The following is an 85,201-nucleotide window of genomic DNA, read 5'->3' as shown; positions in this document are numbered from 1 at the left end:
GCCGCCCGCCACGCCAGCGGCGAAACCCTCTCCTTCATCGCCCCAGCCGACCGCCTCCACCCCTTCGACGCAACCACCGGAAAGCGCATCCCGGCACGCCCGTGACACCCCCTCACCCCTCACTCAACCAAAACGCCCCAAGGGGCGCAGCGCGGCCATTGCCTTTCCCTCTGCCTCCCGTCGCCTGCCGTGGCCCTTCACGCGGCAGGCGCGGGCGGTGGAGGGACACCACCCGGAGCCTGCCCGACCGCGTGCGGCTGCTGTATGCTGCGGCCATGTCCGAACCGACCGATTCCCTTCTTGTGCACGCCTCGCCGGAGCTGATGCGCCGCGTCGGCGCCTGGCTCGACCATCTCGGCGACGAGCGGCGACTGTCTGACAAGACGCTCGTCGCCTATGAGCGCGACGTGGCGCAGTTTCTCCGGTTTCTCGCCGGCCACCTGGGCGGGGCGCCCGGTCTCGACGAGATCCGCAACCTGTCGCCGGCCGATTTCCGTGCCTTTCTGGCCCGTCGCCGCACCGCCGGCGTGGGCAGTCGCTCGCTCGCCCGCGGGCTGGCCGGTATCCGCTCCTTCCTTGGCTATCTCGAACGGCGCGGCGAGGTGAATGCCGCTGCCGCCGGCGCGGTGCGGCCGCCGCGTCAGCCGCGCTCGCTGCCCAAGCCCCTGAGCGTGGCCGATGCCCGCGCGGTTGCCTCGGGCGAGACCGGTCTGGAGGCCGAGCCTTGGATCGAGGCCCGCAATGCGGCCGTGCTCACCTTGCTTTATGGCTGCGGCCTGCGCATTTCCGAGGCGCTTGCGCTGACCGCGCGGGCCGCGCCGCTGCCGACGACCCGCAGCCTGCGCGTCGTCGGCAAGGGGGGCAAGGAGCGGATCGTGCCCTTGCTGCCGGTGGTGGGGGAGGCGATCGCCGCCTATCTGCGCCTCTGTCCCTATCAGCCGCAGCCGGAAGGGCCCCTGTTTCTGGGGGCCCGCGGTGGACCGCTCAGTCCGCGTCTCATCCAGCTCGCCGTGGCGCGGCTGCGCGGGGCGCTCGGGCTTCCGGACAGCGCCACGCCGCATGCCCTGCGCCATTCCTTTGCCACGCATCTTCTGGCCGGCGGCGGTGATCTCCGCTCGATCCAGGAGCTTCTGGGCCACGCCAGCCTGTCGACGACCCAGATCTACACCGAGGTCGATGCGGCCCGGCTGCTGGAGGCCTATGACCGCGCCCATCCGCGCAGCTGAAGCCGCGCGCGAGGGGCCGCGACAGGGCCGAAAAAATTTTGCCGAAGGGGGTGCAATTTCCGCGAAACCTGCTAGGTTGCGCCACCTTTCATGCCATGGTGGCGCTTGAACTCAACCACCCGGTCCTCCGCCATGGTGGCCAGGCCGGGCCAACGTCAGGATTTACCTTGCAGGTTCTCGTTCGTGACAACAACATCGAGCAGGCGCTCCGCGTCCTGAAGAAGAAGCTCCAGCGCGAAGGCGTTCTGCGCGAGATGAAGGCGCGTCGCTCCTTCGAGAAGCCGTCCGAGAAGCGCGTCCGCGAAAAGGCGGAAGCCGTGCGCCGCGCCCGCAAGGCTGCGCGCAAGCTCGCACAGCGCGAAGGCCTGATCGCCGGTCCGAAGCGCAAGGCGCGCTGAGACCGTCTGGCGTCTTGCTCCTGCAATACCCTCGGGCCTGCCGGCTCCGGGGGTTTTTGCATTTGCGCCCGACCTTGGTCCCCGACCGGCCAGCCCGGAGACGCGGAGCTGCGGCCGGTGGCCCGGTGCCCGTGCCGCGCCGGACCCGGGGGGGCCTTGCGCCCCGTCGCAGCCGCACCGACCATGCCGATGCGCCTCCCCCTCGAGCGTTAACGAGGGGTTAATGGCCTGCCGCTACCGTATCGGCAGGAGGTGCCCATGCCTGCGCAAGCCCTGGTTCTGCTGCTGATCGTCCCGCTGCTGCTGCTGTCCGGGCCGGATCTCCGCCCGCCCGCAGCCGCGGCGCAGACGGCCACGCGCGTCTATTGCCCGCTGCCGGAGGAGGGCATCTGGGTCGACAAGGCCGCCAAGTGGCAGGAACTCACCCGTCTCGAGGTGGAGGCGACCTGCGTGGATGACCGCGTGCAGGTCCGCGCCCGTGCCTTCATGCGCTGCAGTCCGCGCGACTGCAAATGGGGCTGGACCGAAGCGGAACTCCGGCCGGGTGGCGGCGTGCGTGTCCGGCTGGAAGGGTTCTTCGGCACCCGCGACATCAAGATGCGGGCGTTCGGTGACAACATCGAGGCCGACGTGCTGGTGGTGCCCCATGATCCGCTGCAGCAGGAAGAGCTGACGAGCCACATCCTCAAGCGGGCACGCCGCTGAGCCGCGGCCGCCCTCCCGGACCGGGTTCCGCAAAATGTGATCGCCGCAGGTCTTGCTGCGGCCGGTCGTGCCGTTACCTTACGGAAACGGGGCTATCCTGCCCCGGCACGGTTCACCACCGGAGGGACCCTACATGCGCAGTCTGAAGAAGTCCGCAGCTGTCCTCGCCCTTTGCCTGACCGGCAGCGTTGCCGCCTCGGGCGTTGCCATGGCCTGCAGCCACATGAAGTCGGTCAAGGCCACCCCGAACATGACGGTGGCGCAGCTGCCGGCCACCGGTCAGACCCAGGCGACCGGCTTCTCCATCGCCACCAGCGACGTGAAGACCGCAGCCCCGGTCGTCGTTCAGCCGGCCCCCGTCGCCCGCTGATCTGGCCAACTGGCAATCGGGCAATCGGCCGCACCGGTCCCTCGCGGATGCGACGGGCCGCTGACCGACGTCCTGGCAGGTCGGCAAGCCTGCCGGGCAGAGCGATGCCCTGCCGCCCCCGCAGGCAGGGTGCTCCGGCGAACGTCCAGTCCCCCGGCTGGACGTTCGGCGAAGCGGCACGGCGGCTCAGGCGAGACCGAGTGCCAGACGCAGCCGCTTCGGCAGGCCGGCGGTCACGAGACCATGGGCCGCGGCGACATAGGCCCGGATCTCCTCGGGGTCGGTTTGCGCCGTCGACACCAGCTGCAGCCACCCGGCCCGGGCCAGATAGGGGGCCGGCCGGTAGTGCGGGGTGTCCCGCAGCATCGCGCCCGACAGATCGGAGGCCTTGAAGCTGACCTGGCCGTCCGCATCCGCACCACTCCAGATGGCGAAGATCTTGCCGCCGACCTTCCAGACCGAGCACCCGCCCCATTGCACCACATGCGAGGTTGCCGGGAGACCGGCGCAGAAGGTGTCGAAGTCGGCGCGCGTCATGGTCTGCTCCCGGTGCTGTCCGTCTCCGCGAGCGGCGGGAGGGGTTGCTTGAAACTCTGTCGCACACTCGCCATATTCGCAAGCAGTACGGGGTGATGGCACCCCGGTCCGGATGCCTTCCAGAAGGGTCCGGGTCTCAAGGTCGCTTTGCAGAGGACTTTGACGATGACGCGTATGTCAGCGTTTTCCAGCCCGTTCATGCTCGGGTTCGATGATATCGAGCGTGTGCTTGACCGGGTATCGAAAGCCGCCAACGACGGCTATCCGCCCTACAACATCGAACGCCTGCCGAAATCCGATGACCATGGCGACGTGATCCGCATCACGCTGGCCGTGGCGGGCTTCACCCGCGACCAGCTCGACGTCTCCGTGGAAGAGCGGCAACTGGTCATCCGGGGCCGTCAGGTCGACGACAAGTCCCGGCAGTACCTGCATCGGGGCATCGCCGCGCGCCAGTTCCAGCGCGCCTTCGTGCTGGCGGAAGGGATCGAGATCCTCGGCGCCGACCTCAAGGACGGACTGCTGTCCATCGATCTGGTACGGCCGGAACCCGAACGGGTGATCCGCCGGATCGAGATCACCGCGCGGGACTGATCCCGGCGGCACGGCGTGATCCGGCCCGGTCCGGCTTTCGCTCAAGACGACAACAAGGAGAACTGCCATGACGCGTGATGGTCATCCGCGCGCAACGCACCCGCGTGCCCTCTCGCCTGAAGTGTTTGCCCAGCTGGGCACGGGCCATGTCGGCTACCTGCGCCAGATTTCTTCCGACGATCTGCGCCGCCTGTTTCCCGGCACCCCGGAAATGGCGCGCGGCCTGCGCCTCTGGGCGCTGCTGGGGGCTGACGGCACGCCGATCGTCGTGTCCGACAGCCGGGAGGCAGCGATTGCCAACGCGCTGGAAACCGAGCTGGTGATGGTCAGCGTGCACTGACGCGCGCCGGCCGAAGCCCGGCCACACGCGCGGCCGTCCCGGGCCGCCCCGGATGAGGGCGCCCCACCGGACCGGGCCCGGCTGCACGGGTGGCGATCCTGCCGCATGCTTTCCCCTCTTGCTGCCGCGCCGTTTCGCGCTACGTTGCCTGATGTCTGCAACAATCGAAAGGAGGTGAGCCCATGTCGAGTGAGACCCTGTGCGTGGCCCTGATGTCTGGGCGGAAGGGTGAACTGCCGGAGCAGCCTCTGGCCGTGAGAACTTTCGCCGGGATCTGATCCGGACACGAGGTCATGTCGATCTCACGGGAGGGCCGCTCAGCGGCCCTCTTTGTTTTTCAGAACCCAAGCCTCTGGAATCGCAGCGAAAACGACCCATCTTCGGCTTTATCGGACGAAGCCCTTGCCAAAGCCCCATGGCTTGCTGATATAAGGGGCTCGGGAGGTTGGTGGTGGACGAGCCACTCGCCAACCGGGTCAGGTCCGGAAGGAAGCAGCCCTAACGAGATCCGGCACGGGTCGCCGTGCCAGCCTCCCACCCTTTCCCGCGCAGAAAACACGGGCTTCCATGAGCGGTATCGATGGCGACAGCCCGGACGGCACGACGGAGCCCGGCGCGGACGAGATCCGCGACGACCTGACCCTGTCGATGTTCGGCGATGCGCCCGAAGCCTCCGCGCCTGAGGCAAGGCCGGCTGCGGTCTCCGAGGCAGGACAGAAGTCTGGTGCCTACCGGGTTCTCGCCCGCAAGTACCGCCCCCAGACCTTTGACGATCTCGTCGGCCAGGAGCCGATGGTGCAGACGCTGGAAAACGCGTTTGCCACCGGCCGTATCGCCCAGGCCTGGATGCTGACCGGTGTCCGTGGTGTCGGCAAGACGACGACGGCACGCATTCTGGCGCGCGGCCTCAATTACGAGATCCCCGGCGAGGCGGACCGGCCCACGGTCAGGCTGACGCGCGAGGGCGTGCATTGCCGCTCGATCATGGAAGGCCGCCATGTCGATGTGATCGAGATGGACGCCGCCTCGCACACCGGCATCAACGACATCCGCGAGATCACCGATGCGGCGCGCTACCGTCCGGCCACGGCGCGCTACAAGGTCTACATCATCGACGAAGTGCACATGCTGTCCAACGCGGCCTTCAACGGGCTGCTGAAGACGCTCGAAGAGCCGCCGGAGCATGTGAAGTTCATCTTCGCCACGACGGAAATCCGCAAGGTCCCGGTCACGGTCCTGTCCCGCTGCCAGCGCTTCGACCTGCGCCGCATCGAACAGCCGAAGCTGGTCGGCCTGCTGCGCCGGATTTCCAACGCCGAAGCGATCGACATCTCCGACGAGGCGTTGACGCTGATCGCGCGTGCCGGCGAGGGCTCCGCCCGTGACAGCCTGTCGTTGCTCGATCAGGCCATCGCCCATGGCGCCGGGCACATCGACGCCGCGCAGGTGCGCGAGATGCTCGGTCTTGCCGACCGGGCCCGGGTCATCGACCTGTTCGGCCATGTCATGGCAGGCCGCATCGCCGAGGCGATGCAGGAACTGGCGCAACAGTATTCCATCGGCGCCGACCCCGCGGTCGTGCTGACCGATCTTGCCGACTTTACCCATCTCGTGACGCGCCTGAAGATCGTGCCGAAGGCGGGCGAGGAAGTCTCCGTGACGGAGACGGAACGTCTGCGCGGCCGCGAGTTTGCCGAGAAACTGTCGATGCGGGCCCTGTCACGCGCCTGGCAGATCCTGCTCAAGGGCATTTCCGAGGTTCAGGCCGCGCCGAAGCCGCTCGCCGCCGCCGACATGGTGCTCGTGCGCCTCGCCTATGCCGCCGATCTGCCGGATCCGGAAGAAGCGCTGAAGCTGCTGCGCGCCGGCGCGCTTGGGGCCCTGCCGCAGGCGCCTGTCGCTCCGGGTGGCGGCCAGGGCGCGGGTCCGTCCGGCGGGGGAGCCATGGCCGTCGGCATGGGCTCTGGCCAGATGGCACAGGCCCCGCAGCCGCAGGGGGCTCCCTTGGCCGCGCTGCCTTCCGCGCAGGTGCAGCCGGACGGGCGACCGCGCCTCGCCACCATCCAGGGCGGCATGGCCCAGCCCGTTGCGACCCCTCAGCCCGCGCCGCCGCAGCGCGACCCGCAGCCCGCCCGCCCGGCCATCATTCTGCGCAATCTCGCCGATTGCGCTGCGCTCGCCTCGGAGAAGCGCGATATTCCGATGAAGGTTGCCATCGAGCGGCAGATGCGGCTCGTGAAGTTTGAGCAGGGCCACATCGAGATCCAGCCGACCCGCGACGCCGGGGCCGACGTCGCCGGCGAGCTGGGCCGCAAGCTGACCGACTGGACCGGCACCCGCTGGATCGTGGCCGTCAGCCGCGAACAGGGCCGGCCAACCATCCAGGAGGAGCGGGAGGCGACCCAGGCCCAGCTCCTCTCCGATGCCCGCTCGCATCCGACCGTGTCCGCGCTGCTGGCCGAGTTTCCCGGTGCCCGGATCGTCGATGTCCGCGTGACGGCCGACGAGGACGAGGCCGAGCTGGCTGACCCGTTGCTCGGCGAGGCCCTCGGGCACGACGACGCCGACGACCTCTGACGTGACGCCGGCCCTTGACGTCAAGGGCTTGCAATGCGTCGCGCGCCTTCCCAGTTCCAGATGACCAACAGATGGAGACCGGAATGATCGTGACGACCACCAGCTCGCTGCAGAACCGCGAAATCCTCGACTACAAGGGGCTCGTGACCGGCGAGGCTATTCTGGGTGCAAACATCTTCAAGGACCTGTTTGCCGGTATCCGCGACATCGTCGGCGGTCGCTCGGGTACCTATGAGGCCGAGTTGGCCAAGGCCCGCACCATCGCGCTGGAAGAGATGCAGCACAACGCCGCCCGTCTGGGTGCGAATGCGGTCATCGGCGTTGATCTGGACTATGAGACGGTCGGTCAGAACGGCTCCATGCTCATGGTGACGGCAACCGGGACCGCGGTCCTGATCCGCTGAGCGGAACAGCACAGGGTCCTCAACCCACTGTGAGATGACGGTGACCGGCGCGCGCCCTATGGTTCGGAAAATCCTGATCCGGAGATAGCCCTCATGGCGCGTGCCGCAGCTCTTGCCCTTGCCCTCCTTGCCGCAGCCCCGGCTTCGGCCAGCGCGGAGACCGCGCTGTTTGCCGGCGGCTGTTTCTGGTGCGTCGAAGCCGACATGGACAAGGTGCCGGGTGTGACCGCGACGATCTCCGGCTATGCCGGGGGAAAAAGCGAGCAGCCCACCTACCGGACCTATGAGGACGGTGGCCACCGCGAGGTGGTTCAGGTCACGTTCGACCCGGCGAAGGTCAGCTACGCCCGGCTGGTCGCCATCTTCCTGCGCACCGTCGACGTGACCGACGCTGGAGGCCAGTTCTGCGACCGGGGCTTCGGCTATTCGACCGCCATCCATGCTCTGACGCCCGCCCAGGAAAAGGCGGCGAAGGCGGAAATCGCCAGGGCTGAACGGCTGCTCGGCCGGTCGATCGTGACCCCGGTCGAGGGGGCGGCGCGCTTCTGGCCGGCCGAGGACTATCACCAGGACTATTATCTCGGCGAGAACCGGACGCTGACCCGCTTCGGCTATGTCCGCCAGAGCGAGGCCTACAAGGGATACCGCGGCGCGTGCGGCCGCGATGTCCAGGTCAGGCGGGTGTGGGGCGAGGAAGCCTTCAAGGGACTGGAGAAGCCCGCCTCCTGATCGCGCCCGGCATGATGCTCCTGCGGCGCGACGGTGCGGCTCAGACGCCGGCCTCGAATGCCTCGACCAGATCCAGAAACGCCGTGCCATAGCGTTCCAGCTTGGACTGGCCGACGCCCGAGACCGCCAGGAGCTGGTCCGGCGTGACCGGCCGGGCCCGCGCGATGCCGATCAGGGTCGCATCCGGGAACACGACATAGGGTGGCACCTCGTTGTCGCGGGCGATCTGTGTCCGGAGGCGGCGCAGCCGCTCGAACAGCAGCCGTTCTTCCGCGTCCAGATCGTCCGCAAGGCTCGACGAGCGTTCGCCACGGGAGGACTTCAGGCTCGCGGCCGCCCGGTCCCGGCGCAGCAACACCTTGCGTTCGTTACGAAAGACGGCTCGCGCTTCTTCCGTCAGCACCAGCGCGCCATAATTGGCATGGTCGACGCCCACGAGCCCCATGGCGACGAGCTGGCGGGCGACGGACTGCCAGGTCTTCGGCGGCAGGCTCTGTCCGATGCCATAGACGGTCAGCTTGTCGTGGCCGAAGCGGGCGATCTTCTCGTTGTCCTTGCCGAGCAGCACGTCAATGACATGCCCGGCGCCAAAACGCTGGCCGGTGCGATAGACTGCCGACATGAATTTCGACGCCGCTTCCGTTCCGTCCCAGGTCTCGACCGGGGACAGGCAGGTGTCGCAATTGCCGCAGGGCTTCGGATAGACCTCGCCGAAATGCGCCAGCAGGGCCTGCCGGCGGCAGCCGGCGGTCTCGCAGATGCCGAGCAGGGCGTTGAGCTTGGCGGTTTCCGCCCGCTTCACCTCGTCCGGCGCGTCACCCTCCGCGATCATGCGGCGGCGCTGCACCATGTCGGCCATGCCATAGGCCATCCAGGCCTCGGCTGGCGCGCCATCACGGCCGGCGCGGCCGGTTTCCTGATAATAGGCCTCGACGGAGGACGGCAGGTCAAGATGGGCGACGAACCGCACATCCGGCTTGTCGATGCCCATGCCGAAGGCGACCGTGGCCACGAGGACGAGGTTTTCCTCCAGCAGGAAGGCGTCCTGGTTGGCTTCCCGGATCTCGCGCTCGAGGCCGGCGTGATAGGGCAGGGCGCGGATGCCCTTCGAGGTCAGCCAGTCGGCGATTTCCTCCACCTTGGCCCGCGACAGGCAGTAGACGATGCCGCTTTCGCCCTTGTGGCGCTTGAGGAAATCGAGAAGCTGCTGGCGCTGGTTCTCGCGCTCGACGATCTCGTAGCGGATGTTGGGACGGTCGAAGGAGGTGGTGAAGACCCGCGCCCCCTCGAGCTTCAGCCGGACGGCGATATCCTCGCGGGTGTGCGGGTCCGCCGTGGCGGTGAGCGCGACGCGCGGCACGCCGGGATAGCGCTCGGCAAGGCTCGCCAGCTGCAGGTACTCCGGCCGGAAGTCATGCCCCCACTGGCTGACGCAATGGGCCTCGTCGATGGCAAAGAGCGAGATGGCCACGCCCTCGAGCAGCCGGGAGAAGGAGGCTGTCGCCACCCGTTCCGGCGTCACATAGAGAAAATCCAGGGTCCCGGCGCGACAATCCGCGACAATTCGGGCCTGATCCTCCGGGGTCATCGCCGAATTGAGCGCGGCCGCACGGACCCCCGCTGCGGTCAGCGCGCCGACCTGGTCCTTCATCAGGGCAATGAGCGGGGAGATGACGATCCCGGTGCCCGGACGGCACAAGGCAGGGATCTGGAAGCACAGCGACTTGCCGGCCCCGGTCGGGAACAGGACGATGGCGTCCTCGCCCGCCACCAGCGTGTCGACCACTTCCTTCTGCCTGCCACGGAAGGACGGGTAGCCGAACACGTCCGCCAGCACCTCGGCCGGATCGCGGCGGGTGGAGGGGGGAAGGGGCTCGGCGGGATATCCGGTGGCCGTACGGGCCCGAAGCTGCGGCATCTGCGGCGGTGTCCTCTGTCCGGCGCACAATCCCTTATTCGCGCGCGCCGGGCAATGACCGCCTGTGGATGACCGGGTCAGGAGCGGCAGAAAAGCGTGCGTCCGCCGCAAGGACGGCGGCGCGACCGCCTCAGCTCCAGAGCGGGCTGGTGAAGATGGCGACCGATGCCCCGGTCGCCACGGTCCAGGCGAGCGAGCGCTGCGTCGCCCGGTCGGTCCAGTAGCAGACCGTGTAGATGAGCCGCATCAGGATGAAGAGCACGGCCAGCTGGTCGATCCACGCCTGGTCGCCACCCTTGCCGATCCCGACGATGACCGCGACGGCAAACAGCGGGAACGCCTCGAAGCCGTTGGCCTGCGCCCACTGCGCCCGGGCGCGGAAGCCCTCGGCGAAGAACGCCGGATCGCGCGGTCGGGCATTGTCGAAGCCCTTCATCATCTTGGCCGGCAGCACGGCGACCATGGGCAGGAAGGCGGCGGCGAGAACGCACCAGAGAGCGATGGACAAGATGGTGTTCCTTCGGCAGGACAGAGACAATGGATGACGGACGTCGGGCTTGCGCCCGGCTGCGGGGGCCGGCCTGGGCCGGCCGGAGCGCCGGCCCTGGCCCCAGCCCCAAACTCAAACTCAACCCCAACCCCAGCCCCGGGCCGGCCATGGCTGGCGGCGCGGGCCTGAGGCAGGGCTGACGGGTCCGGTCCGGTCCGCTATGTTGGGCATGGCATCCGATCCGTCAACCGCAAGCGGACCGACCGGAGGGCTGTGACGGGGATCTGGAGGCAGGCAGATGGGCAGGAGTGAACCGGCAGGCTGCAACGGGAGGCCGGGCTGATGCCCCGCCCGATCATCCCGCCGCCGCTGCAGGCTCTGGCCGTCGCGCTGGGCATGGCCGCCGCCGCCCGCTGGCTCCCGCCTGCCGCCGTCGCGGTTCCCGGCCAGACGCTGATCGCCGCCGGGCTTGCAGGACTGGGCCTTGCGATCGACCTCGTCTCGGTGCTGCGCTTCTGGCGCCAGAAAACGACCGTCAATCCGCTCCGCCCGGAGGCGGCCAGCCGGCTCGTGATTTCGGGCCTTTACCGCGTCTCGCGCAACCCGATGTATCTCGGCATGGCGCTCATTCTCGCCGGCTGGGCCGTCTGGCTCGGTCACGCGATCGCCGCTGCCGGCCCGTTCCTGTTCATGCTGGTCCTCACAAGGGTTCAGATCCTGCCCGAAGAGGCGGCGCTGGAGGCCCGGTTCGGCGACGATTACCGGGCCTACAAGGCCCGTGTCCGCCGCTGGATCTGACCGGCGACCTGGACGGCAGGGTGCAGGGGGGCGCGCGCGACGCGGCAAGAAGACACCCCGCGCCCTGGCGGACGCGGGGTGGGTCTGGCGCCGAGGAACCGGTTGTGAGCCGGCTTACTGGCTCGGAACCTGGCCGAAGAGCGTGCGATACATGATCGCATAGACTTCGGTGTTGTCGGTCAGCGGCTCGATCAGGGAGCTGTTGAGCCCGGCGCCGCGCACGAGGATGCCGCCGGCCACATCGTTGTAGCCGACGAAGGACAGCCCGTAGGCATGGCGCGTGCCGCGCGCGTCGGGCGCCGACAGGAAGACGTCACCGAACCGGCCCTGCTGACCGAGCAGGATCCCGCCGCCTTCCGTCGTGGCCTCGACCGCATCGCCTTCCTTGGCGTCCGGCGCGGCAATCACCTGCAGCCCGCCAGCATCGCTGTCGGCGGCCGTGATCAGCAGCGTGTTCGGGTTGGCGTCGACAAAGCGGCGCATGACGCCAATCGCTTCGTCGGCCCGGCCAAGCGCCTCCAGCGTGCCGCCGGCATTCATGCTGTTGGCGAGGTTGTCGGTGCCTTCCTCCTCGATCACCGCGAAGAAGCCCTCGGGATCCCGCGAGACGATCTTCAGCGCGACATCGGTCATCTCGGCGATGGTCGGCGCCCCTTCGACGTAGGACGGCTTGCCGTCGATCAGGTTGCGCTCGGCCTCCTGGTCGTTGAACGTGTGGCCGCGCGCGAAGACGCCGAGCACCTTGTCGACGCTGGCCGTGTCGAGGGCCATCAGCTCCTCGCGGGTGTAGACGACGGTGTAGCCCAGTTCCTTGGCCCGCTCGATGAGATTGAGGCCGTCCTTGCGCTCGCCCGCCCCATGCCGGCCCTGGACACCCTCCGGCAGCAGGAAGCGTTCCCCGCCGGCCATGATGACCTGGGCGCCCGACTCGATGACCTCCCGCGAGATGAAGCTGGTGTCGCTGCGCGACGGCGAGGACGCGACAAAGGCGGCCGTGCCCGGCTCGGCGATATGGCCGCTCTGGACAAGGGCCACGGCACGTCCGGCCGCCAGCGCCTCTTCCGCGATCGACATGGTCTTGCCCGAGGCGGCGGTGATCGGCGTGCTGCCATCGAGGCCGAAACTGTCAGCCTGAACCTTCACGCCATAGGCATGCACGGTGGCCCCGCCGTGCGACGTGCCCGTCAGGCGGTCCTGCATGTGGCCGGTGTAGACACCCATCGCGGGCAGGCGGTCCCAGTTGAGCTCGCCGTCGGGACCAACCAGATGCATCCGGGCCGCACCCCAGGCGTTGACGCTGGTGCCGTCTGGATGGAAGAAGATGACGTTGCCGGTCGTGGCGGTCTGCGCCAGGGCCGGAGCCGCCAGCGTCAGAAGAGCGGTCGCGCAAAAGAGAGATTTCAAAGACATAGCATATCTCCAGTACGTGCCATCTGTGATACGCATCAGCCCCCGGTCCGCGATTAACCATCCTTTCGTTACGGCCAGATGACAAACATCCGCAGCGGCAGGACCGCGCGGCCGCGTATGCCCCCGCAACCCGATGCAATCGCCCGACGCCGGCTCCGGCGCCAGCCTGTCAGCCCTGGCGTCCCCGGTGTCCGTGCAGGGCGGCGACGGCGAAGTCGATGAAGGCGCGGACTTTCGGCGGGACGTGGCGGCGGGAGGGATAGAGGGCGTGAACGGTGACGTCCGGCGTGCTCCACCCCTCGAGCAGCTGCACCAGACGCCCGGCGGCGAGATCATCGGCCACGTAGGCGCGAGGGATCAGGCTGAGACCGAAACCGGCGCGCAGGGCATCCCGCACAGCGAGGCTTGAGGCCACCTGATAGCGGCCGGTGACCCTTTGTCGCACCACGCGGCTGTCGCGCTCGAACACCCACTCGTCGGCATGGCCGGAGAGGGAAAAGCGCACGCACTCATGTCCGGCCAGCTCCTCCGGCACCTGCGGCGTTCCCCGGCGGGCGAGGTAGGCCGGCGCGGCACAGACCACATGGCACAGCGCACCGATCCGCCGGCTGATCAGGCCGGTGTCCTCCAGCTTCAGGCCGCCGCGCAGGGCAAGGTCGTAGCCGTCGCGCACCAGGTCAACGCGGCGGTCGTTGAGATCCAGATCCAGGCTGATCCTCGGGTGGCGGTCGAGGAACTCGGGGATCCGCTCGGTCAGCAGGACCAGACTGGAGGTCATCGGGGCGCTGACGCGCAGCAGGCCCGACGGCTCGGCATTGAGGCTGGCGAGCTGGTCGCGCGCCTCCTCCAGCTCGCCGAGCGCCCGGCGGACCTGCTCCAGATAGAGGCTTCCCGCCTCGGTCAGATGCAGCCGGCGTGTGGTCCGGTTGATGAGCCGGGTGCCGAGATCGGCCTCCAGCTCGCTGATGGCCTTGCTGGCCCCGGCAGGCGACAGACCGACACTGCGTGCGGCAGCGGCAAAGCTGCCGAGATCCGCGATGGCGCGGAAAAGGCGAAGGGTGGCGAGGCTTTCCATCCGGGCATCATTATTCACTTCTGGTCATGAGTGAACCAAAATTCTGCAGGATTATCGACCAACGGGCGCCGGGGTACCTCTGGGATCGCGGCAGGGGCCCGGCCTTTCGGACCTCCGCCGACGCGGGGGCCCCACCGCCCCCTTCTTCCTGACGCCCGGAGCCAGCCATGCAGATCCAGATCCCGGCCCTTGTCGACGCCATCGAGACCCGTTCCTCCACAAACTTCTTCCAGCCGGACAGTGCGCTGGAGGATGCCGCGATCCTGCGCCTGGTCGAGCTTGCCACGCGGGCACCGACGGCGTTCAACCTGCAGAACTGGCGCTTCCTTGCAGTGCGGTCGCCGCAGGAGAAGGCGCGCCTGCAGGCCCTTGCGGCAGGACAGGCCAAGGTCAGCGAGGCTGCCGTCACCTTCATCCTCTGCGGTCTGCACCCGCGGCAGGGCAGCCTGCCACCCTTGCTTGCACCCAGTGTCGAGGCCGGATATATGCCGGCAGCGCTGGCCGCCGATCTGGCATCGGCCGCCGACGCATTCTACGGGGACAACCTTCGGCTGTCCCGCGACGAGGCCATCCGGTCCGCGAGCCTCGCCGGTGCTTTCCTGATGATCGCCGCACAGGCGCACGGACTGGGCGCCTGCCCGATGGTTGGGTTTGATGCGGACGCAGTGGCGCAGGCCTTCGGCCTGGCGCAGGATGAAGTCCCGGTGATGCTCGTCGCCGTGGGCCGCACCGCCGCGGGCAACTGGCCACAGAAGCCGCGTCTCGCCCCAGCGTCCGTCGCAACACTCCTCTGATCCTTGCCGAACGGACCCCGCCCATGTTGAGGCTTTCCCTGCTTGCCACCGCTGTTGCCCCGCTGATCTGGGGCAGCAGCTACATCGTGATCACCGAATTCCTGCCGCCGGACCGGCCGATGACGCTTGCCATGTGGCGGGCCCTGCCGGCGGCCCTGCTGCTGCTGCTGATCGTGCGCCAGCTGCCGCGCGGCAAGTGGATCTGGCGCGTCACGGTGCTGGGCGCGCTCAATTTCACGCTGTTCTGGACGCTGATGAACATCGGCGCCTATCGCCTGCCCGGGGGTGTGGCGGCAACGGTCGGGGCCGTGCAGCCCCTGATCGTGCTCGCGCTCTCGCGCCTGCTGATCGGCACGCCGCTGACCGCCGTGGCAGCCGTGGCCGCGATGACCGGGCTGTTCGGCGTCGGCCTGCTCACCTTGCGGCCGGAAGCGGCCCTCGACGGCCCCGGCATCCTCGCCGCGCTGGGCGGCGCCGTGTCGATGGCCTTCGGCACCGTGCTGACCCGCTACTGGAAGCCGGATGTCTCGGCCGTCACCTTCACGGCCTGGCAGCTGACGGCCGGCGGCCTGCTGCTTGTCCCGCTGGCCCTGCTGAGCGAGCCGGCGCTGCCGCCGCTGACGCTGACCAACTGGGTGGCCTTCGCCTATTTCAGCTTCATCGGCGCGGGGCTCACCTATCTGCTCTGGTTCCGCGGCATCGCGCTGATGGGCCCGACGGCCGTGGCGCCGATCGCGCTGCTGTCGCCGGCGATGGCCGTGGTGCTGGGCTGGGTGTGGCTGGATCAGGGCCTGAGCTTCTGGCAGCTGGTGGGCATGGGCCTCGTGCTGGTCAGCGTGCTGGCCGGGCAATGGGCGGGCATGGCGGCCGAACGCACGCGCCAGGCCGACGCGGCGGCCGCCGCAACGGCCGCAACCCCCGATGACGCAGCGGCGGCAAGCCCTGTGCACGGTGGCGACCTGCGACCGCAGGGATCGGCCTGAGCAGCGGCCCGGATGGTGGCCGGGTGGCGGCCAGATGGCTGCCAGATGGTTGCCAGATGGTTGCAAGGGCGGAGGGTAGTGCTTGCAGCCCGGCCTGCCGGGCGGTAGTCAGGGAGAAACCCGGAACCACACGGAGCCCACGCGGTGCGCGTTTCCATTGTCCTGCCGCGCGGCATGCGCTTCTCGCCGGAAGGGGCCACGTCCATCGATCTGGTGGCGCGTGACCTCATCCTGGCCAGCCGCCACCGCGAGACGACGACCGTCATCGGCGCGGCCGTGGACAATCCCTTTCCCGACGTGCCGTTCCGCTCCGTGGTGGCCTCGTCCCAGCGCAGCATGGTGGCCGGGTGCATCGACCGGCTGAAGGTGGCCGAGCCCGACGTGATCGTGGTGCACCAGCACCCCGAAAGCGCCGCGGCCATCGCCCGGGCCCTGCCGCATGTGCCGGTTGTCCTGCATCGCCACGGGCTGCTGAAGCGGCAGAAGACCTTCCTGTCCCGCTGGCGCCGCAGCCGTCAGCTCACCCGCGTCCGGCGGGTGATCTTCGTCAGCGACTTCATCCGGCGGACCTTCCTGGAGGACTTTCCGGGCGTCGCGGACCGCAGCGAGGTGATCCCCAACGGTGTCGACACGGGCCTCTGGCTGCCGGGCGCAAAGGACCAGCGGATCACCTATGTGGGCCGCGCCCGTGCCGACAAGGGCATTGGCGAGCTGCTGGACGCCTTCCTCGGCCTGGACGCCCCGGGCTGGACCCTGTCGCTGGTCATGTCGGTGCAGACCGAAGACGAGGCCGCCTTTGCCCGCTCGATCGAGGCGCGCGCGGGCGGGCGCACCGACATCGAGGTGCACCGCAGCCTGACCATCGACGCGGTGCGTGCCGAGCTGGCCCGCTCCGCCATTGCCGCGCTGCCGTCCATCGTGCGGGAGGGCTTCCCGCGGGCGGTGGTGGAGGCCATGTCCTGCGGCTGCGCGGTCATTGCCGGCAACGGCGGCGGGACGCCGGAAGCAGCCGGGGCCGCGGCAACCCTTCTCGACACGATCACGCCGGACAGCGTGCGCGCCGCGCTTGCCCCGCTTGTCGGCGATGCCATCCTGTGCCGCGCCAGGGGCGAGGCGGCGCGGGCCCATGCGGCCGGGCAGCTCGATCTGGCCGTGGTGGCCCGGCGCTATGACGATCTCTTGCAACGGATGGCCGCAAAGGGCGCGCCGAGATGACAGCAACCGGCGCGACACCCCGCCTGCGGGTCGGCATGCTCGTCTGCACGGCGCGGCGGCCGGACATGCTGCGCGCCTGCCTCGCCTCGCTCGCCCGGCAGGTGCTGCCGGCGGATGTCGGCGCCGAGATCTGCGTCATCGAGAATGACAGCGAACCGGCGAGCCGCAGCGTGGTGGACGAGGTGGCGCGCAGCTCGTTGCTGCCGGTGCATTACGCGCTTGAGACGCGGCGCGGCATCCCCTTTGCCCGCAACCGCTCGCTGACCGAGGCCCTGGCGCATGGCTATGACTGGATCGCGCTGATCGACGATGACGAGGTGGCCGAGCCGGACTGGCTGGCGATGCATCTGGCGACGGCGCAGGCGCATGCGGCCGAGGTGACCTATGGCTGGGTGAGGAAGCGCTTCGAGCGGCCCGCGCCGGACTGGTGGCCGCCGGAAGTGATGCGCCCGGACCCGGAGGGCACCATCCTGCCGCGCGCGTCGACCAACAATGTCGCCTTCTCGGCGCGGCTGATCCGGCCGGACGGCAGCGGCCTCAGCTACAACCCGGTGTTCCTCAACGGCTATGAGGACCTCGATTTCTTCGAGCGGGCCCATGCCAAGGGGCACCGCATCGTCTGGGCGCCGCGGGCCGTGGTGACCGAGGATGTGCCGGCGAGCCGGGTGGCGCCGGAGCGGCTGATCGCGCTGGTGCGCGCCAGCGCCGAGGCGCATGTGCAGGCCGATATCCTGAAGACCGGATACGCCCGCGCCGCCGTGAAGTATCTGGTCAAGGGCCTGCGGCGGCTGGTGGGCGGGGCCGTGCTCCTCACCCTGGCGCGGCTGCAGCAGCTGGCCGGAAGCCGGCGCGCCGAGCACCGCTACTACAAGGCGCGGCTGCGGCTGGCCCGGGCCTCGGGCAACCTGCAGGGCGTCTTCGGCCACCGGCCGGACTATTATGGCACCATCGACGGGCGATGAACGATGGGTCCCGGCAGCACCGGAGCGGATCATGGCGGATGAGCGGACACTGGAGCGACGGGTCTTTGCCTTCTGGACGGGCAGCAACCCGATGTCGGAGGACCGGGCGCGCTGCCTGGCGAGCCTGTCGGCGACCGGCGCGCAGGTGATCCTCGTGACCCCGGACACGCTGTCCGACTGGCTGGTGCCGGGCGCGCCGCTGCACCCGGCCTACGATCGCCTCAGCGCCGTGCATCGCTCCGACTACCTGCGCCCCTATTTCATGCACCACCATGGCGGCGGCTATGCCGACATCAAGTTCACGCGCGAGAGCTGGCTGCCGGCGTTTGACCGGCTGGAGGCCAGCGACGCTTTCGGCATCGGCTACCGCGAGGGCTCGCCCAAGGGCGTGGCGCATATCCACCGGCACCGGCTGGGCGGGGATCTCTACATCGGCACGCGGCGGGCCGGCTCGCTCGCCAACCTGATGCGCTACCGTTATCTGCGGCTGAACTACAAGCGGCTGATCGGCATGTGTGCCTATATCTTCAAGCCGGGCACGGCGTTCACGCAGGCCTGGCTGGATACGGTCACTGCGCGGCTCGACCTGGCGGCGGCGGATCTTGCCCGCAACCCGGCCTCGACACCGCGCCAGGCCAATGACAGCCAGGGGCCGGATGTGACCACGGCCTATCCGCTGCCCTGGTCCTTCATCTGCGCCGACGTGCTGCATCCGCTCGCCTACCGCCACCGCGACCGCATCCTGCGCGAGCTGCCGCCGCCGAGCTTCAAGGACTATCTCTGAGGCGCGTCAGGCCAGCAGGCGGTCAAGACCCCCGGACAGGGCCTCGATGTTGACATCCGTGTCCGCCGTGAAGGCCCGGCCTTCCGGATTGAAGGTGAGCTGGCTTTCGTAGGCAAAGCCCTTTTCGCGCGCCAGCATGAAGTAATGCGGCGAGCCCATGCCGGGGCTGAACAGCTCCAGCACGCGGCACGGCCCCTGCCGGAAGAGAAGATTGGTCAGCCCCGCCCCATGCGCGCCAGCCACCGCCGGCGCTGCGGCAAACAGGGCGGCCTGCGCGTGCAGCGGCAGCGTGCCCGGATCAACGACGCGAAAGCCCTTGCGCCGGGCGAGCGCGGTGACCTCGTCCTGGTTGCGGAAGCGGCGGCCATTGGCGGCGCTTGCCCGGCGCTCCAGAAACAGCGGCTCTCCCGTTGCATCGGCGCTGACGCCGAACCTTGCGGCAATCGCCTCCATCAGCGGCCGGGTCAGGAAGAAGTCGCGCACCACATGGGCGGTCTCGACGGCGATCACCTCGCCGCGCTCCTGCACGATCAGGGGACGGCTGCCGAAGACCCCGAGCGCTTGCGCCTGCTGGAACCAGGGCGTCGAGGCCGTGCGGGCGTCGACAAGGAACGGGATCGAGGGATCGAGCCCTGCCGCCTCGGCGACAACAACCTTGCTCAGCACGAAGAAGAAGAAATGGAAGTAGTTGTCGCCATGCACGTGGTGCAGCAGGATCGCGGCCGGCAGGCGGCGCTGCGGCGACAGGAGATGCCCGATGAAATCCGGGCCCCGCTCGCGCTCCGGCGTGTCGCTGCTGCCCCAGACGATGCGGCCCCCGGCGAAAAGCAGGCCCATCTTCGGATCGACGGTCACGGGACGGGTCAGGCGCAGGACGCCCTGCTGCTCGGTGCGGCCGCCGTGGACGGCGAGCCAGTCGAGCGCCTGGGCCGGCATCGGCGTCGTCGGCACCGGCTTCGGCGTCACGCGCTGGACAAGACCGGGCGTGACCGCGTCGCTCACCGCGTCCAGCGGCAAGGACGGCCAGAGATGTTCCAGACGGTGGATCAGAGCCTTGCGGGCTGCGTGGAACCGGTCGCGGAAGGGATAGGTCACGGCATGCGCCCCTGAATTGCGTCCGCCTTCAATACGCGCTGCAGTCGCCCGTGAAAAGCACGCATCAGCCCGGCAGCAGGCTTTCCCGGCTGAGCCGCGCCGAGCGCGCCTCGGCCGTCAGCCAGCGGCGGAAGGCGGAGACCACGGGACGCAAGGCACGGTTCTCCGGATAGACGAAATGATAGGCGGAGCGTTCCTCGACCGTGCCGTCGAAGAGCTTCACCAGCCGGCCGGAGGCCAGCTCGTCCTCGACGAAGAACACCGGCATGATGGCAACGCCCAGATGATGCGCGGCGGCCTCGGCGATCATGCCGAACTGCTCGAAACGCGGGCCCTGGAAGGCGGTGTCGGTCACAAGCCCCTTGGCCTCGAACCAGTCGCGCCAGGCCATCGGCCGGGTGGCGAGCTGCAGGCGCGGCACCCGCAGCAGGTCGGCAGGCCCTGCCAGAAGATGCCGGTCGCGGAACGGGCGCGAGCAGACGACGATGGTCTCTTCGGGAAACAGCGGCTCGACGATGCCGCCGGCCCAGATCGGGTCACCATGGTGGATCGCGCCGTCGAACGGCTCCAGCTCGAAGTCGAAGGGCCTGAGGCGGATGGAGATGTTGAGCGCGGCCTGCGGGGTCTGGCGCAGGAAATCGGCAAGGCGCGGGGCCAGCCAGCGGGTGCCGAAGGTGGGCAGGACCGCCAGATTGAGCACGTCCTGACTGCCGGCAAAGGACATCACCTGCCGGGTGGCGTCGTGCAGATGGTCAAGCGCCCCGCGCACCTCGTGCAGGTAGAGCCGGCCGGCATCGGTCAGGAGCACGCGCTGCCGCACCCGGGAGAACAGGGCAACGCCAAGTCGCTGCTCCAGATGGCGGATCTGCTTGGAGACCGCGCCCTGCGTCAGGTGCAGCTCCTCCGCTGCCCGCGTGAAGCTCTCGTGCCGGGCTGCCGCCTCGAAGGCGACGAGGGCATCGGCGGGAGGAAGAAAGGCGCGCTTGAGCATGAGATCATTCCGGATCGGCGGAGCTTGCGCAGGAAAGACCTGCAGGTTCCGATCAGACTAGCGCAGGGTGATGAGAAATTGGAATGAAAGTTGAACCCTGTCGGGAAGGCCTCAAGAGGTGGACCGTGTGGCGACGGCAGCATCACCCTACCGGCAGATCGGGCATGTCACGTTTTGCGGGGTCGAGCGTCATGGACGTGCAGGCGATCTCTGCCTGCGCATTGCTTCCCTCAAGCTCTCGCCGGAGACCCCATGCTGACATCCTTGCTGACGGCGCAGACACGCCGCTTTGGCCGCCGCTATGCCTATGACACGACCTTTCTGGAAGACCTCGTCGCGCAGGATCTGACCGGTGGCTTGAAACTTGGGCTGGCGATGCCGTTTCTTGATCACCGCTTCGGGCTGCCGGCGTACGCCTATTTTGCGGCGCGCCTCGTCACGGCCGACGCGGGCGGCTGTGGCGACTGCGCCGGGCTGGTACTGAAACTGGCCGAAGAGGCCGGCGTCGCGCGTCACCGGCTATTGCCGCTGCTGGACGGGCAAGCCGGTGATGTGGTCGAGCCGGATCTCTGGCTGGCGGCGGCCTTTGCCCGAGCGGTGCTGCAGGACAGCCCGGATCAGCTGGACCTGGGGGACCGGGTGCTGGACCGGTTTGGCCGGCGCGGCCGGATCGGGCTTGCGGCGGCGATTGCCTCGGAGCAGGTTTACACGGTGATCAAGCGCGGGACCGGCCATGCGCTCCAGTGTGGCGCCGGTCCTTTTGCGCACAAACGCAAGGCCGGGGCCTAGGCCGCACCGGTACGGGAGCAGGAACGCATGACGGTCTGGCTGGAGCGGCAGGAGGTGACGCAGGCGCGGCCGCGGCTCATGCGTCTTGCCTATCGCCTGCTGGGCAGCCGGGCGGATGCCGAAGACGTGGTGCAGGACGCCTGGCTGGCCGGACTGGCGCTGTCCGATCCGCCCGACCGGCCGGAAGCCTGGCTGGCCCGGGTGGTCACGACCCGGGCCATCGACCTCTTGCGCCGGCAAAAGCGCCAGCGGGCGGCCTACACCGGCTGCTGGTTGCCGGAGCCCTGGCTGGACGACGGCTCCGATCTCCCGGCGACGGACGAGGCGGAGGTTGACCTGTCGATGGCGGTGATGCGGGTGCTGGACCGGCTCAGCCCGCTGGAACGGGCCGCCTTTCTGCTGCATGACCTGTTCGGTCTGTCGTTCGAGGAGATCGGCCAGACGCTGGGCCGCAGCAGCGTCACCTGCCGCAAGCTGGCCTCACGGGCCAGGGGACAGCTGCAGGCCGACCGGCCGCGCTTTCCGGCCCGGCCCGAGGACATCGCGCGGCTGACCGCGCTGATCGAGACCTGCGTGCGCAGTGGCGACACGGCCGCACTTGCCGCAGTTCTGGCGGATGATGTGGAGCTGGTGTCGGACGGCGGCGCCAAGGTTGCCGCGGCCCGGCGCGTGCTCAGCGGGCCGGCCGAGGTGTCCGGCTTTCTGGCCGGCGTGCTCGGGCAACTGGCGCCGGGGACGGCCATCGTGTCGCGCCGGGCGAACGGCGGCACAGCCTTGCAGTTTGCAGAGCCGGGCGCGCCGGACAGCCTGGTGTTCCTCGATCTGACACCGGACGGCCAGCTCTGCGGCATCTACATCCAGCGCAATCCCGACAAGCTGACAGCCCTGTCGCCTCAAGGGTAATCAAGTTCATTCCCGTCTGGAATGATAACGGGAGAAACTGTCCCTTTAGCGTGGTCCCCCTCTCTGTCATGGTCCTCGCCAACCCCGGACGCCTTGCGGCATGCCGCAGGTCCGGTCGAGACGCAGCGCGGCGGGCGTGATCCCGCCCGACGACGAGGAGGAAGTGACATGGCGGCCCTGAAGTCTGATCCCACCGGTGGCGGTACCTTTGCCTGGGACGATCCGTTCCTGCTGCGCGAGCAGCTGACCGAGGACGAGATCCTGATCATGGAAACCGCCCGGGCCTATGCGCAGGACAAGCTGCTGCCGCGCGTGCTCGAAGCCTATGCGCATGAGAAGACCGACCGCGAGATCTTCAACGAGATGGGCGAACTGGGCCTGCTCGGCGTGACCCTGCCGGAAGACTATGGCTGCGCCAATGCCTCCTACGTCGCTTACGGTCTGGTGGCGCGCGAGATCGAGCGCGTCGACAGCGGCTACCGCTCGATGAACTCGGTGCAGTCCTCGCTGGTGATGTATCCGATCTATGCCTATGGCACGGAAGAACAGCGCAAGAAGTACCTGCCGAAGCTCGCCTCCGGCGAATATGTCGGCTGCTTCGGCCTGACCGAGCCGGACGCGGGCTCCGACCCGGCCGGCATGCGCACCCGCGCCGAGAAGATCGACGGCGGCTACCGCCTCAAGGGATCCAAGATGTGGATCTCCAACTCGCCGATCGCCGATGTCTTCGTCGTCTGGGCCAAGTCCGAGGCGCATGACAATGCCATTCGCGGCTTCGTGCTGGAGAAGGGCATGAAGGGCCTGAGCGCGCCGAAGATCGGCGGCAAGCTGTCCCTGCGCGCCTCGATCACCGGCGAGATCGTCATGGACGGCGTGGAAGTGTCCGAAGACGCGCTGCTGCCGCATGTCTCGGGCCTGAAGGGTCCGTTCGGCTGCCTCAACCGTGCCCGCTACGGCATTTCCTGGGGGGCCATGGGTGCGGCCGAGGATTGCTGGCACCGGGCCCGCCAGTATGGCCTGGACCGCAAGCAGTTCGGTCGCCCGCTGGCCCAGACGCAGCTGTTCCAGAAGAAGCTCGCCGACATGCAGACGGAAATCGCGCTGGGCCTGCAGGGCTCGCTGCGCGTCGGCCGTCTGTTCGACGAAGGCAAGGTGGCGCCGGAGATGATCTCGCTGGTCAAGCGCAACAACTGCGGCAAGGCCCTCGACGTCGCCCGCCAGGCGCGCGACATGCACGGCGGCAACGGCATCCAGGAAGAATACCACGTGATGCGTCACGCCCAGAACCTGGAGACCGTGAACACCTACGAAGGCACGCATGACGTCCATGCCCTGATCCTGGGCCGCGCCCAGACGGGCCTGCAGGCGTTCTTCTGAGCATCATGACTTCTCGTCGGGGCTGCGCCGGACACGGCGCCGCCCCGACGAGCGCAGGTGCGATCACGCAGGAGCGGCGACGCCCCTTGCCGCGATCTGCATCAGCAGGGCATGGCCCTCCGGCCAGGCCCCGAGCCCGCTCTTGCCATTGATGTGGCCGAGCGCCCCGGCCTCGACGAGCCGGGCCCCCCAGGCCGCCGACCGCGCGCGGGCATAGTCCAGCGTGGCGAAGGGGTCATTGCTGCTGGCGACCATCACCGCCGGAAAGGGCAGCCGGGCGTCCGGCGCGCCGGCAAAGGACCGCGCTTCCACCGGGAAGCAGGCGGCAGCGGGATCGGGCACCGACACCAGCAGCGCCGCTCGCACGGGCCGCCGCGAGCGGGCAGCCCAATGCGCGACCAGAAGGCAGGCGAGGCTGTGCGCCACAAGGACGGGCGGTTCGGCGTCCGCCATCACGGCCCGCTCCAGGGCCGCGCACCAGTCGTCCAGGTCGGGCGTGTCCCAGTGGGTCGGCACGAAGCGGGTGATGCGGCTGTCCTGCTGCTCCCAGTGGGTCTGCCAGTGATCAGGTCCGGATCCTCCGATTCCGGGAAGCGAGATGAAGCGGGTCATGGGCATTTCCTGCGCGTCTCCTGTTTGCGACGCTGACCAGTTTTTCAGCTTCCCTTCCCCGGCTGAATGCGCAAGCATCGGAAAAGCAAGCCGTTTTCCGATGATTTCCGGGGCAAGTGATGGGCCAGCCTGCAAATGATCGCCAGCCGCTCGATCCGACCGATCTGGCCATTCTCGACATCCTGCAGGTCGATGCCCGCATTTCCGTGTCGGAACTGGGCCGCCGGGTCGGCCTGTCGCAGCCGGCGACATCCGAACGCATGAAGCGTCTGGAAGATCGCGGCGTGATCAGCGGCTATGCTGCAAGGGTCAATCCTGCTGCGCTCGGGCTCGACATGATGGCGGTGGTGCGGCTGCGGACGACCCACGACCGGATCGCCGAATGCCTGAGCCGGTTCCAGCAGCTGCCCCAGGTGCTGGAGGTGCTCCGGCTCACCGGGGAGGACTGCTTCCTGCTCAAGGTGCTCGTACCGACACCGTCCGCGCTGGAAACGCTCGTCGACGACATCGGTCGGTTCGGTCCCGTCACCACGTCGCTGGTCCTGCGCAGCGAACCGGTGAAGCCGGTTTCCCGCGCATTGCTCCGACGCGGCTGACGCAGCGCTGAGCCACCCCCCTTTGCAGCCCTCCCTTGCAGCCACCCCTGCAGCCTGCCCCGAGCCGCGCGGCCCATTGTCCCCGCGGCGCCGTCGCCGTATTCCTTGCCCACCTGTCCATGTTCGCCTGCCCCGCCCGAGGGATACCATCGCCCATGACACCTGCAGTTGACCTTCTCATCATCGGCGGCGCCGCGATCGGCTCGTCGGTGGCCGCCCAGCTTGCCGGCCGGAGCGATTTTTCCGGCCGGATCGTCGTGGTCGAGGCCGACCCGGCCTACACCTTCTGCGCCTCGGCCCGCTCGGCGGCCTCGATCCGGCAGCAGTTTTCCAGTGCGATCAACATCGAGATCTCGCTCTTCGGCATCGCGTTCCTGCGCGACATCGGCCTGCGGCTTGCTGCCCCGGGGGGCGGGCAGGCGCCCGACATCGGGCTGAAGGAGGGCGGCTATCTGTTCCTGGCAACGCCGGAAACACGCCCGATCCTGGACGAGAACCACGCGCTGCAACGCCAGCTCGGGGCCGACATTGCCTTTTACGAGCCCGAGGCGCTGGCGCGGCGCTTTCCCTTCCTCAACACCGAAGGCATTGCCGCCGGCTGTCACGGCACGACCGGGGAAGGCTGGTTCGACGGCTACGGCCTGATGCAGGCCTTCCGGGCCCGCGCCCGGGCGCTTGGCGTCGAGTATGTCGCCGCACGGGTGATCGGCCTGGACCAGGGCGAGGCGGCCTGGCGGGTGCGGCTCGACACGGGCGACGTGATCGAGGCGGGGGCGGTGCTCAATGCGGCCGGTGCGTCGGGCGGCGCGGAGATCTGCCGGCTGGCCGGGCTGGAGCTGCCGATCCACCGCCGCAAGCGGTTCGTCTTCCCCTTCACCTGCCGGGAGAAAGTCACCGGCGTGCCGCTGCTGATCGACCCGGATGGCACCTATGTGCGGCCGGAGGGCGAGGGCTTCATCTGCGGCGCCGGCCCGGATGACGATCCGGACGTGGCGGCGGACGACTTCGAGGTTGATCACGCCTTCTTCGACGAGCGCCTGTGGCCGAGCCTGGCCAACCGGGTGCCGGCCTTCGAGGCGATCCGCCCCGGCGCGGCCTGGGCCGGGCACTACGACATGAACCTGTTCGATCACAATGCCTTCGTCGGCCGCGTGCCGGGCCGTCCGGGGCTCTATATCGCGCTGGGCTTCTCCGGGCACGGGTTGCAGCAGTCGCCCGCCGTCGGCCGGGGGCTGGCGGAGCTGATCGCCACGGGCAGCTACGAGACGCTGGACCTTGCGCCTCTGGGGCTCGAGCGCCTGGCACAAGGCAAGCCGCTGATCGAGCGCAACGTGGTCTGACGCGCAGGGCTGCCCGTGGTGACCCGATCTGGCCCGTTCTGGCGCGATCTGGCGCGATCTGGCCTGATCAGGCCGACAGGAAGTCCGGCAGCGGATCGAGCAGGGTGCGCGGCGGGGCCTTCTGGGTGCCGTTTGCCCAGTCGATCAGCGCGACGGCAACGCGGCGGAGTGCGGCACGGGTCTGCTTGAGGCGTTCCTTGTCCATCTCGAAGGGCGGTGTCTCGTGCCGGATGTAGGCGCGCTGCGCCAGCACCAGGGTGATGACATGGATGCCGTCGCGCGGCTGGCCCAGCATCTGCGCCACGAAACCACCGGTGGTGATGTCATTCTCGGAAAAGCCGCCGCCCGGGAAGTCCTTCTCGAGGCTGGCCAGGATCGCGGTGACGTCCTCGTGGCAGCTGCGGCCGTGGCAGGTGCCGATGTTGACCAGCGGCAGCTCGCCCGGATAGCGCCCCTTGATGCGCGAGCGCAGCGACTGGATGTTGAGGATCACGACGCGCCGGTTCGCGGCCTTGAGCCGTTCGACCTGCGCGGCAAGCGCCACATGGAAGGGTTCGTGAAACAGGCGGCGGCGCTCGTCGATCTCCACCGGACCGGGATCTTCCTCCGCCTGGTAGAGCCGCTTGCCGTCCATGGTGGTCAGCGGACACAGGGCCACGGCCGGATCGCCGGGCTGGCCGTCCGCTTCGCGCACGGGGTCGCGGTCGACGTCGATCACCAGTCGCGAGAACGGGGTGCGCACGATGCTCAGGCCGAGATCGCCGGCAAAGTCGATCACCTGCTCGAGGTGCCAGGAAATGTCCGTCTGAAGGCGGCCGGTTGCCGTCATGCGTCGCTCGAGCTCGCGCGGAATGCGCTGGCCGGAGTGGGGCAACATGACAAGCAGCGGCGCGGTGCGCTCTTCAACCACAATCATTTCGGCAGGAACCCAAAGGATTACGAAACGGCAGTGTCTGCGAGGTCTGCTCCGCGCACAAGGCAGCGTTGCAGGATCTCCCCGCGAATCGTTTCACGTCGGGCGACATTGCGGTCACGTGCCCGCCCCGCACCACCGGCCGGCTGCGTCAATCCCCAGGAAACGGCAGGATCAGGACGCTTTCGTGCCGGCGCGGCCCGTTGCCGTGGCAAGGCCGACGTGGCTATATCGAGCCACCCGCCTCTTGGCCCCGGCCCTCAGGATCCTTCGACATGACCCTCCGCAACGGCAAAGAATTCCTCATGATTCCCGGGCCGACGAATGTGCCCGACGAGGTGCTGCGCGCCATGCACCGTCCTGCCGTCGACATTTACGAGGGACCGCTGCTGCGCACCACCGATGCCTGCCTTGCCGGGCTGAAGCGCCTGTTCCGCACCGAGGGCAAGCCCTACATCTACATTTCCAACGGCCATGGCGCCTGGGATGCGGCGCTGTCCAACACGCTGTCGCGCGGTGACAAGGTGCTGGTGCTGGAATCAGGCCGGTTTGCGCTCGGCTGGGGCGAGGCGGCCGCCATGAGCGGCATCGAGGTCGAGGTGCTGCCGGGCAACTGGCGCCGGCCCGTCGACCCGGCAGCCGTCGCGGCGCGACTGACGGCCGACACGTCCCATGCCATCAAGGCGGTGCTGGTGGTCCAGATCGACACGGCCTCCGGCGTGCTGAACGACATCAGGGCGATCCGCGCCGCGATCGATGCGGCCGGACACCCGGCGCTGTTCATGGTCGACTGCATTGCCTCGCTCGGCTGCGTTCCCTTCGAGATGGATGCCTGGGGCGTCGATCTGGCGCTGACGGGGTCGCAGAAGGGGCTGATGGCGCCTCCCGGCCTTGCCTTCATTGCCGCCGGGCCGCGCGCGCTGGCGGCGCACAAGACCGCCGGCCTGCGCAACAGTTACATGGACTGGACCTTCCGCGACGGGCCGGAGCATTACATGAAATACTGCGGCACCCCGCCGGAGCACATGCTCTTCGCCTTCAACCGGGCCGTCGAGCTGATCGAGGAGGAGGGGCTGGAGGCCGTGTGGCGGCGTCACCGGCTGCTCGCGCGCGCCACCCGCGCCGCCGTCGAGGTCTGGGGCCGGGCGGGCACGATGGACCTCAACATCACCGTGCCGGAAGCCCGCTCGGACAGCGTCACCGTCATCCTGTTCAACGGGGTCGATCCGGCACCGCTCAGGGCCTTCGTCAAGGATGTCTGCGGCGTCACGGTCGGGGGCACCATCGGCGAGATCGCCGGCCGGGGCATCCGCATCGGCCACATGGGTCATGTCAATGCGGCCATGCTGCTCGGCACCCTGTCGGCGCTGGATCTGGGCCTGCGCCATCTCGGCATTCCGCATGGAACCGGTGCGGTGGATGCAGCGCTTGCGTGCCTGACGGCGGACCTCGCTGCATCGGCCTGACCGGGGCGCAGGGTCGGGGCTGCACGGGGCGCGGCGAGCCGTGAGCCGGGCGCCGCAGGGGTCAGCGGTTGGCGGCCGCCTGGCCCGGGTGCTCCGCCGCACCCGCCGGCCGCGCCGTCCCGGGCAGGCCCGTTCTGGCCAGAAGCTCGCGCAGACGCCCGATGAGACCACCGGAACTGCCACCGGACGCCGCAATGCCGGGGGCGTGGGCCACATCCGCCGCGGCGACCGGCGCCGGGGCAAGATGCGCGACCACGTCGCCGTGCTCGAAGCTGAGATCGGCGGAGAACTTGCGGGCAAGCGCCTGCATCGACCGGTTGGTCGCAAGGCAGTTCATGTAGATGTGCCGGTAGCCCTGGGCGCGCGCGGCGATGAGCACGAGCTCCATCAGCGCGCTGCCGAGCCCCTGGCCGCGCCAGTCGACCTCGACGCAGAACGCCGCCTCGGCCGACACGTCATCCGCCACGCGCCGCAGCTCGGCAGTGGCCCTGAGCACATCATCCTCGAAATAGCCGTAGATCACCGTGTCGAGCGAAAAGGAGGTCTCGACATAGGCCTCGAGAAAGCTGTCGCTGACGAGCATGGCAAAACGGCTCCGCTTCGTCTCGGGGTCGAGACGCAGCAGATGCGAGCGGAACAGGTGCTTGTCGGCGCTGCCCAGAAGGCGAATGCGGCCGGTGGGTACAACGTTGTTATGCAGGTGCGGCATCGAACCGTGCCCTCTTGATCAAACATCGTGATCGAAGCGACACGCCGCCCTTGGGTCTCCCTAAGACTTGCCCCAAATATGACGCGGACGCCGGGCAGGATCAACCGGCTTGCGCAAACATCGTGAATTCACGGTGCAGCGAGGAAGAAATTTTACGGCTGTGACGATAGACTGCACCCAACCTGTGGGGCAGGAAGGACTGATTCGACATGAAACGTGTAGCAACGATCGCAGTGGTGCTTTGCCTGACCGGTGTCGCCGGCTGTCAGCGCTTCGGCGGCGGACAATATTCCGCGCCCCCGCTGCCGGCGACCCCGACCACGCCGGTGTCGGGTGGCCAGCTCACACCGCTGACGGTCCCGGCTCCGGGCGCGGTGAGCGCCGAACCGATGGCACCGCAGCCGGGCCTGCCCGCCGCAACCCCGGCTCCCGGGCAGCAGGTGGCGGCACTTCCGGCGGCACCGGCACCGGCAACGGCGCGCGAAATCGGACGCAACGACATGCTTGGCGGCTGGAAAATCGCATCCGGATCAAGCAATTGCATGCTGTTCATGACCCTGACCACCTGGACCGGCGGCTACCGTGCCAACACGCGCGGCTGCAATGACGCCACGCTGTCCAGCGTCTCGGCCTGGGATCTCAGCGGCAAGCAGGTCGTGCTGAAGGACAACTCCGGCGGCGAAGTCGCCCGGCTTTACGCCGGCGCCGGTGAAAGCTTCAGCGGCCAGACCAGCGCGGGCAGCGCAGTCACGCTGTCGCGCTGATCCCGCGCCCCGGACACCCCGCCGGACACCCCTGCCGGAAACACCCCCCAAGAACGTTCACGCCCGTTTCGCGGAAATTTCACGCGAAGCGGGCATTCGTTTCTCTGGAAGCAACCAGGGGGAGTTTCACGGAGTTATGGCGAAGTATGATCCGCTGCGCGAGCATCTGGCCCGGCTCGATGAAGTTGTCTGGGCCGCAAAGCTCGAAGACCTGGAGAAGATCCTCGGATCGAGCCTTCCCATGAGCGCGCGGGAACATCGGACCTGGTGGGCCAATTCCGGCGGAAGTCTCGTGCACCAGAACGCGTGGCTCGACGCCGGCTGGCGGGTTGACCATACGGATCTGAAGCGCGACCTGGTCGTCTTTCGCCGGTTGCGCATCGGCGGCACCGCACTTGCCCAGGCCCCGCGCCGGCCCGAAACGGACATGCCGCGCGCTGCCGAGGCAGGAGGTGCGGAGGCTGCCCGCCTGTCGCAGATGATGACCGGCCTGCGCGAATCCGTCTCCGTCACCGTGCGGGCGGAGTGGAGCGCCGTCGGCCCCCTGGCCGACGTGGTCTGCGGCTCGACCCTGCTGGCACCGGAACCAGGGGTCTACCGTCTCACGCGGCTGCGCGACGGTCGCCCCTTCACCTCCGTCATCGACGCCCGGGATCTGGCCGGGTTCCATCAGGCGCTGCGACGCTCGCTCAAGGGGCTCGATCAGGGCGACCATGTCCCTGATGCGGTCGGCGGCACCCGGCTTGTCGACCGGCTGGGCATCGAGACCGGTGTGGCCTGCGAGATCGATGTCGTCCGCCCGGGCAACGCCTGGATCCTCACCGACGGTCGTGGCCGGGGAGCGGAACTCGGCAAGTCGCAGGAACGAGAGCTTGTGGCCCGCCTGCTGGCCATCCAGGAACGCCAGTCGGGGCGCGGCGGCCGCCTGCTGCGCTGGTAGTCCGCACTCCGTAGTCCGCTCCCCGTAGCCCTTACCTGGGATCGGCCCTTGTGGCTGCCTGGTGGGTGGCCTTGTGGGTGACCTTGTGGCTGGCCTTGTGGGTTGCCCCGGGGGGAGGCTCTGGTCAGCGGCTCGGGGAACGGCCTCGGGGAACGGCCTTGGGGGACGGACTTGGGGGGCGGCCGGGAGACGGTCTGGGGGGCGACAGCCATCCCCCTCAGGCTCCGATGACCTGTCCGAATGGCTGATCCACGCAGCGTTGCCTGTTTACGCTCCGGTCGCACCCGCGTGCTAAAACGCGGGGCCCGGTTGGACAAGGGACTTGCGTCAGGGGATCAATCTCCGTATCGCAGCACCGGAAACCAAAGGGGTGCCAGCGCGCAAGCGCGCGCCGGACCCGTCCGGAAGCCTTCTTCCGGACCGTCCGGTGCAGGCGGAGAGCCGACGTTGAAGCCGACGACGAAGATGGAACTGCCGGTCAGCCGCGCGCTGGCCATTCGTTACGCCGCCCTGGTCGAGAGCGGCGCGATCACCGAGGATTCGGCGCAGCTCGCCGCCGTCCGCAAGCTCGACGCCCTCAACGAACATCTGGCGGAAGTGCGCCTGGCCTCGAAGAAGAGCGCGCTCGGATGGCTCTTCGCCCGCAAGAAGAACGAGATGTGGGCCGCCGTCCGCGGGCTCTATCTGTGGGGCGGCGTCGGTCGCGGCAAGACGATGCTGATGGACCTCTTCATGGAGGTCACCGTCATCCGCCGCAAGCGCCGGGTGCATTTCCATGAATTCATGGCCGAGACGCACGAGCGCATCCACGCCTGGCGACAGGCGCTGAAGAATGGCGAGGTGAAGGGCGATGACCCGATCCCGCCGGTCGCCGACCAGATCGCGCTCGAGACCCGCCTGCTGTGTTTCGACGAGTTCACCGTCACCGACATCGCTGACGCGATGATCCTCGGACGGCTGTTCACCCAGCTTTTCGCCCGCGGTGTCATCGTGGTTGCAACTTCCAATGTTGCACCCGAGAACCTCTACAAGGACGGGCTGAACCGGCAGCTGTTCCTGCCCTTCATCGCCCTGCTTGGCCGCCATGTCGAGGTGCTCAAGCTGGACTCGCCCACCGACTACCGGCTCGAGAAGCTGGGGGGTGCGGAGGTCTACATGAGCCCGCTCGGTCCCGAGACGAGCCGCGCCTTCGACGACCTGTGGCGGGGCCTCACCCACGGCATGCCGGAGCACGCCGAACACCTGGACATGAAGGGACGCCGCATCGAGGTGCCGCGCGTGGCAAGCGGCGTCGCCCGTTTCAGCTTTGCCGATCTGTGCGCGCGGCCGCTGGGGGCTGCCGACTATCTGCGGATCGCCCAGGCCTATGGCACGGTTTTCATCGAGAACGTGCCGGCGATGGACCTGTCCCGCCGCAACGAGGCCAAGCGGTTCATCAACCTGATCGACGCGTTCTACGACAATGGCGTCAAGACCGTGATCTCGGCCGAGACCGAACCGGACGGGCTCTACCGGGCGGCGTCGGGCACCGAGATGTTTGAATTTGACCGCACGATTTCCCGTCTGATCGAGATGCGATCAGAAGCTTATCTGGCGGGCGAGAACAGAAGTTCTGCACGCGCTGATATGCATTCCCATTAGGTCATGCACGTGAGCGCGCAAGGATCATGAGATTCTGGGGTGTCCCAGAGTTATATTCTTTTGATTGGCTTGCGTGAGCGGATCAAAGGGAGTAGTGCCATCGCCAGTCATCGGCGGATGGCGCAAGGTTCCATCTTACGTAAAGGGAAGCTTTCGGACATGGCGCGCAACAAAATTGCTTTGATCGGTTCGGGTCAAATCGGCGGCACGCTCGCCCACCTGGCAGGTCTCAAGGAGCTGGGGGACATCGTCCTCTTCGACATCGCCGAGGGCATGCCGCAGGGCAAGGCGCTCGACATTGCCGAGTCCTCCCCGGTCGACGGTTTCGACGCCAAGCTCGCCGGCACCAACACCTATGAAGCGATCGAGGGCGCCGACGTCGTCATCGTCACCGCCGGCGTGCCGCGCAAGCCGGGCATGAGCCGCGACGACCTGCTCGAGATCAACCTGAAGGTCATGGAGCAGGTGGGTGCCGGCATCGCCAAGCACGCCCCGAACGCCTTTGTCATCTGCATCACCAACCCGCTCGATGCGATGGTCTGGGCGCTGCAGAAGTTCTCCGGCCTGCCGTCGCACAAGGTCGTCGGCATGGCCGGCGTGCTGGACAGCGCCCGCTTCCGCTACTTCCTGGCCGACGAGTTCAACGTCTCGGTCGAGGACGTCACCGCCTTCGTGCTCGGTGGCCACGGCGACACCATGGTGCCGCTGACCCGCTACTCCACCGTCGCCGGCATTCCGCTGCCGGACCTCGTCAAGATGGGCTGGTGCACCGCCGAGCGCCTGGAGCAGATCGTCCAGCGCACCCGTGACGGCGGCGCCGAGATCGTCGGCCTGCTGAAGACCGGCTCGGCCTTCTACGCCCCGGCCTCCTCGGCCATCGCGATGGCCGAGAGCTATCTCAAGGACAAGAAGCGCGTGCTGCCCTGCGCGGCGGCGCTGAACGGCCAGTACGGCCTCAAGAACACCTATGTCGGCGTGCCGGTCATCATCGGTGCCGGTGGCGTCGAGCGCGTCATCGAGATCGACATGAACGCCGACGAGAAGGCCATGTTCGACAAGTCGGTGGCTTCGGTCGACGGCCTGATCGAGGCCTGCAAGAAGATCCAGCCGTCGCTCGCCTGAGCCACGGCGGAAGTCAAAGCCAGGGATACATGCCGCCGCCGGTCTGCCGGCGGCGGTTCTCCGAACCACGGGGGACACCATGAACATTCATGAGTATCAGGCCAAGGCGGTCCTGAAGGAATACGGCGCTCCGGTTGCCGAAGGCGTCGCCATCTTCTCGGCGGACGAAGCCGAAGCCGCAGCCAAGCAGCTGCCGGGCCCGCTCTGGGTCGTGAAGTCGCAGATCCACGCCGGTGGCCGTGGCAAGGGCAAGTTCAAGGAACTGCCGGCCGACGCCAAGGGCGGCGTGCGCCTCGCCTTCTCGCTGGAAGACGTCATCAAGCATGCCAAGGAAATGCTTGGCAACACGCTGGTGACCGCCCAGACCGGCGACGCCGGCAAGGTCGTGAACCGCCTCTACATCGAGGACGGCGCCGACATCGAGCGCGAGCTGTATCTCTCCATCCTCGTGGACCGTTCGGTCGGCCGTCCGGCCTTCGTCGTCTCCACCGAAGGCGGCATGGACATCGAGGCCGTTGCCGAGCACACCCCGGAGAAGATCGTCACCCTGCCGATCGACCCGGACACCGGCGTGACCGCCGCTGACGCCGCCAAGCTCTGCGATGCGCTGAAGCTGGACGGCGACGCCCGCGCCGACGGCATGACGCTGTTCCCGATCCTCTACAAGGCCTTCATGGAAAAGGACATGAGCCTTCTGGAGATCAACCCGCTGATCGTCATGAAGAACGGCCGCCTGCGCGTCCTGGACGCCAAGGTGTCCTTCGACGGCAACGCCCTGTTCCGTCACCCGGAAATCGTTGCCCTGCGCGACGTGACCGAGGAAGACGCCAAGGAAATCGAGGCGTCCAAGTGGGAGCTGGCCTATGTCGCCCTCGACGGCAACATCGGCTGCATGGTCAATGGCGCCGGCCTTGCCATGGCGACCATGGACATCATCAAGCTCTACGGCAAGGAGCCGGCCAACTTCTGTGACGTCGGTGGCGGCGCCAGCAAGGAGAAGGTGGCAGCAGCCTTCAAGATCATCACCGCGGACCCGCGCGTGGAAGGCATCCTGGTCAACATCTTCGGCGGCATCATGAAGTGCGATGTCATCGCGGAAGGCGTGATCGCGGCCGTGAAGGAAGTGGGCCTGAAGGTTCCGCTCGTCGTCCGCCTCGAGGGCACCAACGTCGAACTCGGCAAGAAGATCATCTCGGACAGCGGTCTGAACGTGATCGCCGCCGATGATCTCGACGACGCGGCCAAGAAGATCGTTGCCGCCGTGCAGGGCGCCAAGTGATGGCGGCCGCACGCAAGGTCGTGAACCGACAGGCCTTCGGCCCGAACGAGACCGACATCAACCTTTGCTATTTCGTGTGCTGGGACGACACCCCCACTCCGGAAGACGGCGTCGCCAGCAGCTGGGCGCATTTCACCGACCGTGAGGATGCGTCCGAGTATCTGGCGATCAAGGCGAAGGATGCCAGGACCTACGTCTGGCAGGGTGAACTGGGCATCGCCAAGTCCGACGGCCACTTCGACTGGTTCAGCACCAACTGGTCCCGCAACCTTGATGCGCACATGCCGCACAAGCAGGCGACCGGCAAGGGCTACCGTTTCACGAATGACGTTTTCGAGGAGTTTGACGCCCTCGAATTTGAGGAAGAGGAAGCAGAATAATGTCGATCCTCGTCAACAAAGATACCAAGGTCATCGTCCAGGGCCTGACCGGCAAGACCGGCACGTTCCACACGGAACAGGCACTGGCCTATTACGGCACCCAGATGGTCGCCGGCGTGCATCCGGCCAAGGGCGGCGAGAAGTGGACCGGCTCGAAGGGCGAAAGCCTGCCGATCTACGCGTCCGTCGCTGCCGCCAAGGATGCGACCGGTGCGGATGCGTCCGTGATCTACGTGCCGCCGGCCGGTGCCGCGGCTGCGATCATCGAGGCCATCGACGCCGAGATCCCCTTCATCGTCTGCATCACGGAAGGCATTCCGGTGGCTGACATGGTGAAGGTCAAGGCCCGCCTGGAGAAGTCCAAGTCGCGCCTGCTCGGCCCGAACTGCCCCGGCATCCTGACCCCGGAACAGTGCAAGATCGGCATCATGCCTGGCTCCATCTTCAAGAAGGGTTCGGTCGGTATTGTGTCGCGCTCCGGCACGCTTACCTATGAGGCCGTGTTCCAGACCTCCAACGCCGGCCTCGGCCAGACGACGGCTGTCGGCATCGGCGGTGACCCGGTCAAGGGGACGGAATTCATCGACGTGCTGGAGATGTTCCTCGCCGACGAGGCCACCCAGTCGATCATCATGATCGGCGAGATCGGTGGCTCGGCCGAAGAGGACGCGGCACAGTTCCTCAAGGACGAGGCCAAGAAGGGCCGCAAGAAGCCGATGGCCGGCTTCATCGCGGGCCGGACCGCCCCGAAGGGCCGCACGATGGGTCACGCAGGTGCCGTGATCTCCGGCGGCAAGGGCGGTGCGGAAGACAAGATCGCCGCCATGGAATCGGCCGGCATCCGCGTCTCCCCGTCGCCGGCCCAGCTGGGCGAGACCCTCGTCCAGGTCCTGAAGGGCTGAATGCCTCGGCGAACCGGGCAATTTGTTTACGGTTCGTAAGGCATACCGAAGGAAAGCGGACATCGGCACGCCGGTGTCCGCCGGTTTTGAGCGGGGTCCGTGTCCTGTGGCGCGGGCCCGAACGTGCAACACAGGCCGGCCTCTGGCTGTGCCTGAGAAAAAAGGGCGGAGTGACCCTCCGCTGAACGAGCATGGCACGGCAGGACGCGAACAATGTCTTCGCGCTGACGTCGTTCCTTTACGGCGCCAACGCAGCCTACATCGAAGAACTCTACGCCCAGTACCAGGAGAACCCCGCCTCGGTTGATCCCGAATGGCAGGACTTCTTCGGCGGACTGCAGGATGACAAGGCCGACGTGCTGAAGGAAGCGCGCGGCGCTCCCTGGGCGCGCGCCGACTGGCCGCTGGACGCCAAGGGCGACCTGATCAACGCCCTCGACGGCAACTGGGGCCAGATCGAGAAGGCAGTCGGGGACAAGCTGAAGCAGAAGGCCGATGCCAAGGGCAGTGCCGTCTCTGCCTCCGACGTGCATCAGGCGACCCGCGACAGCGTGCGCGCGCTGATGATGATCCGCGCCTACCGCATGCGCGGCCATCTGCACGCCGATCTCGACCCGCTGCGCCTCTCGCCCCCGGGCGACCACGAGGAGCTGCACCCGTCGTCCTACGGCTTCACGGATGCCGACTGGGACCGTCCGATCTTCATCGACCACGTGCTCGGGCTGGAATACGCCACCCTGCGCCAGATGCTGGAGATCCTGAAGCGCACCTACTGCTCGACCCTCGGCGTCGAGTTCATGCACATCTCCGACCCGGCCGCCAAGGCATGGCTGCAGGAGCGCATCGAGGGGCCCGACAAGCACGTCGAGTTCACCCCGCAGGGCAAGCGCGCGATCCTCAACAAGCTCGTCGAGGCCGAAGGCTTCGAGAAGTTCATCGACGTCAAGTACACCGGCACCAAGCGGTTCGGTCTCGACGGCGGTGAGGCGCTGATCCCGGCGCTGGAGCAGATCATCAAGCGCGGCGGCAACATGGGCCTGAAGGACATCGTCCTCGGCATGGCCCACCGCGGCCGCCTGAACGTGCTGACCCAGGTGATGGGCAAGCCGCACCGCGCGGTGTTCCACGAGTTCAAGGGCGGCTCCTACGCCCCGGACGACGTGGAAGGTTCGGGCGACGTGAAGTACCACCTCGGTGCCTCGTCGGACCGCTCCTTCGACGGCAACGAGGTGCACCTGTCGCTGACGGCCAACCCGTCGCATCTGGAAATCGTCGATCCCGTGGTGCTCGGCAAGGCCCGCGCAAAGCAGGACCAGCTCTCGGCCGTTGACGGTCGCTGGCTGATGGACGCCCGCCAGACCGACCGCTCCAAGGTGCTGCCGCTGCTCATCCATGGTGACGCGGCCTTTGCCGGCCAGGGCGTCGTGGCAGAGTGCTTCGGCCTGTCGGCCCTGCGCGGCCACCGCACCGGCGGCTCCATCCACGTCATCATCAACAACCAGATCGGCTTCACGACGAACCCGCGCTTCTCGCGCTCCTCGCCGTATCCGTCCGACATGGCCAAGGTGATCGAGGCTCCGATTTTCCACGTCAACGCGGATGATCCGGAAGCCGTGGTCTTCGCGGCCAAGATCGGCACCGAGTTCCGCCAGATCTTCGGGCGTCCGGTCGTCATCGACATGATCTGCTACCGCCGCTTCGGTCACAACGAAGGCGACGAGCCGGGCTTCACCCAGCCGATCATGTACCGCAAGATCCGCAACCATCCGACCACGCTGCAGATTTACGGCGAGCGTCTGATGGCGGAAGGCGTCGTCACCGCCGAGGAAATCGAGGCGATGAAGACGGCCTGGCGCGCCAAGCTGGAAGCCGAGTTCGAGGCCGGCCAGACCTACAAGCCGAACAAGGCCGACTGGCTGGACGGCAAGTGGTCGGGCCTGAAGGCGGCCGACGACCAGGAAGATCCGCGCCGCGGTGCCACCGGTGTTCCGGTCGAGCGGCTCAAGGAGATCGGCAAGAAGCTGACCGAGGTCCCGGCGGGCTTCAACGTCCACAAGACGATCGGCCGGTTCCTGTCGAACCGCGCCAACATGATCGAGACCGGCGAGGGCATCGACTGGGCGACTGCCGAGGCCCTGGCCTTCGGCTCGCTGGTCACGGAAGGCCACCCTGTCCGCCTGTCCGGTCAGGACTGCGAACGCGGCACCTTCTCTCAGCGGCACACCGTCCTGTACGATCAGGAAGACGAGAACCGCTACATCCCGCTCAACAACCTGGCCCCGGATCAGGCCCGCTACGAGGTCATCAACTCGATGCTCTCGGAAGAGGCCGTGCTGGGCTTCGAGTACGGCTACTCGATGGCCGAACCGAACGCGCTCACCATGTGGGAAGCCCAGTTCGGCGACTTCGCCAACGGCGCCCAGGTGGTGTTCGACCAGTTCATCTCGAGCGGTGAACGCAAGTGGCTGCGCATGTCCGGTCTCGTCTGCCTTCTGCCGCACGGCTACGAAGGTCAGGGCCCGGAGCACTCCTCGGCTCGTCTGGAGCGCTATCTCCAGCTCTGCGCCGAGGACAACATGCAGGTCGCCAACTGCACGACGCCGGCCAACTACTTCCACATCCTGCGCCGTCAGCTGAAGCGTGACATCCGCAAGCCGCTGATCCTGATGACGCCGAAGTCGCTGCTGCGCCACAAGCGCGCCACCTCGAAGCTGGTGGAGCTGGGCGCGGATTCGACCTTCCACCGCCTGCTGTGGGATGACGCGGAGTATCTGGCCGACAGCACCATCAAGCTGGTGCCGGACGACAAGATCCGCCGCGTGGTGATGTGCTCGGGCAAGGTCTACTATGACCTTTACGAGGAGCGCGAGAAGCGCGGCATCAAGGACGTCTACCTGCTGCGTGTCGAGCAGCTCTATCCCTTCCCGAAGAAGGCCCTGGTGCAGGAGCTCTCGCGCTTCCGCAACGCCGACATGGTGTGGTGCCAGGAAGAGCCGCAGAACATGGGCGGCTGGACCTTCGTCCAGCCCTACATCGAGTGGGTGCTGGAGCAGATCGGCGCCAAGAGCCGCCGCCCGCGCTATGTGGGTCGCGCCGCCTCGGCCTCGACCGCAACGGGCCTGATGTCCAAGCACCTCGCCCAGCTCCAGGAGTTCCTGGACCAGGCGTTCGCAAACTGATCCTGGCGGGCCCGCCGCAGCGGCGGGCCCCACCCCCGATCCGGAAATGGCCAAGGCAATTTTTTAGAGAAGGCGACCATGGCAACCGAAATCCGCGTGCCCACTCTGGGCGAATCCGTCTCCGAGGCAACGATTGCCCAGTGGTTCAAGAAGCCCGGCGATGCCGTGAAGGCTGACGAGGCGCTGGTCGAGCTCGAAACCGACAAGGTGACCGTCGAAGTTCCGGCTCCGGCCTCCGGCACCCTCGAAAGCATTCTCGTCAAGGAAGGCGACACCGTTGGCGTTGGCGCCCTGCTCGGCCTGATCGCCGCCGGCGCCGCTGCGGCTGCGTCTGCTCCGGCAGCCGCCCCGGCCCCCGCCGCCGCTGCAGCCCCGGCGGCTGCCGCTCCGGTCCCCGCCGTTGCGGCTCCCGCCCCGGCTGCTCCGACCTCCATGCCGCCGGCCCCGTCTGCCGGCAAGCTGCTGGCCGAGACCGGCCTGTCGGCTGACCAGGTTGCAGGCTCCGGCAAGCGTGGCCAGGTGCTGAAGGGTGACGTGCTGGCCGCCGTGGCTGCCGGCGTCACCGCTGCCCCGGCTGCCGCCGCTGCTCCGGTTTCCGTCCGCGCGCCGGTTCCGGCCGAGGACGAGGCCCGCGAAGAGCGCGTCCGCATGACCAAGCTGCGCCAGACCATCGCGCGCCGCCTGAAGGACGCCCAGAACACCGCCGCCATGCTGACCACTTACAACGAAGTGGACATGGGCCCGGTGATGGACCTGCGCGCCGCCTACAAGGACGTGTTCGAGAAGAAGCACGGCGTGAAGCTCGGCTTCATGGGCTTCTTCACCAAGGCCGTCTGCCACGCGCTGAAGGAAATCCCGGCCGTCAACGCCGAGATCGACGGCACCGACGTGGTCTACAAGAACTTCTGCCACATCGGCGTGGCCGTCGGCACCGACAAGGGCCTCGTGGTTCCGGTCGTCCGTGATGCCGACCAGATGTCGATTGCCGAGATCGAGAAGGAAATCGCCAACCTCGGCCGCAAGGCGCGGGACGGCAAGCTCGGCGTTGCCGACATGCAGGGCGGCACCTTCACCATCTCGAACGGCGGCGTCTACGGCTCGCTGATGTCCTCGCCGATCCTGAATGCCCCGCAGTCGGGCATCCTTGGCATGCACAAGATCCAGGACCGGCCGATGGCCGTGAACGGTCAGGTCGTCATCCGTCCGATGATGTATCTGGCCCTGTCCTACGATCACCGCATCGTCGACGGCAAGGAAGCGGTGACCTTCCTCGTCCGCGTCAAGGAAAGCCTGGAAGACCCGCGCCGTCTGGTGCTGGATCTCTGATCCTGATCCCCGGCGGCGGGACCTCATCCGGTCCCGCCGCCGATCCTGTCCGGCTGGCAGCGCGTCGACGGCATCTGCCGTTCCCCGCGATCGCTGCCATTGCCGCTTGCATTTGCGGGCCGGCTGGTCAAGCTGGCCCGCGCGGCCATCCGGCCGACGGCGGACATGAGGAGCGGGTGGCATGATGACGGGTGTACTCGAGCGCCTCAGCGCCAACTGGGTCTACGGCGGGTTCATGGCCGGCTTCGTGCTGCTGCTGCTCGCCCCGGCGCTGACCGCCGGCTGGCCGCAGGCGGAGCTCTCCGTCTACCTCGTGCTGCCGGTCTACATGCTGCACCAGTTCGAGGAGCATGACCGCGACCGGTTCCGCCAGTTCGTCAATGCCCGCATCGGCCATGGCCGTGAGGTGCTGACCCCGGGTTTCGTCTTTGCCGTCAACATCTTCGGCGTCTGGTGGGTGGCAGCCCTGGCCATCCTGGCGATGCGTTTCGTCGACGCCGGCTGGGGTCTGGTTGCCGTCTATCTGGTGCTGGTGAATGCGGTGCTGCACATCGTCCAGATGATCGCCCTGCGCCAGCCCAACCCGGGTGTCTGGACGGCCATCGTCCTGTTCCTGCCGCTGGGAGCGGCCGGTCTTGCCGGCCTCTGGCCGGTCGCAAGCCTGACCCAGCATCTTGTTTCGCTGGTCCTGATCATCGCGCTGCATGGACTGATCCTGGCGCGGGTCAAGGCCGGTCTCGCCGGGAGCGCGCCTGCCGCATGACCTCCCGAACGCTCCGGTGGCTGGCCGCTTGCGTGCCGGCTGCCCCAAACTGACCTGAAAGAACGTGAGGCATTCCCATGTCCCAGTATGATCTCGTCGTCATCGGCACCGGTCCCGGTGGCTATGTCTGCGCCATCAAGGCCGCCCAGCTCGGCCTGAAGGTCGCGGTGGTCGAGAAGCGCGCCACCCATGGCGGCACCTGCCTGAACGTGGGCTGCATTCCCTCCAAGGCGCTGCTGCATGCGTCCGAGATGTTCCACGAGGCCGGCCACGGCTTCGAGGCGCTCGGCATCAAGGTCGCCAAGCCGAAGCTCGACCTGCCGGCGATGATGGCGCACAAGCAGGCGACCATCGACGCCAATGTCGGCGGCGTTGCGTTCCTGCTGAAGAAGAACAAGATCGAGGCCTTCCACGGCACCGGCAAGATCCTGGGGCAGGGCAAGGTGTCCGTCACGGCCGAAGACGGCACCGTGACCGAACTCGCCACCAAGTCAATCGTCATCGCCACCGGCTCCGACGTGATGCCGCTGCCGGGCGTCGAGATCGACGAGAAGCAGGTCGTCTCCTCCACCGGCGCGCTGACGCTGGAGAAGGTGCCGGATCACCTCGTCGTGGTCGGCGGCGGCGTCATCGGTCTGGAGCTGGGCTCGGTCTGGGGCCGTCTCGGCGCCAAGGTGACCGTGGTCGAGTTCATGGACAAGATCCTCGGCCCGATGGACGGCGATGTCTCCAAGCAGTTCCAGCGCCTGCTGGCCAAGCAGGGCATGACCTTCAAGCTGTCGTCCAAGGTCACCGGCGTTGCCAGGAAGGGCAAGGGTCTGGAAGTCTCGGTCGAGCCGGCCGCCGGCGGCGCTGCCGAAGTGATCGAGGCCGACGTGGTCCTCGTCGCCATCGGCCGCAAGCCCTACACCGCCGGTCTCGGCCTGGAGGATGTCGGCGTCAAGCTGGACAACCGCGGCCGCATCGAGACGAACGGCCACTATCAGACCAGCGTGCCGGGCATCTACGCCATCGGCGACGTCATCGTCGGCCCGATGCTCGCGCACAAGGCCGAGGACGAGGGCGTGGCGCTGGCCGAAATCCTCGCCGGCCAGGCCGGCCATGTGAACTATGACATCATTCCGGGCGTCGTCTACACCTCGCCGGAAGTGGCGTCGGTGGGCAAGACCGAGGAAGAGCTGAAGGCTGCAGGCATCGCCTACAAGGCCGGCAAGTTCAACTTCGTCGCCAACGGCCGGGCCCGCGCCATGAACCACACCGACGGCTTCGTGAAGGTGCTGGCGGATGCGGCCACCGACCGGGTGCTTGGCGTGCACATCGTCGGCCATGGCGCCGGCGAGATGATCCACGAAGCGGCCGTGCTGATGGAATTCGGTGGCTCGTCGGAAGACCTCGGCCGCACCTGCCACGCGCATCCGACCATGTCGGAAGCCGTGAAGGAAGCAGCCCTTGCAACCTTCGCCAAGCCGATCCACGCCTGATCGCGCTGGGTTTAGTCCCGGATGTCAAGAAGGCCGGAGCGGCGACGCTCCGGCCTTTTTCTTTTCGGTGGCGCCCGTGTCCCGGTTGGAACCGCCTCTGCAGGAAACTTGCGGGTTTGGCCTCGGCGATTGCCGTTCACCCCGACGGTCCTCCCCGCCTCGTGCGGGATGGCGTCCGAATGTGCATTGGCGCAAGCGGGCCAGGGCCGGGCCGCGTTCAATGGTCCCCGTCGCAGAGGGAATGGTCGGCGAGGGCGCGCAGGACGTGGCAGTCCGCGACGGTGTGGGCGCCGTGGTCATGGGCCATGATCCGTTCCAGTTCCGCTTCCAGCCGCTGCAGGCGGGCGATCTTGTCACGCACGGTGGCAAGCTGCTCGGCAGCGATACGCTCCGCATCGCCGCAGGGGCGCTCCGGATGGGCGCTGAGATCAATGAGGTCACGGATGGCCTCCATCGGCAGCCCGAGATCGCGGGCATGCTTGATGAAGGTGAGCCGGTCCAGTTCGGCGCGGCCATAGCGGCGCTGGTTGCCCTCGGTGCGCGGCGGTTCCGGGATCAGTCCCATCTGCTCGTAGTAGCGGATCGTCGGCACCTTGACGCCGGTGCGACGGGCAAGATCACCGATGGACAGGTCGGCCATGACAGGAAATCCTATAGCTCCAGTGGCTATAGAGTGGGGTCTTCCAGCAGGGCCGGCAAGGGCCGAGAGGAGCGGGGCGGCCGGAAACGGCCTGCGCAGGCGTGGCTGCGGGTCGAAAACCTGAACGAGGCCGTCATCCCGGCCCAGCCGAGCGTCAGCGAGGCGCCGAGCCGGGATCCAGAGATCAGCCGCGCGGAGCGCGACACAGCTTTTCCAGTACGTGGCGTTGATGTTGCATTGATGATGGGCTCGCATGCGCTCGCACTGACACGCTGGCTCCCGGATCACGTCCGGGACAGGTTCCGGATCTGCGGTTCGCTGCGCTCACCTTGTCCGGAATGACGGCTCAGCACCGCGGCGACCTAGAAGGGGTGCCAAACAAAAACGGCACCCGCGCGGGTGCCGTTTCGATGCCGGAGGCGAGGGCGATCAGGCGATCGACTGGCCGGTCTTGGCCCAGTCGGCCAGGAAGGTCTCGAGGCCCTTGTCGGTCAGCGGGTGCTTGACCAGCGCCTTGAGGGTCGACGGCGGGATGGTGGCGACATCGGCACCGATGATGGCGCAGTCGCGCACGTGGTTGATCGTGCGGATCGAGGCCGCCAGGATCTCGGTGGAGAAGCCGTAGTTGTCGTAGATCGTGCGGATCTCGCGGATCAGTTCGAGGCCATCGAGGTTGATGTCATCGAGGCGACCGATGAAGGGCGAGATGTAGGTGGCGCCGGCCTTGGCGGCCAGCAGGGCCTGGGTGGCCGAGAAGCACAGGGTGACGTTGGTCTTGTGGCCGGCCGAGGTGAGCGCCTTGCAGGCCTTGAGACCGTCCATGGTCAGCGGCAGCTTGATGACGACATTCGGGGCAATGGCGGCAAGCACCTTGGCCTCGCGCAGGATGCCGTCATAGTCGGTGGCGGCAACTTCTGCGGAGACCGGACCGTCCGTGATCTTGCAGATCTCGGCAATCACTTCCTTCATCGGGCGACCCGCCTTCATGATCAGGGACGGATTGGTGGTCACGCCGTCGAGGAGGCCGGTGGCGGCCAGTTCGGCGATTTCTGCGGTATCGGCCGTATCGACAAAGAACTTCATCTGGGTTTCAACTCCCTTGCGCGGTCCGGCCGCAAGGCCCGGGACCGCTCCCACGCGAGACGATGCGCAGCGCGACGGGGAAATGTCCCGCCCCGCGCTCCGGTCCCCGCCTGTTTAGCGTAGGATCGGGAGCCGCAACACCCCCGATTCGCAGGCCATAGCAAATTTGCGGAGCGTACCTCATCCGGGAGGCCGGCGGGCGGTCGGGCGGTCAGCGGCCTTGCGCGCGAGCGCGGGCGATGCGATCAGCGGACCCGGATGGCGCCCCTGACGGTCGCGCCCGACCGAGGAGACGACGGAAGCGTGCTGTTCGACGACCTGCCCGAAGCCCGCGAGACGATTGCCAGCGTGCTGGTGCCCGTGGCCGTGCCCGAGCCCTACACCTACCGGGTTCCGGCAGGCGCGCATGTGGTGCCGGGCAGCATCGTGCGCGTGCCGCTGGGCACCCGCGAGGTCACGGGCGCGGTCTGGGACACGCAGCCGGACGCGGCCATCAACCCGCGCAAGCTCAAGGAGATCCTCCACGTCCACGATGCGCCGCCGCTGAACGACGAGCTGCGCCGCTTCATCGACTGGGTCGCGGGCTGGACGCTGGCCGCGCCCGGCATGGTGCTGCGGATGGTGCTGCGTTCGGAGGATGCGCTGGAGCCCGAGCCGCCCGTGCCCGGCCTGCAACGGGTGCTCGACCGCAGCCCCGACCGCATGACCCCGGCCCGCGCCCGGGTGCTTGCCACCGCCGCCGACGGGCTGGCCTGGACCCGCAGCGGTCTCGCCGCCACGGCCGGCGTCAGCACCTCGGTCATCGACGGCCTGGCCGAGCAGGGCGTGTTCGAGCCCGTGTTCATGACGGCGACACCCTTGCCGCTGCCGCCGGACCCTGCCTTCAACCCGCCGCAGCTGACCCCCACACAGGCCGGCGTCGCCGAGGCGCTGGTGGCCAATTTCGACCGCGGGGGCGTGGTGGCCCTGATCGACGGCGTCACCGGCTCGGGCAAGACCGAGGTCTATTTCGAGGCGGTCGCCGAAGCGCTGCGGCGAGGCCGGCAGGCGGTGATCCTCGTCCCCGAGATCGGGCTGACGGAGCAGTTCCTGCGCCGTTTCGAGACGCGCTTCGGCGTGCCGCCGGCCGAGTGGCACTCGGAGATCACGCCGAAGAAGCGCGCCCGGGTGTGGCGTGGTGTCGCAAGCGGCGAAGTCCAGGTGGTCGTCGGCGCCCGCTCGGCCCTGTTCCTGCCCTTCTCGCGGCTCGGCCTGATCGTCGTCGACGAGGAGCACGACACGGCCTTCAAGCAGGATGACCGCGTCTCGTACAACGCCCGCGACATGGCCGTGGTGCGCGGCCACCTCGCCCGCATTCCGGTGGTGCTGGCCTCCGCGACCCCTTCGGTCGAAAGCCGGGTCAACGCCGATCTCGGCCGCTACCAGCGCCATGTGCTGCCCGAGCGCGCCAGCGGGGCCAGTCTGCCGGACCTCGCCGTCATCGACATGCGCACCGAGGGCCCCGAACGCGGCCGCTGGATCGCCCCCGGGCTCGTCAGCGCGATCCGCGAGACCTTCGCCCAGAAGGGGCAGTCGCTGCTGTTCCTGAACCGGCGCGGCTACGCTCCGCTCACCCTGTGCCGCTCCTGTGGCCACCGGTTCCAGTGCAGCCAGTGCAGCGCCTGGCTCGTCGAGCACCGGATGAAGGGCAAGCTGGTTTGCCACCATTGCGGCCACACGGAAGCAATCCCCCGGGCCTGTCCGGCCTGCGGCACCCAGGATGCACTGGTCGCTTGCGGTCCCGGCGTCGAGCGGGTGGCCGAGGAGGTGGAGGGCCTGTTCCCGGACGCCCGCGTGCTGGTGCTCTCCTCGGACCTGCTGGGCGGCCCCGACCGGCTCCGCCGCGAGATGAAGCTCGTGGAGGAGGGGGGCGCCGACATCGTCATTGGCACGCAGCTGGTGGCCAAAGGCCACAATTTCCCGCTGATGAAGCTCGTCGGCGTCATCGACGCCGACCTTGGACTGGCCCATGGCGACCCGCGCGCCGCCGAACGGACCTTCCAGCTGCTGGCACAGGTCACCGGCCGCGCCGGGCGCATCACCGGCGGCGGCCGCGGGCTGCTGCAGAGCTACTCGCCGGACCATCCGGTGCTGAAGGCGTTGCTGTCCTCCGACCGGGAGGCCTTCTACCGGGCCGAGATCGAGGCGCGGCGGGCGGCAGGCCTGCCGCCTTTCGGCCGGCTGGCGGCCCTCGTCATCTCCGGTCCGGAGAAGGCGGCGACGGAAGCCTATGCCCGGGCGGTCTCGCGCGTCGCACCGGCGGACCGCGCGGTGACCATCCTGGGCCCGGCGGAGGCCGCACTCGCGATGGTGCGCGGCCGTCACCGCTATCGCCTGCTGGCCATGGCCCCGCGACAGGTCGACCTGCAGGGCTACCTGCGGCACTGGATGACGCTGGCGCCGCCTGCCCGGGGCGGACTGAAGCTGCAGATCGACATCGACCCGCAACAGTTCCTCTAGGGAGGGTCCGCGCGCCCCGGTCCGGCGGGCGCGAAGCCCCTGTGGGTGCCGCCGGGAGGCCCCCCTGACGACCCGTGCGACGGCGCGACTGGCCGCGATTGTGACAGCAAGTGTGACGGCAATTCCCTCCGCCCTGCCGCAAGCCCTGGCCAGAAGGCAAGAATCCTTCGCAATTGCGGCATTTGGCCGGCCTTGCGAAGTTGCACACCACACCGGCCTGTGTTATTCGAGGCGCGGCTTCTGGGGGCGCGGTTCCGCCGTCAATCCATATGACCCTGAAAACCCAATAAATTTCAAGACATTGCGTCGGGCTTTCCGGTGCGGCGTCCTGGGATTATATGTCAGAGAGCTCGGATCAGGTGACTGACAACACAACTCTCGTTTCCGGCGTGGCGAAGCGGTATGCGGCTGCCCTGCTCGAACTAGCAGAAGACGGTGGCGCGACCCAGCAGGTCGAACGTGACCTCGCCGCTTTCGACGCCATGCTGGCTGAAAGCGCGGATCTCGTCCGCCTTGTACGCAGCCCGGTGTTCACCGCTGATGAGCAGCTTGCGGCACTTGATGCCCTGCTGGCCAAGGCAGGGATCGCGGGTCTCGCTGCCAATTTCGTGAAGCTGGCCGCCAAGAACCGGCGCCTCTTCGTTCTTCCCGACATGATCAAGGCCTTCCGCGCCCTGCTCGCTGAAAAGCGTGGCGAGGCAACGGCCGAGGTGGTGTCCGCAGCTCCGCTGTCGGACGCCAATGTCGCGGCGCTCAAGGAGGCTCTCGCAGCATCCACGGGCAAGAAGATCAACATCGCTGCGCGCGTCGACCCCGCCCTCATCGGTGGCCTCATCGTCAAGGTGGGCAGCCGAATGGTCGATACGTCGCTGCGCACCAAGCTCAATTCTCTTAAGTTCGCAATGAAAGAGGTCGGCTGATGGATATTCGGGCCGCGGAAATTTCCGCTATCCTCAAGGACCAGATCAAGAGCTTCGGCCAGGAGGCCGCGGTGACTGAGGTTGGTCAGGTGCTGTCCGTCGGTGACGGCATCGCGCGCGTCTACGGTCTGGACAATGTCCAGGCCGGTGAGATGGTCGAGTTCCCGGGCGGCGTGCGTGGCATGGCGCTCAACCTTGAAACCGACAACGTCGGCGTCGTGATCTTCGGTTCGGACCGCGACATCAAGGAAGGCGACACCGTCAAGCGTACGGGCGCCATCGTGGAAGTCCCGGTCGGCAAGGGCCTGCTCGGCCGCGTCGTCGACCCGCTGGGCAACCCGCTCGACGGCAAGGGCCCGATCGAGTTCACCGAGAAGCGTCGCGTGGACGTGAAGGCGCCGGGCATTCTGCCGCGCAAGTCCGTGCACGAGCCGATGTCGACGGGTCTGAAGGCGATCGACGCCCTGATCCCGGTCGGCCGTGGCCAGCGCGAACTGGTGATCGGTGACCGCCAGACCGGCAAGACCGCGATCATCCTCGACACCTTCCTGAACCAGAAGCCGCTGCACGAAGGTACGGACGAGAGCAACAAGCTGTACTGCATCTACGTCGCAGTCGGCCAGAAGCGCTCCACCGTCGCCCAGTTCGTGAAGACCCTGGAAGACAGCGGTGCGCTGGCCTACTCGATCGTCGTGGCTGCAACCGCCTCGGACGCTGCCCCGCTGCAGTTCCTGGCTCCGTTCGCCGGCTGCGCCATGGGCGAGTTCTTCCGCGACAACGGCATGCATGCCGTGATCGGCTACGACGACCTGTCCAAGCAGGCCGTTGCCTACCGCCAGATGTCGCTGCTGCTGCGTCGTCCGCCCGGACGTGAAGCCTTCCCGGGCGACGTGTTCTACCTGCACTCCCGTCTGCTGGAGCGTGCGGCCAAGCTGAACGAGGACAACGGCCTCGGTTCGCTCACCGCGCTGCCGGTCATCGAGACCCAGGCGAACGACGTGTCGGCCTACATTCCGACCAACGTGATCTCGATCACCGACGGTCAGATCTTCCTGGAAACCGACCTGTTCTACCAGGGCGTTCGCCCGGCGGTGAACGTGGGTCTGTCCGTGTCCCGCGTGGGCTCGGCTGCCCAGATCAAGGCGATGAAGCAGGTTGCAGGCCCGATCAAGGGCGAGCTGGCGCAGTACCGCGAAATGGCGGCCTTTGCCCAGTTCGGCTCCGACCTCGACGCCACCACCCAGCGCCTGCTGAACCGTGGTGCCCGTCTGGTCGAGCTGCTGAAGCAGCCGCAGTTCTCGCCCCTGAAGACCCAGGAGCAGGTTGCGGTGATCTTCGCCGGCGTGAACGGCTACCTGGACAAGATCCCGGTCGACCGCGTCCGCGCCTTCGAGGCTGGCCTGCTGCTCTCCCTGCGTGGCGAGCACAAGGATCTCCTCGACGCGATCTGGCAGAAGAAGGCCCTCGACGACGAGCTGACCACGCGCCTGCGCGCGGCGGTGGATGCTTTCGCCAAGAGCTTCTCGTAACCCAGAACGCAGTCTGAGAAGGAGCAGGGGCGGCCATGCCGAGCCTGAAGGACCTACGAAACCGCATCGCCTCGGTTAAGGCGACGCAGAAGATCACCAAGGCCATGAAGATGGTGGCCGCGGCGAAGCTGCGTCGTGCCCAGGACGCTGCGGAGGCTGCCCGGCCCTATGCGGAACGCATGGAGCAGGTGCTGGCCAACATCGCCGCTGCCTTTGAAGGCCGCGATGATGCGCCGAAGCTGATGTCCGGCACCGGGCGCGACCAGGTTCATCTCCTGGTCGTCGCAACGGCCGAGCGCGGGCTTTGCGGTGGCTTCAACTCCTCGATCGCGAAGCTGGCGCGGGAACGCGCCCGCTCGCTCATTGCCCAGGGCAAGGAAGTCAAGATCCTCTGCGTGGGCAAGAAGGGCTTCGACGCGATCAAGCGCGAGTTCGGCAAGCTGGTGTTCCGCACCATCGAGATGCGGGGCGTGAAGCAGATCGGGTACGCGAATGCCGCGGAAGTCGCCGATCTTGTCCTGTCGATGTACGACAAGGACGAGTTCGACGTCTGCACGCTGTTCTTCGCGGAATTCCGGTCGGTGATCAGCCAGGTTCCGACGGCTCAGCAGCTCATTCCGGCCAAGCTGCCGGAGCGCAAGGCCTCTGACGATGCCGCGCAGCTCTATGAGTATGAGCCGGATGAAGCGGAGATCCTCGCCGATCTCCTGCCCCGCAACATCTCGGTGCAGATCTTCCGCGCGCTCCTTGAGAACGCCGCGTCCGAGCAGGGTGCCCGCATGTCCGCCATGGACAACGCGACCCGCAACGCCGGCGACATGATCAAGAAGCTGACCCTGCGGTACAACCGCCAGCGTCAGGCCCAGATCACCAAGGAACTGATTGAAATCATCTCGGGCGCCGAGGCGCTCTGACCGGATCGAGGATTTAGGGATGGCTGACAAGAACGTCGGACAGATTACCCAGGTCATCGGCGCCGTGGTCGACGTCAAGTTCGACGACCACCTGCCGCAGATTCTGAACAGCCTGGAAACTGACAACCAGGGCAACCGCCTCGTGCTGGAAGTGGCCCAGCACCTTGGTGAGAACACCGTGCGCACCATCGCCATGGACTCGACCGAAGGTCTGGTCCGCGGCCAGAAGGTGACCGACACCGGTGCTCCGATCGCCGTGCCGGTGGGTGATGGCACCCTCGGCCGCATCATGAACGTGATCGGCGAGCCGGTGGACGAAGCCGGCCCGATCGTGCACGACACCAAGCGCGGCATTCACCAGGAAGCTCCGGCCTTCGTCGAGCAGTCGACCGAAGCGCAGATCCTGGTCACCGGCATCAAGGTCGTGGACCTTCTGGCTCCCTACGCCAAGGGCGGCAAGATCGGCCTGTTCGGCGGCGCCGGCGTGGGCAAGACCGTTCTCATCATGGAACTGATCAACAACGTCGCGAAGGCGCACGGCGGTTACTCCGTGTTCGCCGGCGTGGGCGAGCGGACCCGTGAAGGCAACGACCTTTACTGGGAAATGATCGAGTCCGGCGTGAACAAGAAGGGCGGCGGCGAAGGGTCCAAGGCCGCGCTTGTTTACGGCCAGATGAACGAGCCCCCCGGGGCCCGCGCCCGTGTTGCTCTGACCGGTCTGACCGTCGCCGAGCATTTCCGTGACCAGGGCCAGGACGTGCTGTTCTTCGTGGACAACATCTTCCGCTTCACCCAGGCCGGTTCGGAAGTGTCCGCTCTGCTCGGCCGCATCCCGTCGGCCGTGGGTTACCAGCCGACGCTGGCGACCGACATGGGCGCGATGCAGGAACGCATCACCACCACCACCAAGGGGTCGATCACCTCGGTGCAGGCCGTGTACGTGCCCGCCGACGACCTGACCGACCCGGCGCCGGCTTCGACCTTCGCCCACCTCGACGCGACGACGGTGTTGAACCGCGCCATCGCCGAGAAGGGCATCTACCCGGCCGTGGATCCGCTGGACTCCACCTCGCGCATGCTCGACCCGCGCATCATCGGTGAAGAGCACTACAACGTGGCCCGCAAGGTTCAGCAGACCCTGCAGCGCTACAAGGCCCTGCAGGACATCATCGCGATCCTGGGCATGGACGAGCTGTCCGAAGAGGACAAGCTCACCGTGGCCCGCGCCCGCAAGATCGAGCGCTTCCTGTCCCAGCCGTTCTTCGTGGCCGAAGTCTTCACCGGTTCGCCGGGCAAGCTCGTCGCCCTCGAAGACACGATCAAGGGCTTCAAGGGTCTCGTCAACGGCGACTACGATCACCTGCCGGAAGCTGCCTTCTACATGGTTGGCAGCATCCAGGAAGCGATCGAGAAGGCCCAGCGTCTGGCCGCCGAGGCAGCCTGATCAGGACGGCCGCCGGCACGCCCGGCGGCCCATCCGCTGCGCGCCGCCGGCGCGCATGCCTGACGATCCGATTGTCAGCCAGTCGACCAGTAAAGGACTTGCCAGATGGCACAGCCATTCCAGTTCGAGCTTGTCTCGCCCGAGCGCCTTCTCCTCTCGGAAAAGGTCCTTGAGGTCATCGTGCCCGGCAGCGAAGGCGAGTTCGGCGTGCTCAAGGATCACAGCCCGTTCATGTCCACCATCCGTCCGGGCCTGCTGAAGGTTCGCAAGGATGGCGGCCAGCTTCTCGAGTTCTTCGTCCGCGGCGGCTTCGCCGACGTCAATGCCTCCGGCCTGACGGTTCTCGCCGAACAGGCGATCCCGGTCTCCGCGCTCAAGGCCGACGTGCTGGCGCAGCAGATCAAGGACGCCGAGGAAGACGTGGCCGACGCCCGTGATGACGACAGCCGTCACAAGGCCGAGACGCTGCTGAGCCAGCTCCGCGAGATCCAGGCCGCCCTCAAGGCCGCCTGATCCGCACGCCAGACCGTTCAGCCTTCGGGCAGAAACAAGGGCAGGGCCTCACGGCGCCTGCCCTTTTTTTGTCTTGGGCCCGGCCACTGCGGTGCACCTCGGCGGGGAGCGGGCACTGGAAACGCAAAAAGCCCGGCACCAGGCCGGGCTTCGGGCACGCGATGGGGACCGTGCACTGCCGGGGCGGGCTCTTGCGAAACGCCCTTTGCCCCGACCGTCGGAGACAGGCTCAGGCGGCGATGCGCTTGAAGCTCATGGCTCCGGAATTGGCAGCCTTGGAGCGGCGACGCTCTTCCGGCGGCATGTAGACGAGCGCACGGTGGTCGGTGCAGTAGGACACGCCGGCATCGACGCGCTGGTTGCACGGGAAGGTGTAGTTGCCGGTGTCGCCTTCGGCCCACTTGCAACGGCCCGGACGGGGCAGGCTCAGATCCATGGTTTTCCTTCTTTCGTTCCGGAAGACGGCGCGCGAAACGCGAGGCCGTTGCCCGGGTTCACCCGGACGGCCCTGCCTGCACGCCTGTCTGTGAAATCCTGGCTGCCGGACCCCGAGCCGGACCAGGGTCCGACATGCCGCGCGGCAGCGCGAGTGGGGCATACATAATCCTACGCATGCTGCAGTGCAACTCCTTTGACGGCATAAGAGCTGCGCGCATTTCACATGGCTTTACCGAAGGTTAATCGCCATTCATTTCACCGCCGGCTGCCGTTAGGGCGTCCCGGGTGTCGAGGTCGAGGCGGGCGGCCGCGCCCAGTTCCACCTCGACGACCGTTTCCCCTTCCCGGGCAATGAGATGACGCGCGCCGACGTCGCCCTCCAGCCCCTTCAGGGCCTCGAGGAAGGCGCTGTCGAACAGGACCGGATTGCCGCGCTTGCCCTCGGCGGTCGCCACGACGATGAGATGACGCCGCGACCGGTCGTGGGCGCGGATCAGCCGGTCGACCATCGCCGCATCGACGCCCGGCATGTCCCCGAGCAGGATGACCACACCGTCGAGACCGGCAGGCAACGCCGCCAGCCCGGCCCGGATCGAGCTTGCCATCCCCGTGGCGAAATCGGGATTGTGCTGCACCACAACGTCGCGCCCCGCCGCTTCGGCCGCGACACGCTCGGCCATATGCCCCGTGACAAGCACAACGGGACCGGCCGCACTGTCGCAGGCCGCATCCAGGGCATGGGCGACGAGGGTCTTGCCGTTCAGCCGGGCGAGAAGCTTGTTGCCCCCCTCCATCCGGCTGGAGCGACCGGCGGCAAGGACGATGGCGCCGTGTCGGCCCGCCGTCCCGGCCGGCTGGGCACGCAACTGCGGCCGGCTGGTGATTTCCATGAGCAAGCCTCCAACGCCAAGCCCGGTGATGTCCTCCGCGGTCACCGGGATATCGGCCATCAGCCGTTGCAGGATCCAGTCGAAGCCGTTCTCCTTCGGACTGCGGGCGCAGCCCGGCGCACCAAGCACCGGGACACCCCCGACCTCCCCGAGGAGCAGCAGGTTGCCCGGATCGACCGGCATGCCGAAATGATGCAATTCGCCACCGGCCAGCCGAATTGCCGCCGGCAGGACATCCTCCACGTCGACAACGGCGGAGGCGCCGAACAGCACGACCAGCCCGGCCCCGGCCGCCAGCTGCTGCCGCAGGCCCTCAGCGACCGCATCTGCCGTATGCGCGGTGCGGATCTCGGGCAGGAGCGCGCCGCCCATCGGCGCCAGCCGGTCCGCCAGCACGCGGCGGGTCTTGTCCATGGTCGCAGGCTTGAGATGCGGCAGCCGCGTGGCGACGAGTCCGACCGGCCGCGCCCGGTACGGCGCAAGCCGCACGCAGCCGCGCGCCACATCCGCGGCCGCAGCCACATGCCGGCCGGGCACCGCAAGCGGGATGATCTTCACCGTGGCAACCATGCGCCCGGTTTCCACGGCCTGACAGGCCGGCAGGGTGGCAAGCGTGATGGCCGGATCGACGCGATTAAATCGATTTATGGCCTCCCGGTCGCACAGCAGCACGCCGTTGCCGGTGGCATAGAGATTGACCCGTCCGGTAAAGGGCTGATCGCGGGAGATGCCGTAGCCGGCCACGGCGCTTGCCAGCGCGAGGGCTGCGTCGTCCTCGGCAACATCATCGGGGGCAAGCCGGGCCACGACGAGGGTGGTCACACCCTCGCCGGCAAGCCGGGCGAGATCGGCGGCGCCCAGCACGTGGCCCTTGCGCAGCACGCCGGTGGCGGTCTGAAGGCTGTGCGCCAGCACGGCACCTTCGGCTTCCTCGAGGGCTACCGGGCCGAATCGCATCAGGTCCTGTCCCTGGCAACGGCCAGCCGGAGGGCGCCGATCACTTCTCCCAGCACCGCGACCGCGATTTCGGCCGGAGACGCCGCCCCGATCGCCAGACCGATCGGCGCACGGATCCGGCCGATCTGGTCCTCGCTCAAGCCTGCGGCCTGGAAGCGTTCGACACGGCGGGCATGGGTCTTGCGGCTGCCGAGGGCCCCGACATAGAAGCACCCGGCGTTCAGGGCCGCCATCAGCGGAAAATCGTCGATCTTCGGGTCATGCGTCACCGCAGCCACCGCCGTGTAGGGGTCGAGTGGCGCGGCCTGCAACACATCCTCAGGCCAGTCGGCGCGCAGCACGCGTGCCGGAAACCGGTCCTCGCTGGCAAAGGCGGTGCGCGGGTCGATGATGGTCACGTCGAACCCGGCAATCTCGGCCATGGGCAGCAGCGCCTGGGAGATATGCACCGCACCGATGACCACGAGCCGCGGCGCGGGAACCGACACCGTGAGGAAATGGGCCTCACCCGAAGGATCAGTCACCTGCCCGGAACTCCCCGACCGGAAGCGGCGCTCCAGCTCCTCGAAGAGCGGATCCCCGGCCGAAAGCCCGGCGCGCTGCACGAGGCGCTGGCTGCCATCGCCGAGCCGGGTGACCAGGATCGCCGCCTCGCGCCGGTCGCGGGCGGCGTTGAGGGCGGACAAGAGATCAAGCCGCATCGGTCACGGGCTCCACATAGACGCGGATGCGCCCGCCGCAGGACAGGCCGACGCGCCAGGCGGTCTCGTCGGCCACGCCGAACTCGAGCATCTGCGGCTTGCCGCTTGCAATCACATCGGCCGCTTCGCTGACGACCGCACCCTCGACGCAGCCGCCCGACACGGAGCCCTCGAAGTTGCCGTCCGAATCGATCACCAGATGCGACCCGACCGGACGCGGAGCCGAGCCCCAGGTCTCGACGACCGTGGCCACCGCGACCCTGCGCCCCGACCGGACCCAACGCTCGGCAAGCGCCAGGACGTCAAGATGATGCGCGGAGGAAACGTCCCTGCTGTCCCTGATCTCCATGTCGCCCATACCTCTCCGACGGGGCTGAAAACACAAGCACCTGCTGTCCTGGTCACGATACAGCCACTCGCAAGGGGCTGAAAGTGGGCGAGGTGCGCGCCCGCCCGAACTGTCGCAAACGTCGCAGTCTCTGGCGCGAAGCAAGCTCACCGGCGATGACGGTGCTGTCGCTTGATCCACGTCAACGTCAAGTTGCGTGCGGCGCGCTACCAATACTTCCGCAATGGACAAGTCTGCTGCCTCAGGGGCACGGGAGCTGATCATGGCTGAAGACGACATGGACGAACGTCGGAAGAAGCAGGCCGACAAGATCATTTCGCAAATGACCGAAAACGAGGCCAGTGCGAAGGACATCGCGGCGCAGAAGAAGGCCAACAAGAAGGCCTTCGGACACGAAGGCTCCTATGACCCGGCGCCAGAATGATGGCCGAGGCACGCAAGCGACGTCTTGAGTTCCGGGCGGTCAGGAGCGGGCCGGCTGCCGCCTTCTATCATCTCAAGGACTGCGTGTTCCTGGCCGCAGCCGGCAGGCCCGACAACCTCGTCTCCCTCAAGTCCATGGAGGATGCCGAGGACAAGGCCGGACTGAGGCTCTGCCCGCACTGCGAGCGCCGTCTGTCGGCGATGGCAAGCGACGGGCGCCTCGATTCGGGGCACTACGACTACAGCTACTGGGACCGCTACTACAGGAGCCGTCAGGACAAGCGGTTCTTCGGGATCCGGGGGCTGCAGCGCTACCACACCGATCCGGAGTGCCCGACGCTGAAGCTGCTGCTGAAGGGCCTGGTCAGGCCGGCGGCGGAGGAGATGATCTCGTTCGCCACACCGGAAGAAGCCTTCGACGCCGGGTATGAGCCTTGTACCTGCGTCCCCGAGAAGGACCGTTACGATCCCTTCTAGGCGATGCGGCTTTCGTCAGCGCGTCGATCTATCCGGGCTCCCCGTCCAATCCGCGAGGGGGGCGCTCCACGTGACCACCCGACATGAAAACAGCGCCCCGGGTTGCCCCGGGGCGCTGCGGGAGGGCCTCCTGCCGGCGGACAGGCGGCCCAAACGGGATCGGCGTTACTCGGCCGCTTCGCGCACCACCGGGGCGGCATCGCGCACCGCACCGTCAACGGCTTCCTCGAACTTGGCGAAGTTGTCGATGAACATCTGCACCAGCCGCTTGGCCTGCGCGTCATAAGCCGCAGCATCGGCCCAGGTCTCGCGCGGGTTCAGGATGGCGCTGTCGACGCCCGGCACCGCTTCCGGCACGGCAAAGCCGAAGTTGGCGTCGGTGCGGAAGGTTGCATCCTTGAGCGAGCCGTCGAGGGCGGCGCGCAGCAGCGTGCGGGTTGCCTTGATCGGCATGCGGCTGCCGGTGCCATAGGCCCCGCCGGTCCAGCCGGTGTTCACCAGCCAGCAGTCGACCTTGTGCTCGGCGATCAGGTCGCGGAGCAGGTTTCCGTATTCGGTCGGATGGCGCGGGATGAATGGGGCACCAAAGCAGGTGGAGAAGGTGGCCTGCGGCTCGGTCACGCCCTTTTCCGTGCCGGCGACCTTCGCGGTGTAGCCGGACAGGAAATGGTACATGGCCTGGGCCGGGGTCAACCGGGCGATCGGGGGCATGACACCGAAGGCATCGGCGGTCAGCATGATGATCGTCTTCGGCTGCGGCGCGATGCCGGTGTCCGAGGCGTTGGAGATGAAGTGGATCGGATAGGCCGCCCGGGTGTTCTCCGTCTTGCGGCCGTCGTCGAAGTCCGGAATGCGGTTCTCGTCGAGAACGACATTCTCCAGGACGGTGCCGAAGCGCTGCGTCGTGGAATAGATTTCCGGCTCCGCGTCCTTCGACAGCTTGATGGTCTTGGCGTAGCAGCCGCCTTCAAAGTTGAAGACGCCGCCCTTGCCCCAGCCGTGCTCGTCGTCGCCGATCAGCGTGCGCTCCGGATCGGCCGACAGCGTGGTCTTTCCGGTGCCCGACAGGCCGAAGAAGATCGCGGTGTCGCCGTCGCGCCCGACATTGGCCGAGCAGTGCATCGGCATGACGCCCTGCGGCGGAAGCAGGTAGTTGAGGAAGGTGAAGACCGACTTCTTCATCTCGCCGGCGTAGGACGTGCCGCCGATCAGCACGATCATGCGGGTGAGGTCACAGGCAATCACCGTCTCGCTGCGGCAGCCATGCCGGGCCGGATCGGCACGGAAGCTGGGCAGGTCGATGATGGTCATCTTCGGCTGGAAGGTCGCCAGCTCGCCGGCCTGCGGACGGATCAGCAGGTTGCGGATGAACAGCGAGTGCCAGGCATACTGGGTGTAGACGCGGACAGGCAGACGGTAGGCCGGGTCGGCACCGCCATAAAGATCCTGCGCGAACAGATCCTTGCCCTTGGCGTGCTCAAGGAAATCGGCGAGGAGGACATCGAAATGCGCGCGGCTCATGCGGGCATTGTTGTCCCACCAGACCTGAGATTCGGTGTTGGCGTCGGCGACGACGAACTTGTCCTTCGGCGAGCGGCCGGTGTGCTGCCCGGTGTCGGCCACGAGCGGGCCGCCGGCGGCCACGCAGGCCTCGCCGCGGGCCAGCGCCTGCTCGTAGAGCGCGGGCTCGTTCTGGTTCCAGTAGATTGCGGACACACCCGTCAGCCCGATGGTTTCAAGGCCAAAGGCCGGATTTCTGACGCCCGTCTCTGTCATGGTCGCGCAATCCCTGTCGAAGAACGTGAACTGAAGCGGCGAGGGGAGCGGCCTTTGCCTTTGCGCCATCTCCCAAGTCCCGCGGCAGTCGGAACCTAGTTGATTGGAAATTGCGCAACAAGTGATCCTTTCAGCGAGGCGTCATCCTAAATCGATTAAAAGTCGAAGACTTGCAAACATGATTTATTTCAGTGGTCAAATTTAAGCAGAACTGTGGCGAAGTCTGTTTTGTCTTTTCTTAATCGATTGACTGGGGGTGCACAGGAGCGCTGCAGCGCGCCGAGTGACCCGCATCACAGCTTTGCCGAATAACGAAGATGTCGCGCATGTTCCTCTGTATTTGACGCTTTACCGGTTGGTACCGGCGAAGCATTGCCTTATTTTATGCGCAATTGCGGGGCCAAACGCTGAAAGTGAGATGTGACCTTGACTGACCAGAGGACGAAGACCCGCATCATGCCGACGATTGCCTTGGTCGACGATGACCGAAACATTCTCACTTCGGTGTCCATTGCACTGGAGTCCGAGGGCTACCGCGTCCAGACCTATACGGACGGCGCCTCGGCGCTGGACGGCCTGCTGACCGATCCGCCCACGCTGGCCATCTTCGACATCAAGATGCCCCGCATGGACGGCATGGAGCTCCTGCGCCGCCTGCGCCAGACCTCCGACATGCCGGTGATCTTCCTGACGTCGAAGGACGACGAGATCGACGAGCTGTTCGGCCTCAAGATGGGCGCGGACGATTTCATCCGGAAGCCGTTCTCCCAGCGCCTGCTGGTCGAGCGCGTGCGCGCCGTGCTGCGCCGCGTCTCGCCGCGGGATGCCTCCGCGCCGCGCGAGGATGCGGACAAGCTGCTGGAGCGCGGCCTCCTTGTCATGGACCAGGAGCGCCATACCTGCACCTGGAACGGCAAGCCGGTGACCCTGACCGTCACGGAGTTCCTGATCCTGTCGGCGCTGGCCCAGCGTCCGGGGGTCGTCAAGAGCCGCAACGCGCTGATGGACGCGGCCTATGACGATCAGGTCTATGTTGACGACCGCACCATCGACAGCCACATCAAGCGTCTGCGCAAGAAGTTCAAGATGGTGGACGACGACTTCGACATGATCGAGACGCTCTATGGCGTCGGCTACCGCTTCCGCGAAGTGTGAGGAACCGGCCGCACCGCTCCGCACCACCCCGGCAGGACCCCGGGGCCGGTCCGGACAGGCAGGCTGGCGGCCGGCGGTCCCCATGTGACCGCAGCGACGGGTGGCGATGACGACAGAGGCTGAGACCGACGACCGTGACGGTGCAGCGCCGGAGAGCTCCGGCGAGCGCAGCTCCACGCCGCTGCGCCGGCTCGGCAGTGTCCGGCTGCGCCGGCGGCTGAGGGCGCGGGCGGGGGCCTTCCTGGGCACCTACGTCTTCTCCTCGCTGACGAAGCGCATCGTGGTCCTCAACCTCGCCGGCCTGATCGCGCTGGTGTCGGGCATCCTCTACCTCAACCAGTTCCGCGCCGGCCTCATCGACGCCCGCGTGCAGAGCCTCCTCACCCAGGGCGAGATCATCGCCGGCGCGATCGCCGCCTCGGCCACGGTCGACACCGGTGCCATCAGTGTCGACCCGGAAAAGCTTCTCGAACTGCAGGCCGGCGAGACGCTGGCACCGGATTCGCTCACCTCGCTGGACTTTCCGGTCAATCCCGAGCGCGTCGGCCCGGTCCTGCGCCGCCTGATCTCGCCGACCAAGACGCGGGCCCGGATCTATGATCCCGACGGCCTGCTGATCCTCGATTCCCGCCATCTCTATTCCGGCCCGCAAATCCTGCGGTTCGACCTGCCGCCGCCCGAGGGGGAGGAGGTGGGCATGCTCGACCGCATGTGGCAGTCGATGAAGCTCTGGATGCGGCAGGGCGACCTGCCGCTCTATCAGGAGGCCGGTGGCGGCGACGGGCGGATCTATCCGGAAGTGGAAGCCGCCCTGAACGGATCGCCGGCCAGCGTCGTGCGCGTCTCGCAGCGCGGCGAGCTGATAGTGTCCGTGGCCGTGCCGATCCAGCGCTTCCGCGCGGTGCTCGGAACGTTGCTGCTCTCCACCCAGGGCGGTGACATCGACGCCATCGTCAGCGCCGAGCGGATCGCCATCATGCGCGTCTTCCTGGTCGCTGCCGGCGTGATGTTCATCATGTCGGTGCTGCTCGCCGGGACCATCGCCGGCCCGGTGCGACGGCTTGCCGCCGCCGCCGAACGGGTGCGCAAGGGCTCCAACTCGCGCCACGAGATCCCCGATTTCTCCGACCGGCAGGACGAGATCGGCCATCTGGCGCGGGCCTTCCGCGACATGACGAACGCCCTCTACAACCGGATGGACGCGATCGAGCGTTTTGCCGCCGACGTGGCGCACGAGCTGAAGAACCCGCTGACCTCGCTGCGCAGCGCCGTCGAGACGCTGCCGCTCGCCAAGTCGGACACCTCGCGCGCCCGGCTGATGGAGGTGATCCAGCACGACGTGCGCCGGCTCGACCGCCTGATCACCGACATTTCCGACGCCTCCCGCCTGGATGCGGAGCTGTCGCGCGGCAATGCGGAGGTGCTCGACGTGGCGAACCTGTTGCGCGGCGTTGCCGACATGAGCAACCAGCGCGCCGTCGAGACGGCACCGCGCGTCATCCTCACCATCGCCGACGTGAAGCCCGAGAAGCCGGGCGAGAAGGCCCCGGACAAGCCCTACGAGATGATGGGCTACGACAGCCGCCTCGCCCAGGTGATCAACAACCTCATCGACAATGCCCGCTCCTTCTCGCCGGAGGGCGGCACCGTGCGCATCGGCGCAAGCCGCAAGGGCCCGCGCATCATCGTCACGGTGGATGACGACGGCCCCGGCATCCGGGCCGAGAAGATCGAGCGGATCTTCGAGCGCTTCTACACGGACCGTCCTGACGGTGAGGATTTCGGCAACAATTCCGGTCTCGGCCTGTCCATTTCGCGCCAGATCATCGAGGCGCACAAGGGCACCATCACGGCCGAGAACCGCACCGAACCCGATCCGCAGACCGGCACGCGCCGGGTGACCGGGGCCCGGTTCGTCCTGTCGCTGCCGGCGGGTCGGCCAGCGTGACCGACACCCGGCTGACCTCGCCCGACGGGCCCTGCCACCACGCGACGGCCGTGATCCTCGGTCGCTTCGGCCTGCTGCTGCGCGGCCCGTCCGGCGCGGGCAAGTCGAGCCTTGCCCTTCACCTGCTGGGTGAGGCGGAACGCAACGGCCATTTCGCGGCGCTCGTCGGCGATGACCGCGTGCATCTGTCGGTCGGTGCGGCCGGACTGGTCGCGGAAGGGGCGCGCGGCCTGGAGGGACGCATCGAGCTGCGCGGCCACGGCCTCATCCGCCGCATCCGCGAGACGCAGGCGCTGATCCATCTCGTCATCGACCTGCGGCCCATCGGCGAGATCGAGCGGCTGCCGGACGACGCGGCCTGTGCGGTGCCCTTCGGGCCGGTGCAGCTGCCCTGTCAGGCGGTGCCGGAGGCGGACCTGCCCCGCCAGCTTCTGCTTGTCCGGCACGCCCTGTTGCGTCTCGCCGGCGAGGGGGCCTGCCCGCTGTAGGCTGGCCCTCCGAAAAACGACTTGCTTTGCGCCGCGCGCTTGCCGACATTGCGGCAGTCTGCGGGCGAGCCGGTCAGGTTTGGCGGCGCGGCTGGCTGAAAGGATTGAATAACGCGAGCCGCCCCTCATATGTCAGGCCGGACGGGTCTGCCGGAGGCGGTTCCACAGGTGGCGGACCGGACAGGAGGGGGAGCCCCGTGCCTTCCGGGACCGTCAGGTGTATGCAAGGGTGGCCATCCCCGGCGCGGACCAGATCCGTGCGCGGGATGGCCACCGTGACAGGTCGGGCAAGAATGATCGGACTCGTACTCGTGACGCACGGCCGGCTGGCCGAGGAATTCAAGGCGGCGCTGGAACACGTGGTCGGACCGCAGACGCAGATCGCCACGATCTGCATCGGGCCCGAAGACAACATGGAGCAGCGGCGCCAGGACATCCTCGCCGCCGTGGAGGCCGTCAACACCGGCGCCGGCGTGGTCCTTCTGACCGACATGTTCGGCGGAACCCCGTCGAATCTCGCCATTTCGGTCATGGACGGCAAGACCATCGAGGTGGTCGCCGGCGTCAACCTGCCGCTGCTGATCAAGCTCGCCAGCCTGCGGGCCGACCGCAGCCTTCCCGAAGCAGTGGACGAAGCGCGCAAAGCCGGGCAAAAATACATTTCCGTCGCCAGCCAGGTGCTTTCCGGCCAGGTGTGACGCGCTGCTGCTATCCGGGACGCTGCCTTCCTAAATGATGCGACTTGAACAGGACCTTGCCATCGTCAACAAGCGTGGCCTCCACGCCCGTGCCTCCGCCAAGCTGGTCAAGCTGGTCGAAACCTTCACCTCCGAGGTGCATGTGTCCAAGGACGGGCAGACCGTCGGCGGCAACTCGATCATGGGGCTGATGATGCTTGCCGCCGCGCCGGGCTGCTGCATCCATGTGGTGGTCGAAGGCAATGACGCCGAGGCGGCAATGTCCGCCATCGCGGCCCTGGTCGCCGACCGGTTCGGCGAGGAAGACTGACGCGGTCCTCCGCATTTTCTGGCCCCTTCTCTGGCCCCTTCTCTGGCTTGTTCTCAGGGCCCGTTTCTGGCCCGTATTCCGGTACGCCGGCCGAGGGCTTTTCCCGCCTGGCGCCGGAACCTTTCCGGATCATTCCCGGCCGTCCTGCACAAGCCCTCTCGCCTGCGATGCCGCGCCGGGGCCGTCCATCCTTCCTTTACCCCGTTCGCAGGTTTGCGAGCGGGATATAAAGAAAGCTTTATATCTGAATTGCAGGGTCGGCCGGACCGGGGTATAAGAGCCGCGGTTGCTGCAGGGCGGCCCCTATGCCCCGGCCCGGTCGTGGCCGGTCCCGTCCTGTGGCCAGATGCGTTTCCTCGCCCCGCGCCGGGCCGACCGCCCGTCAGACACAGGACCTTTTCATGACCGATTACATCGTCAAGGACATCAAGCTCGCCGACTGGGGCCGCACCGAGATCGAGATCGCCGAGACCGAGATGCCGGGCCTGATGGCCTGCCGCGCCGAGTTCGGCGCCGCAAAGCCGCTGAAGGGCGCGCGCATCGCCGGTTCGCTGCACATGACCATCCAGACGGCCGTGCTGATCGAGACCCTCGTCGCCCTCGGCGCCGAAGTCCGCTGGGCGTCCTGCAACATCTTCTCGACCCAGGACCAGGCCGCTGCCGCCATCGCGGCTGCCGGCATCCCGGTCTTTGCCATCAAGGGCGAGACCCTTGAGGAATACTGGGACTATGCCGACCGCATCTTCGACTTCCCCGAAGGTGCCAACATGATCCTCGACGACGGCGGTGACGCCACGCTCTACATTCTGCTCGGCGCCCGCGTCGAGGCCGGCGAGACCGACCTGATCGAGCACCCGAAGTCGGAAGAGGAAGAATACCTCTTTGCCCAGATCAAGAAGCGCATGGCCAAGAACCCGGGCTGGTTCACCAAGCAGCGCGACCTCATCCAGGGCGTGACCGAAGAGACCACCACCGGCGTGCTGCGTCTCTACGAAATGCAGAAGAAGGGCCAGCTGCCGTTCCCGGCGATCAACGTCAACGACAGCGTCACCAAGTCCAAGTTCGACAACCGTTATGGCTGCCGCGAGTCGCTCGTTGACGGCATCCGCCGCGGCACCGACGTCATGATGTCGGGCAAGGTCGCCGTGGTCTGCGGTTACGGTGATGTGGGCAAGGGCTCGGCCCAGTCGCTCGCCGGCTCCGGCGCCCGCGTCATCGTCACGGAAATCGACCCGATCTGCGCCCTGCAGGCGGCGATGGACGGCTTCGAGGTGAAGACGCTCGAGCAGGTTGCCTCCTCGGCCGACATCTTCGTCACCGCGACCGGCAACAAGGACATCATCACCCTCGACCACATGCGGCAGATGAAGGACATGGCCATCGTCTGCAACATCGGTCACTTCGACAACGAGATCCAGGTCGCGGCGCTGAAGAACTTCCAGTGGCGTCCGGTCAAGGACCAGGTCGACATGGTCGTGTTCCCGGACGGCAAGCGCATGATCCTGCTCTCGCAGGGCCGCCTCGTGAACCTCGGCAATGCCACCGGTCACCCGAGCTTCGTCATGTCCGCGAGCTTCACCAACCAGGTGCTGGCGCAGATCGAGCTCTTCACCCGCGGCAACCAGTACAAGAACGAGGTCTACGTCCTGCCGAAGCACCTCGACGAGAAGGTCGCGCGCCTGCATCTCGAGAAGCTCGGCGTCACGTTAACCGAACTGTCCGACGACCAGGCCCAATACCTGGGGATTGCGAAGGCCGGTCCGTTCAAGTCGGAACACTACAAGTACTGATTTCTGCAGCGCTGACCACTAGATGTAGTAAAGGTCGGCAGTCTTACCCAGCGGAAAACGACGATGTGCAGGCCCCGCCGAAAAGCGGGGCCTGTTAACTTTTCAGCAACAGACTCTTTAGCGCGATTCTCGAACGAGGTATGGTCAGGACGAATCAGGGGAAATGAGGCATTCCCTTGAGGACTCCGGTCTTCGGCCGGACTTTTTGGCGGCGAATGAGGATCACGAAATGCCGGCAGTCGGCGTGTCACGCTTGCGCTTTGGCGCGGGGCGGCGGGGACGGATTCTGAAAACGATATCCCTTTCTGGCGTCAGCGTCCTGGCCGTGCTGGTCCGTGCCGGCGATGCCCTGGCCGCATCCGAGGTCTCCTCCGTCGAACCTGCCCACATGGTCTGGCTCGCCGCGCTCGGCGGCGTCTTCGCCTTTGCCATCACCGCCTCCCTCGCCTATGTCCGCAACCGTCGCATCTCGGCCGAACGCATCGAGGCCATGTCGGCGGAAACCCGCGACCTTCGCCTCTATGTCGACCGCCTCGAATCCATGCTCAACACGGATGAGCAGCGGATCATCGCCTGGACCGATGCCGGTGACGCGCAAGGCTCCCGGGTCGGCGCCCGCCCGGGCGCGCGCGTCGGTGTCTGGGGCGTGATCCCGGAAAGCTCCGGCGTTCCGCGCGCGCCGGCCCAGCTTCTGGCCTTCGGCAGCTGGCTCGAGCCGAAGTCGGCCGAACGGCTGGAAGACCATCTCCTGCGCCTGCGCGCCAGCGGCGAAGCCTTCAGCCTGACCCTGGAGACCCGGCAGCAGACCTTCGTCGAGGCCGTCGGACGCACCGCCGGTGCATCGGCCGTCCTGCGGCTGAGCGACCTCACAGGCGACCGTCAGCAGCAGGCCGAACTCGGGGCCCGCAACACCCGCCTCGCCGGTGAACTTGCCACGCTGCGCGCGCTGCTGGACGCCATGCCGGCACCTGCCTGGCAAAGCGACGGCGATGGTCATCTCACCTGGGCCAATGCCGCCTATGCCCATGCCGTCGATGCGACCGATCCGGCAAGCGCCGTGCGCGGCAACATCGACTTCCTCGACGCGGCCGCCCGCGAGGCCATCCGTCGCGACCGTCAGCCCGACGGCACCTTCGCCGCCCGGATGCCGATCGTTGCTGCCGGCGAACGCCGCATCTTTGAGGTGACCGATGCCCGCAGCCTCCATGGCAGCGCCGCGCTCGCCATCGACGTCACCGAGCTGGACCGCATCCGCAAGGAGCTGCGCCGGACCGAGGAGTTCCACGGCCGCACCCTTGACCAGCTGGCAACGGCCGTCGCGATCTATGGCGCCGACCGCAAGCTGCAGTTCTACAACGCCGCCTTCCGCGCCCTGTGGGATCTCGACCCGGCCTTCCTCGACGGCAATCCGGAAGACGGGACGGTTCTCGACACGCTGCGTGCCGGCCGCAAGCTCCCGGAGCAGGCCGACTACCGCGGCTGGCGCACCAAGATGCTGGAAAGCTACCAGTCGCTGGCCGCGCGCGAGTTCTGGTGGCACCTGCCGGACGGGCGGACGCTGCGCGTCATCGCGAACCCGCATCCGCAGGGCGGCGTCACCTACATCTACGAGAACGTCACCGAGCGGCTCGATCTCGAAAGCCGCTACAACGCGCTGATCCGGGTGCAGGGCGAAACCCTCGACAACCTCTCCGAGGCCGTGGCGGTGTTCGGCTCCGATGGTCGTCTGCGGCTCTGGAACCCGGCCTTTGGCCGCATCTGGGGTCTGGCGGATGCCCAGCTCGATGCCCTGCCGCATGTCAACGATGTGGTCGAGACCTGCGCCGCGACCGAAGACGAGGCCGACGCCTGGCGCCAGCTTGCCGGTTCGGTCACGGGCCTGATGGACAGCCGGACGCATCTGGCCGGCCGCATGGAGCGGCGGGACGGCATGGTGCTCGACTATGCGACCGTGCCGCTGCCGGATGGCGGCACGCTGGTCACCTTCGTTAACGTTACCGACAGCGTCAATGTCGAGCGCGCGCTGGTGGAAAAGAACGAGGCGCTGCAGCAGGCGGACGAGCTGAAGAACGCCTTCATCCAGCACGTGTCCTACGAGCTCCGGTCGCCGCTGACCAACATCATCGGCTTTGCCCAGCTGCTGTCGGATCCGAAGTTCGGCGAGCTGTCCGACAAGCAGTCGGAGTATGCCGACTACATCCTGTCGTCGTCCTCGGCGCTGCTGGCCATCATCAACGACATTCTCGACCTCGCCACGATCGACGCCGGCATCATGGAACTGGATCTCAGCGAGGTCGACGTGGCCCATACCGTGTCGGCGGCAGTAGAAGGCCTGAAGGACCGCCTGGCCGAGGCCAACATCACGCTGCGCACCCATGTGCCGGGCGACATCGGCACCATGCTCGCCGATGAACGCCGCCTGCGTCAGGTGCTCTTCAACCTCATCGCCAACGCGGTGCGCTACTCCGATGACGGCGGCGTGGTCGACGTAACCTGCGGTCGACGCGAGGGCAACATCGTCTTCACGGTGAAGGATCGTGGCTGCGGCATCCCGCAGGACATGATAGAGGCGGTGTTCAACCGTTTCGTCGGCCATGATTCCGGAGCGCGCCGCCGTGGTGCCGGTCTCGGCCTCTCGATCGTGAAGAGCTTCGTCGAGCTGCACGGGGGAGAGGTGGAGATCGAATCGCGCGAGGGCGCCGGGACCACGGTCACCTGCACCTTCCCGGCCCGGCCGGAAGCGAGCGGCCGCGTCGCCGCCGAATAAGGACGTCCATGGCGCCTGCCTCCGCCACCTTTCTCCTGTCCCTCGATCTTGCCGATGAAGCCGCGACCCTGCGCCTGGCGGATGACCTTGCCGCCCTCCTGTCTGCCGGCGACCTGATCACGCTCTCCGGTGATCTCGGGGCCGGCAAGTCGACCTTTGCCCGGGCGCTGCTCCGGGCCTTTGCCGCCGATCCTGCGCTCGAGGTTCCAAGCCCGACCTTCACGCTGGTCCAGACCTATGACCTGCCGCGCCTGACCGTCTCCCATCTCGATCTCTACCGTCTGGACGAGCCGGAGGAGGTGCTGGAACTGGGGCTCGACGATCTTGTGGCGACAGGTGCCGCGCTGGTCGAATGGCCGGAGAAGGCAGCCGGGCTGCTGCCGCGCGGTGCGCTCAGCCTGCGCTTCGAGCCGGGGCAGACGGACGACGGCCGGCGCGTCATCTTCTCCGTTGCCGATCCCGCGCACGCCGGGCGCTGGGGGGAACGGCTGGAGCGCACCATTGCGATCCGCGCGCTGATGGCCCGCGCCGGCTTCGGCTTCGCCGCGCGGCGCTACCTGATCGGCGACGCAGCGGCGCGCACCTACGAGCGCCTGCATTTCGACGACCGGACGGCGATCGTCATGAATGCACCGCCGCTCTACACGCTGGCCGGGCCGGGCGAGACGCCGAGCTACGGCGAGATCGTGCATCGTGCACGTACGGTGACGCCGTTCCTGGCGCTGACCGAGGAGCTGCGCCGGCGTGGCTATGCGGCACCGCAGATCCACGCCGCCGATGAGGCGCGCTGCCTCATCGTGCTGGAAGACCTCGGCTCCGACACCCTGGTGCGAGACCGCGCGCCGATCCAGGAGCGCTACGAGGCGGCTGCGCTGCTGCTGGCCGACATGCATGCGACGGCGCCCTGGTCCGAGACGCTGCCCTTGCCCGATGGCGGCAGCTACACGATCCCGGCCTATTCCCGTCGCGCCCTCTTGACCGAAGCGGACCTGTTCCTCGACTGGTACGTGCCGTGGCGCGCCGGCGTGCCCGTGTCGCCCGATTTCGTGTCCGCCGATCTGCGGGCGGAGTATCACGCGCTCTGGAACCGGGCGCTGGACGACATTGCCCATGCGGAGACCGGCTGGGTGCTGCGCGACTATCATTCGCCCAACATCATCTGGCGCGAGCACCGCAGCGGGTTCGACCGGCTCGGCCTGATCGATTACCAGGACTGCGTGCTGGGCCCGCTGGCCTATGACGTGTCCTCGCTGGCGCTGGATGCCCGTGTCGACATGAGCGTCGCGCTGGAGCGGCATCTGGTCGAGGTCTATGTGGCCGCGCGGCGGGCGGTGACGCCGGACTTCGATGCCGACGCCTTCCATGCGGCCTATGCGGTGACGGCCGCGCAGCGGGTCGCCAAGATCCTCGGCCTGTTCATCCGCCTCAATCTGCGGGAAGGCAAGCCGGGCTACATGGCGCATCTGCCGCGCATGGCGGGCTATCTCGACCGTGCGCTGGCCCATCCGGTTCTCGACGGCCTGCGGACCTGGTTTCACCGACGCATCGGCACCTGACCGGCGTCAGGGCAAACAGGAAGGGCGCGCCCTGCCGACCGGCGGGACGCGCCCTTTTTCATGAAGGTCCGGACATGGCCACGGCAGAAGCCCGGGGCCCGGGGCCCGGTCAGGCCGTGGTGTCGACACCCGCTTCCGGAGCCGGCGCTTCCTTCGGGCCGCCCTTGGCGACGCCGACGAGGGCCGGGCGCAGCACGCGGTCGGCGATGGCATAGCCCGCCTGCACGACCTGGACGACGGTGTTGTTCGGCACGTTCGGGTTCGGCACCTCGAACATGGCCTGATGGAAGTTCGGGTCGAACTTCTGGCCCATGGGATCGAGCTTCTTGACCCCGTGCTTGTCGAGCTGGTTCAGGAGCTCGCGTTCGGTCATCTCGACTCCTTCGATCAGGGCCGTCAGTCCGGCGTCGGCGCTCTCGCGTGCATCTGCCGGCAGGGCCTCGAGCGCCCGGCGCAGGTTGTCCGACACGGTCAGCATGTCGCGGGCGAAGCCGGCGACCGCATACTGGCGGACATCCTTGATTTCCTTTTCCGTGCGGCGGCGCAGATTTTCCATCTCCGCCATCACGCGCAGGGCCCGGTCCTTCAGCTCGGCATTTTCCGCCTTGAGCACCTCGACGGGATCAAGGGCAGCGTCGGCGCCGGCGCCGGCTTCGGCCGCCGTGGCAGCGGTATCCGCCTCGGGAGTGTTGGTCTCGTCGGTCATTTGTCAAACATCCCTGGTTGGGGCAGTTCCTGGGTTGGGCGTTCCCTCGCCTGCACCGCCTGCCTGTCAGCCGGCGGGTCCGGGGCGGGGAACACAAGCAAAGGCCGGTTCGCCGCGAGCCTGCCGGGCATGGGGCCAGCTGTCGCAGCGTGACCCACTCGGCTTGCCCGGGGCTGGAACCGGCCCTGGCCTGTCTTTACCCTGCCGGACCGCGCCTGCCAATCCGCAGATGCGGTGCGGCGGCACCGGTGGCCGAGGCCTCCGGTCTCAGAGGGCGTTCCTGATCCAGTCGGCGATCTTGCCCTTCGGGGCGGCGCCCACCTGGGTGGCCATCGGCTCGCCGTTCTTGAACAGGATCAGCATCGGGATGGAGCGGACGCCATACTTCATGGCCATCGCCTGGTTCTCGTCGATGTTGATCTTGGCGATCTTGACCTTGCCGGCCATCTCCTCGGAGATTTCCTCGAGCGCCGGAGCGATCATCTTGCACGGACCGCACCATTCGGCCCAGAAGTCGACCACGACCGGTTCGGAGGAATTGAGGACGTCGGCGTCGAAGCTGGCGTCGGTCACTTTGCTGGTAGCCATGACTGTCACTTTCGCAGGCGGGCGGGCGCAAACCCGGCCCGTTGTTTCGTTGAACGGAACGTAGGGACCGGGGCAACATCCGTCAAGTCAACGAGGCCGTACTCCTCAGCTGCAGCAGGATTGCATCCAGCGCCGGGCTCTCGACCGGCATCAGCCGCGGCACCGACGTCCACAGCAGTGCCGCCTCCACCGCCCGGCCGGGGTAGATCTGCTGCAGCAGCGCCCGGTAGACGGCAAGCTGGGCAAGATAGTCGGGCGGAATGCCTGCGGCATCCTCCGGCACGTGCCGGTTGGTCTTGTAGTCGAGGATCAGCACGCGCTCCGCAGTCACCACCAGCCGGTCGATCTGGCCGGTGACCTGCACGGTGATGCCGTCCGCCGCGACGAGCTGTCCGGTGATCGGCACTTCGGCGAGGCCCCCTGCCGCAAAAATCGCGGCGAACGCAGGATCCCCGACGATGCGCAGCACCTCGGCGGTCAGCTCGTCGGCCCGGTTGGCAAAACGGGGGGCCAGGCCGGAGGCGATGAGACGCCGGGCCGCCGGGCCGCGCTCCTCGGCCGGCAGATCCGGCAGGGTTTCCAGCAGACGGTGCAGCAGACGGCCACGCTCCAGCGGCCAGGCCTCCGGCTGGCGCCGCGCCTCCAGCACCGACAGGCCGGGCGTCGCCTCGATGCCTTCCTTCATCTCCATGGCCTCGAAGACGCGGGAGGGCTGCAGGCGCGGCATCCGCTTCGGCGTCTCGACCGGCCGCAGGAGCCAGTCGGGCAGCGGCGCGGGAGCGGGGGCGGCGGCAACCGCCGTCGCATGCGACCGGGCGACGGGCCCAGCGTCGGCTCCCGTGCCGGGCTGGCGCCAGTCCCAGGCAATGACCTGACCGTCCGGGCCCTTGCGCTCGACCGCCTCCGGCTTCAGCGCGCTGGCGATCAGCTGATACCAGCAGCCATCCTTGGGCCCCTTCTTCGGGGCCCAGCCGCAGACGATCAGCCGGTCCTCGGCCCGCGTCATGGCGACATACAGCAGCCGCCGGTATTCCTCTTCCGTTGCCCGACGGGCGTTGGCAATCGCGTCGTCCTGCCAGGCCATCCGCTCGTCCTTCGGCGGCAGCCAGACAAGGGCGGGTGGTGTCAGCGCGTCGCTGCCGCGCGCAAAGGGCAGGAAACTCGGGTCATGGGTGGCGCTGGCCGGCGCGCTGCCCGGATCGACCAGAATGACAATCGGCGCTTCCAGCCCCTTCGACCCGTGCACGGTCATGATGCGGACAAGACCGCTGGCGTTGGTCAGCTCGCGCTTGATCTCGGTCGGCGCGGCGGCAAGCCAGGCGAGGAAGCCTTCCAGCCCCGGAATGCCGGTCTGCTCGTAGCCCATGGCAAGCGCCAGGAACTCGTCCAGCACGTCATCCACCTCCGCCCCCATGCGGGCGCGGAAGGCCCGGCGGCCGCCATCGACGGACAGGAGGCGGGCGTAGAACTCGAAGGGCGGCATGAAGTCCGCCCGCGCGCGCCAGGTCTCGAGCTGCCGGCGCACCGTCTCCCAGGCCGCATCCTGATCGGCGCGCTTCAGGAGCGCCTGCCAGAGGGTCCCTGCACGCAGGCGCTCCGGGGTCTCGCGGGCGAGCGTCAGCAGGGCGTCGTCGTCCAGGCCGAACAGCGGGCTCTTCAGCACGGCGGCCAGCGACAGGTCGTCCTCGGGCAGCAGGATGAAGCGGCCGAGCGCGACCAGGTCCATGACGGCGATGTGTTCGGTCAGCACCAGCCGGTCGCTGCCGGCGGCCGGCACGCCGAGCCGCTTCATTTCCCGGTTGAGCGCCTCGACGAAGGGACCACGCTTGCGCACCAGCACCATGACGTCGCCCGGTCCGGCGGTGCCGTCGTCCATCCACTGGCGCAGCGTCTCCGCGATGCGGCGGGCAACGCGCAGCATCGGCGAGCCGGCGCCGAGATGGTCGACCGGAAGCGTCCAGTCGTCCGGCTCCTCGGTGTCCTGCTCCTCCTCCAGCGGCCAGATCTCGATGAGCCCCGGATCGCGGCGGATCGCCTCGTGCACGGGGGCCTTCAGGTCCTGCGACAGGCCGGCATGGGCCTCCGGCGCCGCGAACACCTTGTCGACGGCGCGAAGGACATCCGGCGTGGAGCGGAAGGAGAGCTGCAGCTCCACGGGGTGGAACGGCTGCTGCGCCTGGGCGGCCCGCTGGTCGAAATAGCGCCGCATCTCGTCGAAATAGGCCGGTACCGCGCCCTGGAACGAGTAGATCGACTGTTTCTCGTCGCCCACGGCAAAGATGGTGCGCGGCCCGCGCCTGGCGCCGACGCCGGCAAAGAACTCCTCGGCCAGTGCCGTCACCACCTGCCACTGGCGCGGGCTGGTGTCCTGCGCCTCGTCGACGAGGATGTGGTCGAGCCCCTGGTCCAGCTTGTACTGCACCCACTGGGCCGCATCGGAGTTGGAGAGGAGATTGGCGGTGCGCACCACCAGATCCTCGAAGTCGAGCAGTCCGCGCCGCGCCTTGCCCGCCTCGTAGTCGGCAATGACGCCATCGGCAAGCCGCAGGATGGCAGCGGTCACCTCGAAGGCCCTGAGCGCGCGGCGCCGGTCGAGGAGGGCCATCAGCCGTTCCTGTTCGGCCTGCATCTGCTCCACCACGTCCGGGAACCGGTCGGCCACCTTCTTGGTGGCGAGGCTCTTCGTCGGGGTCAGTTTCTGGGTGAAGAACACGGAGAGCCAGGCGGCCTCGAAGCTCGCCTGTCCCGGGCTGCCCGGCTTCAGCGTCGCAGCGGCGGCCACCAGCTTGTCGGCGGCCTTGATGTCGTTGGCCGAGCCGTAGCGCAGGGCCTCGGCCACGGCGAGCGGATCGCGGATGAGCCGGGCGTTGCGCATCTCGTCGGCAATCGCCGCTTCGCTCTCTCCAGCCGGGATGGCGAAACTCTGGCGCAGCTCGGCCAGCGCCAGTTCCAGGTCGCCCGCGTCGACCAGCCAGCGTGCCAGCGCGTCGCGCCGGGCAATCGCATCGGCCATCAGCTCCTCGACGGTGCTGTCGCCCATCTGGGTGATCAGCAGGCTGAGCGACTGGCCGAGGGCGCTGTCTGGCGCGGTTTCGGCTGCATGCAGGACGCGCGCGCGCGCCTCCGCCATCAGTTCGGCGGCGAGCCGGTCGTCCAGCACCGAGAAATGCCCGGCGACATTGGCCTCCAGCGGAAACTGGTGCAGCAAGGCCTCGCAGAAGGCATGGATGGTCTGGATCTTCAGGCCGCCCGGGGTCTCCAGCGCCTTGGCGAAGAGCCGGCGGGCCGTGGCGAGCCGCGCGGCCGAGGGGGCCGTGCCGTCGATGTCGGTGAGCGCTGCCGAAAGGGCGGCATCGTCAAGTCCGACCCACTCGCCCAGCAGACGGAACACGCGGGTCGCCATTTCGGCCGCGGCCGCCTTGGTGAAGGTGAGGCAGAGGATGCGCGAGGGATCGGTGCCGTCGAGCAGCAGCCGCACGACGCGGCGGGACAGGACGAAGGTCTTGCCGGAACCGGCGTTGGCGCTCACCCAGGCGGAGGCACCGGGGCGCGAGGCGAGGTCCTGGCGCTGGCGGGTGGCGAGCGGGATCTGCGGCTTGCTCATTCGCCCTCTCCTCCGCCGATCGCCCATTCCTTGACGCGGGCCAGATGGTCGTAAGGCCCGTTCATGTCGCGCTCCTTTTCGACGCGCGCGCGGGACAGATAGCCCTTCGCCTCGTCCTGATAGGCGGCGATGAGCTCTTCCAGCCGCTGCCACGAAGCTTCCGCCAGTTCGCCGACGCTCATGTCCTTTGGCGTGCGGCCCTGTTCGCTCAGGGCCTCCCGCGCGCCTTTCAGCTGCAGGTAGAGCAGCTCGGACACGGGCCGGTCGGAGGGAATGCCGGCAAAGCCGCCGCGGGTAATCATCGCCACTTCCAGCGGCAACTGCGGCGACAGGAGCGCATCCACCTGCTTCTGGCTCGGCGCCTGGCCGGTCTTGTAGTCGATGACCGACAGGGTGCCGTCGGTCAGGAGATCGATGCGGTCGGCGCGGCCCGTCAGCCGGAATTCGGCCCCCGGCAGCACCAGCTCCGCGCCGCCGCCGATCTCGACGAAGCGGTTGGAGACACGGGGGGCGCGCGACCGCTCCCAGGTGACGAAGCCTTCGGCAATGCGCAGGAAGCGCGGCCACCACAGCGCCCGCACGGCCGGGAAAGCATCCAGCGGCGCAAACACCTCCTCGCCGATCTCCGTCAGGCGGGCGACGGCGGTGTGATCGAAGGGGCCATCCCAGTCGGCGAGAAAACGCGCCAGTGCGTCGTGGATGATCGTGCCCTTGTCCGCCGCCCCCGGCGCGCCGCCAACCGGATCGACGGGCTCGAGACCGAGTACGCGGCGGGCGAAGATGGCGTAAGGATCGCGCACCAGCCGCTCGATCTCGGTCACCGACAGCTGGCGCGGCCGGGCGGCCAGCGGCGGCTTCGGCTCCGGCCGGGCGGCGGGGGTCACCGGACCATCCGGGCGGTCGAGACGGGTGGTGAGGTCCAGCCAGCGGCGGCCACGGGCGGCCATCTCCGCTTCGGCCTGCGGTCCGGCGAGGGTCAAGAGCCTTTGCAGCCAGCGCGAGGTCACCGTCGGCGCGCCATCGGCACGGGCCGCGCGGGACAGGATCACGCGCCGCGCGCCCATCCCTTGCACGAAATCATGCGCGCCGGCGCCGATGCGGCGTTCCGGCGGTTCCAGCCCGAGGTCGCGCTTCATCGGCCGGTTGAGCCAGGGATCGTTGCGGGTGCGCTGCGGCCAGACGCCTTCGTTGAGGCCGCCGAGAATGACCAGATCCGGCCGCTGCAGACGCGCTTCCATCGGTCCCAGGATCTGGATGCGCGGATCGCCGGGCAGCCGGCGGCGCACGGCGGTGCCCGCGATCAGCGCCGAGAACACCGAGGGCCACTCGCGCGCCGGCACGGCAAGCCCGGCGCGGCCCGCTTCCATCAGGCCGGCGAGGGCGAGGGCCAGCGCATCGCCGGTCTCGCCGCGATAGAGTTCCGCCTCGCTGCCCGTCTCGTCGCCGGCGATGGCCTTCAGCACCTCGGCATGGGCGCTGGCCAGCTCGACAACGGGCACGGGCCCGTCTTGCTCGGCCAGGCGTTCCAGCGGCGCCAGGGCCGCGCGCAGGCGGGAAACGAGATCCTCGACGGCGGTCCAGTCCGCCTCGACCAGCTTCTTCCAGCGCGGCACATGCGCGCCCTCGGACGCCAGACGCGCGGCGGCGATGGCCTCGACCAGACCGCCGGAGCCCAGGCGCGGCAAGGGGCCGCGCAGGACGCCGCGTTCCAGCGACCGGGCCGCGGCGCGGATTTCCTTCGCCGGCAAACCCAGCCGGGCGAGCGGGTGTTTCAGGAGCGCGAGCAGGTCCAGCGGCACGCAGCCCTCCAGCGCCAGCCGCGCGGCGAGCATGGCCAGCACGGCTGGCGGCGTCTGGTCGAGCGGCCGTCCGGCGCTGTCGTCGACGGTGATCGACCAGCGGCCCAGCTCCTCGGCGACACGGCGGGCCAGCAGGCGGTCGGGCGAGACGAGGGCAGCCGTCTCGCCGCGTTCCAGCGCCTCGCGCAGGGCAATGGCGACGGCCAGCGCCTCCTCGGCCTCGTTGCGGGCGGTCAGCAGCTCCACCCCGGCGAGTGCCTCGGCCCGCTCGCCGGGCGAGACGCGGGCGAGGTAGCCGGTCCAGCGGTCGGTGGTGGCCGCCGGGCGCAGGGCCTCGCTGACGAGGCGCGCGCGGGCGACAAGCCGGGGGCTTTCCGGCGGGCAGAGCGCCAGCACGTCGCGGCGCAGCACCTTCAGCCGGTCGAGCAGCAGCTTCAGGCCATATTGCGGATGACCGCTGACGCTGCCCTCGGTGAAGGCGGGGGCGGGATGTTTCGCGCTGAGGCGGGGCTGTGGCGCCTCGCCGAGCGCCTCCCACGAGGCGTCATCCATGTCGAGATCGAGCCCCGGCAGGACGATGGCCCCGCGCGGCAGGTCGGCGACGGCGGCGAGCAGCTCGGCCGTGGCCGGAACCGATCCGGTGGAGCCGGCGACGATGACCGGGCCCTGCGGCGGCGACTGGCGCAACCGCGCGGCCTCGCGGCGGATCAGGGCGGAGCGGCGCGCCTTCGGGTCCATCGCGCCGCATTCCTCGAGATAGGCCGGCCAGGCCTTGCGCACGATGTCGAGGAATTCCAGCGTCACCTGCCAGTAGCGGGCATGGTCATCCGGCACCAGGCGGGACAGGTCGGACCAGTCCGCTTCCTCCGTCTCCAGCTCGTCCATCAGCGTGATGAGATCGCCCGCCAGCCAGGCGGCATCGGCGGCGGAGGCCGGCAGGCCAAGCGGTTCGTCGGCGGAAAGCCGCAGCACCTCGCGCCGCAGGGCTGCCTTCCAGCTCATCACCAGCCGGGTCATGGCAAGACGGCGTTCCAGCAGTGGCAGCTCCGGCGGCAGCGCCTCGCCGTCGGCCACCGCCTCCAGCACCTGGGCTTCCTCGTCGACATCACCGAGCGGGCGAATGCGCGGCAGGAGCACCGGACGGCCGCCGAAGATCTCCTGCACGAGCGCCGGCAGATTGCGCGCCGCGCGCCGGGTCGGCAGGTAGAGCGTGACGGTGGACAGGAGCAGCGGATCGTCCAGCGGCCGGAAGCCTTCGATCAGCCGGCCTTCGGCCAGCGCCGCGATCAGCTCGCGGGAGAAATCCGCGGAGGCCGGAATGGTGAAGATCCGCCGCGCCGCCGGCATCAGTCGGCGCTTTCGCGGACGGCGGCCTCGGCGGCGGCAATGTCCTTCGGCGTGCCGACGTGCAGCCAGATGCCTTCCATCAGGACGCCATGCAGGCGGCCTTCGGCAATGGCCCGGTCAAACAGCACGTTGAGCGAGAACTTGCCCCCCGGCGCGCCGTCGAACAGGCGCGGCGAGAAGATCGCAGCCCCGGCATAGGCAAAGGGCGTGACATGGCGCTCCGGGCGACGTGTCAGGCGGCCTTCCGTGTCCATGAGGAAGTCGCCGCGTCCCTCGTAGCCCACCGCATGGATGAGGTCGGAAATGAGCAGCAGGCCATCCATGCGCTCAGGGTCGAAGGCGTCGATCATGTGCTCGAGATTGGGCTTCACGCCCTCGATCCAGTAGGCCGTGTCGGCATTGAGCAGGAAGAAGGGATCGGTGCCGAGCGCGGGCAGGGCCTTGACCACGCCGCCGCCGGTTTCCAGCACGGCGTCGCGCTCGTCGGAGATGATGATCTCCATGTCCTTGCGCCGCCGGGCGTGCACCTCGACGAGGTCGGCAAGGTAATGCACGTTGACGACGCAGCGCTTCACGCCCGCAGCCGCCAGCTTGTCCATGCCGTGATCCATCAGCGCCTTGCCGTTGACCTCGATCAGCGGCTTCGGCGTCGTCGCCGTGATCGGTCGCATGCGCTTGCCGAGACCGGCGGCGAGGATCATGGCGGTGTGGGGACGGAACGGGCGGGCAGACATGACAGGGACCTGGCTAGGATGCGAACGTCGGTTCGCCAGACATGGGAATTGCGGCGCATGGGCTCAAGCCATGCTGCTCTAGCTGTGACTGCTTCGGCAGGGGAGCGCAAGCCCGGGCACCTGCCCGGCATGCGTGTCCCGGCTCCGTGCGGGGGACAAGCTCTCAGGCGGAATAGTGCAGCGCCGAGAGGCCGTTGAGGCAGCTGACGGTTCCAGCCGGTCGGGCTGTGTCCGGCACGCCGGGGCGGCGCGTCAGGGACACGCGGCGGGGCTGGCCGGGGGCAAGAGGGAAGCCGTTGGCTTCTGCCAGGAAGGACGCATCCCGGATGGCGACGGTCTCGCAGAAGCGCTCGGCCGACAGGATCAGCCCGAAGCTGCCGGGCGTCGGCTCCTCGAGGCTGCACACGAGGCCGGTTTCCTGCGACGGCCGCCCGCGCCCGAGCGGCAGATGGAACGCTGCGCTGACCGTCCGCCCGTCGCGGTCCACGAGCCGGGCCTGCACCACATCATGCGACGGCGGACCGAAGCGGTAGGCATAGCCGAGATCGAAGAAGCTGCCGATCAGCGCGAAGCTGCCGTGACGCTGCGCCGAGCGCGGCGGCAGCAGGACATCCCGGGCGACGGAGAGCACCGGCGTGCGGCCGTCCCGCCAGGCGGTCAGCTCCAGCCGGGCCTCGACGGGTGCCGGCGTTTCGTTGAGGAGGTGGATGTCGAGGCCGTTGGTGCCTTCATCCGTGATCAGAACCTGCACCGGTGCCAGCACCTGCGACAGGATGCCGAGCGCGAGCTTCGGCTCGCCGTGGGCATCGATCAGCCCCCAGCCGGCCCCGGGCAGGAGATCGGACAGCGCCAGCACCATCGCGCCCCGGCAGGTCGAGCCGGCGCGCCGCCACTCGGCGAAAGTGGCCGCCATCACCTCGCCCGTCACGGCCCGGGACAGCTCCAGATAGCGCTCCGGGTCGTGGCTGCGCAGCCTGGCAGGTTCGACGCCGTAGAGAGAGCCGAGATAGTGGTCGCGCACATCCTCGAAGTCCCAGCCTGCCCCCCGGTCGCGCGGCACGCGCGCCTTCCAGCGCGGATCGTGGCAGGCAATGCCGGGCAGCTCGCGCTCCAGCGTCACGGGTTCCGGCACGTTGGCAAAGGCAAGACATTCGCCGGCAAAGCGAACCCCGGTCCGGCGCGCATCCTCCAGCGGCCGGAGGTAGGCGCCGACGCCGTAGTAATGGCCGATGCCCGCATTGGGCAGGAACGGCAGGTCGCCCCCGGTCGGCGAGTTGCGCACATAGGGCACCGAGGGGGCCAGCGCCGCGACGAGATCGGGCAGGAGGCTTTCGATCAGCGGCTGCGCCCGGCGCTCGGCCGGCAGGCCCATCATCGCGGCCTGCTGCTCCATCTCGCTGCCGCCGCAGAAGACGGCAAGGCTCGGATGGAGGCAAAGCCGGCTGATGACCTCAGCGGCTTCACGGCGGACCTCAGCCTCGAAGGCGGGGTCGGCGAGCGGATAGTCGAAATTGGCGAACTGGAAGTCCTGCCAGACCATCAGGCCCAGCTCGTCGCAGAGCGCGAAGAAGGCCTCGCCCTCGTAACCCGTGATGCCCGGAATGCGCAGGAGGTTCATGCCCGCGCCGGCCGCCGCCGCCAGCAGCGGCCGCAGCGCCTCGGGTGTCGAGGCGAGGCGCAGGATGTCGGCGCTGGTCCACACGGCCCCGCGTGCAAACACGGGCACGCCGTTGACGACGAGCCCGAAGCCCTGACCGTCAACGCCGGCATCGACCTCGACCCGGCGGAAGCCGGTGCGGCCAAGCCGGTGGCGATGACCGGCAACACGCAACGTCACCTCGTGCAGATGTGGCGTGCCGTGCGTCGCTGGCCACCAGGGCGCGACATCGGGGAGGTAGAGCGTCGCGGCGTACTGCCCGTCGGGGCCCGCCACGAGCGGCACGTGATGGCCTGCGCAGGCAAGCTCCGCGTCCACGAGCGGCGCGGCACTGGTGAGCGTCAGCGCCAGGACGCCCGTGCCGTCCTCGCCCAGCGTGCTGGCAAGCTGCGTGATGGCGATGTCGGGGGCTCGCCCGGCCTCGTCCGGAAACGAGACGAACACGGGCCGGTAGGGGCCGACGGCCTCCACCTCGGGGCACCAGCCGGGCATGTGGCCGAGCAGCGTGGTGCGCAGGCCACGCAATCCGGGTTGATCGACAAGCTGGGTCCGCCAGCGGGCGCGGGGCAGCCTTGCGGCGAGCCGGTCCGTCAGCGCCCGGAAGGCCAGATGCAGGGTGTTCCGGACGTCAGCCTCGACCTCGACCTCCAGCGCCGCGAACATGCTGTCCGAACGGGCCATGCGTTGGCCGTTCCAGAAGATGTCGGTGAGCGTGGCGAGACCTTCAAAGCGCAGGCGGCAGCGGGCACCGGCCTTGGCAGCAACCTCGGTCCGGTACCAGAAGTCCTTGTCCTGCAGGGGAAATGGCCCGGACGCCGAGAAGCCGCCGTGATCGGCAAGGGCTCCGGCGACAGTGCCGGGGACAGTGGCCGGCAGCCAGTCGAGATCGGCAGGCAAGTCGGCAGGGGTAGCGGCCTCCCCGGCATGGGTGCCGGAAAGCTCCCAGCCGGCGTCCAGCGGATGCAACTGCTCGGCAAGGCGGCGCGGCGCAGGCAGACGTGCGGGAACGGACGCGGCGCTCGCCATGCCGTCTCACTCCGCCGCTGCGGCGGCAGGCGGATGCGACAGGAGCCCGGTCAGGCCGTCGTGCAGCCGGTCCCAGGCCTCGATGGCCGGCACCAGCGCGGGCGCCAGCTTGTCGAAGGACTTGCGCATCACCGCCCGGGCGAGCTGGAACTGCACCACCTTGGCGGTTGCCGAAATGGTCCGGGCCTCGGCGGCAAGCCGTTCCAGCGCGGATGCATCCAGCGCCGTGTCCTGCTTCGCCAGCCAGTCGAGATGGGCGGAGAACAGCTCGAAATTCGCACCGAACTGACGCAGCGTGTTGAAGGCGTAGAGATGGAAGAAGCCGAAGGGCCGCTCGGCAATCTCGGCCACCTGCGCCGGAAACACGGCGGCGAAGGCGGCAATCGGATTGGCCTCAGGCGCGCGCGCCAGATGCCGGCGGAGCAGGGCGACGGCGCGTCCCGCCAGCGTGGCTGCCTCAGGCAGGGCGGCCGGGAACTTCACGAACTCGGTGTAGGGCAGGAACGGCAGCGCGCCCTCGGGCGCCGTGCGGTGGAAGATGCCGTCGAAATCCTCGCCCTCCAGCCGGTGCAGGCCGAGATTGTGGAAATAGTCCATCGTCCGGCCGTCGACATCGAGCCGGTTGATGGCGACGGTCGTCTTGCCGTGGTCCTTGCGGTAGGCGGTGCCCTGGGTGTCGGGGAGATAGAAGCTGTCCATCTCGACAAGGCAGAGGTTGCCGCGCGCGATCTGTGCCGCGACATGGGCCTCGACCCGGTCGAAGATGGCAAGCTCGGTCACGCGGATGCCGAACAGGGTCTCGAGGTCTTCCAGCGGCACCTTGAAGAAGGTGAACTGGTCGCCCTCGAAATCCTGGGTGATCGCAAAGCCGAGCGCCGCCTCGGGCGGCTGCCCCAGCGCGGCCAGCACCTCGATCCAGATGTCGAGATAGCAGTTGGTTTCCGGCCAGTCGCGGCCGAGATCGTGCAGGCCGTGGCGCTGATATGCCAGCGGATCAAGCGCCGGAAACACCTTCTCCCGCGTCATGTCAGCCCCAGAGCGCCTTGCGGACGGGGGCCGGCCAGTCGGCCGTGTCCAGCCCATGATGCGCGAACAGGGCCAGCGCGATCCGCTCCAGACCGAAGCCGACGCAGGCCGTATGGGCCACCGCGCCATCGGACGTGGTGAGGCCCCAGGTCTTGCCGAAATGGTCCTGGTGATAGTTGAAGGACAGGCAGGCCGTCTTCTTCGCGGTCGAGGTGACCGGAATGAGCAGCTCGAACTTCAGGGCCTGGTCGCGCTGGTTGTTGGCCAGCATCTTGCCGGCGCGGCCGAAGAAGGGATCGTTGGCGACGTCGATCTCGACCGGCAGCTGCACGGCGGCGATCAGCTCCTGGCCGCGCTCCATCCACTGCTGGCGGAAGGCCATCACCTCGTCCGGCGTGCCCATGCGGACGTACTCGCGCATGCGGAACAGCTGCATGCGGGCCGGGTCCTTCGACGGCTCATGCCGGAAGCAGTAGGACTGCAGGTCGAACAGGCCGCCGCCTGCCGGCAGCGGGCCGCGCTTGGCAATGGTCGGATAGAGCGGATAGCAGGCCGCCGGCGTCAGCACGATGTCCGTCGCCTTCTGGTCCTTGGTCCAGTCATTGCCCTCGGCCATGCACTGCAGCAGGTTCACATGATCCAGCTCGCAGCCGCAGAAGGAATGCACGGTTCCGGCGAGCTGCGGGAAGCTCTTCATGTAGCCCGAGCCCTCGAAATGGCTGCGGTTCATGCCCGGAGGAAAGCGGATGACTTCGGACGGGGAGCTGCTGCCGAAGGCCGAGATCAGCCCCTCGAAGCGCTGGATCACGTCCTCGAAGGCGCCCGAACGGCCGTAGAGGCCATCGACGCCGGTGTCGATCAGGAGACCTGCATCAAACAGCCGGTCGAGAAGGGAGGTCTGCATGTCCATGTCTCACCCCAACAGGCTGGTGTCCTGCTTGTTCACAAGCAGCATCGTGGAAGTATTGCCGAGAATGCGGTCATTGGAGATCATCAGCTGCGCCGAATGCGCATCGCGCAGGTGCCGGCCGAGGCTGTAGGGCGTGCCGTTCTTGTAGCCCATGATGCCGCAGATCAGCAGGCAGTGGTTGATGATCTCGAGGATCGTCTGCGACGAGGCGATCTTCACGTTGTTCATGGCCACCGCAAAGCCCATCGACGACAGCTTCGTCTCGTCCTTCTGGGCGGCATCATACTGCTGCAGGGCGGCCAGGATGTTGGACTTGACCAGCTGCAGCAGGTTGGAGGCTTCCGCCAGACGCAGCGCGCCGGGCGGCACGCTGCCCGGGCTCTTGCGCGCCGCAGCGCGGACGAAGGCCTGGGCACGGGCAAAGGCATCCGAGGCGATGCCGAACCAGACGCCGCTCCACAGGATGTGCGAATTGGCCAGCATCGACTGGGCCGCGATCTCGGCGAAGGGCTTGGGCAGGATCTGCTCCGCCGGTGCCTCGCCCTTGAAGATGAAGCCGTCCGAGCGGGTCCCGCGCATGCCGAGCGTATCCCAGTGATGGGTCTTCTCGAGCGTGTACTGGCCTTTCTCGAACACGGTCATCACCTGGTCCGAGGGGGCGCTGTCGGCGCGGGCGCGGGAGGTGATCAGGATCGCATCCGCCTCGGTGGCGTAGGAAATGACCGTCGCGTCCTTCGTCAGGCGGCAGATGTCGCCGTCGACCTCGATGGCACAGATGGAATTGCGCAGGTTGCCGCCGATCCCGCCCTCGGTGGTCGCCGAGGCGAGCAGGAGCTGGTCGGCCGCCATGCGGCGCATGTAGCCCTCGTGCCAGGGAGCACCCTCGCCATGCGACACGAGGCTCGACGCCTTGATCTGGTGCATGGCAAAGACCATGGCTGAAGCCGAGCAGGCCTGGCCGAGGATGCTGCAGACTTCCGCGATCTCCGCCGTGCTCGCGCCTTCGCCGCCGAGGTAGGCCGGAACCTGGATGCCGAGCAGCCGCTCGGCCTTCATCGCGTCGACGGCCTCGCGCGGGAAGCGCCCGGCGGCATCGACATCGTCGGCATGGGCGGCGGCCACGGCCGCGGCCCGGCGGGCGCGCTCGGTCAGGCTGAGCGCCTTGGCCCTGGCCACCTCGTTCATCATGCCACCGCTTCGCCGGTCAGCGAGGCCACTGCATCCCGGATCGCCGCGATCGAGGCAAAGGACTTGCGGTTGAGCAGATGTTCCGGAAACTCGACGTTGAACGCGTCCTCGAGCGCCAGCATCAGCTGGACGGAGGCAAAGGACGACAGTCCGGCTTCGTATAGGTCGGCGGTGTCGGACAGCGTCTCGACGGAAACAGGCAGGGCGCCATGCTTGGCGAGAAGTTCGCGGATCCTGGTGACCATCTGTAATGTTCCCTCAGCAATCAATAAACGCACCCTGCGCGCCAGGGGTGCTCATCCCGTGTGCCATTTCTAGAGCAGGTTAAATAACCCTCGCTTAAAGCGCATGGTAAATTTTACAATAAAGTTAAACCGGGTGGAAACAAATTTACAAAAAATTAAGCTTCAGATCCTTCGCTGTGACCGAGCCGGAAAAGAACGATTTCGCGATTATTGAATTCCCGGATCGAATGCCGGCGCGTTATTGAAACGTCATCTACGTGAAATGACGTAGTCCGCAAAACTCTGCGCGGCACCGGACCAGTCCGGCAAGAGTTTTGCCGCCGCCAATGCGTCATTCCTGAGCGCGGAGCGTGCAGCAGGATCCGACAGCAGGTGGTTCAGCGCCGCCGCCAGCGATTCCACATCATCCGGCTCGATGTAGAGTGCCCCGCCGAGCGAGAATGTCTTGCGCACCGCATCGCCGCCGCTGCCGATGACCGGAAGGCCATGCGCCAGAGCTTCGGCAAAGGCCATGCCGAACCCCTCGTAGCGGCTGGCCAGAACGAACAGGTCCGCGCGGGCATAGGCCGCCTCGAGGGTCGCACTGTCCATTGCGCCGGCGACCCGGACCTGATCCGTCAGGCCGCGCGCCGCGATCTGCGCGCGCAGTGCCTCGGCGCAGGCCGTGTCGCGCAGGCCTCCGGCGATCGTCAGCGTCCAGTCCCGCCGGTCGAGCCGGGCCAGCGCCTCGATCACAAGATCGTGACCCTTGCGCGGCAGCACGGACCCGACCGACAGCAGCGAGACGCCGGGGCCGCCGCTGCCTGCGGCCGGTGTGGCCGGATCCGTGCCCGGCTCCACGACGCCGATGCGCTCCGGAGCAATGCCGAACAGGGTCGTGACCAGCTCCGCCGTCGCCGGGCTGGTGACGATCACCCGCGCCGCATGGGCGAGGGCCTCGCCTTCCTCCGTCTTGAGCAGGTCGGCTTCGGCCGGGGTCAGGCCATGTTCAAGGCACAGCGGGTGATGCACGAGCGCTGTCAGATCGAGCCGGGCCGCAAGCCGGCCCGCCGCAGCGGCGAGCCGGGCATAGGCCAGTCCGTCGACGACGACGCGCGCGCCGTTCGGCAGCCCGGACAGCCGGCGCACGGCCTCCTCCAGCACCGGACCGGCGGGAAAGGGATAGTCGTCGCCGAGCGGCAGCAGCTCCACCGACCAGCCGAGGTCCCGGAGCCCGGCGATGATCTTGC

The 85,201-nt window shown here is 67.9% G+C and carries 76 protein-coding genes and 1 other RNA gene (1 of these 77 cut by a window edge); 49 read left to right on the top strand and 28 right to left on the bottom strand.

The features are described 5' to 3' along the window. Positions 1–275: 275 nt before the first annotated feature. From GWI72_RS14835 to GWI72_RS14820, 4 genes are all read left to right on the top strand, one after another. Complete coding sequence (locus tag GWI72_RS14835; protein ID WP_161678173.1) at positions 276–1,226, top strand: tyrosine recombinase XerC; 951 nt, start codon at positions 276–278, stop codon at positions 1,224–1,226. A 167-nt stretch (positions 1,227–1,393) separates the two neighbouring features. After that, positions 1,394–1,624 (top strand): 30S ribosomal protein S21, encoded by a 231-nt coding sequence (gene rpsU / locus GWI72_RS14830; protein ID WP_161678153.1) that lies wholly within the window; start codon positions 1,394–1,396, stop codon positions 1,622–1,624. A gap of 258 nt (positions 1,625–1,882) precedes the next feature. Beyond that, entirely contained in the window at positions 1,883–2,329 is a 447-nt protein-coding gene (locus GWI72_RS14825) for a hypothetical protein (RefSeq protein ID WP_209000121.1), read from the top strand. A gap of 133 nt (positions 2,330–2,462) precedes the next feature. Next, positions 2,463–2,699, top strand: coding sequence for a hypothetical protein (locus tag GWI72_RS14820; RefSeq protein WP_161678155.1), 237 nt, complete (start codon positions 2,463–2,465; stop codon positions 2,697–2,699). Positions 2,700–2,885: 186 nt separating this feature from the next. Here the strand turns inward: GWI72_RS14820 and GWI72_RS14815 are convergent, their stop codons facing one another. Then, complete coding sequence (locus GWI72_RS14815; protein ID WP_161709057.1) at positions 2,886–3,236, bottom strand: MmcQ/YjbR family DNA-binding protein; 351 nt, start codon at positions 3,234–3,236, stop codon at positions 2,886–2,888. Positions 3,237–3,401: 165 nt separating this feature from the next. On the opposite strand from GWI72_RS14815, the gene GWI72_RS14810 reads away from it, so the two are divergent. The 6 genes from GWI72_RS14810 (at position 3,402) to msrA (ending at position 7,880) form a co-directional block, all read left to right on the top strand. Then, positions 3,402–3,830 carry an Hsp20 family protein gene (locus GWI72_RS14810; RefSeq protein ID WP_179956085.1) on the top strand — a complete coding sequence of 143 codons (429 nt, stop codon included), beginning with the start codon at positions 3,402–3,404 and terminating at the stop codon, positions 3,828–3,830. Positions 3,831–3,897: 67 nt separating this feature from the next. After that, the gene (locus tag GWI72_RS14805; protein ID WP_161709056.1) at positions 3,898–4,170 is read left to right on the top strand and encodes a BQ00720 family protein; all 273 of its coding nucleotides are present in this window, start codon (positions 3,898–3,900) and stop codon (positions 4,168–4,170) included. Between the two features lie 440 nt (positions 4,171–4,610). Continuing rightward, positions 4,611–4,708, top strand: an RNA gene (gene ffs, locus GWI72_RS14800) — signal recognition particle sRNA small type. A 110-nt stretch (positions 4,709–4,818) separates the two neighbouring features. Continuing rightward, positions 4,819–6,747, top strand: coding sequence for a DNA polymerase III subunit gamma/tau (locus GWI72_RS14795; RefSeq protein ID WP_161709199.1), 1,929 nt, complete (start codon positions 4,819–4,821; stop codon positions 6,745–6,747). 83 nt (positions 6,748–6,830) lie between these two features. Beyond that, the gene (locus GWI72_RS14790) at positions 6,831–7,151 is read left to right on the top strand and encodes a heavy metal-binding domain-containing protein (protein WP_161678161.1); all 321 of its coding nucleotides are present in this window, start codon (positions 6,831–6,833) and stop codon (positions 7,149–7,151) included. 93 nt (positions 7,152–7,244) lie between these two features. Continuing rightward, the gene (gene msrA / locus GWI72_RS14785) at positions 7,245–7,880 is read left to right on the top strand and encodes a peptide-methionine (S)-S-oxide reductase MsrA (RefSeq protein WP_161709055.1); all 636 of its coding nucleotides are present in this window, start codon (positions 7,245–7,247) and stop codon (positions 7,878–7,880) included. Positions 7,881–7,920: 40 nt separating this feature from the next. Here the strand turns inward: msrA and recQ are convergent, their stop codons facing one another. Together recQ and GWI72_RS14775 are read right to left on the bottom strand one after the other, a co-directional pair. Next, positions 7,921–9,798, bottom strand: coding sequence for a DNA helicase RecQ (gene recQ, locus GWI72_RS14780; protein WP_161678165.1), 1,878 nt, complete (start codon positions 9,796–9,798; stop codon positions 7,921–7,923). Positions 9,799–9,928: 130 nt separating this feature from the next. Then, positions 9,929–10,306 (bottom strand): MAPEG family protein, encoded by a 378-nt coding sequence (locus GWI72_RS14775; RefSeq protein ID WP_161709054.1) that lies wholly within the window; start codon positions 10,304–10,306, stop codon positions 9,929–9,931. Positions 10,307–10,630: 324 nt separating this feature from the next. On the opposite strand from GWI72_RS14775, the gene GWI72_RS14770 reads away from it, so the two are divergent. After that, positions 10,631–11,086, top strand: coding sequence for a methyltransferase family protein (locus GWI72_RS14770; protein ID WP_161709053.1), 456 nt, complete (start codon positions 10,631–10,633; stop codon positions 11,084–11,086). Between the two features lie 114 nt (positions 11,087–11,200). Here GWI72_RS14770 and GWI72_RS14765 read toward each other — a convergent pair whose 3' ends face one another. Beyond that, positions 11,201–12,496: an alkaline phosphatase gene (locus GWI72_RS14765; RefSeq protein ID WP_161709052.1), complete on the bottom strand. Its 1,296-nt coding sequence runs from the start codon at positions 12,494–12,496 to the stop codon at positions 11,201–11,203. Between the two features lie 169 nt (positions 12,497–12,665). Beyond that, positions 12,666–13,571 carry a LysR family transcriptional regulator gene (locus GWI72_RS14760; RefSeq protein WP_161709051.1) on the bottom strand — a complete coding sequence of 302 codons (906 nt, stop codon included), beginning with the start codon at positions 13,569–13,571 and terminating at the stop codon, positions 12,666–12,668. A 167-nt stretch (positions 13,572–13,738) separates the two neighbouring features. On the opposite strand from GWI72_RS14760, the gene GWI72_RS14755 reads away from it, so the two are divergent. The 5 genes from GWI72_RS14755 (at position 13,739) to GWI72_RS14735 (ending at position 18,309) form a co-directional block, all read left to right on the top strand. Continuing rightward, positions 13,739–14,365 carry a nitroreductase family protein gene (locus GWI72_RS14755; protein ID WP_161676952.1) on the top strand — a complete coding sequence of 209 codons (627 nt, stop codon included), beginning with the start codon at positions 13,739–13,741 and terminating at the stop codon, positions 14,363–14,365. Between the two features lie 23 nt (positions 14,366–14,388). Next, a complete protein-coding gene (locus tag GWI72_RS14750; protein WP_161676951.1) occupies positions 14,389–15,348 on the top strand; it encodes a DMT family transporter in 960 nt (319 codons plus the stop codon). 144 nt (positions 15,349–15,492) lie between these two features. Then, a complete protein-coding gene (locus GWI72_RS14745) occupies positions 15,493–16,563 on the top strand; it encodes a glycosyltransferase (RefSeq protein ID WP_161709050.1) in 1,071 nt (356 codons plus the stop codon). Further along, complete coding sequence (locus GWI72_RS14740; protein ID WP_161709049.1) at positions 16,560–17,525, top strand: glycosyltransferase family 2 protein; 966 nt, start codon at positions 16,560–16,562, stop codon at positions 17,523–17,525. The genes GWI72_RS14745 and GWI72_RS14740 overlap by 4 nt, the downstream gene beginning before the upstream one ends. Before the next feature lie 31 nt (positions 17,526–17,556). Next, the gene (locus GWI72_RS14735; protein WP_161709048.1) at positions 17,557–18,309 is read left to right on the top strand and encodes a glycosyltransferase family 32 protein; all 753 of its coding nucleotides are present in this window, start codon (positions 17,557–17,559) and stop codon (positions 18,307–18,309) included. A gap of 6 nt (positions 18,310–18,315) precedes the next feature. Here the strand turns inward: GWI72_RS14735 and GWI72_RS14730 are convergent, their stop codons facing one another. Together GWI72_RS14730 and GWI72_RS14725 are read right to left on the bottom strand one after the other, a co-directional pair. After that, positions 18,316–19,404: a glycosyltransferase family 61 protein gene (locus GWI72_RS14730; protein ID WP_209000120.1), complete on the bottom strand. Its 1,089-nt coding sequence runs from the start codon at positions 19,402–19,404 to the stop codon at positions 18,316–18,318. A 64-nt stretch (positions 19,405–19,468) separates the two neighbouring features. Then, entirely contained in the window at positions 19,469–20,395 is a 927-nt protein-coding gene (locus tag GWI72_RS14725) for a LysR substrate-binding domain-containing protein (RefSeq protein WP_161676947.1), read from the bottom strand. 264 nt (positions 20,396–20,659) lie between these two features. On the opposite strand from GWI72_RS14725, the gene GWI72_RS14720 reads away from it, so the two are divergent. The 3 genes from GWI72_RS14720 to GWI72_RS14710 all read left to right on the top strand — a co-directional run bounded on the left by GWI72_RS14720 (position 20,660) and on the right by GWI72_RS14710 (position 23,464). Further along, positions 20,660–21,184, top strand: coding sequence for a hypothetical protein (locus GWI72_RS14720; protein ID WP_161709047.1), 525 nt, complete (start codon positions 20,660–20,662; stop codon positions 21,182–21,184). Between the two features lie 27 nt (positions 21,185–21,211). Continuing rightward, a complete protein-coding gene (locus GWI72_RS14715) occupies positions 21,212–22,087 on the top strand; it encodes a sigma-70 family RNA polymerase sigma factor (RefSeq protein WP_161709046.1) in 876 nt (291 codons plus the stop codon). A 168-nt stretch (positions 22,088–22,255) separates the two neighbouring features. Beyond that, positions 22,256–23,464, top strand: coding sequence for an acyl-CoA dehydrogenase (locus GWI72_RS14710; RefSeq protein ID WP_179956083.1), 1,209 nt, complete (start codon positions 22,256–22,258; stop codon positions 23,462–23,464). Between the two features lie 63 nt (positions 23,465–23,527). Here GWI72_RS14710 and GWI72_RS14705 read toward each other — a convergent pair whose 3' ends face one another. Continuing rightward, positions 23,528–24,076: an RBBP9/YdeN family alpha/beta hydrolase gene (locus GWI72_RS14705; RefSeq protein WP_161709045.1), complete on the bottom strand. Its 549-nt coding sequence runs from the start codon at positions 24,074–24,076 to the stop codon at positions 23,528–23,530. A gap of 119 nt (positions 24,077–24,195) precedes the next feature. Here GWI72_RS14705 and GWI72_RS14700 point away from each other — a divergent pair, with 119 nt between their 5' ends. Next, the gene (locus GWI72_RS14700) at positions 24,196–24,672 is read left to right on the top strand and encodes an Lrp/AsnC family transcriptional regulator (RefSeq protein WP_161709044.1); all 477 of its coding nucleotides are present in this window, start codon (positions 24,196–24,198) and stop codon (positions 24,670–24,672) included. 155 nt (positions 24,673–24,827) lie between these two features. After that, positions 24,828–26,012 carry an NAD(P)/FAD-dependent oxidoreductase gene (locus GWI72_RS14695; protein ID WP_161709043.1) on the top strand — a complete coding sequence of 395 codons (1,185 nt, stop codon included), beginning with the start codon at positions 24,828–24,830 and terminating at the stop codon, positions 26,010–26,012. Between the two features lie 67 nt (positions 26,013–26,079). Here the strand turns inward: GWI72_RS14695 and GWI72_RS14690 are convergent, their stop codons facing one another. Beyond that, the gene (locus GWI72_RS14690; RefSeq protein ID WP_161676941.1) at positions 26,080–26,928 is read right to left on the bottom strand and encodes an N-formylglutamate amidohydrolase; all 849 of its coding nucleotides are present in this window, start codon (positions 26,926–26,928) and stop codon (positions 26,080–26,082) included. A gap of 272 nt (positions 26,929–27,200) precedes the next feature. Here GWI72_RS14690 and GWI72_RS14685 point away from each other — a divergent pair, with 272 nt between their 5' ends. Continuing rightward, positions 27,201–28,391: a pyridoxal-phosphate-dependent aminotransferase family protein gene (locus tag GWI72_RS14685; RefSeq protein WP_161709042.1), complete on the top strand. Its 1,191-nt coding sequence runs from the start codon at positions 27,201–27,203 to the stop codon at positions 28,389–28,391. Positions 28,392–28,452: 61 nt separating this feature from the next. Here the strand turns inward: GWI72_RS14685 and GWI72_RS14680 are convergent, their stop codons facing one another. After that, positions 28,453–29,100: a GNAT family N-acetyltransferase gene (locus GWI72_RS14680; RefSeq protein WP_161676939.1), complete on the bottom strand. Its 648-nt coding sequence runs from the start codon at positions 29,098–29,100 to the stop codon at positions 28,453–28,455. Between the two features lie 209 nt (positions 29,101–29,309). Here GWI72_RS14680 and GWI72_RS14675 point away from each other — a divergent pair, with 209 nt between their 5' ends. From GWI72_RS14675 to lpdA, 11 genes are all read left to right on the top strand, one after another. Beyond that, positions 29,310–29,864: a protease inhibitor Inh/omp19 family protein gene (locus GWI72_RS14675; RefSeq protein WP_161676938.1), complete on the top strand. Its 555-nt coding sequence runs from the start codon at positions 29,310–29,312 to the stop codon at positions 29,862–29,864. Positions 29,865–30,000: 136 nt separating this feature from the next. Continuing rightward, positions 30,001–30,804 (top strand): DUF7662 domain-containing protein, encoded by an 804-nt coding sequence (locus GWI72_RS14670; RefSeq protein WP_161676937.1) that lies wholly within the window; start codon positions 30,001–30,003, stop codon positions 30,802–30,804. A gap of 465 nt (positions 30,805–31,269) precedes the next feature. Then, positions 31,270–32,445 (top strand): cell division protein ZapE, encoded by a 1,176-nt coding sequence (zapE, locus tag GWI72_RS14665; protein ID WP_161677043.1) that lies wholly within the window; start codon positions 31,270–31,272, stop codon positions 32,443–32,445. Positions 32,446–32,604: 159 nt separating this feature from the next. Continuing rightward, positions 32,605–33,567 (top strand): malate dehydrogenase, encoded by a 963-nt coding sequence (gene mdh / locus GWI72_RS14660; protein WP_161676936.1) that lies wholly within the window; start codon positions 32,605–32,607, stop codon positions 33,565–33,567. Between the two features lie 79 nt (positions 33,568–33,646). Further along, the gene (gene sucC, locus GWI72_RS14655) at positions 33,647–34,846 is read left to right on the top strand and encodes an ADP-forming succinate--CoA ligase subunit beta (RefSeq protein WP_161676935.1); all 1,200 of its coding nucleotides are present in this window, start codon (positions 33,647–33,649) and stop codon (positions 34,844–34,846) included. Then, complete coding sequence (locus GWI72_RS14650) at positions 34,846–35,226, top strand: hypothetical protein (protein WP_161676934.1); 381 nt, start codon at positions 34,846–34,848, stop codon at positions 35,224–35,226. Before sucC ends, GWI72_RS14650 begins: the two co-directional genes overlap by 1 nt. After that, a complete protein-coding gene (gene sucD, locus GWI72_RS14645) occupies positions 35,226–36,128 on the top strand; it encodes a succinate--CoA ligase subunit alpha (RefSeq protein WP_161676933.1) in 903 nt (300 codons plus the stop codon). The genes GWI72_RS14650 and sucD overlap by 1 nt, the downstream gene beginning before the upstream one ends. 191 nt (positions 36,129–36,319) lie before the next feature. After that, complete coding sequence (locus tag GWI72_RS14640; protein WP_161676932.1) at positions 36,320–39,307, top strand: 2-oxoglutarate dehydrogenase E1 component; 2,988 nt, start codon at positions 36,320–36,322, stop codon at positions 39,305–39,307. 78 nt (positions 39,308–39,385) lie between these two features. Next, positions 39,386–40,633, top strand: coding sequence for a 2-oxoglutarate dehydrogenase complex dihydrolipoyllysine-residue succinyltransferase (gene odhB, locus GWI72_RS14635; protein ID WP_161709041.1), 1,248 nt, complete (start codon positions 39,386–39,388; stop codon positions 40,631–40,633). Positions 40,634–40,814: 181 nt separating this feature from the next. Further along, on the top strand, positions 40,815–41,396 hold the full coding sequence (locus tag GWI72_RS14630; RefSeq protein ID WP_161709040.1) for an HXXEE domain-containing protein: 582 nt from the start codon (positions 40,815–40,817) through the stop codon (positions 41,394–41,396). Positions 41,397–41,473: 77 nt separating this feature from the next. Beyond that, positions 41,474–42,877 carry a dihydrolipoyl dehydrogenase gene (gene lpdA, locus GWI72_RS14625; RefSeq protein WP_161709039.1) on the top strand — a complete coding sequence of 468 codons (1,404 nt, stop codon included), beginning with the start codon at positions 41,474–41,476 and terminating at the stop codon, positions 42,875–42,877. Positions 42,878–43,094: 217 nt separating this feature from the next. Here the strand turns inward: lpdA and GWI72_RS14620 are convergent, their stop codons facing one another. Beyond that, positions 43,095–43,517, bottom strand: coding sequence for a MerR family transcriptional regulator (locus tag GWI72_RS14620; RefSeq protein ID WP_161709038.1), 423 nt, complete (start codon positions 43,515–43,517; stop codon positions 43,095–43,097). A 429-nt stretch (positions 43,518–43,946) separates the two neighbouring features. Then, complete coding sequence (gene fsa / locus GWI72_RS14615) at positions 43,947–44,600, bottom strand: fructose-6-phosphate aldolase (RefSeq protein ID WP_161709037.1); 654 nt, start codon at positions 44,598–44,600, stop codon at positions 43,947–43,949. Positions 44,601–44,858: 258 nt separating this feature from the next. On the opposite strand from fsa, the gene GWI72_RS14610 reads away from it, so the two are divergent. From GWI72_RS14610 to GWI72_RS14585, 6 genes are all read left to right on the top strand, one after another. After that, entirely contained in the window at positions 44,859–47,099 is a 2,241-nt protein-coding gene (locus GWI72_RS14610; RefSeq protein ID WP_179956082.1) for a primosomal protein N', read from the top strand. Positions 47,100–47,458: 359 nt separating this feature from the next. After that, complete coding sequence (locus tag GWI72_RS14605) at positions 47,459–48,019, top strand: F0F1 ATP synthase subunit delta (protein ID WP_348272684.1); 561 nt, start codon at positions 47,459–47,461, stop codon at positions 48,017–48,019. Beyond that, the gene (gene atpA / locus GWI72_RS14600) at positions 48,019–49,548 is read left to right on the top strand and encodes a F0F1 ATP synthase subunit alpha (protein ID WP_161676924.1); all 1,530 of its coding nucleotides are present in this window, start codon (positions 48,019–48,021) and stop codon (positions 49,546–49,548) included. The genes GWI72_RS14605 and atpA overlap by 1 nt, the downstream gene beginning before the upstream one ends. Before the next feature lie 35 nt (positions 49,549–49,583). Then, complete coding sequence (locus GWI72_RS14595) at positions 49,584–50,462, top strand: F0F1 ATP synthase subunit gamma (protein ID WP_161676923.1); 879 nt, start codon at positions 49,584–49,586, stop codon at positions 50,460–50,462. 19 nt (positions 50,463–50,481) lie between these two features. Then, the gene (atpD, locus tag GWI72_RS14590) at positions 50,482–51,906 is read left to right on the top strand and encodes a F0F1 ATP synthase subunit beta (RefSeq protein WP_161676922.1); all 1,425 of its coding nucleotides are present in this window, start codon (positions 50,482–50,484) and stop codon (positions 51,904–51,906) included. Positions 51,907–52,011: 105 nt separating this feature from the next. Beyond that, positions 52,012–52,419 (top strand): F0F1 ATP synthase subunit epsilon, encoded by a 408-nt coding sequence (locus tag GWI72_RS14585; protein ID WP_161709035.1) that lies wholly within the window; start codon positions 52,012–52,014, stop codon positions 52,417–52,419. A 229-nt stretch (positions 52,420–52,648) separates the two neighbouring features. Here the strand turns inward: GWI72_RS14585 and GWI72_RS14580 are convergent, their stop codons facing one another. From GWI72_RS14580 to GWI72_RS14565, 4 genes are all read right to left on the bottom strand, one after another. Next, positions 52,649–52,855 carry a hypothetical protein gene (locus GWI72_RS14580; RefSeq protein ID WP_161676920.1) on the bottom strand — a complete coding sequence of 69 codons (207 nt, stop codon included), beginning with the start codon at positions 52,853–52,855 and terminating at the stop codon, positions 52,649–52,651. A 241-nt stretch (positions 52,856–53,096) separates the two neighbouring features. Beyond that, complete coding sequence (locus tag GWI72_RS14575; RefSeq protein WP_161709034.1) at positions 53,097–54,704, bottom strand: NTP transferase domain-containing protein; 1,608 nt, start codon at positions 54,702–54,704, stop codon at positions 53,097–53,099. Beyond that, positions 54,704–55,405, bottom strand: a complete 702-nt coding sequence (locus tag GWI72_RS14570) for an XdhC family protein (protein WP_161709033.1) — start codon at positions 55,403–55,405, stop codon at positions 54,704–54,706. The genes GWI72_RS14575 and GWI72_RS14570 overlap by 1 nt, the downstream gene beginning before the upstream one ends. Beyond that, on the bottom strand, positions 55,395–55,754 hold the full coding sequence (locus GWI72_RS14565) for an XdhC family protein (protein ID WP_161709032.1): 360 nt from the start codon (positions 55,752–55,754) through the stop codon (positions 55,395–55,397). Before GWI72_RS14565 ends, GWI72_RS14570 begins: the two co-directional genes overlap by 11 nt. A gap of 262 nt (positions 55,755–56,016) precedes the next feature. Between GWI72_RS14565 and GWI72_RS14560 the strand changes: the two genes are divergently transcribed. Together GWI72_RS14560 and GWI72_RS14555 are read left to right on the top strand one after the other, a co-directional pair. Continuing rightward, positions 56,017–56,178: a hypothetical protein gene (locus tag GWI72_RS14560; protein WP_161676916.1), complete on the top strand. Its 162-nt coding sequence runs from the start codon at positions 56,017–56,019 to the stop codon at positions 56,176–56,178. Continuing rightward, the gene (locus GWI72_RS14555) at positions 56,178–56,654 is read left to right on the top strand and encodes a hypothetical protein (protein ID WP_161709031.1); all 477 of its coding nucleotides are present in this window, start codon (positions 56,178–56,180) and stop codon (positions 56,652–56,654) included. Before GWI72_RS14560 ends, GWI72_RS14555 begins: the two co-directional genes overlap by 1 nt. 165 nt (positions 56,655–56,819) lie before the next feature. On the opposite strand, the gene GWI72_RS14550 is transcribed toward GWI72_RS14555, so the two are convergent. Continuing rightward, on the bottom strand, positions 56,820–58,430 hold the full coding sequence (locus GWI72_RS14550) for a phosphoenolpyruvate carboxykinase (RefSeq protein ID WP_161676914.1): 1,611 nt from the start codon (positions 58,428–58,430) through the stop codon (positions 56,820–56,822). A gap of 456 nt (positions 58,431–58,886) precedes the next feature. Here GWI72_RS14550 and GWI72_RS14545 point away from each other — a divergent pair, with 456 nt between their 5' ends. The 8 genes from GWI72_RS14545 to tsaE all read left to right on the top strand — a co-directional run bounded on the left by GWI72_RS14545 (position 58,887) and on the right by tsaE (position 69,142). Further along, complete coding sequence (locus GWI72_RS14545) at positions 58,887–59,585, top strand: response regulator transcription factor (RefSeq protein ID WP_161677042.1); 699 nt, start codon at positions 58,887–58,889, stop codon at positions 59,583–59,585. A 106-nt stretch (positions 59,586–59,691) separates the two neighbouring features. Beyond that, entirely contained in the window at positions 59,692–61,533 is a 1,842-nt protein-coding gene (locus tag GWI72_RS14540; RefSeq protein WP_161676913.1) for a sensor histidine kinase, read from the top strand. Next, positions 61,530–62,021 (top strand): serine/threonine protein kinase, encoded by a 492-nt coding sequence (locus GWI72_RS14535; RefSeq protein WP_161709030.1) that lies wholly within the window; start codon positions 61,530–61,532, stop codon positions 62,019–62,021. The genes GWI72_RS14540 and GWI72_RS14535 overlap by 4 nt, the downstream gene beginning before the upstream one ends. Positions 62,022–62,314: 293 nt before the next feature. After that, on the top strand, positions 62,315–62,719 hold the full coding sequence (locus GWI72_RS14530; protein ID WP_161676911.1) for a PTS sugar transporter subunit IIA: 405 nt from the start codon (positions 62,315–62,317) through the stop codon (positions 62,717–62,719). A gap of 34 nt (positions 62,720–62,753) precedes the next feature. Continuing rightward, positions 62,754–63,029 (top strand): HPr family phosphocarrier protein, encoded by a 276-nt coding sequence (locus GWI72_RS14525; protein WP_161676910.1) that lies wholly within the window; start codon positions 62,754–62,756, stop codon positions 63,027–63,029. A 401-nt stretch (positions 63,030–63,430) separates the two neighbouring features. Then, the gene (ahcY, locus tag GWI72_RS14520) at positions 63,431–64,819 is read left to right on the top strand and encodes an adenosylhomocysteinase (RefSeq protein ID WP_161676909.1); all 1,389 of its coding nucleotides are present in this window, start codon (positions 63,431–63,433) and stop codon (positions 64,817–64,819) included. Between the two features lie 388 nt (positions 64,820–65,207). Continuing rightward, on the top strand, positions 65,208–67,586 hold the full coding sequence (locus tag GWI72_RS14515; protein ID WP_244314360.1) for a sensor histidine kinase: 2,379 nt from the start codon (positions 65,208–65,210) through the stop codon (positions 67,584–67,586). Positions 67,587–67,594: 8 nt separating this feature from the next. Next, on the top strand, positions 67,595–69,142 hold the full coding sequence (tsaE, locus tag GWI72_RS14510) for a tRNA (adenosine(37)-N6)-threonylcarbamoyltransferase complex ATPase subunit type 1 TsaE (protein WP_161709029.1): 1,548 nt from the start codon (positions 67,595–67,597) through the stop codon (positions 69,140–69,142). Between the two features lie 109 nt (positions 69,143–69,251). On the opposite strand, the gene grpE is transcribed toward tsaE, so the two are convergent. From grpE to GWI72_RS14455, 11 genes are all read right to left on the bottom strand, one after another. Then, entirely contained in the window at positions 69,252–69,848 is a 597-nt protein-coding gene (gene grpE / locus GWI72_RS14505) for a nucleotide exchange factor GrpE (protein ID WP_161676906.1), read from the bottom strand. A 267-nt stretch (positions 69,849–70,115) separates the two neighbouring features. Then, on the bottom strand, positions 70,116–70,436 hold the full coding sequence (gene trxA, locus GWI72_RS14500) for a thioredoxin (RefSeq protein ID WP_161676905.1): 321 nt from the start codon (positions 70,434–70,436) through the stop codon (positions 70,116–70,118). 82 nt (positions 70,437–70,518) lie between these two features. Further along, a complete protein-coding gene (gene addA / locus GWI72_RS14495) occupies positions 70,519–74,040 on the bottom strand; it encodes a double-strand break repair helicase AddA (RefSeq protein WP_161709028.1) in 3,522 nt (1,173 codons plus the stop codon). After that, complete coding sequence (addB, locus tag GWI72_RS14490) at positions 74,037–77,186, bottom strand: double-strand break repair protein AddB (protein ID WP_161709027.1); 3,150 nt, start codon at positions 77,184–77,186, stop codon at positions 74,037–74,039. Before addB ends, addA begins: the two co-directional genes overlap by 4 nt. Beyond that, entirely contained in the window at positions 77,186–77,920 is a 735-nt protein-coding gene (locus tag GWI72_RS14485; RefSeq protein WP_179956081.1) for a nucleotidyltransferase family protein, read from the bottom strand. The genes addB and GWI72_RS14485 overlap by 1 nt, the downstream gene beginning before the upstream one ends. A gap of 163 nt (positions 77,921–78,083) precedes the next feature. After that, positions 78,084–80,603, bottom strand: coding sequence for a glycoside hydrolase family 2 protein (locus tag GWI72_RS14480; protein WP_209000119.1), 2,520 nt, complete (start codon positions 80,601–80,603; stop codon positions 78,084–78,086). A gap of 6 nt (positions 80,604–80,609) precedes the next feature. After that, positions 80,610–81,629 (bottom strand): DUF1839 family protein, encoded by a 1,020-nt coding sequence (locus tag GWI72_RS14475; protein ID WP_161709026.1) that lies wholly within the window; start codon positions 81,627–81,629, stop codon positions 80,610–80,612. A gap of 1 nt (position 81,630) precedes the next feature. Next, complete coding sequence (locus GWI72_RS14470) at positions 81,631–82,539, bottom strand: amino acid--[acyl-carrier-protein] ligase (protein WP_161709025.1); 909 nt, start codon at positions 82,537–82,539, stop codon at positions 81,631–81,633. Positions 82,540–82,542: 3 nt separating this feature from the next. Further along, the gene (locus GWI72_RS14465; protein ID WP_161677039.1) at positions 82,543–83,724 is read right to left on the bottom strand and encodes an acyl-CoA dehydrogenase family protein; all 1,182 of its coding nucleotides are present in this window, start codon (positions 83,722–83,724) and stop codon (positions 82,543–82,545) included. Further along, positions 83,724–83,972, bottom strand: coding sequence for an acyl carrier protein (locus tag GWI72_RS14460; protein ID WP_161709024.1), 249 nt, complete (start codon positions 83,970–83,972; stop codon positions 83,724–83,726). Before GWI72_RS14460 ends, GWI72_RS14465 begins: the two co-directional genes overlap by 1 nt. A gap of 249 nt (positions 83,973–84,221) precedes the next feature. Next, a protein-coding gene (locus GWI72_RS14455; RefSeq protein WP_209000118.1) for a glycosyltransferase family 4 protein crosses the window boundary here: on the bottom strand, positions 84,222–85,201 show its 3' portion. It continues 91 nt past the right edge of the window; 980 of the gene's 1,071 nt are visible here — the last part of the coding sequence; its start codon lies off the right edge, out of view — the gene reads right to left on this strand; it ends in the stop codon at positions 84,222–84,224.

It is taken from the genome of Pannonibacter sp. XCT-53 (assembly GCF_009915765.1).
Lineage (GTDB): Bacteria > Pseudomonadota > Alphaproteobacteria > Rhizobiales > Stappiaceae > Pannonibacter > Pannonibacter tanglangensis.
Note: the sequence above shows the minus strand (reverse complement) of the source record. Positions and strands in the feature narration are given on the sequence as shown.

What these genes read in the sequence shown, in the direction of transcription:
- GWI72_RS14760 (WP_161709051.1), bottom strand. Translation starts at nt 13,571, where the DNA reads ATGGAAAGCCTCGCCACCCTTCGCCTTTTCCGCGCCATCGCGGATCTC.
- GWI72_RS14680 (WP_161676939.1), bottom strand. Translation starts at nt 29,100, where the DNA reads ATGCCGCACCTGCATAACAACGTTGTACCCACCGGCCGCATTCGCCTT.
- GWI72_RS14470 (WP_161709025.1), bottom strand. Translation starts at nt 82,539, where the DNA reads ATGGACATGCAGACCTCCCTTCTCGACCGGCTGTTTGATGCAGGTCTC.
- GWI72_RS14715 (WP_161709046.1), top strand. Translation starts at nt 21,212, where the DNA reads ATGACGGTCTGGCTGGAGCGGCAGGAGGTGACGCAGGCGCGGCCGCGG.
- zapE (WP_161677043.1), top strand. Translation starts at nt 31,270, where the DNA reads ATGGAACTGCCGGTCAGCCGCGCGCTGGCCATTCGTTACGCCGCCCTG.
- GWI72_RS14580 (WP_161676920.1), bottom strand. Translation starts at nt 52,855, where the DNA reads ATGGATCTGAGCCTGCCCCGTCCGGGCCGTTGCAAGTGGGCCGAAGGC.
- GWI72_RS14465 (WP_161677039.1), bottom strand. Translation starts at nt 83,724, where the DNA reads ATGAACGAGGTGGCCAGGGCCAAGGCGCTCAGCCTGACCGAGCGCGCC.
- atpD (WP_161676922.1), top strand. Translation starts at nt 50,482, where the DNA reads ATGGCTGACAAGAACGTCGGACAGATTACCCAGGTCATCGGCGCCGTG.
- GWI72_RS14820 (WP_161678155.1), top strand. Translation starts at nt 2,463, where the DNA reads ATGCGCAGTCTGAAGAAGTCCGCAGCTGTCCTCGCCCTTTGCCTGACC.
- GWI72_RS14765 (WP_161709052.1), bottom strand. Translation starts at nt 12,496, where the DNA reads ATGTCTTTGAAATCTCTCTTTTGCGCGACCGCTCTTCTGACGCTGGCG.
- GWI72_RS14750 (WP_161676951.1), top strand. Translation starts at nt 14,389, where the DNA reads ATGTTGAGGCTTTCCCTGCTTGCCACCGCTGTTGCCCCGCTGATCTGG.
- GWI72_RS14630 (WP_161709040.1), top strand. Translation starts at nt 40,815, where the DNA reads ATGATGACGGGTGTACTCGAGCGCCTCAGCGCCAACTGGGTCTACGGC.
- GWI72_RS14825 (WP_209000121.1), top strand. Translation starts at nt 1,883, where the DNA reads ATGCCTGCGCAAGCCCTGGTTCTGCTGCTGATCGTCCCGCTGCTGCTG.
- GWI72_RS14735 (WP_161709048.1), top strand. Translation starts at nt 17,557, where the DNA reads ATGGCGGATGAGCGGACACTGGAGCGACGGGTCTTTGCCTTCTGGACG.
- GWI72_RS14790 (WP_161678161.1), top strand. Translation starts at nt 6,831, where the DNA reads ATGATCGTGACGACCACCAGCTCGCTGCAGAACCGCGAAATCCTCGAC.
- GWI72_RS14570 (WP_161709033.1), bottom strand. Translation starts at nt 55,405, where the DNA reads ATGCGGCTTGATCTCTTGTCCGCCCTCAACGCCGCCCGCGACCGGCGC.
- GWI72_RS14460 (WP_161709024.1), bottom strand. Translation starts at nt 83,972, where the DNA reads ATGGTCACCAGGATCCGCGAACTTCTCGCCAAGCATGGCGCCCTGCCT.
- grpE (WP_161676906.1), bottom strand. Translation starts at nt 69,848, where the DNA reads ATGACCGACGAGACCAACACTCCCGAGGCGGATACCGCTGCCACGGCG.
- sucC (WP_161676935.1), top strand. Translation starts at nt 33,647, where the DNA reads ATGAACATTCATGAGTATCAGGCCAAGGCGGTCCTGAAGGAATACGGC.
- GWI72_RS14475 (WP_161709026.1), bottom strand. Translation starts at nt 81,629, where the DNA reads ATGACGCGGGAGAAGGTGTTTCCGGCGCTTGATCCGCTGGCATATCAG.
- addA (WP_161709028.1), bottom strand. Translation starts at nt 74,040, where the DNA reads ATGAGCAAGCCGCAGATCCCGCTCGCCACCCGCCAGCGCCAGGACCTC.
- recQ (WP_161678165.1), bottom strand. Translation starts at nt 9,798, where the DNA reads ATGCCGCAGCTTCGGGCCCGTACGGCCACCGGATATCCCGCCGAGCCC.
- GWI72_RS14575 (WP_161709034.1), bottom strand. Translation starts at nt 54,704, where the DNA reads ATGCGATTCGGCCCGGTAGCCCTCGAGGAAGCCGAAGGTGCCGTGCTG.
- GWI72_RS14810 (WP_179956085.1), top strand. Translation starts at nt 3,402, where the DNA reads ATGACGCGTATGTCAGCGTTTTCCAGCCCGTTCATGCTCGGGTTCGAT.
- addB (WP_161709027.1), bottom strand. Translation starts at nt 77,186, where the DNA reads ATGCCGGCGGCGCGGCGGATCTTCACCATTCCGGCCTCCGCGGATTTC.
- GWI72_RS14545 (WP_161677042.1), top strand. Translation starts at nt 58,887, where the DNA reads ATGCCGACGATTGCCTTGGTCGACGATGACCGAAACATTCTCACTTCG.
- GWI72_RS14640 (WP_161676932.1), top strand. Translation starts at nt 36,320, where the DNA reads ATGGCACGGCAGGACGCGAACAATGTCTTCGCGCTGACGTCGTTCCTT.
- GWI72_RS14530 (WP_161676911.1), top strand. Translation starts at nt 62,315, where the DNA reads ATGATCGGACTCGTACTCGTGACGCACGGCCGGCTGGCCGAGGAATTC.
- GWI72_RS14815 (WP_161709057.1), bottom strand. Translation starts at nt 3,236, where the DNA reads ATGACGCGCGCCGACTTCGACACCTTCTGCGCCGGTCTCCCGGCAACC.
- GWI72_RS14710 (WP_179956083.1), top strand. Translation starts at nt 22,256, where the DNA reads ATGGCGGCCCTGAAGTCTGATCCCACCGGTGGCGGTACCTTTGCCTGG.
- GWI72_RS14555 (WP_161709031.1), top strand. Translation starts at nt 56,178, where the DNA reads ATGGCCGAGGCACGCAAGCGACGTCTTGAGTTCCGGGCGGTCAGGAGC.
- GWI72_RS14620 (WP_161709038.1), bottom strand. Translation starts at nt 43,517, where the DNA reads ATGGCCGACCTGTCCATCGGTGATCTTGCCCGTCGCACCGGCGTCAAG.
- tsaE (WP_161709029.1), top strand. Translation starts at nt 67,595, where the DNA reads ATGGCGCCTGCCTCCGCCACCTTTCTCCTGTCCCTCGATCTTGCCGAT.
- GWI72_RS14670 (WP_161676937.1), top strand. Translation starts at nt 30,001, where the DNA reads ATGGCGAAGTATGATCCGCTGCGCGAGCATCTGGCCCGGCTCGATGAA.
- GWI72_RS14690 (WP_161676941.1), bottom strand. Translation starts at nt 26,928, where the DNA reads ATGATTGTGGTTGAAGAGCGCACCGCGCCGCTGCTTGTCATGTTGCCC.
- GWI72_RS14550 (WP_161676914.1), bottom strand. Translation starts at nt 58,430, where the DNA reads ATGACAGAGACGGGCGTCAGAAATCCGGCCTTTGGCCTTGAAACCATC.
- GWI72_RS14835 (WP_161678173.1), top strand. Translation starts at nt 276, where the DNA reads ATGTCCGAACCGACCGATTCCCTTCTTGTGCACGCCTCGCCGGAGCTG.
- GWI72_RS14685 (WP_161709042.1), top strand. Translation starts at nt 27,201, where the DNA reads ATGACCCTCCGCAACGGCAAAGAATTCCTCATGATTCCCGGGCCGACG.
- GWI72_RS14755 (WP_161676952.1), top strand. Translation starts at nt 13,739, where the DNA reads ATGCAGATCCAGATCCCGGCCCTTGTCGACGCCATCGAGACCCGTTCC.
- sucD (WP_161676933.1), top strand. Translation starts at nt 35,226, where the DNA reads ATGTCGATCCTCGTCAACAAAGATACCAAGGTCATCGTCCAGGGCCTG.
- atpA (WP_161676924.1), top strand. Translation starts at nt 48,019, where the DNA reads ATGGATATTCGGGCCGCGGAAATTTCCGCTATCCTCAAGGACCAGATC.
- GWI72_RS14805 (WP_161709056.1), top strand. Translation starts at nt 3,898, where the DNA reads ATGACGCGTGATGGTCATCCGCGCGCAACGCACCCGCGTGCCCTCTCG.
- GWI72_RS14540 (WP_161676913.1), top strand. Translation starts at nt 59,692, where the DNA reads ATGACGACAGAGGCTGAGACCGACGACCGTGACGGTGCAGCGCCGGAG.
- fsa (WP_161709037.1), bottom strand. Translation starts at nt 44,600, where the DNA reads ATGAAGTTCTTTGTCGATACGGCCGATACCGCAGAAATCGCCGAACTG.
- GWI72_RS14485 (WP_179956081.1), bottom strand. Translation starts at nt 77,920, where the DNA reads ATGTCTGCCCGCCCGTTCCGTCCCCACACCGCCATGATCCTCGCCGCC.
- GWI72_RS14595 (WP_161676923.1), top strand. Translation starts at nt 49,584, where the DNA reads ATGCCGAGCCTGAAGGACCTACGAAACCGCATCGCCTCGGTTAAGGCG.
- GWI72_RS14610 (WP_179956082.1), top strand. Translation starts at nt 44,859, where the DNA reads ATGGCGCCCCTGACGGTCGCGCCCGACCGAGGAGACGACGGAAGCGTG.
- lpdA (WP_161709039.1), top strand. Translation starts at nt 41,474, where the DNA reads ATGTCCCAGTATGATCTCGTCGTCATCGGCACCGGTCCCGGTGGCTAT.
- GWI72_RS14705 (WP_161709045.1), bottom strand. Translation starts at nt 24,076, where the DNA reads ATGACCCGCTTCATCTCGCTTCCCGGAATCGGAGGATCCGGACCTGAT.
- GWI72_RS14585 (WP_161709035.1), top strand. Translation starts at nt 52,012, where the DNA reads ATGGCACAGCCATTCCAGTTCGAGCTTGTCTCGCCCGAGCGCCTTCTC.
- GWI72_RS14695 (WP_161709043.1), top strand. Translation starts at nt 24,828, where the DNA reads ATGACACCTGCAGTTGACCTTCTCATCATCGGCGGCGCCGCGATCGGC.
- GWI72_RS14740 (WP_161709049.1), top strand. Translation starts at nt 16,560, where the DNA reads ATGACAGCAACCGGCGCGACACCCCGCCTGCGGGTCGGCATGCTCGTC.
- GWI72_RS14525 (WP_161676910.1), top strand. Translation starts at nt 62,754, where the DNA reads ATGATGCGACTTGAACAGGACCTTGCCATCGTCAACAAGCGTGGCCTC.
- odhB (WP_161709041.1), top strand. Translation starts at nt 39,386, where the DNA reads ATGGCAACCGAAATCCGCGTGCCCACTCTGGGCGAATCCGTCTCCGAG.
- GWI72_RS14675 (WP_161676938.1), top strand. Translation starts at nt 29,310, where the DNA reads ATGAAACGTGTAGCAACGATCGCAGTGGTGCTTTGCCTGACCGGTGTC.
- GWI72_RS14795 (WP_161709199.1), top strand. Translation starts at nt 4,819, where the DNA reads ATGTTCGGCGATGCGCCCGAAGCCTCCGCGCCTGAGGCAAGGCCGGCT.
- GWI72_RS14770 (WP_161709053.1), top strand. Translation starts at nt 10,631, where the DNA reads ATGCCCCGCCCGATCATCCCGCCGCCGCTGCAGGCTCTGGCCGTCGCG.
- GWI72_RS14560 (WP_161676916.1), top strand. Translation starts at nt 56,017, where the DNA reads ATGGCTGAAGACGACATGGACGAACGTCGGAAGAAGCAGGCCGACAAG.
- GWI72_RS14650 (WP_161676934.1), top strand. Translation starts at nt 34,846, where the DNA reads ATGGCGGCCGCACGCAAGGTCGTGAACCGACAGGCCTTCGGCCCGAAC.
- trxA (WP_161676905.1), bottom strand. Translation starts at nt 70,436, where the DNA reads ATGGCTACCAGCAAAGTGACCGACGCCAGCTTCGACGCCGACGTCCTC.
- GWI72_RS14565 (WP_161709032.1), bottom strand. Translation starts at nt 55,754, where the DNA reads ATGGAGATCAGGGACAGCAGGGACGTTTCCTCCGCGCATCATCTTGAC.
- GWI72_RS14515 (WP_244314360.1), top strand. Translation starts at nt 65,208, where the DNA reads ATGGTCTGGCTCGCCGCGCTCGGCGGCGTCTTCGCCTTTGCCATCACC.
- GWI72_RS14480 (WP_209000119.1), bottom strand. Translation starts at nt 80,603, where the DNA reads ATGGCGAGCGCCGCGTCCGTTCCCGCACGTCTGCCTGCGCCGCGCCGC.
- ahcY (WP_161676909.1), top strand. Translation starts at nt 63,431, where the DNA reads ATGACCGATTACATCGTCAAGGACATCAAGCTCGCCGACTGGGGCCGC.
- msrA (WP_161709055.1), top strand. Translation starts at nt 7,245, where the DNA reads ATGGCGCGTGCCGCAGCTCTTGCCCTTGCCCTCCTTGCCGCAGCCCCG.
- mdh (WP_161676936.1), top strand. Translation starts at nt 32,605, where the DNA reads ATGGCGCGCAACAAAATTGCTTTGATCGGTTCGGGTCAAATCGGCGGC.
- GWI72_RS14700 (WP_161709044.1), top strand. Translation starts at nt 24,196, where the DNA reads ATGGGCCAGCCTGCAAATGATCGCCAGCCGCTCGATCCGACCGATCTG.
- GWI72_RS14725 (WP_161676947.1), bottom strand. Translation starts at nt 20,395, where the DNA reads ATGCTCAAGCGCGCCTTTCTTCCTCCCGCCGATGCCCTCGTCGCCTTC.